A 115343-nucleotide genomic window follows, 5' to 3' on the forward strand; every position below is an offset into this window, starting at 1 on the left:
ACGACGACGTTGATAGGCCGGGTGTGTAAGCGCAGCGATGCGTTGAGCTAACCGGTACTAATGAACCGTGAGGCTTAACCTTACAACGCCGAAGATGTTTTGGCGTGAGAGACGATATTCAGCCTGATACAGATTAGACCGGTGTGCCCTTGGGGCATGGCGGTAAACAGAATTTGCCTGGCGGCACTAGCGCGGTGGTCCCACCTGACCCCATGCCGAACTCAGAAGTGAAACGCCGTAGCGCCGATGGTAGTGTGGGGTCTCCCCATGCGAGAGTAGGGAACTGCCAGGCATCAAATCGGTGAAGAGGCCATCCGTAAGGATGGCCTTTTTGCGTTGAGCCAGAAGCTGAAGCGGAACAGACAGGGAAGCCCCGTGCGCAGGCACGGGGATTTTTGTTATTGTTTCAGCAGAATTTAATGACTAAAGGGTATAGCTATGATCGGGCTGTACGCTCAGCTTTATAAAAATCGCATAGTTGTACGCAACCTCAATACTCAGCCGCAGCTTTCCTCTGAGCGATCGGCATGGGCCAGCCCAAAAATTCCCCTTCACAGCACGACAAAAAATCTAAAATCATTTCATAGGCGGAGCGCGACGTGAAACTTTCTCACCTTTCACTTGCGGACTCGACATTTTGCTTATTCCTGGGTATCTTCGGCTATCTGGATGTCTAAACGTTTAAACGTATGCAGTGAGGATATAAGTTATGCCGATTCGGGTGCAGGACGAGCTGCCAGCCGTCAATTTCTTGCGTGACGAGAACGTCTTTGTGATGACGACTTCGCGCGCGACAGTTCAGGAGATCCGCCCTCTGAAGGTGTTGATCCTGAACCTGATGCCAAAGAAGATTGAGACGGAAAATCAGTTCCTGCGTCTGCTGTCGAACTCACCGCTACAGGTTGATGTGCGCCTGCTGCGCATCGATTCCCGCGAGTCGCGCAACACGCCAGCTGAGCACCTGAATACCTTTTACTGTAATTTTGATGAAATCTGCCACGAAAATTATGATGGCCTGATTGTTACCGGCGCGCCACTGGGCCTGGTTGAGTTTAACGATGTTGCCTACTGGCCGCAGATCGAGCAGGTCCTGGAGTGGGCGAAAGATCACGTTACCTCAACATTGTTTGTCTGTTGGGCGGTACAGGCCGCACTCAATATTCTTTATGGCATTCCCAAGCAGACCCGCAGTGAAAAGCTCTCCGGCGTGTATGAACACCACATCCTTCATCCCCATGCGCTGCTGACGCGCGGTTTTGACGATGTATTCCTTGCTCCGCACTCCCGCTATGCGGATTTCCCGTCTGCACTGATCCGCGACTACACCGATCTGGAGATCCTGGCCGAAACAGAAGAGGGTGATGCCTACCTGTTTGCCAGCAAAGATAAACGCATTGCGTTCGTGACTGGCCACCCGGAGTACGACGCCAACACGCTGGCGAATGAATATTTCCGCGATGTGGAAGCGGGCCTCAGTCCTGAGCTGCCGCATAACTACTTCCCGAAAGACGATCCGCAGAATAAACCGCGCGCCTCCTGGCGCAGCCACGGCAATCTGCTGTTCATCAACTGGCTCAACTACTACGTCTACCAGATCACGCCATACGATCTGCGGCACATGAATCCGACGCTGGATTAAGCGTTTCAGCCCTATATACCAGGCGCCTTCGGGCGCCTTTTTTATTTCCGAAAATCACTTCTCAACATAATAAAACTATAACTTCATTGTTATCAGATAGTTATTGTGTTTTTAATTATAAAATGGAAATTGTTTTTGATTTTGGAAAAATTATTAGCCAGGATTGATCCTGCTGAACGAAAACTGCACAAACGATCTTCGTCAGCATTGGGAAATGTCTTTGCTGCAAAAAAGAGGAATCGCACCATGACACAACAGGCAACAACAACCGATGAACTGGCCTTTACACAGCCGTACGGCGAGCAAGAGAAGCTGATCCTTACTCCGGCAGCAGTGGAGTTTCTGAGCGAGCTGGTAACCCGCTTTACGCCAAAACGTAATCAGCTACTGGCAGCACGTCAGCGCCAGCAGCAACAAATTGATGCCGGTACGTTGCCTGGATTTATTTCGGAAACAGCTTCCATTCGTGAATCCGACTGGACGATTCGCGGAATACCGGAAGATCTGCTCGATCGCCGCGTGGAAATCACCGGGCCGGTGGAACGCAAAATGGTCATCAATGCGCTGAATGCCAACGTCAAAGTCTTCATGGCGGATTTTGAAGATTCGCTGGCGCCGAACTGGGAGAAAGTGATCGATGGGCAGATCAACCTGCGCGATGCGGTCAACGGCACCATCAGCTACATCAATGAAGCTGGTAAGATTTATCAGTTAAAGCCCAACCCGGCGGTTCTGGTCTGTCGCGTGCGCGGCTTACATCTGCCAGAAAAGCATGTGACCTGGCGTGGTGAAGCGATCCCCGGCAGTCTGTTCGACTTTGCGCTCTACTTCTTCCATAACCATAAAAACCTGCTCGCCAAAGGCAGCGGTCCCTATTTTTATCTGCCGAAAACCCAGTCCTGGCACGAAGCGGCTTGGTGGAGTGAGGTGTTCAGTTATACCGAAGATCGGTTCAATTTGCCGCGCGGCACCATCAAAGCGACGTTGCTGATTGAAACGCTGCCTGCGGTGTTTCAGATGGACGAAATCCTGCACGCGCTGCGCGACCATATTGTCGGGCTGAATTGCGGACGCTGGGATTACATCTTCAGCTATATCAAAACCCTGAAAAACTATCCGGATCGGGTTTTGCCGGATCGCCAGGTGGTCACCATGGATAAGCCGTTCCTCAGCGCTTATTCCCGCCTGTTAATCAAAACCTGTCATCGCCGCGGCGCATTCGCGATGGGCGGCATGGCAGCGTTTATTCCCAGTAAAGATGCCGAACGCAACAACTGGGTGCTGAATAAAGTGAAAGCCGACAAAGAACTCGAAGCGCGTAACGGCCACGACGGCACCTGGATTGCTCACCCTGGCCTTGGCGATACGGTGATGGACGTGTTCAACGCCACCCTCGGTGATAATAAAAACCAGTTGTTTGTCAGCCGTGAAGACGATGCCCCAATCACCGCCGAGCAGCTGCTGGCGCCGTGTGAAGGCGAACGCACCGAAGAGGGAATGCGCGCCAATATTCGCGTCGCGGTGCAATACATCGAAGCGTGGATCTCCGGCAATGGCTGCGTACCGATTTACGGGCTGATGGAAGATGCCGCCACCGCCGAAATCTCCCGCACCTCTATCTGGCAGTGGATCCACCACGAAAAGACGCTCAGCAACGGTAAACCGGTGACCAAAACGCTGTTCCGCCAGATGCTGGCCGAAGAGATGCGGGTTATTCAGGACGAGCTGGGCGAGCACCGATTCAGCAGCGGTCGTTTTGATGATGCCGCGCGCCTGATGGAGCAGATCACCACCTCTGATGAGCTGATCGACTTCCTGACGTTGCCCGGCTATCGCTTACTGGCTTAATTCACCCACCCGACACCTATGGAGCATCTGCATATGAAAACCCGTACCCAACAAATCGAAGAATTACAAAAAGAGTGGACGCAACCGCGCTGGGAAGGCATCCGCCGCCCATACAGCGCGGAAGAGGTGGTGAAATTACGCGGTTCGGTCAACCCGGAATGTACGCTGGCGCAACTGGGCGCGGCCAAAATGTGGCGGCTGCTGCATGGCGAATCGAAAAAGGGTTATATCAATAGCCTTGGCGCGCTGACCGGCGGCCAGGCTTTACAACAGGCGAAAGCGGGGATCGAGGCAGTTTATCTCTCCGGCTGGCAGGTTGCCGCAGATGCTAACCTGGCCTCCAGTATGTATCCGGATCAGTCGCTTTATCCGGCGAACTCGGTGCCGTCGGTGGTCGAACGGATTAACAATACCTTCCGCCGTGCCGATCAGATCCAGTGGGCTTCCGGTATTGAACCGGGCGATCCGCGTTTTGTGGACTATTTCCTGCCAATCGTGGCGGATGCCGAAGCCGGTTTTGGCGGTGTGCTTAATGCCTTTGAACTGATGAAATCGATGATTGAAGCCGGTGCTGCTGCCGTTCACTTTGAAGATCAGCTCGCGTCGGTGAAAAAATGCGGGCATATGGGCGGCAAAGTGCTGGTACCCACGCAGGAAGCGGTGCAGAAACTGGTGGCGGCGCGTCTGGCGGCAGATGTGCTGGGCGTTCCGACGCTGTTGGTGGCGCGTACCGATGCGGATGCAGCCGATCTGATCACCTCCGATTGCGATCCCTATGACAGCGCCTTTATTACCGGCGAGCGCACCAGCGAAGGTTTCTACCGCACAAATGCCGGGGTTGAGCAGGCTATCAGCCGCGGGCTGGCTTACGCTCCTTATGCCGATTTGGTGTGGTGCGAAACCTCGACGCCAGATCTCAAACTGGCACGCCGGTTTGCCGATGCGATCCATGCAAAATACCCCGGCAAACTGCTGGCCTACAACTGCTCGCCGTCGTTCAACTGGAAAAAGAATCTCGACGACAACACCATCGCCCGCTTCCAGCAGGAGCTGTCGGACATGGGGTACAAATTCCAGTTCATTACCCTCGCCGGTATTCACAGCATGTGGTTCAACATGTTCGACCTGGCGCACGCCTATGCGCAGGGCGAAGGGATGAAACACTACGTTGAGAAGGTGCAGCAGCCGGAGTTCGCCGCAGGCAAAGAGGGTTACACCTTCGTTTCTCACCAGCAGGAAGTCGGCACGGGCTACTTCGACCGGGTCACCACCATTATTCAGGGCGGTACCTCTTCGGTGACCGCGCTGACAGGCTCGACCGAAGAAGCGCAGTTCTGATTGTCGATACCCGGCAGGCAGAAAGCTGCCGGGTTTGCGGCTCCTCGTCTGCCGGATAACGCTCTCCGGCAACACTTTGCCCGACATGAGGACAAAAGATGTCGCGTGGCCTGGAACTACTGATTGCACAAACCATTCTGCAAGGCTTCGATGCGCAATATGGGCGCTTCCTGGAGGTCACATCCGGCGCCCAGCAGCGTTTTGAACAGGCGGACTGGCAGGCTGTGCAGCAGGCGATGAAGCAGCGCATTCATCTTTACGACCATCATGTTGGCCTGGTGGTGGAACAGTTACGCTGCATCACTGACAGCCAAAGCCCCGACGCGGCGTTTCTGCTGCGGGTTAAAGAGCATTACACCCGGCTGCTGCCGGATTACCCCCGCTTTGAGATTGCCGAAAGTTTTTTCAATTCGGTCTACTGCCGCCTGTTCGATCACCGATCATTAACGCCGGAACGCTTATTTATCTTTAGCTCGCAGCCGGAGCGTCGCTTTCGCACCATCCCGCGCCCGCTGGCGAAAGATTTTTGGCCGGAACGCGGCTGGGAGGCGTTACTCAGTAAAGTGCTGACGGATTTACCGCTGCGCCTGCCGTGGCAGGACAAAACGCGCGATATCGGTTATATCACGGCGCATTTGCAGGAGGCTTTCGGCCACGAAGTGCTGGCGAAATCGCATCTGCAAGTGGCAAATGAACTGTTTTATCGCAATAAGGCGGCCTGGCTGGTCGGCAAACTCGTCACCCCGCTGGCAACGCTGCCCTTTTTGCTGCCGATCCACCGCACGGATGAAGGCGAACTGTTTGTCGATACCTGTCTGACCACGTCTGCTGAAGCCAGCATCGTGTTTGGCTTTGCCCGCTCCTATTTTATGGTTTATGCGCCGCTGCCCGCCGCGACGGTGGAGTGGCTGCGGGAGATCCTGCCGGGCAAAACCACCGCCGAGTTGTATATGGCGATTGGCTGCCAGAAGCACGGCAAAACCGAAAGTTACCGCGAATACCTGAACTACATTCGCGCCAGCAATGAGCAGTTTATTGAAGCGCCGGGCATTCGCGGCATGGTGATGCTGGTATTTACGCTGCCGGGGTTTGACCGGGTGTTTAAAGTGATCAAAGACGTCTTTCCTCCGCAAAAAGAGATGAGCGCGGCGCATGTTCGCGCCTGTTACCAGTTAGTCAAAGAGCACGATCGCGTCGGGCGCATGGCCGATACGCAGGAATTTGAAAACTTTGTGCTGGAAAAAAGGCAAATTTCGCCAGCGCTGATGGCGTTACTGCTGGAACAGGCGCCGGGCAAAATTACCGATCTCGGCGACAGTATCGCCATCAGCCATCTCTACATTGAGCGGCGCATGGTGCCGCTGAACATCTGGTTTGAGCAGGTCAAAGGCCAGCAACTGCGTGATGCGGTGGAAGAGTACGGCAACGCAATCCGCCAGCTTGCCGCCGCCAATATTTTCCCCGGCGATATGTTGTTCAAGAACTTTGGCGTCACCCGTCATGGCCGCGTCGTGTTCTACGACTACGATGAAATTTGCTATATGACGGAGGTTAATTTCCGCGATATTCCGCCGCCGCGCTACCCGGAAGATGAGTTGAGCGCTGAACCCTGGTACAGCGTGGCGCCCGGGGATGTTTTTCCGCAGGAGTTTCGTCACTGGCTGTGCGCCGATCCAGAAATCGGCCCGCTGTTTGAGGAGATGCACGCCGATTTATTGCGCGCCGACTACTGGCGAGGGTTACAGGAACGTATCCGGCAGGGACACGTGGAAGATGTCTATGCCTACCGTAAGCGCCAACGCTTTAGCATACGCTTCGGCACTGGCGCCTTACGGCAGGCGGGCTGAACGCTTAGTGGACGTGCAGGTTGAATTGCAGCACGTTATAAGCGGCGTAGCTAAAGAACAGTAAAATCGCCAGCGTCAGCAAAAAGGCGAGCGTACTCGCGGTGGCGGTGCGGAACAGGTGCGTTTTGCGCGGCGTCAGTAAGAGCGCGACCAGCGGGAAAATAAACACCAGATGGCCAACAAAGTCGGTAATGCCAAACGGAATAAAGGCCAGCACCACAATAATGGCAAACAGCCCGATACAGGCGTAACCCGCCAGCCTGCCGCTGAAAATATGCCAAATCAGACATAATTCCACGAAACCACAGGCGCGGACAAAGAACTCCCAGTTCAGGCCCATTGACAGATAGCTATGCGTTGTCAGCAACTGGTAATACAAACCAGGATGCAGGAATTTCTCAATCGCTCCCCACAGGAATGAGTAGCAAAGAATCAGACGCAGAAATTCCAGTTCCTTGCCGTACGCCTGCTGTTTCAGGGTGCTCTGGGTAATTAAATAAACGGCGATACCAATGAAGATAAAATAGTCCAGCATATGGTTCGCACCATAAAGCTGCACGGCATAGAGATAGAGCAGAATAATTAAGAACCCGGAGAAAAAGCTCGTTTTTCTCGAAAAAGCGGTAAACGCAATAACAAGGTGAATGTATCTAAGCCACGGATTAGCAACGACCAGTTCCGGGGTCAGAATAACCTGCGGGAAGAACGCGCCCAGCACCAGGAAAAAGAGTGCCGCGCCCCAGCGAATAATCTGCGGGACGTAATTGTGCGCATGATTTAAAAATGGCTGGCAGCGGTGGCAATCGATAAACGAAGGCAGTTTTCTGTCGAGTACCGACGTCGCAAATATTACTGCCGTTGAAAATGCCAGTAATAACCAGAAGCTCATCGCACCGGTCAATGATGTTATCGATAGCGGCGTTTGCTCAACGCCATAATTAACGAACCACTTCACATGCGCCATTGCGGAAAAGGGCAAGCACATAATGATAGAGGCCAGAATGCGGGCTTTACTCTTCATCATCATAATCTCATGAAAAAACGTGCCGACACGGTGCCATCGCCCTGGTGTGACGACAATGAGATAGCCCTTTTATGACTGGAGATAATCTCCCCGCGAGTTGAGACGATTCTTGTCGCAGGGGAGATAAATAAGTTTCAGCGTTTATTCGGTGGATAAAGAGGTAATAGTGAAAGTAATTAACGCATTCCGCCGTAGGCCAGCGTCACCTCTTTTGCGCCGCGAATGACCATGGCGCCCAGTTCGGTCACGCGGTCGTCAGTCATTCGCGATATTGGCCCGGAGATAGAGATCGCCGCGAATGGCTCGCCGTGTTCATCATAAATACAGGCAGCAACGCAGCGCAGACCCAGCGCATGTTCTTCATCGTCAAACGAGTAGCCGCGCTTGCGCGTCTGGGCGAGATCTTCTTTCAGATGTACTGGCGACACCAGCGTCGCGTGGGTATAAGCGTGCAGACCCTGGCGGTGCAGCAGATTACCGACCTGCTCATCGTCCAGCCGTGCTAAAAAGGCCTTACCTGCGCCGGAGGCGTGCATCGGCAGCTTGCCGCCAATGGGCGCGGACATCCGCATTAACTGGGTACACTGCACCTGATCGATAATAATGGCCTGATGATCGCTTTTATCCAGCACCGCAAGATTGACCGTCTCACCGGACTCTTCCATCAGCTTACGCAGGATCGGATGCACAATCGCCATCAGGTTACGGCTTTGCAGAAAGCTACTGCCGACAATAAAAGCATGCGCGCCGACCGCCCAGTGGCCCAGTTCGCCAACCTGACGGACAAAGCCCAGTTGCTGCATGGTAGTAAGCAGCCGATGGGTGGTGGAATTGGGCAAACCGGCCTGTTGCGCCAGCTCCGTCAGCGCGACGCTGCCGTGGGATTCAGCGATCCATTCCAGCAGTTTCAAACCGCGGGTCAATGACTGGACTTGTCCGCCGGCCGGAGCGGCTGGCGCGGTGGCTTTTCTGCCACGTTTGGCGGGAACGGAAGCGACCATCGGCTGGCTCCTTTTTCTGTATCGTGGAAATCATTTTCGTTTTGACTCAGTATAACGTAACTCTATGGCAGACTGATCGGATGAGTGAAGCTGAACATCTCTCATGTTAATCCGCTGCCGCTTTTCCGATCTGCCACTTTGTGCCAGTATGTTTTGCTGGCCTTTTGGCCTCATTAAGCCTTGTCGGGAGCACGTGTGAGCAGCAAAGTTGAACAACTGCAACAGCAGTTAAATGAACGCATTCTGGTTCTGGACGGTGGTATGGGTACCATGATCCAGAGCTATCGTCTGAGTGAGCAGGATTTTCGCGGCGAGCGCTTTGCCGACTGGCCCTGCGATCTGAAAGGAAACAACGACTTGCTGGTGCTCAGCAAGCCGGATGTGATAACCGCCATCCATGACGCCTATTTTGCGGCAGGCGCGGATATCATCGAAACCAATACCTTTAACTCGACGACCATCGCCATGGCGGATTACCAGATGGAGTCCCTGTCGGCGGAAATCAACTTTGCCGCAGCGAAACTGGCCCGCGCCTGTGCCGATAAATGGACCGCGCAAACGCCGGAAAAACCGCGTTACGTGGCCGGGGTGCTTGGCCCGACTAACCGCACCGCCTCCATTTCCCCGGATGTCAACGATCCGGCGTTTCGTAATGTCTCCTTCGATCAGCTGGTGGCGGCCTACCGTGAATCAACCAAAGCGCTGGTGGAAGGTGGTGCTGACCTGATCCTGATCGAAACGGTGTTCGATACGCTCAACGCCAAAGCGGCAATCTTTGCTGTTAAAGAAGAATTTGATGCGCTGGGTATTGAGCTGCCGATCATGATTTCCGGCACCATTACCGATGCGTCCGGGCGTACGCTTTCCGGCCAGACGACCGAGGCATTTTACAACTCGCTGCGCCATGCCGATGCGCTCACTTTCGGCCTTAACTGCGCGCTGGGGCCAGACGAACTGCGCCAGTACGTGCAGGAACTGTCGCGCATTGCCGAATGCTACATCACCGCGCACCCGAACGCCGGTCTGCCGAACGCCTTTGGCGAGTACGACCTTGATGCCGCCACCATGGCGACGCAGATCCGCGAGTGGGCGGAGGCCGGGTTCCTGAATATCGTCGGCGGTTGTTGCGGCACCACGCCGGAACATATCGCTGCCATGAGCAACGCTGTTGCCGGGCTGCCGCCGCGTAAACTGCCGGAAATCCCGGTGGCCTGCCGTCTTTCCGGGCTTGAGCCGCTGAATATCGGCGACGACAGCCTGTTTGTGAACGTCGGCGAACGAACTAACGTTACCGGCTCGGCCAAATTCAAGCGCCTGATCAAAGAAGAGAAATACAGCGAAGCGCTGGACGTGGCGCGCCAGCAGGTGGAAAGCGGTGCGCAGATCATCGATATCAACATGGATGAGGGGATGCTCGACGCCGAAGCGGCGATGGTGCGTTTCCTCAATCTGATCGCCGGCGAACCGGACATCGCCCGTGTGCCGATCATGATCGACTCCTCGAAGTGGGAGGTAATTGAAAAAGGGCTGAAATGCATCCAGGGCAAAGGCATTGTTAACTCCATCTCCATGAAAGAAGGGGTTGAGCCGTTTATCCATCATGCGAAACGCGTGCGCCGTTACGGTGCGGCGGTGGTGGTGATGGCCTTTGATGAAACCGGCCAGGCGGATACCCGCGCGCGCAAAATCGAGATTTGCCGCCGCGCCTATAAAATTCTCACCGAAGAGGTAGGATTCCCGCCGGAAGACATTATCTTCGACCCGAATATCTTCGCGGTGGCGACCGGGATTGAAGAGCACAACAACTATGCGCAGGACTTTATCGGCGCCTGTGAAGATATCAAACGCGAGCTGCCGCATGCGCTGATCTCCGGCGGCGTGTCGAACGTCTCCTTCTCCTTCCGCGGTAACGATCCGGTGCGTGAGGCGATTCACGCCGTCTTCCTTTATTACGCGATTCGCAACGGCATGGACATGGGGATCGTGAACGCCGGTCAGTTGGCGATTTATGACGATCTGCCCGCCGAGCTGCGCGATGGCGTTGAGGATGTGATTCTTAACCGTCGTGACGATGCCACGGAGCGCATGCTGGATCTGGCCGAGAAATATCGCGGCAGTAAAGGTGCGGATGATGGCGCACAGGCGCAACAGGCTGAGTGGCGTAGCTGGGATGTGAAAAAGCGCCTCGAATATTCGCTGGTAAAAGGTATTACCGAATTTATTGAGCAGGACACCGAAGAAGCCCGTCAGCAAGCCGCTCGCCCGATCGAGGTGATCGAAGGGCCGCTGATGGACGGTATGAACGTGGTCGGCGATCTGTTCGGCGAAGGTAAGATGTTCCTGCCGCAGGTCGTGAAATCCGCCCGCGTAATGAAGCAGGCGGTTGCTTACCTGGAGCCGTATATCGAAGCCAGCAAAGAGCAGGGTAAAAGCAACGGCAAGATGGTGATCGCCACCGTGAAAGGCGATGTGCACGATATCGGCAAAAACATCGTGGGCGTGGTGTTGCAGTGCAATAACTACGAAATCATCGATCTCGGTGTGATGGTGCCGGCCGATAAAATCCTGAAAACTGCGCGTGAAGTGAATGCTGATCTGATTGGCCTTTCCGGGCTGATTACGCCGTCGCTCGATGAGATGGTCAACGTGGCTAAAGAGATGGAGCGCCAGGGGTTCACCATTCCGCTGCTGATTGGCGGCGCGACCACGTCGAAAGCGCACACGGCGGTGAAAATCGAGCAGAACTACAGCGGGCCAACGGTTTATGTGCAGAACGCCTCGCGCACCGTCGGCGTAGTGTCGTCGCTGCTGTCGGACACGCAGCACGATGCGTTTGTCGCCCGCACCCGCAAAGAGTATGAAACGGTGCGCATTCAGCACGCGCGCAAAAAACCGCGCACGCCGCCGGTGACCTTGCAGATCGCACGGGAAAACGATCTGGCTTTCGACTGGGCCAGTTACACACCGCCGGTGGCGCATCGCCTCGGCGTACAGGAAGTCGCGGCCAGCATCGAGACGCTGCGCAACTATATCGACTGGACGCCGTTCTTTATGACCTGGTCGCTGGCGGGCAAGTATCCGCGCATTCTGGAAGATGAAGTGGTGGGTGAAGAGGCGAAGCGTCTGTTTAAGGATGCGAACGAGATGCTCGATATGCTGAGCGCGGAAAAACGGCTTAATCCGCGCGGTGTGGTCGGGCTGTTTCCGGCAAACCGCGTCGGCGATGACATCGAAATCTACCGTGACGAAACCCGCACGCAGGTGCTGACGGTCGGTTGCCATCTGCGTCAGCAGACCGAAAAAACCGGTTTCGCCAACTACTGCCTGGCCGATTTTGTCGCGCCGAAACAGAGCGGAAAAGCGGACTACATCGGCGCTTTTGCCGTGACCGGCGGGCTGGAAGAAGATGCGCTGGCAGAGGCTTACGATGCCGCACACGATGATTACAACAAAATCATGGTGAAAGCGGTATCCGATCGCCTTGCAGAGGCGTTTGCCGAATACCTGCACGAGCGGGTGCGTAAAGTGTACTGGGGTTATGCGCCAAACGAAAACCTCAGCAACGAAGAGCTGATCCGCGAGAACTACCAGGGAATTCGCCCCGCGCCGGGCTACCCTGCGTGCCCGGAGCACACCGAAAAAGGCACCATCTGGCAGTTGCTGGATGTGGAAAAACATACCGGTATGAAGCTGACAGAATCTTACGCCATGTGGCCGGGCGCCTCGGTTTCAGGCTGGTATTTCAGCCATCCGGACAGCAAGTATTTCGCCGTCGCGCAAATTCAGCGCGATCAGGTGGAAGATTATGCGCGGCGTAAAGGCATGTCCGTGTCAGAGGTTGAGCGCTGGCTGTCCTCGAATTTAGGCTACGACGCCGACTAACCGCAATACATTGCAGAGCAACGGGGCATTATTTAATGCCCCGTTTTTTTTCATCACTTTTCATAAAATCTTCACTAAGCAAACATAATACAAATTGAAACTAAGAACATTCTTAAAAGTGGATATTTTCTTAGACCGCTGTTCCTCTTCATGCGTATGATGGGCGTTGGCTCACAGGCAAGATTGCTTCCTTTTTTTGCAGTTCATTCGTTTGTCATAAATTTAACTTAGGTATTATAAAATGGATATTTATGATATAAGAAAAAGAAATCTATTGCCGAAGGATTATGAAAATATCCTCGCGCCGGACATCGCGAAAAATATTATCAGAAAGGAATATTTTATCGAAAGTAGTCCTAATAATGTCCTTGGGAGTATCGATGGCTATAGCATTAAAAAACACCACGGTTTTAAATATGGTTTACCGCACGATCCATTAGGCCATCAGAAAGAGAAATATATTGATAGTCTGGTAGACAGAGGCGTGGTGGTGGTGATGCGGCCAAATGTCAGCGCCCGCAACCGCTTCTACTATCCGTTTTTTATTGCGGAAAACGGCGCGCTGTTTTGCGTACAGGAGATGTCGTTTAACGCCGTCTATATCAGAACCATACTGAACGGTTTTAAAGACAGCGTGGCGATTCACGGCACGCCTGTGCCAACCCGCAGCAGCTTTGTGCCGGTAACGGCGGAGTACGGCCCCGGCTACTGGAAAACCAGCGAGACGGACTTCCACGGCGTTAAAAATGCGGCGGTGATGCTACTCAACCGCGCGACCAGTATGGGCGACCAGGGGCGTGTATTTGGCTCGGATGGCAAAGATTATATGAATACCTCGCGGGATAAAATCCAGCTGTGGACGCCCATTCCGGACAGCGTGACGTCAGATACCCGGGAAATCCTGTATAATCGTTCGGTAATCAGGCGCTATGGCGACAAGCGATCGATAAGTCAAAAATATCTCGAAGGTGATGATGCCTGGACGCAATCGGGTAAATCATGGCAATGGATTCCTGGGGTAAGGGATGAAGATTATGAGTTTAAAAAATAAGATATACCTGTTCTGGGGGATTATGGATGTACTGGCATTAGCCGGATATTTATTTTTTTCACTACAGGGTGGTAGTATTCCTTTTTATTCCGACATCCAGGGGTTTTATACCAACTACACGCAATTAGGCGTAGGTGGTTTAACCGGTGGACTGATCCAGTTGCTGTTCTTTATTAATATTGCACTGATCGTTTCATTAGCATTTTCTGGCTGGTGGATGATAGTTAAAAAGAATATCAATAATATCTTTTTAATCGTACAGGAAATTGGTCGGGTATTTTCGTTGAAGTGCTCCATTGCGCTAATCCCGCTGATTATGCATTTCTCCGATGTGCGTTCTCCGTGGATCGCCATCCTGCTGTTTGTCCTGTCGGAGGTGGTCAAAATTGGCTCTATTATGTGGATTAAACGAAATGATGAGTCGCAGGCCATGGATGCCGCCAGCCGTTAAGCGCTAAACCTTCATCGTTGTCACAAAACCGTCATTTTTCCTTACAACTCGCAGGATGCTTAAGCGGCGTTCTGCGCTATTCCTGGTTTTAACACCTTATACTTAAACCATAATGTTGTGGTTATCTATCCGCTGATAGCCAGCAACGCATAACAATAAGGAGGATCCCACTCAGTGCTGACTTTGCTTCATCTGTTATCTGCCGTTGCCTTGCTGGTATGGGGCACCCATATTGTCCGTACCGGCGTGATGCGCGTCTTTGGCGCTCGTTTACGGACGGTGCTCAGCCGCAGCGTAGAGAAAAAACCGCTCGCCTTCTGCGCGGGTATCGGCGTGACCGCGCTGGTGCAGAGCAGCAACGCGACGACCATGCTGGTGACATCCTTTGTGGCGCAGGATTTAGTGGCGCTGACCCCGGCGCTGGTGATTGTACTCGGTGCCGATGTCGGCACCGCGCTGATGGCGCGTGTGCTGACCTTCGATCTCTCCTGGCTGTCGCCGCTGTTGATCTTTATCGGCGTGATTTTCTTCCTCGGTCGCAAACAAACCCGTGAAGGACAACTGGGTCGCGTCAGTATTGGCCTCGGGCTGATCCTGCTGGCGCTGGAACTCATCGTGCAGGCGGTGACGCCAATCACTCAGGCAAGCGGGGTCCAGGTGATTTTTGCCTCGCTGACGGGGGATATTCTGCTGGATGCACTGATTGGCGCGGTCTTTGCGATTATCAGTTACTCAAGCCTGGCCGCCGTACTGCTGACGGCAACGCTGGCCGCCGCCAGTATTATTTCGTTTCCGGTGTCGCTGTGCCTGGTGATTGGTGCCAACCTGGGTTCCGGTCTGCTGGCGATGCTGAACAACAGTGCGGCTAATGCGGCAGCCCGCCGGGTGGCGCTCGGCAGCCTGCTGTTTAAGCTGGTAGGCAGCCTGATTATTCTGCCGTTTGTCCATGTGCTCGCCAGTTCGATGCAAAAACTGCCGCTGCCGGAAGCGGAGCTGGTGATTTACTTCCACGTTTTCTACAACCTGATCCGCTGTCTGGCGATGGTGCCGTTTGCCGGGCCGATGGCGCAATTTTGTAAACGCATCATTAGCGATGAACAGGAGCTGGATGCGCGTCTGAAACCTAAACATCTCGACAGCTCTGCGCTGGATACGCCGACGCTGGCGCTGGCGAATGCCGCGCGCGAAACGCTGCGCATAGGCGATGCCATGGAGCTGATGCTGGAAGGGTTGCATAAAGTGATGCACGGTGAGCCACGGCAGGAGAAAGAGCTGCGCAAGCTGGCGGATGACGTCAACGTGCTTTATACCGCTATCAAGCTCTATCTGGCGCGCATGCCGAAAGAGGAACTGGCGGAAGAGGAATCAAAACGCTGGGCGGAAATTATCGAGATGTCGCTTAACCTGGAGCAGGCTTCCGATATTGTCGAGCGGATGGGCAGTGAAATCGCCGACAAATCGTTAGCCGCACGACGCGCTTTTTCAGGGGAAGGGCTGAAAGAGCTGGATGCGCTGCATGAACGGCTGGTGGGGAATCTGAAACTGGCGATGTCGGTGTTTTTCTCCAGCGATGTCACCAGCGCCCGCCGACTGCGCCGCAGCAAGCACCGCTTCCGTATTATGAACCGGCGTTATGCACATGCGCACGTTGATCGATTGCATCAGCAAAACGTTCAGAGCATTGAAACCAGTTCGTTGCACCTTGGTTTGCTGGGAGACATGAAACGACTCAACTCCCTGTTCTGCTCGGTGGCCTATGGTGTTCTGGAACAACCCGATGAAGATGACGATCGCGACGATTATTAATTCCGCCGTGCCAGTGGGCACGGCTTTTAAAACCCCGGCTTTTATCGGGTTAGTGCACAAATTAATTTACGCACGATAAAAATCCATTTTTTCTCCCCTTAAAGACAGTTATATTCCGCTTTTACAGGAGAGTTTATGCTGCCAACCCAATCAACACGTTTAAACAAATATATCAGCGAAAGCGGGATTTGCTCGCGTCGTGAGGCCGATCGTTATATCGAGCAGGGCAATGTTTTTATCAACGGCAAGCGCGCCGGGATTGGCGATCAGGTTGTCGCCGGAGACGTTGTCAAAGTGAACGGTCAACTTATCGAGCCGCGAAATACGGAAGATCTGGTATTTATCGCGTTGAATAAACCGGTTGGCATTGTCAGTACCACCGAAGACGGCGAAAAAGACAATATTGTTGATTTTGTTAATCATAGTAGCCGTATCTTCCCCATCGGCCGTCTGGACAAAGATTCACAGGGGCTGATTTTTCTCACTAATCACGGCGACTTAGTGAATAAAATCCTGCGTGCAGGTAACGACCACGAAAAAGAGTATCTGGTGACCGTCAACAAACCGGTAACCGATGAGTTTATTCGGAGTATGGGCGCGGGCGTGCCGATCCTCGGTACGGTAACCAAAAAATGCAAGGTTAAGAAAGAAGCGCCTTTCACCTTCCGCATCACGCTGGTGCAGGGATTAAACCGCCAGATCCGCCGTATGTGCGAGCATTTCGGCTATGAAGTTACGAAGCTGGAACGCACGCGTATTATGAACGTCAGCCTCACCGGACTGCCGCCGGGCGAGTGGCGCGATTTAACCGACGACGAACTGATCGCGCTGTTCAAACTGATTGAGAACTCATCCTCAGAAGCAAAGCCGAAAGCCAAAGCAAAACCGCAGGCTGCGAAAAAACCGGCCGTCAATGTTGCGAAGCCCGAAGAGAAAAATCGGGGCAAACCGGCAGGTAAACGCTTTACCCAGCCGGGCAGGAAAAAGAAAGGGCGCTGATTAGCGTCTGCCGCGCGTTGAGGTATTTGCCGACCAGGAAAAGGTCGTGTTTTCATCTGGTTTATAAGCCTGCTGTTTTTTAACCTTGCGGGCTTTCTTCACTTCCACTTCACGCTGCTCCATCAGCTTATCGATGTACTCTTTTTTCACATGATTCGCTTCAGAATTGCTGAGCGGGCGTCCGTGCGCGATACGGGCGCGATCGAGCAGGGTTTTTAGCTCCCTCTGTTCGCTCTCCGTCATCTCTTTTTGCGTCAGTCTGGTCAGGGCCATGGGATTCTCTCCTCGGGAAGTGCAACGAGTGTACGCGATGCGACCAGGTAAAGCATGCGTAATGGTGCATAAACGCTGGAAAGCGCTTCGCATATTTGTCTGAATGCGGGTGACAATCGCTGACGTCGGCGTAACATCATGCAGATTTGGTATAAAATTTTATACAATGACGTGTTATGCTTGAGTTACGACCTGCCCTAAAGCCCATCGTTTGGCTGGGTTCGTCATATGAGGACTTATGTGCTTTTCCTGAAGATGTTCGCAAAGATGCTGGCTATCAACTGCACAAAATTCCGGCTGGCCTGGAAGCGTCGGACTGGAAAGCGATGGCTGAGGTTGGCGCTGGCGTGGCGGAAATCCGACTTCGTAATTACGCAGGCGCGTTCCGCGTTTTTTACCTGGCCAGGTTTGAAGATGCGCTTTATGTTTTGCACTGTTTTCATAAAACGTCTCAGCGCACTTCACTCTCAGATAAGGCGATAGCCCGTACCCGCTATCGTGCATTGGTTGAGCATTACAGGAGTCAAAAATGAAAACGACAACAGAAAATCTGATTGGTCATGTGACCCCGGCCGGTGCCAATATTTTTGCGGAACTGGGTTTTGCACCTGAAGCCGCAAATGCGCTTGCGCAGGATGCGGAAAGAGAGGTCATACAATTGCTGAGTATTAAACGGCAACTGATGCAGGAAATTGCAGGCTGGATAGCTGAAAACCACCTCAAACAGGCGGAAGTGGCGGCCAGACTCAATATTTCTCGCCCTCGCGTCTCTGATGTGGTCAATCAAAAAACCAGTAAATTTACCATTGATGCCCTGGTCACCATGCTGAGTAAACTCGGTAAGCCGGTGACGATTACGGTTGGGTAAAAAAATTAATCTGCCGGATGATATGTTTTTATCCGGCAGTGATTGCTGTGTTAACCCTCTTTCACCGCATCCGCGTTACGTCCGTCGACGGGTTTTCCGGACCAGTAACCCGCCAGCAGCGAGCCAGAGAGGTTATGCCAGACGGAGAACAACGCGCCAGGCAGTGCGGCGAGCGGGGAGAAGTAGATTTTACCCAGCGCGGCGGCCAGACCTGAGTTTTGCATGCCCACTTCAATCGCCAGCGTGCGGCAGGTGGATTCATCAAAGCCGAACAGGCGTCCGCCCCAGTAACCGCCCAGCAAACCGATGCTGTTGTGCAGGATCACCGCGACAATCACCACCAGGCCAACCGAGGCGATATACGCCGCAGAACCGGCCACTACCGCACTGATGATCGCCAGAATACACACCATCGAGAAGGCGGGCAGATACGGTTCGACCGCTTTCACCACGCGCGGGAACAGGTGATGCACAATCAACCCCAGCGCTATCGGGATCACCACAATTTGCAAAATACTGAGCAGCATCCCCATCACATCCACCTGGATATGCGCATCAACGTACAGGCGTGTCAGCAGCGGTGTGGCGATCACACCGACCAGAGTTGAGACGGAAGAGATAGTGACCGACAGCGCGACGTCGCCTTTTGCCAGGTAGATCATCACATTCGACGCCGTACCGCTGGCGACGCTGCCGACCAGCACCATTCCGGCGGACAAATCCGGCGGCATCTTAAAGAGCAGCGCCAGCAGCCATGCCGCCAGCGGCATCACCAGATAGTGCAGGAAAATTCCTGCGGCGACCGGCGCCGGGCGAGAGAGCACGCGTTTAAAATCATCGAGTTTCAGGTGCACGCCCATGCCGAACATAATCAGCATCAGCAGCGTGGTCACCCACGGACCGATGGCGACGAACGTGGGCGGGAAGTAATAAGCGAGGACGGAAAGCAGCAGCGCCCATAACGGGAACAGCCGCGTCAGTGTTGCGAGCATGTGAGGAATTCCTTGCGATTGTTGTGTTGTGTTTTTTTATAAAAAGGCCGGGTTCGTGCCCGGCCATAGTTATTGTTTATCGTGCTAAGGAATTTTATTCAAACAAATTATGATGCAGCTTCTGTACAACTTGCTCGGCTTCGGCGCCAGGCACCAGGAAGCAGAGGTTATGGCTGGATGCGCCGTAGCAGATCATGCGGATGTTGAACGGGTCGAGCACGCCAAACACCTCTTTCCCCACGCCGCAGGCTTTCGACAGCTCATTGCCAATCAGCGCCACCAGCGCCAGGTTCTCTTCTACTTCCACGCGGCACAGCGATGACAGCTCGGTCAGCAGTGACTGGGTCAGCAGCGTATCGCCAGTTGACGTTGAGCCGGTGGTATCCAGCGTCAGCGCCACGCTCACTTCGGAGGTGGTGATCAGATCGACAGAGATATTGTGCCGTGCCAGGATGCCAAACACTTCGGCCAGGAAGCCACGGGAGTGCAGCATGTTCAGGCTGTGCAGCGTCAGCAGCGTTTGTCTGCGGCGCAGCGCCAGCGCGCGGAACAGCGGTGGATTCGTGGTGTTGTTGCATACCAGCGTACCGCCTGCTTTCGGGTCTTTGCTGGAGCCGACAAACACCGGAATGTCGCTGCGCACGGCGGGCAACAGGGTGGCCGGATGCAGTACTTTCGCGCCAAAAGTGGCCATCTCAGCCGCTTCTTCAAAGGCGATTTCATCAATGCGTTTTGCTGCCGGAACGATGCGCGGATCGGTGGTGTAGATGCCCGGAACATCTGTCCAGATATCCACACGCGAGGCGTGCAGCGCTTCACCCAACAGGGCGGCCGTATAGTCGCTGCCACCACGGCCCAGCGTGGTGGTACGGCCTTTGGCTTCGCTACCGATAAAGCCCTGGGTAATGATTAACCCTTCGCTGAGGCGCGGCGCGAGCTGCTGGGCGGAAAGCTCCGCCAGCGCGGTGACATCCGGCTCGGCACGGCCAAAGCGATCGCTGGTACGCATGACTTTACGCACGTCAAACCACCGCGCCTGGACGTTACGTTCACGCAGCACTTCAACAAACAGCAGGGTCGACATTAATTCGCCGTGGCTCACCAGCTCGTCGGTCAGGGCAGTAGAGGTCGCCAGCGAAGCAGCTTCCGCGAGGGTGGTGATATTTTCCAGCAGGCGTTCGATCTCTTCACGAATCACGGAAGGATTCGCCATACGTTCCAGGATATCGAACTGAATTTTGCGGATAGCATCGAGTTTTACGAAGCGCTCGCTGGCTTCCAGCCCTTCAGACAGAGCAACCAGCAGATTGGTCACGCCCGCAGAGGCGGAGAGAACAACCAGACGGACGCTGGCATCGGCAAGCACCACGTCCGCACTGCGGTTCATGGCATCGTAATCGGCAACACTGGTGCCGCCAAATTTGGCGACAACTAAACTCGTCATAACAACCTCGTGTCAGGGGATCCAATATTCAGCCTTGGCACAAGGAAAGAGCGAAAAACAGGGGTGGCGCAGATAGCAAAACAACTACGTTTTCCCCAGAAGCGCTCCACCTTGCGAAACGCCCGACTGCGAACGTTTCTGGTGACAACCCAGAGGATTCAGCCTCTGTAGCCGATAACGAACGCTGCCAGGCGCTTTGTTATCTCGGCGTTGCTCCCCCTCAGGTGTTTTCTTTAGTCTGGCACTTCGAACACCGTGTACCTGGGCAACGCGCCTCTTCTGGCTATTACCTTCGCCTTTCGCGCCGTGGCGGTGTTGGCTGCCTTCACTTACCCCGGTCACTTACCGATGTAAGCTCCCGGGGATGCGCTCAGTTGCCGCCTGGCCACAACACGAAATGCGTTGGTAATACATTACCGTTGTCTCTCACGCGAAAGCGGCGTTGGCTCGGGTAACTTAAAGCTGGCTGGTGGCGGTATGCATGTCGGGCCTACCTACTCTGTAGGCCGGATAAACGCAGCGCCATCCAGCAATCTTCTTCTGCGCCCGTGCGCAAGAAGTGTGATTATAAATAAAGTGTTAGCGGGGGCACTGTCAACGCCGGGATTATGCGGATTTTTCATGCGGCTTTCGCCATCAGTAAAATGACTTATGTTATGCGGGTAATCGACCATTTTCGCCGTGCTTGAGCCGCAGAACAGAGGGGCGGGCACAAAAACCATCACAATTTTCCCCGGCAGGCGCTACAATCGACCGCAGTCACAATTCTCAAATCAGAAGAGTATTGCTATGAAAAACATCAACCCAACGCAGACCTCTGCCTGGCAGGCATTACAAAAACACTACGCTGACATGAAGGACGTCACTATCGCGGATCTGTTCGCGAAAGACGGCGGCCGTTTTAGTAAGTTTTCCGCAACCTTCGATGATCTGATGCTGGTGGATTTCTCCAAAAACCGCATCACGCAAGAGACTCTGGACAAGCTGCTGGCGCTCGCCAAAGAGACCGATCTGGCAGCGGCTATTAAATCCATGTTCTCCGGCGAGAAGATTAACCGCACCGAAGATCGCGCCGTCCTGCACGTTGCGCTGCGTAACCGTAGCAATACCCCGATTCTGGTTGATGGCAAAGATGTGATGCCGGAAGTGAACGCTGTGCTGGAGAAGATGAAAACCTTCTCTGAAGCGATCATTTCAGGCGCATGGAAAGGCTATACCGGCAAACCGATCACTGACGTGGTGAACATCGGTATTGGTGGCTCCGATCTCGGTCCGTTTATGGTCACCGAAGCGCTGCGCCCTTACAAAAATCACCTGAACATGCATTTCGTCTCTAACGTCGATGGTACACATATCGCCGAAGTGCTGAAAAAAGTGAACCCGGAAACCACGCTGTTCCTCGTGGCCTCTAAAACCTTCACCACCCAGGAAACCATGACCAACGCCCACAGCGCGCGCGACTGGTTCCTGAAAACCGCCGGTGACGAAAAACACGTTGCGAAACACTTCGCCGCACTCTCCACCAACGGCAAAGCGGTTGGTGAGTTTGGTATCGACACCGCGAACATGTTTGAATTCTGGGATTGGGTGGGCGGCCGCTACTCACTGTGGTCTGCCATCGGTCTGTCGATCATCCTCTCCGTGGGCTTCGACAACTTTGTTGAGCTGCTCTCCGGCGCTCACGCGATGGACAAACACTTCTCCACTACGGAGCCGTCGAAAAACCTGCCGGTGCTGCTGGCGCTGATCGGCATCTGGTACAACAACTTCTTCGGTGCTGAAACCGAAGCTATCCTGCCGTATGACCAGTATATGCACCGCTTTGCCGCCTACTTCCAGCAGGGCAACATGGAATCTAACGGTAAATACGTTGACCGTAACGGCAACGCCGTGGATTACCAGACCGGCCCGATTATCTGGGGTGAACCGGGGACTAACGGTCAGCACGCGTTCTATCAGCTGATTCACCAGGGAACCAAAATGGTGCCGTGTGATTTCATCGCGCCGGCCATCACCCACAACGCGCTTTCCGATCACCACCAGAAGCTGCTGTCTAACTTCTTCGCCCAGACCGAAGCGCTGGCGTTTGGTAAATCCCGTGAAGTGGTTGAGCAGGAATACCGTGACCAGGGTAAAGATCCGGCCACGCTGGAACACGTTGTGCCGTTCAAAGTGTTTGAAGGCAACCGTCCGACCAACTCCATCCTGCTGCGTGAAATCACGCCGTTTAGCCTCGGTGCACTGATCGCGCTCTACGAGCACAAGATCTTCACTCAGGGCGCTATCCTCAATATCTTCACCTTCGACCAGTGGGGCGTGGAGTTGGGTAAACAGCTGGCGAACCGCATTCTGCCTGAGCTGGGCGATGATAAAGCCATCTCCAGCCATGACAGTTCAACCAACGGTCTGATTAACCGCTACAAATCCTGGCGCGGCTAATCGAACCACCGATAAAGCGTCGCTTCGGCGGCGCTTTTTTTTGCCTGCCGAATATATTAATCCCCTGTGCATATATATTGGTTCCGGGTTTCCACAATATATATAAGCGATTCTGATATTGATATTTTCCCTTTGCTAAATTATGGAGAGGTGATGATTCTCTGCGGCAGATATCGGGGATCAGGTTTATCTGAAAAAGCTGTCATTACTTCCAGACATTGCTATACATTTTAGGACTAGCCTTATTGTATCAACCTTTCGCAATTATTTAATTGTTTGAATTACATCACATTTTTATGTAATTACTTTCTCAGATGTACCTTATTTGCCAATTCTCCTAAAAGATTCCCTGCTATTTCCCGTTGCGTAATTCATCTGCTTTAGTTGTGTATACTCGATATCGCCTGAGTTTTTTCAGGTAAATCTCCATTCATTCAATGAAGGGAAATTGATATGAAAAAAGTCCTTTATGGCATTTTTGCCATATCCGCGCTTGCGGCGACTTCTGCTTTTGCTGCACCGGTGCAAATCGGTGAAGCGGCAGGGTCGGCAGCGACCTCTGTCTCGGCAGGTAGCTCTGCTGCGACGAGCGTCAGCACCGTAGGGTCTGCGGTGGGTGTCGCGCTGGCGGCAACCGGTGGCGGTGATGGCTCCAATACGGGAACCACGACCACCACGACCACAAGTACTCAGTAATCACGAGTACATTAACTATAACCACACTTCGGTGTGGTTATTTCCGCCCCTCTCGGAGAAGAGTCGTGAAGCGACCTGGTATTCTTTTAATTTGCCTGCTGCTTCAGGCATGTTCTGGCCAAATCAAAGGCCTGGGAAATTCACTGTGGGAGAGCGTTTTTGGCGTGCCAGGCGTGCAACTGACAGATGAAGACATCCTCAACATGCCCTATGCCAGCCAGTACATGCAGCTTAACAACGGCCCGCAACTGTTTGTGGTGCTCGCTTTCGACGAAAACGGTCAGCAGAAATGGGTAACGCAGGATCAGGCGACCATCGTGACGCAGCATTACCGCATCGTAAAAACACAACTCGGCGGCGATAACCTGATTGAAGTGAATAACCTGGCGTCCGATCCGCTGGCAAAACCGAATCAAATTATTGATGGTGCAAGCTGGACGCGCACCATGGGCTGGACGGAGCACAAACAGGTGCGCTATGCCACCGCGCGCTCCGTCTTCCACTGGAACGGCACCGACACCATCAAGTTGGCGAATGATGTCACCGCGGTGCGTATTCTCGACGAGGATGTCACCACAGACGAGAAGAGCTGGCGCAACCGCTTCTGGGTGGATGACGCCGGGGTAATCAGGCAGTCGGAGCAGTATCTGGGCGCAGACTGGTTCCCGGTGAAGACCACACTGATTAAGGCGGCTAAACAATGACGATGCGCATTTTTCTTCTGTTATTAGCCAGCCTCGCTTCTCCGCTCGCGCTGGCCACCGGGACGGTGAATGTCTACATCGCTGGCGAAGGCAAACCGAAAACGTTATCCAACGCTGCGCATTTGAGCGATCTGGTCGCACAACCCCGGCTGGCAGAGAGCTGGTGGCCCGGTGCGGTAGTCAGTGAACGTCGCGCCACGCAGGCGGAGCAGGCCCGGCATCAGGTGTTGTTAACGCGCCTGAGCACGCTTGCTGCTGACGAAAGCGGTAACACCGCCGCCGCCATCAATTCACTACGCCAGCAGTTACAGGCGGTGAAAGTGACCGGCAGGCAGATAGTCAATCTCGACCCGGATTACGTTCGTACGCACCGGCTGGCGAACCGCCCACTGGAGGGCGAATACTCGCTGTGGGTGGGGCCGCAACCGACCACGATTACCGTGGTGGGGCTGATTAGTAGCCCAGGGAAAAAACCGTTTACACCTGGCAGGGATGTGGTGAGTTATCTGGATGATATGAGCCTGCTCAGCGGCGCGGAACGCAGCTATGCGTGGGTGATTTATCCCACCGGCCAGACACAAAAAGTGCCGGTTGCTTACTGGAACCGCCGCCACGTAGAGCCGATGCCCGGCAGCGTGATTTTCGTTGGCTTCGCACCGGGGTTGTGGAGCAACGAATATGACGAACTGAATGCCGACATCCTTCAGTCCCTGACGCATCGGATACCGGAATAATAATGAAAAAATCGTTTGTAATAAGCCTGTTGGCGCTGGGAATTAGCGCAGCCTGTCACGCAGAATCTTATCCTGAACCGGTGGGACCATCCCAGTCGGACTTTGGCGGCGTGGGATTGCTGCAAACACCGACCGCACGCATGTCGCGCGAAGGCGAACTGAGTTTTAACTACCGCGATAACAATCAGTACCGTTTCTATTCTGGCTCGATACAGCTTTTCCCGTGGCTGGAAACGACGCTACGTTATACCGACGTTCGCACACGCAAATATAGCTCGGTGGAAGCCTTCTCCGGCAATCAGACCTACAAAGATAAAGCCTTCGATGTGAAACTGCGCCTGTGGCAGGAAGGTTACTGGCTACCGCAAGTCTCCCTCGGCGCGCGGGATATCGGCGGGACAGGGCTGTTTGACGGCGAATACCTGGTCGCCAGCAAAGCCTGGGGACCGTTCGATTTCTCCCTCGGTATTGGCTGGGGCTATCTCGGCACCAGCGGTAATATCAAAAACCCGCTCTGCTCTTATGACGAGAAATACTGTACGCGCGACACCAGCTATAAACAGGCTGGCTCCACCGATACCAGCCAGATGTTCCGCGGCCCGACGGCTCTCTTTGGTGGGGTTGAATATCAGACTCCCTGGAACCCGTTGCGTTTAAAACTCGAGTATGAAGGCAACAACTATCAGCAGGATTATGCCGGGAAACTGCCGCAGCGCAGCAAAGTGAACGTTGGCGCGATTTATCGCATTACCGACTGGGCCGACATCAACCTGAGCTATGAGCGCGGCAACACCTGGATGTTTGGTTTTACCCTGCGTAATAATTTCAACGATTTACGTCCCGCTTACAGCGATGCGCCGCGGCCGAAGTATCAACCGCAGCCGCAGGACGCGATCCTGCAACATGCGGTGGTGGCTAACCAGCTTACCCTGTTGAAATATAACGCCGGTTTCGCCGACCCGCAGATCCAGGTGAAAGGCGATACGCTCTACGTGACCGGTCAGCAGGTGAAATACCGTAACACCCAGGAAGGGATTGAGCGGGCAAACCGTATCATCATGAATGACTTGCCGGATGGCATTCGCACCATTCGCGTGACGGAAAATAGCCTTAATATGCCGATCGTCACCACCGAAACGGATGTCGCCAGTCTGAAGCGCCATCTGGAAGGAGAACCGCTGGGGCAGGATACAGAGCTGGTGCAGAAACGGGTCACGCCGATTGTGCCGGATAGCACAGAGCAGGGCTGGTATATCGATAAATCGTCGTTCGATTTCCATATTGATCCGGTGTTGAACCAGTCGTTCGGCGGCCCGGAAAGCTTCTACATGTACCAGGTTGGCGTGATGGCAACCGCCGACTGGTGGTGGACCGATCATTTACTGACCACCGGCAGCCTGTTCGCCAACGTGGCTAACAACTACGATAAATTCAGCTATACCTCCAGCGATTCGTCATTGCCGCGCGTGCGTACCCGCGTGCGTGAATATGTGCAAAATGACTATTACGTCAACAACATGCAAGCGAACTACATGCACTACCTGGGGAATAATTTCTATGGTCAAGTGTATGCCGGTTATCTTGAAACCATGTTTGGCGGCGCGGGGGCTGAAGTGCTGTGGCGTCCGGTCGATAGCCACTGGGCGTTCGGTATCGATGGCAACTACGTGAAACAGCGCGACTGGCGCAGCCCGCAGGACATGATGAAGTTCACCGATTACAGCGTGAAAACCGGCCACTTCACCGCCTACTGGACGCCGTGGTTCGCCGACGATGTGCTGATTAAAGCGAGCGCCGGGCAGTATCTGGCAGGGGATAAAGGCGTCACGCTGGATGTCTCGAAACACTTTGATAGCGGCGTTGTCATTGGCGCGTATGCCACCAAGACCAACGTTTCGGCGGCGCAGTACGGGGAAGGGGAATTCACCAAAGGGGTGTATGTCTCTGTACCGTTGGATCTGTTCACGACCGGCCCGACCCGCAGCCGCGCAGCCGTTGGCTGGACGCCGTTGACGCGTGATGGCGGCCAGAAACTGGGCCGTAAGTTTGAGCTTTATGATATGACCAACGATAAGACGATCAACTTCCAGTAATCCTTCGCCCCCTCTCCACCTGAGAGGGGGTTTCTCACAGCCGCCGCAGCAACCGCGCCGGATTTCCCGCATAAACCCCTTTCTCGTGCAACGATTTCGTCAGCACATTCTCGCCGCAGGTCACGTTGCGGATGGCGGACTGGCGCACGACTCCTTTAGAGCGGTTTACAAAGAATATGCAGCGTACTTTGCTGAGAAGGGGTACTAAACAGGGTCTCTTTCAGGTGCGTGAATCCCTGGCGGAGATAAAAGCGCTGGGCGTTGGGGTTCGCATCGAGTACCTCCAACCAGAGCGCGGTTTCGCCACGGCTTTTTGCTACACGCGCGATCTCCGTCAGCAGCGTTTCGCCGTAGCCGCGGCCGGTTTTACCCGGCAGAAAATAGAGCTTATGCAGCAGCGTTCCCACTGGGCCATGCTCATCGACTGCGCGATGCCAGGAGACTTTGGCAAAGCCAACCGGCGAGGGATCGCTGGCGATGAACCAGCAACTTTTTTCATCCTGTAAGCTCTGTTGCAGCACCGGCACGGCATACTCTTGCCGGAGGAAATCCTGTAATTCGCTCTGCTCGCGCCACAGATGAGCAAAGTGGTGCATGTAGCTGGCAAACCCCATTTCACTGATTAACGCCGCATCGTCCACGGATGCTTTACGCATTGTAAGCATGCTCTTTTTTTCCTCTTGCATGAAAACGGCTAGCCAGACATGTCACCACGCGCTGTCACAAAAGATAAGTAAATAATGTAGATCCAGATCACATTTTTACGTTATACAGGAGATTCCCCACAGAAAATGAGGTGCTGTTATGACGTCGCTAACTCGTCCACGCGCTGAGTTTGTTTCTACTATTTTGCAGACTGTGCTGAACCTGGGTCTGCTGAGCCTGGGGCTGATCCTGATTGTTTTTCTTGGCAAAGAGACGCTGCATCTGGCGGATGTGCTGTTTTCGCCGGTGCAGACCAGCAAGTATGAGCTGGTGGAAGGGCTGGTGGTCTACTTCCTTTACTTTGAATTTATCGCACTGATTGTGAAGTACTTTCAGTCCGGTTTTCATTTCCCGCTGCGCTACTTTATCTATATCGGCATCACCGCGATCGTGCGGTTGATCATCGTCGATCATCAGTCGCCAATGGATGTGCTGATCTACTCTGCGGCGATCCTGCTGCTGGTGATCACCCTGTGGTTATGTAATTCCCAACGGCTGAAGCGTGAATAAAAAAAGGCGGCCTTTTGGGCCGCCAACGACTTCACAAGTTAAGTTGAGGGTGCAGTGGCAACGACCGTCATCTTTCGGGTGATCGCTGTGCTGGCTTCCTTTACTCACCCCAGTCACTTACTTCAATAAGCTCCTGGGGATTCGTGCAGTCGCCGCCTTGCTCTAACCCGAAATACTTAGGGCGCGAAAACAACGATGAAATCTAACCTTTTACTCCGCCTGCGGTCAGGCCGTTTACCAGCCAGCGCTGCGCCAGCAAGAACACCAGCGTAATCGGAATGGCGGAGAGCACCGCCGCAGCGGCAAAATCGCCCCACAGATAGTTTTGCGGGTTGAGGTATTGCTGCATGCCGACCGCCAGCGTGTAGCTGTTAACATCGCGCAGCAGCAGCGAGGCCACCGGAACTTCGGTGATGGCCGCGATAAACGACAGAATAAACACCACCGCCAGGATCGGCACCGACAGCGGCAGCAGTACCAGGCGAAACGCCTGCCACGGCGTGGCACCATCCAGCGCAGCGGCTTCTTCCAGCGAACTGTCGATGGTTTCGAAATAGCCCTTGATCGTCCACACATGCAGCGCAATCCCGCCAAGATAAGCAAAGATCACCCCACCGTGCGTATTCAGGCCGATAAACGGCACGTACTGTCCCAGACGATCAAACAACGCATACAGCGCCACCAGCGACAACACCGCCGGGAACATCTGGAAAATCAGCATCCCTTTCAGCAGCGTCGCTTTGCCGGGAAAACGCATACGGGCGAACGCGTATGCGCAGGTGGTGGAGAGCGCGACAATGCCCACGGCAGTAATGGCGGCGATTTTCACCGAGTTCCACAGCCACAGCAGCACCGGGAACGGCGGCGGCGTGACGCGCCCGTCGGCGTGTTCAACGCTAAAGCCCAGCGCCAGCCGCCAGTGCTCCCAGGAGATGTTATCCGGGATCAGACTGCCGGTAGCGAAGTTACCTTCACGCAGTGAAATGGCGACCACCATCAGCAGCGGGAACATGATGGCGGCAATAAACACCAGCAGTAACGCATGGGTGATAAACAGCCGTAGCTTCTGCGATTTTGCCTGCACCATAGCCATAATATCGTCCTCCTTAATCGAATTTCATGCGCGTGGCTTTCAGGTTGACGATAGCCAGCGCGCCTACCAGCAGGAAAATCAGCGTGGCGATAGCGGCTGCAAGCCCAAAGTCCTGACCGCCGCCGCCTTCAAAGGCGATACGGTAGGTGTAGCTCACCAACAGGTCGGTATAACCCGCCGGAGTGGTAGTGCCGATGCGGTCCGGCCCGCCGTTGGTCAACAACTGGATCAGCACGAAGTTGTTAAAGTTAAAGGCAAAGCTGGCGATCATCAGCGGCGTCAGCGGCTTGATCAGCAGCGGGAAAGTGATGCGGAAAAAGTTCTGCAACGGCCCGGCGCCATCCATTGCCGAGGCTTCATACAGATCGTCCGGGATCGCTTTCAGCAGGCCCATGCAAAGGATCATCATGTAGGGGTAACCAAGCCAGGTGTTAACGATCACGATCATCGCGCGGGCGGTGGTTGGATCGCTGAACCAGGCCGGTTTAATGCCGAACAGCGCGCTCAGCATCATGTTGATCTCACCGAAGCTCTGGTTAAACAGCCCTTTAAAGATCAGGATCGAGATAAACGAGGGCACCGCGTAAGGCAGAATCAGCAGCACGCGGTAAATCGCTTTGCCTTTCAGCGACTCCCACTGCACAACGCAGGCCAGCACCATGCCGACGGCGACGGTCAGCACCACCGTGAGAATGGAGAAGATCACCGTCCAGATAAAGATCTCGATAAACGGTTTCTGGATACCTTCATCGGTAAAGACGCGGGTGAAGTTATCCCAGCCGATGGTCACCGTATAACCAGGGCTGAGTTTTTCGCTGCCCCAGCTACCGTCAGCATTAATCGCCTGGTAGAAACCGATATGGTTATTTGGCCGGTATTTGGCGCCGCTCTGGTTGTTGGTCAGCGTACCGTCCTGCGCGAGCTGGTAGAGCGGGCGCGTGCCGGAGAACTGGCGCAGCGAGCTCATGATCACTTTGCTCTCATCCGGCAGGATGGCGGTAAGCTGATTCAGTGCCTGACGATTTTGCGTAATGACACGCAAATTAGCCCGTTCACCGGCTGGCAGCGCTGGCACCTCTTTCAGGGCCAGTTGCTGTTCACCGCCAGGTTTAAAGGCGTCGGAGAGATAATTTTTGCCGCTGTCGCCATCGGTAAGCGCCAGCCGCCATTCATCCCCTTCCGGATAAAGACCAAAGTTGTAGGCTTTTCCCGCCTGGAAGGAGCGATCGAGCAGCACCTGCTGCGCGCGTTCCTGCGTTAACTGGTTGGTACTGCTGTAGTTGGTAAAGGCGATGGCGATCGTACAAATCAGCGGGAACAGGACAAACAGCCCCATCCCGGCCATGCCCGGATAGACATAGCGCCAGGCGTAGGTTTTACGGTTGGCGAAAATATAAAGGCCCGCCGAACTGAGCACGAGCGTGGTAATGGCGAAAAGGTATTCCCCCTGGGCATACATCATAACGACAAGGTATGCCACCAGCAGCCCGATCAGGGTAATGACGGTCCAGGCAAGCTGTGGGCTTTGCCACCAATGGCGCTTCTTTACAACATCCATGGGGATTTCCTCTCTACGCGGCACTGTTCACGCTGCCTCTTTGTTGGCTACGGTTGCGCACCCCAGTCACTTACTTTTGTAAGCGCTGGGGATACACAACCTTGCCGCCGCGATGCCGCGCGAATCATGCCGTGTATACAACTGTCCAGGTTGCCTTATCCCTTTCCGGGGATAAGGCATTCACATTTTTACTTGGTAATACGGCCCTGCGCGTCTTTCAGTGCAGCATCTACAGTCTGACGATCGCTCACGGCATTGATAACGGCGGTGCGGGTGGCATACCAGAAGGCGGCCATCTGCGGGATGTTCGGCATGATTTCGCCGGTTTTTGCGTTAGCCATGGTGGCAGCAATGCGCGGATCTTTCGCTAACTCTTCCTGGTACGATTTCAGCGCTACGGCACCCAGCGGTTTGTCCTTGTTAACATCCGCCAGGCCGGCATCGGTCAGCAGGTAGTTTTCCAGGAACTCTTTCGCCAGTTCTTTGTTCGGGCTGGCGGCGTTAATGCCTGCGCTCAACACGCCAACGAACGGTTTGGATGGCTTACCGTGGAAGGTTGGCAGCGGTGCGACGCCGTAATTGATCTTGCTCTTATCAATGTTGGCCCATGCCCACGGACCGTTGATGGTCAGCGCGGTTTCGCCTTTGTTGAACGCCGCTTCAGCGATGGAGTAATCCGTGTCGGCATTCATGTGTTTATCTTTAATCAGCTTGACGAGGAAGCCGAGGCCCGCTTTCGCGCCTGCATTGTCAACGCCGACATCTTTCACATCGTATTTGCCGTTTTCATACTTGAACGCGTAACCACCATCGGCAGCAATCAGCGGCCAGGTGAAGTACGGTTCTTGCAGGTTAAACATCAGCGCGCTCTTACCTTTCGCTTTCAGCTGTTTATCCAGCGCCGGGATCTCTTCCCAGGTTTTCGGCGGGTTCGGTACGAGGTCCTTGTTATAAATCAGCGACAGTGATTCGACAGCAATCGGGTAAGCGATTAGTTTGCCGTTGTAGCGCACCGCGTCCCAGGTGAAGGGGAACAGCTTGTCCTGGAAGGCTTTGTCCGGGGTCACTTCTGCCAGCAGGCCTGATTGCGCGTAGCCGCCAAAGCGATCGTGCGCCCAGAAGATAATGTCCGGGCCATCGCCAGTCGCGGCAACTTGCGGGAATTTCTCTTCCAGTTTGTCCGGATGTTCAACCGTCACTTTGATGCCGGTATCTTTCTCGAATTTCTTACCCACTTCGGCAAGGCCGTTATAGCCTTTATCGCCATTGATCCAGATAACCAGCTTACCTTCTTCGATTTTGGCGAGGGCAGAGGCGGAGAACATCATCGTCGCCAGTGCGGACAATGCGAGGATGCGTGCGCCTGTTTTGATTTTCATATATCCCGTCCTATTTGGTGATGTGCTCGTGGATACGCTCAAGGTGGTCTGACGGGATTAGTCTCCTTTTTTGACAAGTACTTCTCATCCTCCTTATCCCTACGCCCCTGGGGCGATTTGTGTGATCTGTGTTACATAGATTTTCATTATGTGTGTCAGCGCACATAAAAAAGAGCCGATTTTTGCAGGTTCCATCACGAAAATGCCTGTCACCTGGCGATGCGGGGTGCAGAGCAACCCTTCTCATCCTCCCGTCTCCTCCCCCATAAAAAACCGCAGGGGTGGAGGATTCGCCCGCTGTACCGATGCCCCATAGTCAGCCCACATTGAATGTTTCTGTTGGTGACAGGTTGTAACGAAGGGAGAAGGGCATGGCGAGCGTACAGCTTCGTAACGTAACGAAAGCCTGGGGCGATGTAGTGGTCTCAAAAGAGATCAGTCTCGACATTCACGAAGGTGAATTTGTGGTGTTTGTCGGCCCGTCAGGCTGTGGTAAATCGACGCTGCTGCGCATGATTGCCGGGCTGGAAACCATTACCAGCGGGGAGTTGTTTATCGGCGATACCCGCATGAATGACGTTCCCCCCGCCGAACGCGGCGTCGGGATGGTATTTCAGTCCTACGCGCTTTATCCGCACCTGTCGGTAGCGGAAAACATGTCTTTCGGCCTGAAGTTAGCGGGTGCGAAAAAAGAGATCATTAAATCGCGCGTCACTCAGGTGGCGGAGGTGTTGCAACTGGCGCACTTGCTGGAACGCAAACCGAAAGCGCTTTCTGGCGGCCAGCGCCAGCGCGTGGCGATTGGTCGTACGCTGGTGGCTGAACCCAGCGTTTTCTTACTTGATGAACCCCTTTCCAACCTTGATGCCGCGCTGCGTGTGCAGATGCGTATTGAGATCTCCCGTCTGCATAAACGCCTTGGTCGCACGATGATTTACGTCACCCACGATCAGGTCGAAGCGATGACGCTGGCCGACAAGATTGTGGTGCTGGATGCCGGTCGCGTGGCGCAGGTCGGGAAACCGCTGGAACTCTATCACTACCCGGCTGACCGCTTTGTTGCGGGCTTTATTGGCTCGCCGAAGATGAATTTCCTGCCGGTAAAAGTGACGGCCACCGCCATTGAACAGGTGCAGGTTGAGCTGCCTAACCGCCAGCAGGTTTGGCTGCCGGTGGACAGCGCCAATGTGCAGGTCGGCGCGAATATGTCTTTGGGCATTCGCCCGGAGCATCTGCTTCCAAGTGACATCGCCGATGTCACGCTGGAAGGGGAAGTGCAGGTCGTAGAACAGCTTGGTCACGAAACACAAATTCATATCCAGATCCCCGCAATACGCCAGAACCTGGTCTACCGCCAGACTGACGTCGTGCTGGTAGAAGAGGGTGCCACATTCGCTATCGGCTTGCCGCCGGAGCGCTGCCATCTGTTCCGTGAAGATGGCACCGCCTGCCGCCGGTTACACAAAGAGCCGGGCGTTTAAGCGTACCCCAAAAAAACTTACACCAACCCTTCCAGGGCCAAGTGTAAACAGAAAAGCAATGATCTCAGGAGATAGAATGATGATTACTCTGCGCAAACTACCCCTGGCTCTCGCCATTACCGCAGGCATTTTGTCTGCGCAGGCGGGCGCCGTCGACTTCAAAGGTTACGCGCGTTCCGGCATCGGCTGGACCGGCAGCGGCGGCGAGCAGCAATGCTTCCAGGCGACCGGTGCAGGTGCTAAATACCGTCTCGGTAACGAATGTGAAACCTACGCAGAATTAAAACTCGGCCAGGAAGTGTGGAAAGAGGGCGATAAGAGCTTCTATTTCGACACGAACGTGGCTTACTCCGTGTCACAGCAAAATGACTGGGAAGCCACCAGCCCGGCTTTCCGTGAAGCGAACGTGCAGGGTAAAAACCTGATCGACGCGCTGCCAGGCGCCACCATCTGGGCCGGTAAACGCTTCTACCAGCGTCATGATGTGCACATGATCGACTTCTACTACTGGGATATCTCCGGCCCGGGCGCAGGTCTGGAAAACATCGATCTTGGCTTCGGTAAACTCTCTCTGGCGGCAACCCGTTCTTCTGAATCGGGCGGTTCTGTCACCTTCAGCAGCCCGGGTGTGTATGACGTGGTTAAAGATACCGCTAACGATGTCTTCGACGTACGTTTAGCCGGTCTGCAGACTAACCCGGACGGCATGCTGGAACTGGGCTTCGATTACGGTCGTGCAAACAAAACCGACAATTATCGCTATGTGAACAGCGACGATTCGAAAGATGGCTGGATGTTCACTGCTGAACATACTCAGAGCATGCTGAAAGGCTACAACAAGTTTGTTCTGCAGTACGCGACCGATGCCATGACCACGCAGGGTAAAGGTATTCCGCAAGGGACTTACCAATCCGGCGACTATGACGATTTCGTCGGTGGTAACAACGACGGTAAGTTGTGGCGCGTGCTGGATCACGGTGCAATCACGCTGAGTGAGAAATGGGACCTGATGTATGTCGGTATGTATCAGAAACAGGATCTCGATTCTAAACTCGGCACCGACTGGTGGACCGTGGGCGTTCGTCCTATGTACAAATGGACGCCAATCATGAGCACCCTGCTGGAAGTGGGCTACGACAACGTGAAATCCCAGCAGACCGGCGACAGAAACAGCCAGTACAAAATCACCCTTGCACAGCAATGGCAGGCAGGCGACAGCATCTGGTCTCGTCCGGCAATCCGTATTTTCGCTACCTATGCGAAATGGGATGAGAAATGGGGCTACATCAAAAACGGTGATTCTGTAACGCGCTTCGCTGCGGCGAACGACTCTGGTTTCACCACCACCAGCCGTGGCGACAACGATGAGTGGAGCTTCGGCGCACAGATGGAAATCTGGTGGTAATCCACGCTTAACCTGACGTAATGACCAAAAGAGGGGCGCAAGCCCCTCAACCCTTGGGTCAGCGCGCTATTGCCTGGCGTTCGCTGTTCCCGTGCAGAAAAGGTGATAACAATGAAAATGAAAAAAAGTCTCGTCGCCCTGTGCCTGACCGCCGGTTTACTGGCGGGCGCTCCCGGGGTTAGCTTCGCTGATGTTAATTTTGTCCCGCAAAACACCACTGCCGCGCCGTCAATTCCGGCATCGGCATTACAGCAACTGACCTGGACGCCGGTCGATCAATCGAAAACACAGTCCACGCAGCTGGCAACCGGCGGCCAACGCCTCGATGTGCCGGGTATTAGCGGCCCGGTCGCGGCATGGAGCGTACCGGCGAACATCGGCGAACTGACGCTGACGTTAACCAGCGAAGTGGATAAGCAAACCAGCGTATTTGCGCCGAATGTGTTGATTCTTGATCAGAACATGACGCCTTCAGCCTATTTCCCCAGCGAGTACTTTACCTATCAGGAACCGGGTGTGATGAGCGCCGATCGCCTGGAAGGGGTGATGCGCCTGACGCCTGCGCTGGGACAACAGAAAATCTATGTACTGGTCTTTACTACAAACAACGACTTACAGCGCACCACGAAATTAATCGATCCGGCAAAAGCCTATGCCAAAGGCACCGGCAATGCGATACCGGATATTCCTGATCCTATCGCGAAGCACGGCACTGACGGGAAACTAACGCTGAAAGTGAAAAACAGCAGCGGTTCCAGCGTGCTGGTCGGCCCGTTGTTTGGCTCTTCCGGCCCAAGCCCGGTCACTGTGGGTAACACTGCGGCACCGGTCTACAGCGCACAACCTGCGCCGGTAGCGGCTTCGGCTGCTGCGCCTGCGCCAGCCGCGAAAAGCGAGCCAATGCTGAATGATACGGAGAGTTATTTCAATCAGGCCATCAAACAGGCCGCTGCCAAAGGCGATATTGATAAGGCGCTGAAATTGTTGAATGAAGCTGAACGCCTCGGGTCGAAAACCGCCCGTGCCACTTTTATCAGCAGTGTAAAAGGCAAGGGGTAACCCATCCCCGCACTGCCGATATTTTGCAGTAACTGGTGCGTCGCCTGGCGCACCCTTTTTCCGGCGCAGATGCGCGCTGTTGCGCATCTGTTGCGCTGATGAAAACCGTTTGAAGTTTCCCCGCACCAGCCTGCTTGTTCTGCGATACACTATTGCTACGTTATGTACCGGAGAGTAAGGCATGTCACACCCTGCGCTTACGCAATTGCGTGCGCTGCGCTATGTAGACGCAATACCCGAACTGGAACCGCAACTGCTGGACTGGCTGTTGCTGGAAGATTCCATGACCAAACGTTTTGAGCAGCAAGGTAAAAAAGTCAGCGTCACCTTGATTCAGGAAGGCTTTGTCACGGCGGACGAGATTGCGCCCGAACGCGCGCATTTACCGGAAGAGGCGCGTTACTGGTTGCGGGAGATTATCCTTTGCGCAGATGGTGAACCCTGGCTGGCCGGGCGCACCGTCGTGCCGGAATCGACCCTGAGCGGCCCGGAAATGGCGCTGCAACGGCTGGGCAATACGCCGCTTGGGCGATATCTCTTTACCTCTTCAACGCTTACGCGTGACTTTATTGATATTGGTCGTTATGAGCAGCTGTGGGGACGGCGTTCCCGACTGCGTTTGGGGGGGAAACCCTTGATGCTTACAGAACTGTTTTTGCCTGCGTCGCCGCTGTACTAAGAGGAAAATAGAATGGAGTGGAGTCTCACGCAGACTAAGTTGTTAGCCTTTCACAGGCTTATGCGTACGGACAAACCGATTGGCGCGTTGCTGCTGTTGTGGCCAACGCTGTGGGCGTTATGGGTGGCAACGCCAGGTGTGCCGCCGCTGTGGATCTTACTGGTGTTTGTTGCGGGCGTCTGGCTGATGCGCGCGGCGGGCTGCGTGGTGAATGATTACGCGGATCGCAAATTCGACGGGCATGTAAAACGCACGGCGAACCGACCGATGCCCAGCGGCGCGGTCACGGAAAATGAAGCGCGGGTGTTGTTTGTTGTTCTGGTGCTGCTGGCCTTTGCGCTGGTGCTGACGCTGAATATGATGACCATCCTGCTTTCGGTGGCGGCGCTGGCGCTGGCGTGGGTTTATCCATTCATGAAGCGCTACACGCATCTGCCGCAGGTGGTGCTCGGCGCGGCATTCGGCTGGTCAATTCCGATGGCGTTTGCCGCCGTCAGCGAATCTGTACCGCTAAGCTGCTGGACCATGTTTTTCGCCAATATCCTGTGGGCGGTGGCCTACGATACCCAGTACGCCATGGTTGATCGCGATGATGATGTGAAGATTGGCATCAAGTCGACGGCGATTTTGTTTGGTCGCTATGACAAGCTGATTATCGGTATTTTGCAGGTTGCCGTGCTGGCGCTGATGGCGTCTATTGGCTGGCTTAACGGGCTGGGCTGGGCGTATTACGCTGCGGTACTGGTGGCGGGCGTGCTGTTTGTTTATCAACAGATATTGATTACGGGGCGCGAACGCGACGCCTGTTTTAAAGCATTTATGAACAACAACTACGTGGGGCTGGTGCTGTTTTTAGGGCTGGCTTTTAGTTACCTGCACTGAATCTAAAAACTGCCGGATGGCGGCTGCATGTTATCCGGCCTGCGAGATTATCTCATCCCACAGGCCGGATAAGCGCAAGCGATATCCGGCGGATACTTTCCCGGTTTACACTTCCGCTTGCGTCGCGCTTTCAATCGTCAGACGCACATCCGACGTTATCAAGTCTGCCAGCATCTGGTAAACGCCCAGCGTTCGCGTCGGGTCTGCATCGCCACTGTCGCTGATATACCCTTCATCACGCAGCGTTAACACCAGCGTGGAGAATACCGCTTTGTCGAAGAATTCCGGCGCGTTGATGCCGTGCAGCACTGACAGGCGTTGCGCCAGCGTGCGGCTCTCTTTTTCCAGCGTGCTGCGGTTCATTGACGGCGTGTTGCCAAGCAGCCAGAAGGTGATGGCATAGCGCTGTAATGTCTCGCGCGCACCGGCGGCCAGCAGTTGCAGTGTCCGCGAATGGGCCGGGTTGATGCTCAGGCGATCGTCTTTGACGGTAATTAAGCTCTGGCGCAGCAGTTCTTGCGTCAGGTTTTCCAGCACTTCCGCCAGCTCGGCTTTTTCCCAGCGCAGGAACAGCTCGGCTTTCAGCAGCGGATAAAGCAGCTCAACGTGGCGCAGAATATCGCTACGGGAGATGGCGCGATGTTGGGTCACGATCGCCGCCATCAGCGACGGCAGCATCAGCATATGGGCGATGTTGTTGCGGTAATAGGTCATCAACACTGCCTGCTCGCGCGGCAGAATAATGATATCGCCGATGGTGTCTTTCTCGACTTCGAACTTGTTCATCTGCAACGCGTGGTCGATAAGCGCGTCCGCGCTGGCGGCAGGCGTTGTTGAATCCGGCGAGTAAGGCACATTGCGCATCAGTTCGAGGTAGCAACTGATTTGTTCGGTTAACTGCTCGCGCGTCAACGAACGCTGGCGCGATGCCAGCAGTGCTGTACAGCACAGGTTCATGGCGTTGGCCGCACCGGCATTGTTAATGCGAACCATCAAATCGGCGGCAATGTTATTCACCGTCGGCGTCAGCCATGCCGGGCGAATCGCTTCGATTGGATCGATAGATTCGCGCCACTCCGGAACGTGATGGTTCAGGTAGTTCATCAGCGGAATGGGTTCACCGAAGTTCACATAACCTTGCCCCAGGTTACGCAGCTTGCTCAGCCCGCGCACCATCTGCAGCAGGCTCTCTTTCTCTTTGGTTGCGCCGCGCAGCTCTTTCGCATAGGTACCGACCTCCATCACATGTTCATAACCGATATAAATCGGCACCAGCGTGATGGGGCGTGTACCGCCGCGCAGCATCGCCTGAATGGTCATCGACAGCGTACCGGTTTTCGGGTCCAGCAAACGCCCGGTACGTGAACGACCGCCCTCGACGAAATACTCGACCGAATAACCGCGGCTGAACAGTTCGCCCAGATATTCGCGGAACACGGTGGAGTAGAGTTTGTTGCCTTTAAAGGTACGGCGAATAAAGAAGGCGCCCAGGCGGCGGAAAATCGGCCCGGCGGGCCAGAAGTTCAGGTTGATGCCTGCGGCAATGTGCGGCGGCACCAGCCCCTGGTGATAGAGCACATACGAGAGCAGCAGATAGTCCATGTGGCTGCGGTGGCAGGGCACATAGACAATCTCGTGGCCGTCGTGCGCAAGCTGGCGCACGCGTTCGGCGTTGTGCACGTTGATCCCCTGATAGAGACGGTTCCAGGTAAAACCGAGGATACGGTCGGTCAGACGGATCATCTCGTACGAGAAGTTGGCGGCAATCTCTTCCATCAGCGCGATAGCGTTTTGCTGCGCTTTGTCGTGAGAGATTTTTTTGCTGCGCGCTTCGTCTTCGACCGCACGGGCAATCGCTTTAGAAGAGAGCAGTTTATTGAACAGATCCTGACGCGCCGGCAGACGCGGCCCAACGGCGGCCAGACGCTGTCGCGCGAAGTGCATACGCGCCACGCGCGCCAGTTTCTGCGCGATAATTTTATCGGTGCCGTGCTCGGTCGCCATGCGGCGCAGGGAGACGGGCGGCGAGAAGCGCACAAAGCTATCGCGGCCGAGCCAGGAGATAGCGAAGAATTTCTGGATGCCGTTCAGCATGCGCAGCGGCGGATTAATCTCGCCTTTCTCACGCCCTGGCGAGCGGCCAAACATTACCGATACCGGAACCATTTGCACATCCAGATCCGGATGGCTGCGGTGTAAATCCAGGTAGTCGTGGAACAGTTTGATGGACTCTTCTTTCGGCGTGTAATAGGTAAACACGCGCGGACCGCCATGAATGAACACGAAACGCGGCAGCAATACGCCGTCGATTTCCAGGGGTTCCAGGGGATCGGGCAGTTCGTGCGCCAGACACTGAGCGCGTAATGTCATCAAATCTGCCTTAGAGTTATAAGGCAGCACGTACATAATAGGACGTGAAGTATCGAGACCCAGTTCCTGTGCAGGTTCTGCAGGTATCGATTTACTCTTTACCAGTACACTTAATGGTAAATTCAGTAATTTGTAGTAAATTCGTGGCCAACCGGACATAAAAGATGAAAAGCCTCTGGTTAATAATAGTGCCATTGCGCCGCAAGAATATCAGAAAGCGCACGTAATTTCTGTTGTACCTCAGTACGCTGATGTAGACATTGACGTTTATTACATAAAAAGGTTCTTTTCATGGCCAATAATACCACCGGAATTACCCGAATCATTAAAGCAGCAGGTTACTCATGGAAGGGCGTTCGCGCTGCATGGATCAATGAAGCCGCTTTCCGCCAGGAGCTGGTAGCCGTTGTTTTCGCTATCATTATTGCTTGCTGGCTGGACATTGACACGGTCACTCGGGTGCTGCTGATTAGCTCGGTGTCGCTAGTAATGATTGTTGAAATCCTAAATAGTGCAATTGAAGCTGTCGTAGACCGAATTGGTTCTGAATTTCACGAACTTTCCGGTCGGGCGAAGGATATGGGATCGGCGGCAGTGCTGATGTCGATCCTGCTGGCGCTGTTTACCTGGATCTCGCTTCTCTGGTCGCATTTTCGATAACGCTTCCAGAAATCGATAACACCCTGGTTTTTTGCTTAAATTTGGTTCCAAAATCGCCTTTGACTGTATATACTCACAGCATAACTGTATATACACCCAGGGGGCGGGATGAAAGCATTAACGGCCAGGCAGCAAGAGGTGTTCGATCTCATCCGCGATCGGATCACTCAAACCGGTATGCCACCAACGCGTGCGGAAATCGCACAGCAATTGGGGTTCCGTTCCCCAAATGCGGCTGAAGAACACCTGAAAGCGCTTGCACGTAAAGGGGTTATCGAAATCGTCTCCGGCGCATCGCGTGGTCTGCGTCTGCTGCTGGAAGAAGAAGAGGATATCGGTTTACCGCTGATTGGTCGCGTTGCTGCGGGTGAACCGCTGCTGGCGCAACAGCATATCGAGGGTCACTACCAGGTCGATCCCGATCTCTTCAAACCTCATGCGGATTTCCTGCTGCGCGTTAGCGGTATGTCGATGAAAGACATCGGTATTATGGACGGCGACCTGCTCGCAGTGCATAAAACGCAGGACGTGCGTAACGGCCAGGTGGTCGTCGCACGTATTGATGATGAAGTTACCGTGAAACGTCTGAAAAAACAGGGTAACACCGTCGAATTGCTGCCGGAAAACAGCGAGTTTTCCCCGATCGTCGTCGATCTGCGCGATCAAAACTTCACCATTGAAGGGCTGGCGGTTGGCGTCATCCGTAATGGTACCTGGCTCTAACGCCTGTTCTTTTCGCAGCGACACAAAACACCGTGGCGCTGCGTAATACGATTTTCCCCGTTGATTCGACATTGCCATGCCGTTGCTGAACGCATCTGACAGAGCACTGTGGCGGCTTGCGCTGCCCATGATCTTCTCCAATATCACTGTTCCGTTACTGGGGCTGGTGGATACCGCCGTGGTCGGGCACCTGGATAGTCCTGTTTACCTCGGCGGCGTGGCGATCGGCGCAACGGCAACCAGCTTTTTGTTTATGCTGCTGCTGTTTTTGCGGATGAGCACCACCGGTCTTACGGCACAGGCGTTTGGTGCGAAAAACGCACCTGCGCTGGCGCGCGCGCTGGTACAGCCGCTGCTATTGGCGCTGTCGGCAGGTGTGTTAATTATGCTGCTGCGTACGCCGCTCATCGATCTGGCGCTGCACATTACCGGCGGGAGCGAAGCCGTGCTGGAGCAGGCGCGGCGCTTTCTCGATATTCGCTGGCTGAGTGCGCCAGCGTCGTTGGGAAATCTGGTGTTGCTCGGCTGGTTACTGGGTGTGCAGTATGCCCGTGCGCCGGTGATCCTGCTGGTAGTGGGGAATCTCCTCAACATTGTGCTCGACCTGTGGCTGGTGATGGGCCTGCACATGAATGTGCAGGGCGCTGCGCTCGCCACCGTTGTGGCTGAGTATGCGACTTTCGCCATCGGCCTGCTGATGGTGCACCGCGTGTTGGTAATGCGCGGTATCACCCTGCCAGCGCTGAAAAATGCCTGGCGCGGCGGTATGCGGCGCTTATTAGCGCTTAACCGCGATATCATGCTGCGCTCACTGCTTTTGCAGCTCTGCTTTGGCTCAATCACCGTGCTGGGCGCCCGTCTTGGCGGTGAGACGGTTGCCGCTAACGCGGTGCTGATGATGTTTCTCACCTTTACCGCGTACGCGCTGGATGGTTTTGCCTATGCGGTCGAAGCGCACTCCGGGCAGGCCTATGGCGCGCGCGATGGCAGCCAGTTGATGGACGTCTGGCGAGCGGCATGCCGCCAGGCCGGGCTGGTGGCGCTGTTCTTTGCGGCGATTTATGCGCTGGCAGGTGATGACATTATTGCCTTGCTGACTTCGCTTCCTGCCCTGCAGACGCTCGCCGGGCATTACCTGTTCTGGCAGGTGATTCTGCCGCTGGTGGGCGTGTGGTGCTACTTGCTGGATGGCATGTTTGTCGGTGCCACGCGCGCAGCGGAGATGCGTAACAGTATGGCGATTGCCGCCGCCGGGTTCGCTGTTACGCTGCTGACGGTTCCGGTGCTGGGCAATCACGGTTTATGGCTGTCGCTGACCGTCTTTCTCGCCCTGCGCGGGCTTACGCTTGCCTGGCTGTGGCGTCGCCACTGGCGTAACGGCAGCTGGTTTTCCGATGTGAATCCTTCCTGATATTGCCAGTTTTTTTGCCTGTTTCCTCGCCTCGCTTATGCTGTTTTTAACCATCGTGACGGTTAAAGATTCCGAATAAAAATCGATTGCCGGAATCCTTAACTACAATAATCAGTACGTTCAGCAGAACGATTATCTATTTAACCGAACGATAAGGAGTCAACGATGAATAAAGACGAAGTCGGCGGTAACTGGAAACAGTTCAAAGGCACTGTTAAAGAAAAATGGGGCAAACTGACCGATGATGATATGACCATCATCGAAGGTAAACGTGACCAGCTGGTGGGTAAAATCCAGGAACGTTACGGTTATGCCAAAGATCAGGCGGAGAAAGAAGTTACAGATTGGGAAACGCGTAATGACTACCGCTGGTAGCCTGCACATCCCCTCAATGTGCTAACCCTCTACAGGCTACCCTGCCCGAAGGTACAAGGACGTACCACCCCTCCAGCTGTTTTAGCTACCGTCTTGCTCGAACAAAGATTAACGTGGCTTTTTCTTCACCTGAACGGTGTGGTCATGGTGGCAATGGTCGTGATGACGGCAGGACTCCACTTCGACACAGTCTGCACATAAACCGTGAGCTTCAATCACATTATGCCGCAGGGCAAAACCCATCTTTGCCGCCAGCGCATGCATAATATCTTCCACGCCTTCCGCCTGCTCTTCCTTTACTGAACCGCAGCGATCGCAGATAAACATCGCGGACGTGTGCGTCGGCTGGTCAAAAAGGTGGCATAACACGTAGCTGTTTGTTGATTCGACTTTATGTACGAACCCTTGTTCTAGCAGGAAATCAAGAGCGCGGTACACCGTCGGCGGCTTGGCCTGCGGTTCGCTTTCACGCAGCAGATCGAGCAGATCGTACGCGCTGATGGCGCTTTGTTGCAGGCTGAGTAATCTCAACACTTCAAGACGCTGGGGAGTCAGGCGCACGTTGCGCTGCACGCACAGCTTTTCAGCCTGCGCTAACATCTCTTGCGAAGTGGTCTTATCCATCGGCGCTCTCCGGTTGGGGAAATACAAGCCATACACTTTACCATGTCCTGTCGAAAACGCCGAGATCGCGGCCAGTAATCTCCATTTCTCTGGATCGCTTCCCGAAATGGACTCCGTCATCTATAAATAGTGATGGTCGTCACTTAAAACAATAATGTCCGGGTGCTTACGGGTATCCCGGCAATTTAGCTCCATTTTCTTACGTTATTCACAGCAATAGTGCATTCCTGTTTGTGCGAATACTTACAGGCTTAAAACTCATCTGGCTACGAGACGCATACTGTGGAAAAAAAACGTAAACTTTCGCTGGTCGCGATCGCTGTCTCCTTTTTTGTGGCAAATCAGGCAGGAGCAGCAAATACCTGGGCAGAAGCTCGTAATGATGCAATGGGGGGAACGGGCGTTGCATCCGCGAACTATGGCAGCGGGCCATTAATCAACCCGGCACTGTTAGCAAAAGCAAAACCCGATGATGATATTACCGTCATCCTGCCGAGCGTACAGGCGCAAATTAGCGACAAAGATAATCTGCGCGACGAGATCGACAACATCAATGACAAAATCGATGGCTACAAAAATGTTATTGATAACCTCACCGCTGCGGAAATTATTGCTAATCCGCTCGGTACGGTAAGGCAATTTCAGGGTGCCGCAGGCGATTTGGCGAACGAGCTGGAGTTTCTGAGAGGGAAAACAGCGCAGGCCAAAGCTGCCGCCGGCATCGCGGTAAGCATTCCCAACGATGTCCTTTCCGTGGCGTTTGTGACGAAAGCTTACGCCCATGCGCGCGTCACGTCGGCAATCGATCAGCAGGATATTGACTACCTGCGTAGTATTGAGAACAGCACCGCTGTCGCCGCCAGTGAAGCGCTAAAGGCGGTGGTATCACCGGATGGCAGCGACGAAATCACCAAAAACCTCAACTCAACCGCTTCAGGCCGCGCGGCTATCGTCTCGGATTATGGCATTGCGATGGCTCGCCAGTTTGATGTCGGCGGCGTACCGCTATCCGTTGGCGTGACGCCAAAATTACAGAAAACCTGGGTCTACAACTACACGGCGTCGATTTATGACTACAAAAGTAGCGACTGGAACAGCAGCCGCTACCGTACCGACGATACCGGCTTCAACGTGGATGTCGGCCTGGCCGCGGATTTCGGCGAGAACGTGACGGTCGGTTTGACCGGTACAAACCTGATCTCCCGTGATATTGATACCAAAGACATTCGTATCCGCAACGGCAGAACGGGCGATGTGGTGAGCTACAAAGATACTTACCAGATTAGCCCGGTCGTGACGGCGGGTGCGGCATGGCATAACGACCTGCTGACGCTGAGCGCCGACGGTGATTTAACCGAGACTAAAGGTTTTAAGAGCGAGAAAAATTCCCAGTATGTCGGCGTGGGCGCGGAAGTTCGCCCGTTGAGCTGGCTGGCGGTGCGTGCCGGTTATCGTGCGGATGTCAAAGGGGATGATAAAAACGTCTTTACCGGCGGTGTCGGATTTGCGCCGTTTAACCGCGTGCATATCGATCTGATGGGCCTGGTGGGTGAAGATCAAACCTGGGGGGCCGGGGCGCAGCTTAGCATGACTTTCTGATGAGTAACCGGAGGCATTGCGCCTCCGGTTTTATTGGCGCTTACTTGCCGGTGAGCTTGTCGTAGCTGGTCATCAGATTACGGTAATCAGGAATATGGTTGGAAAACAGCGTTGCCAGACCTTCAATATCATTACGCCAGTCGCGGTGTAATTCGCAGGCTGCGCCAAACCATGTCATTAACTGCACGCCAGCCTGGGACATACGATCCCATGCGGAATGACGTGTAATTTCATTGAATGTTCCTGAAGCGTCGGTAATAACAAACACGTCATACCCTTCTTCAATGGCGGATAACGCCGGGAAAGCAACGCACACTTCCGTCACCACCCCGGCAATAATCAACTGTTTCTTGCCGGTTGCTTTGACGGCCTTAACGAAATCTTCGTTATCCCAGGCATTTATGTTACCCGGGCGGGCAATATAAGGCGCATCCGGGAACTGCGCTTTAAGTTCCGGTACCAGCGGGCCATTCGGTCCGGTTTCAAAACTTGTGGTCAAAATCGTGGGTAATTTGAAATATTTGGCGAGATCGCTTAATGCCAGAACATTATTTTTGAACTTGTCCGGCTCAATATCTCTTACCAGAGATAACAAACCCGTTTGATGATCAACTAACAGAACGGCTGCATCATTTTTATCAAGACGAACATACGGTTTAGACATAATAACTCCCTGTTTCGGTTGACAATAGCTTTCTGCTATTGGGTTAAAACTCCTTGTACGCTAAAAAAATATAGGAAGGGAACCGCGTCTCAACAAGGTGAAAAGTGCCTTTTCCAGCGCCTTACAGCGAATGTGATACAATAGAAAATCTTATTGTCTTATTGCTTTCGCTCACCGGCGGAATAGCGGTGAGAGCACCTCTTTTTCTGGAAATCAAAGCACGGTAATTCTGAAATGACTAACGCCAGCCAAACCAGCGTAATGCCTGTAACTTCTGACAATCACTGGTATGGGCGATTCAGCGTCGCTCCGATGCTCGACTGGACGGACAGACATTGCCGCTACTTCCTGCGTTTACTGTCGCGCCAGACGCTGCTCTACACCGAAATGGTGACCACGGGTGCCATTATTCATGGCAAAGGCGATTATCTGGCGTACAGCGAGGAAGAGCACCCGGTGGCGCTGCAACTCGGCGGCAGCGATCCGGCGCAGCTTGCGCACTGTGCGAAGCTTGCGCAAGCGCGCGGTTACGATGAGATCAACCTTAACGTCGGTTGCCCGTCAGATCGCGTGCAGAACGGGCGTTTTGGCGCTTGCCTGATGGGCGAAGCACAACTGGTGGCAGACTGCGTTAAAGCGATGCGGGACGTGGTTTCTATTCCGGTGACGGTGAAAACCCGTATTGGTATCGACGAGCAGGATAGCTACGCATTCCTCTGCGATTTTATGGGTACCGTTGCCGGTAAAGGCGAGTGCGAAAGTTTTACCATTCATGCCCGCAAAGCCTGGCTTTCTGGCCTGAGTCCAAAAGAGAACCGCGAGATCCCGCCGCTGGATTACCCGCGTGTCTACCAGCTTAAACGCGATTTCCCGCACCTGAAGATGGCGATCAACGGCGGCATAAAATCGCTGGAAGAGGCCAAAGCCCATTTGCAGCATATGGATGGGGTTATGGTAGGGCGCGAAGCCTATCAGAATCCGGGGATTCTGGCCGCTGTCGATCGGGAGATTTATGGGGCCGATGTTGCGGATGCCGATCCTGTCGCCGTGGTTCGCGCAATGTATCCCTATATTGAGCGCGAACTGAGCAATGGCGCTTATCTTGGCCATATCACGCGTCATATGCTCGGGTTATTCCAGGGCGTGCCGGGCGCGCGTCAGTGGCGCCGCTATCTGAGCGAAAATGCGCACAAAGCAGGCGCTGATATCGCGGTAGTGGAGCACGCGCTAAACCTGGTGGCATCGAAGCGTTAAAATTTCACTAAAAGATGGTCAAATTCACTAAGCTCTGCACAGCGTTGCAGGGTTTTTTATTTTAAAATCAGATGGTTATTTTTGGCATGCTTCTTGTGATGTAAAAGACATTACCGATTCCCTGGAGAAGATCATGCTGGAACTACTGTTTATTATTGGCTTTTTTGTCATGTTGCTGGTAACCGGCGTTTCGCTGCTCGGCATTATCGCTGCGCTGCTGGTTGCCACCGCAGTCATGTTTTTGGGCGGGCTTTTTGCTTTGATGATCAAACTGTTGCCCTGGCTGCTGCTGGCCGTGGCGGTAGTCTGGGTGATTCGTGCCATCAAAGAGCCGAAGGTTCCACGTTATCAACGCAATAACCGCTGGCGTTACTAAAGTATTGAGTGGTTCGTCACAACCCTGAGACATTTCCAGCAGCATTGCTTAGAACCGAATAGGATTTAGATATTAAATCTGTCACTATCGCGACGTTAACGAATTCATCGCGCTGTACCCTACAATGCAGCCGAACTAAAAAAAGAAAGGGCTTCCTGCGGGAAGCCCTAATTCTTTCTGAGACTTACCTCACGGGATCAGCAGGCTTGAGCCTTGCGTGGCCCGGCTCTCCAGCGCTTCATGCGCCCGTTGCGCATCTTTCAGCGCGAATTTCTGGTTGTCAGCCACATCCACTTTAATCACCCCGCTGGCGATCAGCGAGAACAGCTCATTGCTGGCTTCCTGTAACTCTTCGCGGGTGGTGATATAGCCGTTCAGGGAAGGGCGGGTAGCATAAAGGGAGCCCTTCTGGTTGAGAATGCCCAGGTTCACGCCGGTGACCGGCCCGGAGGAGTTGCCGAAGCTGACCATCAGCCCACGACGGTGCAGGCAGTCGAGGGAAATTTCCCAGGTATCTTTACCCACCGAGTCATACACCACGCTGACCTTTTTACCGTCGGTCAGCGCTTTAACGCGTTCAACCACATTCTCTTCGCTGTAGTTGATCACCTGCCAGGCTCCGGCCTGCAATGCGCGTTGCGCTTTCTGCGCCGAACCTACGGTGCCGATAAGCTTCGCGCCCAGCGCTTTCGCCCACTGGCAGGCAATCAGCCCGACGCCGCCAGCCGCTGCGTGGAATAAAAAGATCTCATTGGGTTTGATGTCGTAGGTTTTGCGCAGGAGATAGAACACCGTCAGCCCCTTCAGAAACGAGGCGGCGGCTTGTTCAAAGGAGATGGCGTTTGGCAGGACGGCCACTTTGTCTGCCAGAACGTTATGCACCGAACTGTACGCGCCAAGCCCGGATTGCGCATACACCACGCGATCGCCGACCTTAATATGCGTGACGTTACTGCCGACTTTACTCACCACGCCTGCGGCTTCGGTGCCCAGCCCGCTTGGCAGCGCGGGAGGCGGGTATAAGCCGCTGCGAATGTAGGTGTCGATGTAGTTGATGCCAATGGCTTTATTTTCCACCTGCACCTCGTTTTCCGCCGGAGCTGCGGGGGTAAATTCCACCGCGCTGAGCACGTCGGGGCCGCCATGCTTGTGAAATTCTATTCGTGTCGCCATGCTTCCTCCTGATGTGATAATCTTTCGAACCATTCATAACCCGGATAGCTCCATTCACTATGGCAGGAAATAAACCCTTCAACAAACAGACTGAAACCCCTGACAGACAGGTCGAGGGGATGAAAGTGCCTCCACATTCCATCGAAGCGGAGCAGTCGGTGTTGGGCGGTTTAATGCTGGATAATGAGCGCTGGGACGACGTCGCCGAGCGCGTCGTGGCCGAAGACTTTTATACCCGTCCGCACCGCCATATTTTTACCGAGATGCATCGCTTGCAGGAGATGGGGAAACCTATCGACCTCATCACCCTGGCGGAATCGCTGGAACTGCAAGGGCAGCTGGATATTGTCGGCGGCTTTGCCTATCTGGCCGAGTTATCAAAAAACACGCCAAGTGCGGCGAATATCAGCGCTTATGCCGATATCGTGCGTGAACGTGCCGTCGTTCGCGAGATGATCGCGGTAGCCAATGAAATCGCCAACGCCGGTTTCGATCCGCAGGGGCGCAGCAGCGAAGATCTGCTCGACCTGGCGGAATCGCGGGTATTTAAGATCGCCGAAAGCCGCGCCAATAAAGACGAAGGCCCGAAAAATATCGCCGATGTGCTTGAGGCAACCGTCTCGCGCATCGAACAGCTTTTCCAGCAGCCGCACGATGGCGTCACGGGCGTAAACACCGGCTATGAAGATCTCAATAAAAAGACGGCAGGTTTGCAGCCGTCGGATCTGATTATTGTTGCCGCCCGTCCGTCGATGGGTAAAACAACATTTGCGATGAACCTCGTCGAAAATGCGGCGATGTTGCAGGATAAACCGGTTCTTATCTTCAGTCTGGAGATGCCATCAGAACAGATTATGATGCGTTCTCTGGCGTCGCTGTCGCGCGTGGATCAGACGCGCATCCGTACCGGCCAGCTTGACGATGAAGACTGGGCGCGCATCTCCGGCACCATGGGGATCCTGCTGGAAAAACGCAATATTTACATCGATGACTCCTCCGGCCTGACGCCGACAGAAGTGCGTTCACGCGCGCGGCGTATTGCCCGCGAGCACGGCGGGATAGGCCTTATTATGATCGACTACCTTCAGCTGATGCGCGTGCCGTCGCTTTCCGACAACCGTACGCTGGAGATCGCCGAAATCTCCCGCTCGCTGAAAGCGCTGGCGAAAGAGTTGCATGTGCCGGTGGTGGCGCTGTCGCAGCTTAACCGCTCTCTGGAACAGCGCGCCGATAAACGCCCGGTCAACTCCGACCTGCGTGAATCCGGTTCTATCGAGCAGGATGCCGACTTAATCATGTTTATCTATCGTGACGAGGTTTATCACGAAAACAGCGATTTAAAAGGCATTGCAGAAATCATTATTGGTAAGCAGCGTAACGGGCCGATCGGTACGGTACGTCTGACCTTTAACGGGCAGTGGTCACGTTTTGATAATTATGCAGGGCCACAATACGACGATGAATAAATTTTCGTCATCCTTCGCGCCGCAGGTGCGCTGACGGCACCCGTTTCCCCCGGTCACTTGGTTTACTAAGCCCGGGGGATTCCGGGCTTGTTACCTTCCTGCAACACGAATGATTCAGAAAATTGTTTTTGAGGAAAAACATGCAAGCGGCAACCGTAGTAGTTAACCGCCGCGCTCTGCGACACAATCTGCAACGTCTGCGCGAGCTGGCTCCCGCCAGCCGACTGGTTGCAGTCGTGAAAGCGAACGCCTATGGACACGGTCTGGTAGAGACCGCGCGAACGCTCCCCGATGCCGACGCTTTTGGCGTTGCCCGTCTCGAAGAAGCCCTGCAACTGCGCGCAGGGGGAATCACACAACCGATTCTGTTGCTGGAAGGTTTTTTCGCCGCCAGCGATCTGCCCGTGCTGGCAGAGCACCAACTGGAAACGGTGATCCATAGCCCCTGGCAACTGGATGCGCTGGAAACGGCCACGCTGCCCGCGCCGGTAACGGTGTGGATGAAACTGGATACCGGCATGCATCGTCTTGGCGTGCATCCGCATGAAGCTGAGGCGTTTTACGCGCGTCTCTCCGGCTGCAAAAACGTGCATCAGCCGGTGAATTTTGCCAGCCACTTTGCCCGTGCCGATGAGCCGGAGTGCGGCGTAACGGAACGCCAGCTGGATATTTTCACCACCTTTACCGAAGGCAAACCGGGCCTGCGTTCGATTGCCGCTTCCGGCGGCACCTTGCTGTGGCCGCAGTCGCACTTTGATGCCGTGCGCCCCGGCATCATTCTCTATGGTGTTTCGCCGCTGGAGAACAGACCGTGGGGCGCGGATTTCGGCTTTCAGCCGGTGATGACATTGACTTCCACGCTGATTGCCGTGCGCGACCACAAATCAGGAGATGCGGTCGGTTACGGCGGTACCTGGGAAAGCGCGCGCGACACCCGCTTAGGCGTGGTGGCGATGGGATATGGCGACGGTTATCCGCGCGCTGCGCCTTCCGGCACGCCCGTATTGGTCAACGGACGCGAAGTGCCGATCGTTGGCCGCGTGGCAATGGACATGATTTGTGTCGATCTTGGCCCGGATGTGCGTGAGCGCGTCGGTGATAGCGTGGTGCTGTGGGGCGAAGGTTTGCCCGTCGAGCGTATCGCCGCCATCACAAAAGTGAGTGCTTACGAACTTATTACGCGCCTGACCGCCAGGGCGTCGCTGAAGTACCTCGACTAAACGTTTTGCGCTTTCCTGCACGGGAAAGCGCTGCTCCTCTCGATCTTCCCCGGCTTCCGGTTTATTGTGTTGGTCTTGCCGACTGTAAACCTGGAGAATACACGCGTGTTTCAAAAAGTTGACGCCTACGCTGGCGACCCGATTCTCTCGCTCATGGAGCGTTTTAAAGAAGATCCCAGAAGCGACAAAATTAACCTCAGCATCGGGTTGTATTACAACGAAGATGGCATCATTCCGCGCCTGCAAGCGGTGGCTGAAGCCGAAACGCGCCTGAATGCGCAACCGCACGGCGCATCGCTCTATCTGCCGATGGAAGGGCTGAACAGCTATCGTCACTCCATTGCGCCGCTGCTGTTTGGCGCCGATCACCCGGTGCTGGCGCAAAACCGCGTGGCAACTATCCAGACGCTGGGCGGTTCCGGCGCGCTGAAAATCGGCGCGGATTTCCTGAAACGCTACTTCCCCCACTCCGGCGTCTGGGTCAGCGATCCGACCTGGGAAAACCACATCGCCATTTTTGAAGGCGCTGGATTCGAAGTAAGCACTTACCCCTGGTACGACGATGAAACCAACGGCGTGCGCTTCCCGGTACTGCTGGAAAAACTGAATACCCTGCCGGAACAAAGCATCGTATTACTGCATCCGTGCTGCCATAACCCGACCGGTGCGGATCTGACTAACGCCCAGTGGGACGAGGTAGTCGGCGTGCTGAAAGCGCGCAATTTGATCCCGTTCCTCGACATCGCTTACCAGGGCTTCGGCGCGGGTATGGAAGAAGACGCTTACGCTATCCGCGCGATTGCCAGCGCCGGGATGCCTGCGCTGGTCAGCAACTCATTCTCCAAAATTTTCTCCCTGTATGGCGAGCGTGTCGGCGGCCTTTCCGTGGTGTGTGAAGACAGCGAAGCCGCAGGCCGCGTGCTGGGACAACTGAAAGCCACCGTCCGTCGCAACTACTCCAGCCCGCCAAGTTTTGGTGCGCAGCTGGTAGCGACCGTACTCGGTGACGCGGCGTTACGGGCGCTCTGGCTGAAGGAAGTGGAAACGATGCGCACGCGCATTCAGGCAATGCGCCAGCAACTGGTGCAGGTGCTGCGCGAAGCCGTGCCGGGCGGGAATTTCGACTACCTGCTTAAGCAGCGCGGTATGTTCAGCTACACCGGACTGAGCGAGGCGCAGGTCGATCGTCTGCGCGAGGAGTTTGGCGTTTACCTGATTGCCAGCGGTCGTATGTGTGTTGCCGGTCTGAACAGCCGCAACGTGCAACGCGTGGCGAAAGCATTCGCCGCAGTAATGTAAGCACCCGCTCACTTTTTAGTTTTCCCCGACCTTCTGCCCATGGGCGGAAGGTCATTATCCCCCCGTTTTCTCTCATTATCCGCGTAATTAGCAGAAAATCCTTTGTTTCATCTGCCGCTGGGGTTAAGGTCGGATAACATTTCGACCATTCGCACCATTTATGAATATAACGAACTGATAATTTAGGGATAAAGATGCGAACGATCACTCGTCTTTTCGGTGCCGCCTGTTTATGGCTGGCGTCAGGTAGCCTTGCGGTTTACGCCTCCGCACCTTCTCCGGTTGCGGATGGCACCAACATCATCAAACTGGCCGAGCAGGCACCGGTTCACTGGGTTTCCGTGGCGCAAATTGAAAGCTCGCTGGTGGAGCGCCCGCCAATGGCGGTCGGGTTTGATATCGACGATACGGTACTCTTCTCCAGCCCCGGTTTCTGGCGCGGTAAGAAAACCTGGTCTCCGGAGAGTGATGATTACCTGCACAACCCGGCGTTCTGGGAAAAAATGAATAACGGCTGGGATGCATTCAGCATTCCCAAAGAGGTGGCGCGTCAGTTAATCGCCATGCATGTGAAACGCGGCGACAGCATCTTTTTCATTACCGGCCGCAGCCAGACAAAAACGGAAACCGTGACGAAAACGTTGCAGGAGGATTTTCTGATCCCGGCCGCGAATATGAATCCGGTGATTTTTGCCAGTGACCAGCCTGGGCAGAACACCAAAACTCAGTGGCTGAAGGAGAAGCAGATCCGCATTTTCTACGGCGACTCGGACAGCGATATCGCCGCCGCGCGTGCGAGCGAAGCCCGGCCAGTCCGCATTCTGCGTGCCGCGAATTCCACCTATAAACCATTGCCGCAGGCAGGCGCTATGGGTGAAGAGGTGATTGTCGATTCTGAGTTTTAAGCGCTGGATTTGCCCTTTTGCCGATTTGCAGCACACTTAAAAACGGCCTCTTTGCAGAAGGAACAGTCGATGTGGTATCAACAGGCGCTTACGCTTGGCGCGAAATCGCGTGGGTTTCACCTGGTCACTGATGAAGTGCTGGCGCAAATTCGCGAACTTCCCCGCGTGCAGGTGGGTTTATTGCATCTGTTGCTAATGCACACGTCAGCTTCCCTCACCCTGAATGAAAATTGTGACTCCACGGTGCGCGACGATATGGAGCGCCACTTTTTAAATGCAGTACCGGACAATGCACCGTATAAGCACGATTACGAGGGGCCGGATGATATGCCCTCGCATATCAAATCCTCAACACTGGGTGTTTCACTGCTGCTGCCGGTCAGGAATGGGCGCGTGCAGTTAGGAACGTGGCAGGGGATCTGGCTGGGAGAGCATCGTATCCACGGCGGGTCGCGCACGATTATCGCGACGCTACAAGGGGAATAAAGATGACAATTTCGGAGTTACTGCAATATTGCATGTCCAGGCCTGGCGCGGAGCAGAGTGTGCACAGTGACTGGAAAGCCACGCAAATCAAGGTCTCAGATGTGCTGTTTGCGATGGTGAAAGAGGTGGACGGCCGCCCGGCGGCGTCTCTGAAAACCAGCCCGGAACTGGCGGAGCTGCTGCGTCAACAGCATGAAGATGTGCGCCCAAGCCGCCATCTGAATAAAGCGCACTGGAGCACGGTATATCTCGACGGTTCGCTGCCGGATTCGCAGATTTACTATCTGGTGGATGCTTCGTATCAGCAGGCGATGGAGCTGGTACCGGAAAATATCCGGCACCAGCTTTATGAAGGATCAACCCGCTCGTAGCCGCTATTTCAGCATAGGTTTCAGGAATCGCGCCGTGTGCGAGGCTTCGCATTCGGCGACGGTTTCCGGCGTACCGGCAACGAGGATTTCACCGCCGCCGCTGCCGCCTTCCGGGCCAAGATCGACAATCCAGTCCGCCGTTTTAATTACGTCCAGATTGTGCTCAATCACCACGATGGTATTACCCTGATCGCGCAGCTGATGCAGCACGTCCAGCAACTGCTGGATATCGGCAAAGTGCAGGCCGGTCGTCGGTTCATCGAGGATATAGAGCGTTTGCCCGGTACCGCGTTTCGACAGCTCACGCGCCAGCTTCACGCGCTGCGCCTCGCCGCCGGAGAGCGTGGTGGCCGACTGTCCCAGACGAATATAGGTCAGACCGACATCCATCAGCGTTTGTAACTTACGCGCCAGCGCCGGAACGGCATCAAAGAATTCACGGGCTTCTTCGATGGTCATATCCAGTACTTCATGGATGGTTTTGCCCTTATATTTGATCTCCAGCGTTTCGCGGTTATAGCGTTTGCCTTTGCACTGATCGCACGGCACATAAATATCCGGCAGGAAGTGCATCTCCACTTTGATAACGCCATCGCCCTGACAGGCTTCGCAGCGGCCGCCGCGCACGTTAAAGCTGAAACGCCCCGGCGTGTAACCGCGCGAGCGTGATTCCGGCACTCCGGCGAACAGTTCGCGCACTGGCGTAAAGACGCCCGTATAGGTTGCCGGGTTGGAGCGCGGCGTGCGGCCAATCGGGCTCTGATCGATATCGATCACCTTATCGAAATGTTCCAGCCCCTGAATATCGCGGTATGGCGCGGGTTCCGCGATGGTGGCGCCGTTGAGCTGGCGCTGGGCGATCGGGAACAGCGTATCGTTGATCAGCGTCGATTTCCCGGAACCGGAAACGCCGGTGATACAGGTAAACAGGCCCACCGGCAGCGTCAGGGTGACGTTTTTCAGGTTGTTGCCGCGCGCGCCGGTCAGCTTGAGCATTTTTTCCGGATCGGCGTTCACGCGCTGTTTCGGCAGCTCGATTTTACGCTTGCCGCTCATGTACTGGCCGGTAAGGGATTCCGGCACCGCCATAATATCCTTGAGCGTCCCTTCCGCGACGACCTGGCCGCCGTGCACGCCCGCGCCAGGACCGATATCAATCACGTGGTCGGCCGCGCGGATGGCATCTTCGTCGTGTTCGACGACAATCACCGTGTTCCCGAGGTTACGCAGGTGGATCAGCGTACCGAGCAGGCGCTCGTTGTCGCGCTGGTGCAAACCGATAGACGGCTCATCCAGCACGTACATAACGCCCACCAGACCGGCGCCAATCTGGCTCGCCAGACGAATACGCTGCGCTTCGCCGCCGGAGAGGGTTTCCGCCGAGCGGGAAAGCGTCAGGTAGTTCAGGCCGACGTTCACGAGAAACTTCAGGCGGTCGCCAATCTCTTTCAGCACTTTTTCGGCAATTTTCGCCCGCTGGCCGGAAAGCTTCAGGTTATTGAAGAAATCCATCGCATGGCCAATGCTCATGTCGGAGATGGTCGGCAGCGGCGTATTCTCAACGAATACATGACGCGCTTCGCGACGCAGACGCGTTCCTTCACAGGAGGTGCAGGGGCGGTTGCTGATAAATTTCGCCAGCTCTTCGCGCACCGCACTGGATTCCGTCTCTTTGTAGCGGCGCTCCATATTATGCAGCACGCCTTCGAACGGATGGCGACGCACGGAGGTGTCGCCGCGATCGTTCATATATTTGAATTCAATCGACTCTTTACCGGAACCGAACAGCACCACTTTCCGTACGTTGTCGCTCAGGCTTTCCCACGGCGCTTCCACATCGAATTTGTAGTGATCCGCCAGCGATTTCAGCATCTGGAAGTAGTAGAAGTTACGGCGATCCCAGCCGCGGATCGCGCCGCCAGCCAGTGACAATTCCGGGTTCTGGATCACGCGGTCCGGGTCAAAATATTGTTGTACGCCGAGGCCGTCGCAGGTCGGGCATGCGCCCGCCGGGTTATTGAACGAGAACAGGCGCGGTTCCAGTTCGCGCATGCTGTAGCCGCAAATCGGGCAGGCAAAGTTGGCGGAGAACAGGAGCTCTTCCACGCTGGTATCGTCCATGTCGGCGACCACAGCGGTGCCGCCGGAGAGTTCCAGCGCGGTTTCAAACGATTCCGCCAGGCGCTGCGCCAGATCGCTGCGTACTTTAAAGCGGTCAATCACCACTTCAATGGTGTGTTTCTTTTGCAGTTCCAGCGTCGGCGGATCGGAAAGGTCGCACACTTCGCCGTCGATACGCGCGCGGATATAGCCCTGGCTTGCCAGGTTTTCCAGCGTTTTGGTGTGCTCGCCTTTACGCTCTTTAATCACCGGCGCCAGCAGCATCAGGCGCTTGCCTTCCGGCTGCGACAGCACGTTATCCACCATCTGGCTGACGGTTTGCGCCGCCAGCGGCACATCGTGATCCGGACAGCGCGGCTCGCCGACGCGGGCGTAAAGCAGACGCAAATAGTCGTGGATCTCGGTAATTGTCCCGACGGTGGAACGCGGGTTGTGCGAGGTTGATTTCTGCTCAATTGAGATCGCCGGCGACAGACCTTCAATATGGTCAACGTCCGGTTTTTCCATCAGCGATAAAAACTGACGGGCATAGGCGGAAAGCGATTCAACGTAGCGGCGCTGTCCTTCGGCGTAAAGCGTGTCGAAAGCCAGTGAGGACTTACCAGAACCCGACAGCCCGGTCACGACAATCAGTTTGTCGCGCGGGATGACGAGGTTGATGTTTTTGAGATTATGGGTGCGGGCGCCCCGTACTTCTATCTTATCCAATCCATTCACCTTTTACCCGGAGGAACACGTTTTGCCCGGTGTGTTTGAAGGACAACCGGCGATCACAAACGGCTAATTATGACACAATTCAACCTGTTTGAATATACAGTATTGGAATGCAACTCATGGAGATGTGCAACAATGTGCCGTGAGTGCGATATCTCCGGAACATGCTTCGCAGCTATCAAACTTGTACATGGAAATGGTACACTCGCGCGTTTACACTACTAAGAAACGTATTAACGTATCAGGAGACTCGAACATGGCCAGCAGAGGCGTAAACAAGGTGATTCTCGTCGGTAATCTGGGCCAGGACCCGGAAGTACGCTATATGCCGAGTGGTGGCGCAGTTGCCAACATTACGCTGGCTACTTCCGAATCCTGGCGTGACAAGCAGACCGGTGAAATGAAAGAGCAGACAGAATGGCACCGCGTTGTGCTGTTCGGCAAGCTGGCGGAAGTGGCCGGTGAGTATCTGCGTAAAGGCTCTCAGGTTTATATCGAAGGCCAGCTGCGTACCCGCAAATGGACCGATCAGTCCGGTCAGGAAAAATACACCACGGAAGTGGTGGTGAACGTGGGCGGCACCATGCAGATGCTGGGCGGCCGTCAGGGCGGCGGCGCACCGGCAGGCGGTGGCCAGCAGCAGGGCGGTTGGGGCCAGCCTCAGCAGCCGCAGGGCGGCAACCAGTTCAGCGGCGGCGCACAGTCCCGTCCGCAGCAGTCTTCCGCTCCGGCGCCGTCTAACGAACCGCCAATGGATTTCGACGACGACATCCCGTTCTGAGTTCGCTTTTCAGAGCAAGTTAATCAGAATGAAAAAACCCTGCTTCGGCAGGGTTTTTTACTTAATCTTTCAACGAAATCCCTTTCATTGTTTCCCAGATCCGCTGCTTATCCTGCTCGTGTAAATTCTTCTGCTGCACAGCGTGCATAAATGCCTTACGGTCCTGTTCCGTCAGAGGTTGCCCGGACTTTAATCGTGCCGCCACACTTTGCAGAATACGATGGCTAAGTTGGCCGATTTGCGTGCGCACATCCTGGAGCGGGCGAGGCTGCCAGTCAGTTTCCGGCGCGGCCAGCCAGTCGGCGCGATAGCGGTACTGAATCGCCTTGGCGGCGTCCATCTGCGCCTGAATAAATGGCCTTACGCTCTCGCCTTTTAATCCCAGCGAATCAGCATCAGCAAGGGTACTCTTCAGCACCTTCTCCTCTTGCTGTAGATCTTCAATCGCCTGGTGATGCTGCGCTTTATAGCCAGCAACATCTTTCATCCAGGACAAACGTTCATTGATCAAATTGCTAATCGAAGGGGCTGAAGCTGCTGTTGCAGAGAACGTTGCGGCAGCGAGAAGCAACACGGCTGTATAGAGCTTGTACGGCATCATAAATCTCCGACGTCGATAAACAGGAAGCCTCTGGTGGCGTTGAAGAAACGTTTCGCAGAAAGCGTAGCTGGCGCATTTTACAGCCATGTGATGATAAAAAAACCGTAAACCCGATCCGGGCTTACGGCTCTCTTTTACAGCGGGGTTAAAAAATTACTTCGACACGTCCGCACCGAAGTATTTCTGGGAAATACGTTCGTAGGTGCCATCGGCCTTGATCTCTTCCAGCGCTTTATCAATCGCCGCTTTCAGCTGCGGGTTGTTTTTGCGCAGCAGCACGCCGGATTTCTCGGCATTCTCTTCCGTGGCGATGATTTTCACCGGCGCAGACGGTTTATGTTTTTTGAAGTCGAGGAACGACAGGTTGTCGTTGATGGTGGCATCGGCACGGCCCTGCACCACCAGATCGATAGACTGGTTAAAGCCGTCGGTCGGCACAATTTCCGCACCGTATTTACGCGCGATCTGGGCGTAGTTACTGGTCAGTGAATGGGCTGATTTTTTGCCTTTCAGATCGGCAAAACTTTTAATGCTGCTATTTTTGTCATTGACGATCAGTACCGCTTTAGACGCAATGTACGGCTCGGAGAAGTCGAATTTCTTCTCGCGTTCCGGCGTAATGCCCACCTGGTTGATCACCACGTCATAACGGTTCGCGTCGATACCGGCGATCAGGCCGTCCCATTTACCTTCAACGAACTGCGGGTTCACTTTCAGGCGTTTGGCGATTTCACGGCCAATTTCGACGTCAAAACCTTCCAGCGTGCCGGAAGTATTGTGGAAAGTGAACGGCGGATAGGTGCCTTCAGTACCGATTTTCAGTACGCCAGCGGACTGAATTTTTGCCAAATCATCCTGCGCCAGCGCTGCGTGGGCAAAACCAAGCTGCATAATCCCGGCTACGACTAATGTTGCGAGTGCTTTCATCTGCATTACCCTATGTTGTTTTAATTAACTCGCCCCGAGTTCCGGGAGCGCTGTGCTTAAAGAGGCGATAAACTCCGCGGTACGGGGTTTCTTCGCGTGTAAAAACAAATCGTTAGCGGAGCCGGACTCAATAATTTCTCCGGCTTCCAGAAACACCACCTGGCTGGCGATATTCGCCGCCAGGCGCAAATCATGGGTCGCCATGATCATGGTTGTTCCTTCCAGCGCCAGCTGGCGCAGCACGGATACCACTTCGCCGGAGAGCTCCGGATCGAGTGCGGAAGTCGGTTCATCGCACAACAGAACCGCCGGTGACGGTGCCAGCGCACGGGCAATCGCCACGCGCTGCTGCTGGCCGCCAGATAGTGTATTCGGCAGGGCATCGCGTTTGTGCAGCATGCCGACTTTATTCAGCAGCTCTTCACCACGGCGGCGGGCGCGTTCGCGATCCCATTTATGTACCGTAATCAGCCCTTCAGTGATGTTGTCGAGGGCGGTCATATGCGGAAACAGCGCGAAGTTCTGAAACACCATGCCGGTCTGGCGGCTGATGCGGCGAATATCCTGGCCTTTGATCCGCGCGCCTGGCGCGAATGTGATGCGCTCTTTACCGATGGTCAACTCCCCGGACTGGGGAATTTCCAGCAAATTAATGCAGCGCAATAAGGTGCTTTTCCCGCTGCCTGAAGGGCCAATCAGCGTGGTTACCGTGCCTTCTTCAATCGTTAAATTGATATTCTTCAGCACCTGATTGCCGTCGAAACTTTTTTCAATGCTGGAGAGCGTTATCATTGACCTGGCCTTTTACTGTCGTACCCGCTAATTTCCGCTCCAGCTTCTCTTGCAAATGCGATAACACCGAACTGAAGAACAGATAAATAATCGCCGCTTCGCAGTACAGAATGAGCGGTTCATAGGTCACCGCCGCAATTTGCTGCGCGGCAAGAAACATCTCCGGTACGGTGATGACCGACGCCAGCGAAGTGTCTTTTACCAGTGAAATAAAGGTGTTAGAAAGCGGCGGCACGGCGATGCGCGCGGCCTGCGGCAGAATAATACGCCGCAGCGACTGCGCCCAGGTCATGCTGATGGAGTGGGCGGCTTCCCATTGCCCTTTCGGCACGGCCAGCAGCGTTGCCCTGATCACTTCGGAGGTATACGCGCCAATATTGACGGTAAAGCCAATCACCGCCGCAGGGAAAGCATCAATGGTGATCCCGGCGCTCGGCAAGGCGTAGAAAATCAAAAATAGCTGCACCAGCAGCGGCGTACCGCGAATCAGCCAGACGTAAAACCGCACCACCGGCTTTAAAAAAGCCGGGCCGTACAGGCGCAAAAGCGCAACCACAAACCCGAGCGACAGCCCAAGAATAAAAGAGATCAGCGTCAAGGGAATGGTGAATTTCAGCCCTGCGGAAAGCATCGGCCAGAAAGAATCAATCGCTAAGGGTAACCATGTTGGCACTGCACACCTTCCGGACAGAACATTTTGCCAGAAATTGCTGGCGGAATATTTTATTAGCCCGGCTTAATTATTTGGGGGCTGGATTAGTGCGAATTATATTCTTTGCATCGTGTGCGAAAACAAATATATACGAATAACGTTATACGAAAAAAAGCTAAGCCATTCTTTTTTGATACAAGCCCGCCGTCATTACCTGCCGCTTTAGTGCACTCTTTGCGTGAAATGTCGCCATTTATGCACCATTTTTGATCGTTAATTTGGTGCGTGATTTTTGATCGATTTCATCAACTTTCCACGAATTCAGTGTGTTACGCGCTGGCACCTTTCTTGCAGTTCCATTTAATGAAACTTCAGTCCCATTTTATGAGACCGCACAATGTCCATTTTAGAAACGACAGCCAACATCCTGAAACTGATGGTGGATCTGCAAAGCGGCATCCGCGTGAGCGATGTGATTACCCACCTCGGCATGCCCAAAAGTACCGCCTCACGCGTGATGAGCCAGCTTGAATTCTGGGGGTATCTGGAAAAGGACGAAAGCCAGGGCACCTTTCTGCCTGGCCCGTTGATTATGTCGGCTTCACATCTCGTCAGCCGCCAAATTACCCTGAGCGATCACGTTGATGCGGCGCTGCGTAACCTGTGCGAACGCACGGGTTACACCGGCTATATTTCGATGCTCGATAACCAGGAGATCCTTGTGCTGCGGGTGATCCACGGCCGTCAGGCGCTGCCGGTTGTTACCTGGCCTGGTTCCCGCTCGCCGGCATGGGGAACCTCGACCGGCCGCGCGCTGCTGGCACGTTTTTCCGATACACAGCTCCATGATTTTTTTGCCAGCCCGCTGGTGGTATCGCAGCTTAGCGGTACACAGCAAGATGTCAGCATGCTGGTTGCTGCCGTGGCCCGTACCCGCGATGCCGGTTACGCAACGGCCGTGAATGAATCGGTTGCCGACACGGCTTCCGTCAGCTGCGCAGTCGGCGACCCGGCCACTCACGAAGCCGTGGCGTTCTGCCTCTCCTTCCCTCAACACCTTGCTACCCCTGAAGAGTTGCAACGGATCGCGACATTACTGAAAGAAGCTGCCCTCACCATCGCCGGAAAAACCGGTGACACGCTGGTGACCAGCTCGCTTTGATTTTTCCTTTTTTGCCAATACCAGGAGAATAACCGTGAGTCAGACTGTCTCATCCGAAACGCTGCCGGAACAGAGCGAGAGCCATCCGCGCGCTTTCGCCCCGGCCACATTGCTGTTGCTGCTGGTGCTCAGCATCTTCGGCGCCGTTATTGGCGTGCAACTGCTAACCACGCTGGGGGTCACGCCGAACACGGCAATCATCGGCGCGATGGCGGCGATGATCATCGCCCGCATTCCACTCCAGTGTTTCGCCCGTTTCCGCTCCATCCATATTCAAAACCTGGCGCAAAGCGCGACGTCAGCGGCCACCTTTGGCGCGGCGAACTCGCTGCTGTTGCCTATTTCAATTCCGTGGCTGTTTGGTCATCAGGAAATGGTCATGCCGATGTTTATCGGCGTGGCGCTGGCGATGTTGCTGGATGGCTGGCTGCTCTATCGCCTGTTCAATACGCGCATCTTCCCGGCCGAAGGTGCCTGGCCGCCGGGAATTGCGGCGGCAGAGTCGATTAAAGCGGGCGATCAGGGCGGCAAACAGGCAGCGTTGCTCGGCACCGGGATGGTGATCGGCGCTGTCGGCTCGTGGTTCAAATTTCCGATGGCGGCGCTGGGTACGGCGTTTATCGGCAATATCTGGGCGCTGGGCATGCTCGGCGTTGGCTTCCTGCTGCGCGGTTATTCTGCGCCGCTGTTCGGCATAGATATCAACAAACTCTACATCCCGCACGGCGTGATGGCGGGTGCGGGCGTGGTGGCGTTGTTCCAGATTATCCGCCTGATCCGCCAGAGCAACGGCCAGAAAGCAGCGCCGCATACCGCCGACGACGCGCTGCCGCAGGCGCAAAATGAGCAGATTGGCAAAACCATCCGCTTAGGCGCGCTCGGCTTTATGGCGATTTCAGTAGTGATTGCGCTTGGCAGCGGTCTGTATGCCCACCTCTCTTTGCCGTGGCTGGTGGCGTTTATGGTCTACGCCGCTTTCGCCGCCTTTCTGCATGAAATGATTGTGGGCCTTGCTGCCATGCACTCCGGCTGGTTCCCGGCCTTTGCCGTGGCGCTGATCACCTTACTGATCGGTATTCTGATTGGCTTCCCGCCACAAGCGCTGGCAATGCTGTGCGGTTTCTCCGCCGCTACCGGCCCGGCGTTTGCCGATATGGGCTATGACCTGAAAGCCGGATGGATTCTGCGCGGTAAAGGCGAACACACCCGTTTTGAACTGGAGGGCCGCCGTCAGCAACTGCTCGCCGCCATGCTGGCCTTTGTCGTCGCCATGCCGGTGGTGTTGTTTATCTTCCGCGACTACTTCTCGCAGGGGCTGGTGCCGCCGGTGGCAAAAGTGTACGTCGCCGCCATTAACGCCGGGGTGTCGTTTGATATCGCCAAATCGCTGCTCATTTGGGCCATTCCGGGCGCCATTATCCAGTTGATCGGCGGCCCCGGCCGTCAGATGGGCGTGCTGCTGGCGACAGGATTGCTGATCAATAACCCGCTGGCGGGTTGGGCGGTGATGATCGGTATCGCCATTCGCGCGGCGATGCTGCGCATTGGCGGCGAACCGATGCGTAACAAAATCGAGGTGCTGGCGGCGGGTTTGATCGCCGGAGACGCCCTGTTCAGCTTCTTTAATTCCGTCCTGCCGGGCGGCAAAAAGTAATCACGCCATTCCAGAGAAAATATTATGAGCTTACAACAAACGTTACAGGTCTTTGAGTTACTCGACAGCGCGTATGCCAGCGGCGACAAGGTGAAAACCCTGCTGGCGGGTTACAGCAATCTCGAGGTGAGCGTGAAAGCGGTCAGCGGCCCGAAAGGCAGCACCGACTTCGTTAAAATTGTTATTCCTGGCACCGAAGGTAAACGTCGCGGCGGCAGCGCGCCGACGCTGGGGATTGTCGGACGTCTGGGCGGCATTGGCGCGCGTCCGGGGCGAATTGGGCTGGTCTCCGACGCCGACGGCGCCGTGGCGGCGATTGCCAGCGCGCTGAAACTGGCGGAGATGCAACGCCAGGGCGACAGCCTGCCCGGCGATGTGATTGTCACCACCCATATCTGCCCGGATGCGCCAACGCGACCGCACGAGCCGGTTGATTTTATGGATTCGCCGGTCGAAACCGAAGACATGAACGAGCAGGAAGTCTCTGACGAAATGGATGCGGTGCTGTCGATTGATACCACCAAAGGTAATCGCATCATCAACCATAAAGGCTTTGCCATTTCGCCGACGGTCAAAGCGGGTTACATCCTGCGCGTGGCGGAAGATCTGCTGCGCGTCATGGAAATGACCACCGGGCAACTGCCGGTCACTTTCCCGATCACCACCCAGGACATCACACCGTACGGTAATGGGGTTTACCACCTGAACAGCATCCTGCAACCGTCGATTGCCACCGCCGCGCCCGTGGTTGGCGTGGCGATTACGGCGGTAAGCGTTGTGCCGGGCTGCGGCACCGGGGCGAGCCACGAAACGGATATCGCGCTGGCCTGTAAATTTGCCGTAGAAGTGGCAAAAGAGTTCACGCGCGGCACCTGCCAGTTCTTCGATAAAGCGGAATACCAGCGCCTGCTCGATCTGTACGGTTCGCTGGCGCATCTGCAAAAACGTCAGCCGGGAGTGTGAAATGGCGCTCCGCAAAATCGGTACGCTGACCATCGGCCAGGCACCGCGCAGCGACATCACGCCAATCCTCGATGCGGCGTTACCCGCGCAGGTAAGTTGCCTGCACGCCGGGGTGCTGGATGGGCTGGATGATGCCGCCATCGCGGCGCGTTTTGCGCCACAACCTGGCGATGCATTGCTGACTTCGCGCCTGCTGGACGGGCGAGCCGTGGTGATGGGCAAACCGGCGGTCGGCGAAGCGCTGCAACAGAAGATCGACGGGCTGGAAGCGCAGGGCTGCGAGATCATCGCTATTCTTTGTACCGGCGAGTTTCACGGTTTGAGCAGCAAAAAAGCGTGGTTGATCGAGCCGGATCGGATCCTGCCACCGACGCTGAATGCGCTGGTGGGAACGCGTCGCGCCGGGATCCTGGTGCCGCTGGAAGCGCAGATCGCCAGCGAGCTGGAGAAGTGGCGCGGCGCCGCGCAAACGCCGGTGTTTGCCGTTGCCTCGCCCTATACCGCCAGTGAAGACGAGGTGGCCGATGCCGCCCGCTCGCTGCACGCGCAGGGCGCGGAAGTGATTCTGACCGACTGCATGGGCTACACCGCCTGGCATCAGGCGATTTGCGCCCGCCACGTCCCACTGCCCGTTGTATTATCGAATAAGCTGTTAGCCGATCTGCTACGCAATTTGCTGTAAAAGGAGAGGGTTATGGATTTGCTGTTACTGAGCAATTCGGTGCTGCCTGGCACCGAATATCTGGAATATGCGCTGCCGCTGCTGAAAGCGCAGCTTGGCGGGCGTCGCAAGGTGGTATTTATTCCCTTCGCGGGCGTAACGCAAAGCTTTGATGCCTATACGGATAAAGTCCGTCTGGCGCTGGCGGAGCTGGATCTGTCGATCACCGGCATTCATACCGTGGACGACGCGCCTGCGGCGATTGCCGCCGCAGAGATTGTGATGGTTGGCGGCGGCAACACGTTTAACCTGCTGAAAAATTGCCGCGAGCGCGGGTTAATCGAACCGATCCGCCAGGTCGTTAACAACGGTGCGCTGTATGTTGGCTGGAGCGCCGGGGCGAATCTGGCCTGTCCGACGATCCGCACCACCAATGATATGCCGATTATCGATCCGGGCGGTCTGGATGCGCTCAATCTGGTGCCGTTGCAGATCAACCCGCACTTTACCAACGCGCTCCCCGCCGGGCATCAGGGCGAAACGCGTGAACAGCGCATTCGCGAGCTGCTGGTGGTGGCGCCGGAACTGGAGGTGATCGGTTTACCGGAAGGAAGCTGGATCGCGGTACAGGACGGCCACGCGCAACTCGGCGGCGACAAACCGGCTCTGCTGTTTAAAGCCGGGCAACCGGCCATTACGCTGGCTGCTGGTCACCGTTTTTTCTGACATCGACAATGGCCCGCTGGCGGGCCATCTCTTTATTTTCTGGCATATAATTAAACTTGCCTAAAATAACCTGCGTAATTATTTAATTGTTGGCGTTGAGGATAATATTACCATCTCAAAATATATGATACGCGGTTAATATGTTGGCTGAATCGCATAACCTAATAACCATAAATAAATTGCGTAAATAAACACTGGTCTTAATTTTCAATGTGTTATCATAAACTCATGAAAATGGGATGATTCTTAACTACCAATCAGTGCGAGTTTCAACTATATCCAGTTAATATCGCCCGTAATAAATTATTATCGGTCAGCAGGGAATAATACCCGCACCGCAAAACTCTATTTAATAATTACCTGCGCTGAAGGCGTGGAAACACCTCTTCGCCCGGAATATTCGCCTCTGCAATAAAGGAACACGTATGGTTAACCGGATAACCGTTCTGTCATCCTCCGGAAGTGATTCGCTCTTATTCTGGACGTTTAAAGGGGAAGAACAGCTCTCCACGCCCTTTCGCTTTCAGGTCGAGCTGCTGAGCAAAGATTTCACCCTCGATCGGCAAAAACTGCTGGGCCAGGAGATGACGGTGGTGATCCCAACGCAGTTGGGAACGACGCGCTATCTGAGCGGTAAAGTCACGGCGATCTCCGCGCGCTCGGAAGAGCTGGATGGCACGCGCTATGCGGTGTATCAGGCGACCCTTGAGCCGGATTTCTGGCCGATGATGCGCGATCGCAATTTCCGTATTTTCCAGCAGCAGCGCGTACCGGACATCGTCAGCACCCTGTTTTCCGAATACCAGGTCAAAATTGAAAACAAACTGACGCGCAGTTATCGCCAGTGGGATTACTGCGTGCAGTACGCCGAGAGCAGCTTCCATTTTATCAGCCGTTTGCTGGAGCTTGAGGGCATCAGCTACCTGTTCCGCCACGGCAAAGAGGGACACACGCTGGTACTGATGGATGATTACGCGCAAGCGGAGGCGTTTCCCGGTTATGAAGTGATTCCGTGGCATGCGCAAAGCGGCGGCGGTGCGGTGAACGAAGAGGGCGTCAGCCAGTTACTGGCGCGGCATATCGTTACGCCTGGCCTCTACAGCACCGACGATTACGACTTCCGCAAGCCCCATGCCTGGATGCTGCAAACCCTGCAAAACCCCGTTTCGCCAACTCCCGGAAAAATCGATGTCTATGACTGGCCAGGCCGTTTTGTGGAGCATGGCGACGGCGAATCGTATGCGCGTATCCGCCAGCAATCCTGGCAGGCGGAACAGCAGCAAATGCAGGGCAGCGCAACGGCGACCGGTATTGCGCCGGGGCACACCTTTACGCTGATCCGCTCCCCTAACGATGCCGACAACGCGCAGTGGCTGGTGGTGGGCGCTCGCTATGATTTTGCCGAAAACCAGTATGCTTCCGGCGATATTGGCGAGACGCAGCAGCGCATCGACTTTACCGTTATTCCGGCATCAACGCCGTTCCGCCCGGCCGCCGTCACCGACTGGCCGCGCACCTACGGGCCGCAAACGGCAAGAGTCGTGGGGCCTGCGGGCGAGTCGATCTGGACGGACAAATATGGCCGCGTCAAAGTGAAATTCCACTGGGATCGGCAAAGCCCGGGCGACGAGAACAGCTCCTGCTGGGTGCGCGTCTCCAGTGCCTGGGCCGGGCAGGGCTACGGTGGGGTGCAGATCCCGCGCGTCGGTGATGAAGTGGTGGTCGATTTTATTAACGGCGAGCCGGACAGGCCAATCATCATCGGCCGCGTCTACAACGAAGCCAGCATGCCGCCGTGGGCGCTACCAGCGGCGGCCACGCAGATGGGTTTTATGAGCCGTTCCAAAGATGGCTCGCCGGATAACGCCAACGCCCTGCGTTTTGAGGATAAACCGGGCGCTGAGCAGCTCTGGCTGCATGCCGAACGCAATATGGATACGGAAGTTGAAAACGATGAAACCCATGATGTCGGCAGCAACCGCACTAAAACCGTCGGCAAAGACGAAACCAGCCACATCAAGCAGAACCGGACGCGCACCGTCGATGGCAATGAAACCATCACCGTGGGCCAGGATCGCAGCAAAACCATCAACGGTAATGAAACCACCACGGTGCAGCAAAACCGTACCGAGAGCGTGAAGGGTAACGAAAGCCTGAGCGTGGAGCAAAACCGCGACGAAACCATTACCGGCAACCACACCACCACGGTGAAAAGTAACAATACCGGCACTGTTGAAGGTCATCAGACGCTGACGGTGGTCCAGGATCGCACCCGCAGCGTACAGGGCAATGAGAAGGTTAGTGTCCAGCAAAACCGCACTGTGCAGGTGATCGGCAACCAGACGCTGGAAGTGACCGGTAACCGCAATGTCACCGTCAGCAGCAATGAGACGCGCACGGTGACGCAAAAACAGGACGTCAGCATCGGCGCCGGACGCACGCTGAGCATTACCGGCGGCGATACCCGTTTTACCCAGGGCAGTGTGGCCGACAGCGCGACGGACACCTTCCGCATCAACGTGGGCGAGAGCGGCATCCTGATTGGCAACGGTAGCGTGGAGATCACCGCAGGCGGATCGACCATCACCATTAACGCCGCCGGGGTGATGGTCAATGGCAAGAAAATTGAGCTGAACGCCTGATGGGGATGCCATGAACGCCAGCAAAAACCCCAGTGAAAAGGTGATGAGCGAGCTGGAAGTAAGCTGGCTGGATGCCAGCGAAGATGCCGCCGCACGGCTGTTTATCTGGCGTGTTCCGGCAAACGGCGAATCGCTGCTGGATGCTTTTTTCGCGCTGCAACAGCATCCGCAGGGGCGCTCATTGCCCGATCTGTTCCTCAGCTTCAACACGCCTTTTGAAACCGGATACAGCTACAGCGAGGCGCTGGGCCGTGAATTCGTTGAGCAGTATGAAGCGACGCCCGATGCCGCTTTCTGGGATGCCGAACCCTGGCTGCCCTGCTACAGCGCCGGGCAGTTACGCAGCCTGTTGCAGAACTTCGCCGCACAGTTTGCCGACGATCTGCGCTATCTGGTGCTGGTGCTGAAACCTTCCGCTGTCAGCGATGAGAGCGCCATGCTGCGCTGGCTCCATCGCTGGCTGGAACAGGGCGCTGACGCGCCGCGCCTGTTATTGATCGACACCGTTGAACAGCCGATCTGGCAGCCGCTGTATACCGCAAATCCGCGCCATGTCCGGCTGATTGAGGATCGGATTGATGGTATGAAGGTGATGCACCAGACCGCGCAGCAGCAGACCGACGCCGATGCCGACCGTTTACTGTTCCGTCGCTATCTGGCCGATGCCATGTTGCTGCTGGAAAAAGGCAGCGCCGCGCAGGTGGCGGCGCGCGGCAGCCTGGCGCTGGCGATTGCGCAGCGTCGCGGCTGGGCGGATCAGCAGGCGATGATGCATAACCTGATCGCCGGCGGCTGGCTCAAAGGACGCGATCACGCGCAGGCGGTGGAGCACTACCGCCAGGCGCAAAGCATCTCCGGCGAGGTGCCCGATCAGGCGGTAAAAGGGCAGTTGCGCACGCAAAGCACCTTTGGCGAGGCGGGCGCCTGGTTCGCCAGCAAAGAGTATCTTCAGGCGGCGAAAACCTACCGTCAGGCGGCGATTGAGGCGCAGGCCATCCCGCATCCGCTCTTTGCGATGGAGGGCTGGCGGATGTGCGGTTTTTGCCTCTGGCTGTGCGGGCATCGCCCGGCGGCAATGGAGGAGTACGCCCGCGCCATTCAGGCGGCGGAGCCTGTTCCCATCACGGAACGCGGGCAAACCACCTTGCCGCTGGTGTTCCAGGATTTGTTGCGTATGCATGACAAGCGGCGCACCGAAGCCCTTGAAGCCTGCGCCACGCGCTGGCAGGCGGAAAAACAGAAGCTTATTGCGCAGGCGGAAGCGCAACTGCCGTCCGCGCCAGCGGTGGAGCAGGTTCGACAGGCCGACAGCCGTTTGCAATTACAACTTGAAGCGACCTTTACGCTGATCCGTGAAGAGCGTGAAAACCTGATCCGCCGCGGCGATGAGAGCTTTCGCCGCGTTATCCGGCTGGCGCGGGAGAAGCTGCATCCGCACTGGAACGGCCTGCCGGAAATCGCCCATCCTTTTGATGCGCCGCCCGGCGAGTGGCAACGCCTTCCCGCGTGGGGAGAGCGCGACGCATCGTTAACTGATACTGCAGGAAGCAACCCGCTATGAAAAATCGCATCATCATTATTGTTGTCGTCACCGTGCTGGCGCTGCTCTTTTTAAGCCTCTCTGAGAGCGATCTGGCGACCGAAGTTCGTACTTTCCTGCGCGCGCTGTTGCGTGCCATGTTCTGAGGTTAAGCGATGCACTCCGGCGCGCACTTCGATCCACAGCTCGGGCTGGATATTCACACCTATCCGTGGCCGCTGCCAACGCCGCACATCGGCATCGTTTTTGATGTCTTCGACTATCTGCCGCTGATTGGCACCACGGTTCACGTTAACAGCATCAAACGCGCCAGCGCCGGAACGGGCGGGATGGCGGTGCATATTCCGGTGGGCGGCGCGTGGATCCCGCCGCTGCGCGCGCCGGGCGGCCCGCAGATTGAAGACGAGCTGTTTATGGGCAGCAAAACCGTTTCGGTGGATGGCGAGCCGTTTTCCCGCATCGGTATGCCGGTGCTGAGCTGCAACATTATTGGCCTGATCCCGCCGTTTCGCCTCAAACGCGCCACCAAACCAAAACCCCTTTCGTTGACGTTGCCGCTGACGTTTAACCTCGCGCTGCCCAACAATGTGATTGTCGGCGGGCCGCCCACCATCAACCTGATGGCGCTGTTGATGCGCGCCGGGTTAAGCGGCCTGGGGAAAGGGTTTAAAAAACTGAAAAAAACGCCGCAGTGGCGGCTGTTTATGCGCCGTTTCCGCAAACTGCGGCAAAAGCTGTTTCGCAATATGGACCCTGGCTTCCTGAAATGCCGGGTACTGCGCGCCGAGCCGGTGGATATCCGCGACGGCAGCGTCAGCCTGGAGCAAATGGATTTCCTGCTGCCGGGCAGGCTGCCGCTGGAGTGGACGCGCAGCTATACCTCGTCCGACACGGAAATAGCAGGGATGTGCGGTTACGGCTGGTCCACCCCGGCGGATACCCGCCTTGAGGTGCTCGCCGATGAAGGCGTTGCCCTGCTGACGCAGGCGGAAGGGATGACGCTGTTTGCTGCGCTACCGCAGGCGGATGGCCGCGAACAGGCCATTACCGGCCTGCCGGACGGAAGCCGCCTGTGGCGCGAAACGCGCGAGGGCGAAGTGTGGTGGCGAATCGAGCAGGAGAGCGGCCCGGAGCTGCATTTCAGCGGTAAACAGGGCATGTTACCGGTACGCAGGCTGGCAGATCGTCACGGTAATGGCTGGGCGTTTGACTGGAACGGCGATGAATTGCAGCACATTCGCGAGTTCAGCCACGCGGGAGCGACCGGGCGCGAAATCCTCGTCACCTGGCAAAACGATCGGCTGCTGGCGCTGCGTTTGCGCAATACGCTGGATGGCGAGATAACTCCGCTGACGCGCTATGAATATGATGCGGATAACCAGCTTAGCGCCGAGATCGATGCGCTATCGCACCCGCGCCATTTCTTCTGGCAGCAACGCTATCTGCTAAGCCATGTGGATCGCAACGGCCAGGGGTTCCATTACCAGTACGATGATGCCTGGCGGGTGATTCATGCCTGGGGTGATGGCGGCGTTTGGGATTATCGCTTTGCCTGGCACGAACTGCTTAACGAAGTGGAAATAAGCGATTCGGCGGGCAATATCTCGCGCATTACCTTTGATGAAAACGGTTTGCCGATCGCGGAAATCGATCCCACTGGTGGCAATACGCTGTTTCGCTATGACGATGTTGGCCGTACGGCGGAGCTGGTGGAGCCGGATGGCAGCAGCTGGCGCTGGGAGTATGACGAGCGCGGGCAGATGGTTGCTGAACACCTGCCTGATGGCAGCGTCGTGCAGGCGAGCTATAACGACTGGGGTGATCTGATTGCGGTAACGGATGAGCAGGGAGCCAACTGGCGCACGCAGTTCGATAGCGGCGGTAACCTGGTGGCTGAAATTGACCCAACGGGCGTGACGTCGCGTTATCACTATGATGCGTTCGGCCAGCTGACTGCCGCCGAGATTCCTGGCTCTCCGCCAACCCAGTATCACTATGATCGATTCGGTTTTTTAACCGCCGGGCACGCTGCTGGCGGCGGTGTGACCCGTTTTCGCTACTCGGTGCGTGGTACGTTGCAGGAGCGCATTGATGCCGATGGCGGTATCACCCGTTTCCACTGGGATATGAAAGACCGGCTGGTCGCCACGGTTGACCCGGCGGAAGGTGAAGTGCGCGTCAGCTATGATCGGGAAGATGAGCCGCTGCAATTCACCGACGAGCAGGGGCGCGTAACGCGGTTTCGCTATACCGGCACGGGAATGCTTGCCGCCTGCGAAACGCCGGATGGCGCGACGCTCGGCTATCAGTACGATGCCGAAGATCGCCTGCTGGCGGTGATCAACCAGAACGGCCAGCGCTGGCAGTTCACCCGCGATGCGCTGGGCCGGGTCACGGCGGAGAGCGATTACTGGGGGCAGATAACGCGCTATGGCTGGGATAATGCCAGCCGGTTGATCCGCCGCGAAGATCCACTCGGGCGTGAAGTTCGCTACGGCTACGACCGCGCCGGGAGGCTTTGCGAACGGCGCAGCGGCGACACGTTACAGGCGACGTTTAATTACGATCCCTGCGGGCGCATGGTGCTGTGCGAAAACCCGTGGCGGCGGCTGGTCTGGCGCTATGACCGCGCCGGGCGGTTACTGTGCGAGGAGCAGGACGGCTTCCAGTTGCGTTACGGCTATGACCCGCGCGGGCTGCTGATCTCGCGCGAGAGCGACGGCGGCCACCGGGTACGTTATGGCATGGATGAGCATGACAGGCTGAGCGAGGTGCAACTGAACGACGATGCGCCAATACGTTTCACTTACGATGCCTGCGGGCGCAGAGCCAGCGAGCAGCTCTCCGACGATGTTGAGCGCCGTTATCGCTACGATCGCCTTGGACGCTTAACGTCGCAGCAGGTGCTGAAAAACGATTTACCGCTGTTCGCCAGCGGCTTTGCTTACGATCGCACAGGCAACCTGACGCTGCGTGAAGACAGCCAGTGGGGCAGCGATCGTTATACCTACGATCCGGTGGGGCGTCTGGCGGCGCATACCGCACCGGACGGCGTGCTGCGCCAGTTTGTCCATGACGCGGCGGGCAACGCGTTACAGACGCAGATCCGCGATGTGAACGACAGTGCTGGCGGCTGGTTCCGCGAAGGCCTCCACCAGGGGACGCGCTATGTGTTTGACCGCGCCGGCGAACTGCGACAGCGCCGTAATGTGCAGAATGAGGGCGAAAAAGAGGACTTCATCTGGGATGAGAATCGCCAGTTGATCGCCGTACGTAAGGGTAACGAGCAGGTGCGTTATGGTTATGACGGCCTGGGAAGACGCGTCTTCAAACAAACCGCCAGTGAAACACGCTGGTTTTACTGGCAGGAGGATGCGCTGGCGGGCGAGACAGTCACTTCCACCCCGCAGCCGCTGGCGGCGCTGAGCATCTTTGATACCGGCGGGCGACTGAAGCGGCAAAAAGCGCAGGCGCAACTGTTCAGCACCCTGCGTGAGTACATCTACTACCCTGGCGGTTTCCGGCCGCTGGCGCTGGTCACGCAGGAAAACGGGCAGAAGCAGAGCTGGCACTATCACTGCGATCCGAACGGTGCGCCGGTGCGCCTGACCTCGCCCGGCGGGGAGATTGTCTGGTCGGAAAGAAGCGGCGCCTGGGGCGAAAAAGGCGAGATTTGCGCCAGCCGTATCGATAACCCGCTGCGTTTCCAGGGGCACTATTTTGATGGCGAAACCGGGCTGCATTACAACCGCTATCGCTATTATGATCCGGCGATTGCCGCCTATATCAGCCAGGATCCGCTTGGGCTTGCCGGAGGGCTGAATGTTTATGACTATGTGATTGCCCCGCAGACGTGGATCGATCCTCTCGGCTTAAAATGCTGGAATACTGCGCGGCGCGATTACTGGAAAGCTGAAGCCAAAGCCGCGCCGAAAGGCATGTATTCTTCGGTGAATATGTTGCGTATGCGGCTGGGGCTGGCGCCGCGCATTCGGGTGGAGGAGTACCACTTTAAGACCCGGCGTATCAGAACACGGAATGTATCGCTGGAACTGAACCACCGCATCTGGCCGCAACGGTCGGGCAAAAACGTCGATCTTCCCTATAACCTGGAGAAGGTGACGCCATGGGAGCATGCCGCGAAGGATCCTTACAGGCATACTGGCTCCCGATTGATTAAAATTGTTCAGGATGTTGGCAACTATACGGGACGCTAAATATGACACTTAACGAATTCATGCACACTGAAAGCTACGCGAACTATCTGGATGCGCTGGATCTGGCGCTGCCGGAAAAAATTGACCGCGTGACGCCGGTTCATGATTTTATTATTGAGGTGGATAATGAATCTTTACAGCATGCCGCCGTTAGCTTTGATGAACTGGATGCGTTAATAAAAAATGATCGTGAAAAAACAATTGCCTGGATCGTTAAGAAGAATGAAAAATATTTAGAAACCGGCGGCGAAGATAACATTGTCAATAACGCGCCGCAGATTAATTTCCCGATTGGCCATTTGATTGAGTATCGCCTGCTCGAACGTAATCCCGACGGCCTGGTTGATTACATCAAAGCGATAGGCATTCCTGGTGCGAAGAAATACGCAAAAGAGCTCAGTGCGCTCTATGCGGAAATACAGGAAAGTAAATAATATTTCGCCGCTCAATATTTTTTATGTCTGGCCTGATATTTTTTAATATCGGGCCGCTGCTATTATAGAGTTTCTTGCTGTGAATTAATCAATTGAATATCCGCATAGAGAATTCTCAATCGAAAGGGAAAGATCCCGCATTGCGAATATCCGTTTCCTATAATGAAAACTCCGAAATAAAATGTAATATGTCGGCGTTGTTTAGAGGTACGTTAACCAGTAGCAAAAAACTGATTATTAATAGATGAGGAATTAGAATGAAAGGGATTTTTAAGCGCAATCGAATTTGTGCTGGCCTTGCATTAGCTGGCATGGTTGGTTTTAGTGGTCACCTTTTTGCTGCAACGGATTATGCGGATACAATGCCTTCTATCGAAGGTAAAAAAGTGCTGGTCGGTTACTGGCACAACTGGGATCAGGGTTTCTCTGGCGATTACGCTCAGGGCTACCCGTTAAAAATGGCGCTGAAAGATACGCCGAAAGAGTATAACGTCGTGATGGCGGCCTTTATGAAATCCGCTGGCGGCGCAACGATGCCGACCTTCGTTCCTTATTACGGCACCGATCAGAGCTTCCGCGAGGAAATTGCCGCGCTGAACGAACGTGGTCAGGCGGTTCTGCTGTCGCTGGGCGGCGCAGATGCTCATATTGAACTGCATGAAGCCAATGGCGACACCGAAAATCTGGCCAATGAAATTATTCGTCTGGTCGATGTTTATGGCTTCGATGGTCTGGATCTGGACCTTGAGCAGAGCGCTATTAAACTGGCTGATAACGAAACCGTTATTCCTGCTGCGCTGAAAAAAGTTCGCGAACACTACGAACAGCAGGGCAAGCACTTTATTATCAGTATGGCGCCGGAAATTCCGTATCTGACCAAAGCTAACCCGCAGTATCAAAATTATATTGAACGTCTCGATGGCTATTATGACTTCATCGCGCCGCAATATTACAACCAGGGCGCATTCGGCATTGGTTTCCAGCCGGACAATACTGCTACCGATGGCTGGTGGGTAAACTATGCGCAAAATGACGACGCTAAAAAATATGAATTCCTTTACCACTTCAGTAAAGAAATTATCACCAATAAACACGGTCTGTCTGCGGTTAAAATTCCGTCCAGCAAACTGGTTATTGGCCTGCCAAGTAATACTTCTGCTGCGGCAACCGGTTTTGTAAAAACGCCGGAAGATGTTTATCGCGTATTCGCGGATATGGAAAAAGAAGGCCTGCCGTTAAGAGGCTTGATGACCTGGTCTATCAACTGGGACGAAGGCGATAACGTTAATCACCAATCCTTTAACGGCCAGTTCCGTAAAGCGTATACCAACCTGATCCATGATGGCGGCGAAATGCCGGCACCGGAAGAAGATACGACGGCACCGAGCGTACCGTCTGAAGTACAGGGCACCAGCACGGCGACTTCTGTTCAACTGAACTGGAAAGCCTCTACCGATGACACCGGTGTTCATCACTACAGCGTATTCCGTAACCAGCAGAAAGTGGCTGACGTCACCACCACCACTTTTGCGGACAACAATCTGCAAGCGGAAACGGAATACCAGTACACCATCGTGGCTGTCGATGCGGCAAACAACGCCTCTGCCGCCAGCGCAGTTTTCAAAGTGAAAACGCAGGCTGCACCGGCTGTTGATACCGAAGCACCGTCCATCCCGACTGGCATGGGCACTGTAGAAGTCACGGACTCTACCATCGCTCTGCAATGGAAAGCGGCAACCGATAACGTCCAGGTGACCGGTTACCAGCTGTTCCGTGATGGTAAACTGATCGCGTCTCCGGCCACCCCAGCTTACCTGGATAAAGGCCTGCAGGCGGAAACTATCTATCAGTATCAGGTGATCTCTCTTGACGCTGCGGGTAACAAATCCGGGATGTCTGAGAAGCTGGATGTGACCACCAACGAGAAAGTGGAGTCCGCTTACCCGGCTTATCAGGAAAACTTCCCGTATGCTGCGGGTGATATTGTGACCGGTACTGACGGCAACGCTTACCAGTGCAAACCGTGGCCGTACACCAGCTGGTGTTCCGGCGCGGCCTTCGCCTACGCTCCGGGTACCGGTAGCGCCTGGTCTACTGCCTGGGACAAAATTTCCAAATAAGGATATTACGCCCCCGCTTGTCGGGGGCTTTTTGCTTCAGCCGTTTGGCAACAGTACCGGTTGCAGGCGTTTCCACACAGCCGGGCTTGCCGCCCACGCATTATTTCCCTGCGTCAGGCCATCACTGGCGAGAAAATCGTTGTGCATTCCCCCCGCTTCCTTAATCAGCGCCAGACCGGCTAGCGCATCCCAGCTATGCAGATGGGCTTCAAAATAACCATGCACCTGGCCTGCGGCGACGTGCGCCAGCATCAACGCGCCTGCGCCAAAACGGCGGTGCTCAATGCCATGTTCAAACAGGGTTTCAATGGTCTGCGTATAGTCGCGCGGCGGGGTACGGCTTGAGCGCCCCAGCCCCAGAACCACCGCCTCCGGCGACGGATCGCGGATCGTCAATTTCTGCTCGTTTAAGTACGCGCCTTTGCCCGTTTGCGCGAAGAAGAACTCGTTGCGATCGGGGGCATAAATGATGCCCAGCTCAATGTTGTGCGCGCGAACATAGGCGACGGAGATGCACCAGTAATCCATGCCGAGGATAAAGTTGGTGGTACCGTCGATCGGATCGATAACCCAGATACCGTCGCTTCCCGGCTCCATCCCGCGCTCTTCGCCGAGCAGGCCATCCTGCGGGCGCTGCGTTTTCAACCATGCACGCAGTTCGTTTTCCACATACACATCCGCCTGGGAGACAAAATCCTGGCGGCCTTTCTGCTCAATCGTTAGCCCGTTATCGCGAAGTTGCTTCGCTTGCTGGCCGAGACGACGAATCAACGCGCAGAGCGCGTGGGTAAACTCTTCTGTCATAGCGGGACTCTTAGCCAATGCGTGGCGATGTTTGTCGATGAATCAATTCCACCTTAACCCACTCAACGCGGGAAGGCTGTAAGGGATTTTTGGCCCGCTCCAGCAGGCGCGTTAACGCCCGGCGCGAGATCTCCGCCACATCCTGATGCAGCGTAGTGAGCTGGTAACTGAACTGGCCGCTTTGCGGCGTATTATCAAAGCCTATCAAATGGAAGTCGTGCGGCGCGAACTTACCGCGCTGGCGCATGCCGTCGAGAAAACCGCAGGCCAGCTGCGCATTGGCGCAGAAGATCCCTTCCGGTAATTCGTCTTTATCATTGAGCGCCGCCTGCCATCCGCCGTCGTAACCCTCTTCGCTGGCGCTTATCCAGCGCAGATGCTGCTGTGTATCAACGCCCAGTTGTTGCAGCGCCCGCTCAAAGGCGTCGCCGCGCATCACGCCTGCCCACGTGGAGCCACGGTTGATCAGCCAGCCGAAACGGCGACAACCCGCGTGCACCAACTGTTCGGCGGCCAGTTGCGCGCCGCGCTGGTTATCCGAGCAGACAAAATCGACAAACGGAATATCGGGATGGCGATTGATGCCGACCACCGGAATCTGCTGGCTGACACACTCGTTGACGATGGCTTCCGGCGGTTTGCCGGAGGTCACAATCACGCCGGAGACGCGAAACTGCGTGAAACGGCGCAGCGTGGTGACCAGATCCTGCTCGCCGGTAATTTCGGTAACCAGCGCCTGGTAGCCGCGCCGTTGGATCTCATGCAGTAGCCCCTCCAGCAGGCTGCTGCGAAACGGATCGCCAATGCGCGCCACAATCACGCCAATCAGATGGCTGCGCTGGCGGTTCAGCCCCTGCGCGAGAAAATTGACCTGATAACCCAGCTCCTGCGCGGCACGCAGTACTTTCTCTTTGGTCGCCGGGGAGATGCTGCCATTGCTGCTTAATGCGCGCGACACCACAGCGCGGGAGACGCCCGCCCGTTTCGCCACGTCTTCTGCCGTAACGGCCTGTTTGCGGATTGCCTGACTCAAATGCTCCCCTCCGCGCGGCGCGTAACCTCAACGCGCATGCCATCTTCGCTGACAAACAGCCCCTGATGCGTAAGGCAGGCCTGCGCCAGCGCCGGGCGCGCGGCATCATTGCAGTGATACAACCCCAGCGCCGGTAAACGCAGTTGGGTAAACAGCGCCTGGCAGCCAGGGAAATCGCCGTGCGAGGCATCACTGGCCAGCGGCGTCATCGATGCGCACTCCTGAAACGCCAGATCCGTATGGTGCATCAACGCGATGCTCTCCGGCGTCGGGCGTCCGTCGCCACTGTAGAACAGCGCCACGCCGTCGGCTTCAATGCGCAGCGCAAGATTGGGAATTTCATGATGCGTGAACGCCGTACTCACTTGCCAGCCGTGCCAGCGCCACTGCGGTTCGCTGTCGCGCCAGTCGATGTCGAAACAGAGCGTGGTGTCCGGCCAGTTGGCGAGGCTTGCCAGTTGCATCAGTACCGGACGCTGTTCGCGCTGCGACCAGATAACCAGCGGTTTGCTGCGCTGAAAACTTTTCCAGTAATTCAGCAGCGCCGTCAGCCCGGTACAGTGATCCGGGTGAACATGGGTGAAGTAAATCGCGTCGATGGCATTCACATCAAGGCCACGCTGCCACAGCGCGCGCGGGATCGTGGGGCCGCAATCAATCAACCACTGGCGGTTTTCACGGTCGATCACGCGCAGCGCGGAGGTATTTTGTTGCAGCGAGAAGGCGCTGCCGCAACCCAGAACATCTATTTCCATTTCGCTCCACCAAAATTATCGCGGACTTAATCAAACTGTCACAAATAGACGACAAAGTAGGCTCACATAATGTCGCTGCAAAGTTGCATTTTTTTTACAAATAAATGAACACGTGTTCATCGTTGAAAAAGATGTCGAATAAAAGGATCGCCCATGAGTTATTTGCAAATTAATAAGCTGAAAATTGGCTACGGCAATAACATCGTTCTCCACGATATTCATTTAGCGGTGGAGAAGGGCGAGATGATCGCGCTGCTTGGGCCTTCTGGCTGCGGAAAAACCACATTACTCAATGCGTTATGCGGCTTTGTGCCCGTGCGTTCAGGGGCTATCGCTATCAACGGCCGGGATATTACGCACAGCACGCCGGAGCAGCGAAATATCACCATGGTTTTTCAGAGTTATGCGTTGTGGCCGCACTTTACCGTCGCACAAAATATTGGCTACGGCTTAAAAGTGCGTCGCGTGAAAAAAGAGGCGATTCAACAACGGGTGCAGGAATTATTAAAAATCGTCAACCTTGAAGGTTATGCGGATATAAAAGTGACCGCACTTTCCGGCGGCCAGCGTCAGCGCGTGGCGCTGGCACGCGCGCTGGCGATTGAACCGGACGTACTGGTGCTGGATGAGCCGTTGTCGAACCTCGATGCCAAAGTGCGCCTCAATGTACGCCATGAAATTAAAGCGCTGCGAAAGAAGCTTGGCTTTACCTCGCTTATCGTCACCCACGATCAGCAGGAAGCGCTGGTGATGGCCGATCGCATTGCGGTGCTGAATAACGGGCGTATTGAGCAAATCGGTACGCCGGAAGATATCTACCACCGCCCGGCAACGCCGTTTGTGGCGGATTTTATGGGCGCGGATAACTGCCTGGCGAGCACGGATGACGGCGGCAAAACCCTCTATTTTCGCAGCGCGGATGTCACCATTCATCCTGCATTGACGCACCCGACGCCGCAGGGGTTAGTGCTGGAGGGCGTGATTGAGGAGAGCGCGTTTCTCGGCCACCAGTACCGCCACAGCGTGCGCTGCGATGGACAGCTTTTGCTCGCCGATTCACCGCAGTTCTGGCCAGCACAAACGCCCGTGGTGCTGCATGTTCCGCAACCGGCGCTGTATCTTTTTGAACAACCTTTGTAATGCCAACCGACACACTTTTTCCTGGGGATACATCATGTCCGTAAAAACGAAACTTGCTGTCACAGCTGCACTCTGTTTGGGAACTCTGCACGCCGCGAACGCCGAAACGGTTCTCAATGTTGCAACGGCGGGCGACCAAAATATGGTGGACTATGTCAAAACCTGGCTGGGGCCGAAATTTGAAGCCGCGCATCCGGGCGTAAAAGTGCAGGTGATCGGCACCGGGCCGGGCGATGCCGGGTCGAATAAGATCATCGAAAAACTGACGGCGCAGCAGCAAAGCGGCGCGAAAACCTGGGATATCGACGTTGCCGTAGTGCATCAGAACGCCGGGGGACAACTGGTTGAAAAAGGGCTGCTGGATAAATACCGCCCGGCTGTCAGCACTGGCAGCATGGTGACGGCGGAAAACGCGAAAAACGCGCTGGGCGTTAATGTTGATGGCTACGTGATGCCAATGTTCTTAAGCCAGACGGCAATTGCCTATAACAGCGATCTAGTCAAAACGCCGCCGAAATCCTACGACGAACTGGTGCAGTGGTCAGAGAAAAACCCGAAAGCCTTTGGCTATAACGGCATTAAAAATGGTATGTCCGGCGTGAGCTTCGTGGTGGGCTGGATGTATGCCTATGGCACCAGCGCGGATCGTCTTACCGCGCAGCCTTACGATAAAGGCGTGGAAAAAGAGTGGACCCAGGCTTACGCCAAACTGAAAGAATTCAACAAGAACGTCACCTTTACGCCAGGTAACGCCGGGACGCTGGATATGCTGAGCCGCGGTGAAATCACTATGGGGCCGGTGTGGGTCGATATGTTCTACAGCTGGAAAGATCAGGGCAAGCTGCCGCCGTCGATCAAACTGGCGTTGATTGCGCCGGGTATGCCAGGACAGCCGATGTACTACGTGGTGCCAGCGCATGCCGCGCAGGCCAAACTGGCGCAGGAATTTATTGCGCTGGCGACCAGCCCGGAAGTGCAGGCGCAGGGAATTGTGAAGCAGTTCAACTGGTATCCGGGGATTGATGCGAAATACGTCAAAGAGAAGCTGGATGACGCCACCTGGCAGAAACTGTTCGCTGAAATTTCACCGCAAGATTTGGCGAAATACGGCAAAAACTTCCCGATTACCCACTACTTTGACGACATCAAAGAGGGTTACGAGAGCCAGGTTTCGAACTGATGAATGTGGGTGCCCGGATGTTGTCGGTCCGGGCATCTTTTTTACGGTGATAACTCAGGTTTACCATGCGACACGCGATGAAATATTTACTGCTGGTGGCTCCGGCGACGCTGATGATAGCGGTGTTTTTCCTCTGGCCGCTGGGCTTTTCGCTGATCTCGGCCTTTACCAGCCAGGCAGGGCAACTGACGCTGGCGCATTTTGATAAAGTGTTGGCGCTCTATTCGAATGACATTATGTTTACCGTGATTATTGTGCTGACGTCGCTGGCGATCCTCGCGCTGCTGTCGATCAGCATCGCGGCGATCATTGTGCTGTCGCCGTTTCGCGGGATCGTCAAAACGCTGGCCTTTTTGTACCGCCTGCCGCTGTTTATTCCCTTTATTGTGACCGCGCAAATGATGCGCACTTTTCTGGCGAAAAACGGCCTGATGAATAATGTGCTGGTCGCCGCCGGGGTGATGACGCCGATGGAGACCACGTCGCTGCTCGGCTGGAGCGGGATCATTATTACGTTTGTCTGGAAACAGATGGCCTTCACTACGTTGCTGATTTGCGGCGCGATGTCGGCGGTCGATCCGGCCCATATTCTGGCAGCGAAAAACCTTGGCGCTTCCCGCCTGCGCATTCTGTTCGACATTATTTTGCCGCAGGTGCTGCCGACGATTGGCGTGGCGATGGTGTTGTCGACCGTGACGATGATGTCGGTCCTTTCTGTGCCGCTGATGATCGGCACCGGTACGCCAACGATGATGACGGTGGATATGGCGTTTCGCGTCAACTCTTACGGCGATTACCCGGTCGCCAACGCGATGGGCGTCATTTCGTATCTGATTTGCGCGCTGCTTTCCTGGTTCTATTTACGCCACAGCCTGCAGGCGAAAGGAGCGCAGTCATGAATAGCTTCCGACAAAAACTGCGCGGCAGTTTTCTGCTGCAAACACTGCTGCTGACATTTCTGGCGCTGGCGCTGTTCGGCCCGCTGCTGAATCTGCTGATCTGGACGGTGGCGGAGAGCTGGTTCTTCCCGCATACGCTGCCGAGCCAGTGGGGGCTGAAATACTGGAGCCAGGTGTTTAGCCCGTATAGCGACGTTTCGGGTTCGCTGTCGATAAGCGTGGTGATTGCCGTGCTGGCGGTGCTGGTTTGCCTGATCATCTCTGTACCGGCAGGTTATGCGCTTGCCCAGCGCGGTATGCCGTGCCGCGCGTTCTTTATGCTGCTGTTTCTGATCCCGCAGGCGTTTCCGAATCTGACGGTGTATATGAACGTGGCGCGGCTGTTTTATCAGTGGGGGCTAAATGGCACGGTTGCCGGTGTGGTGCTGGTGCACAGCGTACATGGGCTGATGTATTCCATCTGGATAAGCGTCGCGGCGTTTTCGTCGCTCGATCCGCTGCTGGCGCGCGCATCGCGCAATCTGGGCGCCGGGCCGGTATATACGTTTTTCCATATTATTCTGCCACAGGCCGCGCCGGGGCTGATCGCCGCCAGCATCTTTGTGTTTCTGGAATCGCTGGATGAGTTCACCGCCACCTTCTTCGTCGGCGCGCCGGATATCACCACGCTGCCTATTTTGCTTTATACCGCCAGCATGTCGGGCAACTACCAGGTGTCGTCGATCACCGCGCTGATCCTGCTGGTGCCGTCAGTGCTGTTTATGCTGGTGATCCACAAGTTTATGCGCCCCGAGATGCTGTCGAAGCTGGGGAAATAAGCGGGCAGATTGCACTAAAAATGACGGGTTCCGTAAGGCAACCCGTCACTTCAGATACCGTCAAAAATAAAATCCATCGCACTGCGAATAACATCGCGCCGGGCGTTCATAGTGCAGACTTTCTCACCTAATATCGCCAGACTGACACCGGCGAGATCGTGCGTCAGCAACAGATACGCTTGCCCCTCGATCTCCAGCACCGGGTTTAAACGTTCCACCCGACGGCGATCTTTGTAGTCCGCCAGTGGGCACAGTGGGATCACGACGCGTGAGTTCATACTACCGGTAATATCGCTCTGCACATCCAGCAGAAACGGATACTCCCTGCTATTACTCTTGTTTCGATAAACGGTGTATTGCATGGGTTAAAACTTCCTGTGTTCATCCGAGAAATGGCCGCGTTCGGCGATAAACTCATTGAGATCATCAATCGCGGCGGCATTTTCGCGCTTCCAGCGCTCGGCAGCCAGAGAGCGTAATTCCCCTTCCAGCGCGGTTGCCAGCGTTTGTGAAAGATTAATTCCCTCTTTACGAGCCTGCTCCAGTAAGTCGCGCTCTACGGTCACGCTGACGTTCTGTTTGTTCCTCTGTTTCGCAGCAACGGGCATGATTTGTCCTCCTGTGTAGATATATGTGTAGTATACGCGTGTAAATACACAGCAACCAGCCAGAATATCCGGCAATCTACAGGTTGCAGGGCGTTATTGACGTATTTGCGGATGAGGGGGTTTTTCCAGTTCGACGATACAGAACAGCAGCGTACCGATGTCAGGGATAAGTGGAGACAAAAAAAAGCGCCCGCAGGCGCTTCATTTTTATCAGGTAATGACCATCGGCCAGTCTGGCGGAGCTTTACGCGAGACGTCCGCCATGACCTGCACCACGTTGTGCCAGATGTTGGTGAGATCCAACACTGTAATGCCCAGCAGACCGGTCGCGAACCAGCACGCCGCCGCTAAACCCATGCCGCTGCTGATTACTGCCAGACCGATATAATCAGCCCGACGGAAGCGAATATTCAGCGTACTGGCCATAAACATCAACACTGCGCTCAATAACTGCCAGCGCAACAGAACCACGCTGGTGGTAAAGGTAGCCATGAAACCATCCTCAGAAAGAATCGAATACCGGGCGGACCAGGCGTTACGCGCGAGTGGCAAAGATGACGCAGAAGTCCGCAGGAGTAGCACAACAATGTGAAACGGCTTGGCCGTTTCAAGAATGTGTGAACTGTATCACATTTGGTGATTTATTCGCCAGTGGGAAAAGCATTTTTTGCAGGGGGTTCCTACTAATTTTGGTGGGTTTAATCGTTTTTTTTCGCCAGGATATATTGCTTAGCACTTGCGGGAATTAACCCCGGTATTATTCATGTATTAAAGTGATATTTAGCACCCTAATTGCCACAATATTTACAGTGCGCAGAACATATATTATGCTTGTGTTGTTAGCTTTATTTACCTGTTGATGGTTATTCAGGCTTCTGATCTTTATCGATATATTCTTTCTTGTCACGGTTTATGCGCGGCGCGCGTTTACGTTATGTGACAACTGTGGGCGAGTGTTTTTTCTTCCTGATTAAATCATCGCAGGCCGGTTTGGTGTAAATAACCTGCGAAAAGAAAAAATGAAAACAGAGAATTTAGCCGTTTCTTTAGGAGACGGTGCTGCGGCGTTGACACTTCTGGCGAAGTTGATGCCGTGGCTCGCTGCACAACGCTCCATGGAAGATATATTATCGGTCATCAACGCGTCTCTGGGCGCGCATCTTTCCTGGGTGGTGATCGAGCAGGACGACGCATGGCAGATAGCCTGCAGCGGAGAGGTGGAATGTACGCTCCGCGACGCTCAGACCCTACTGGAACAGTTGCAATTGCGCCGTAATCAGCGTGCCTGGCGCGTTATATGCTGGCGACGGCACGTCGGAAAATTATTATTTCCGACACAGTCATTCGCCACCAATAAATTGCAAAGCGGCGTATTATGTAAGCTGAATTATAAAGAGGCGAGCATCAAAGGTTATTTCTTCTTAGCGTTTGCATATCCTTTGCCTTCACTGTCAATAATCAAGAATGTGGTTATTATTCTGGTGGAGAAGCTTAAAGATTATATGGAGGAAATTCTTGTCAGAGAACGTACCGCTAAAGAAATGCAGCGTGTCGTGACGCAATATAAAGCACTGTTCGATCGTGCTCCGGTTTTAATGAATTCTTTCGATAAAACGAATCGCTGTATTTTATGGAATGGCGAATGTGAACGTTTATTTGGCTGGAGCATTAATGAGCTTAATCAGCAGCCCGATCCATTAGCACTCTTTTTCCCCGATCCGGAGATGCGCCAGCAAGTTCGCTCTTCGGTTAATACTTCGCCCGCCGTCGATATGCATGAGTGGCATCCGATACGGCGCGATGGTCAGATGCTGACCGTGCTTTGGTCAAATATTTTGCTGCCTGACCGCTCGATCCTGAGTATTGGCCTGGATATCACCGAGCGTAAAAAAGTGGAGCGGCAACTGGAGAAAAAAGCAACGATTGACGATCTGACCGGCTGCTATAATCGTTTCGCTATGCTACGGAAGCTAAAGGAGGCGCTGGTACAGTGCAAACCTGAAGATTCCCGTAGCCATTTCAGTCTGTTAATGCTGGATCTGGACCACTTCAAAAATATCAACGATCGCTGGGGACATCTGACGGGCGACGCAGCGCTGGTGCATTTTTGTGACCAGATTCGTGAGCATAGCGATCCGTCTTATCTCTTTGGTCGCCTGGGTGGTGAGGAATTTCTGATTTTGATGCCGCACGCCGATCGTAAAAATGCGCTGCGTTTTAGCCAAAAAATTCGTGCGGCATTAGCCCGTTCACCGTTGTTAAGCGGCAGTGAAAATATCCCCTTATCCTTTAGCGCTGGTTTAGTATTCGTGTGCGGTGAGCAGACAGATACTTCAGTTTTACTTACGCTTGCCGACAACGCGCTGTACGATGCAAAACGTAACGGACGCAGTAAAACAGTGGTCGCCAGCGCTTTTTATAAATAAATACGCAAAGATGAAGGAATGTCATTCATTAGATGAAAAAATACCCGACAGGCCGCGACATTTTTTATCCTGCGGTGAGTTTGGCTTAATCAGTGATACTGTGTTGTATTAAGTGAAAACACCCCATAACCAATGGATAAATATTTTCCTTAATATAAACATTGGGCGTACTTTGAGTTTACCTTACGGTCGAATATTCTCGTCATAACCAAATATTAGGTTTTTAATGAGAAAAGTCAGTTGCTAATGTCGTGTGATTCATGCAACGTAATCACCTGTTTATCAAAGCATCCTGCCGTACATTAAAAAGGCACAATAAATGCGTGGATATAGGCGGACATGAATCATAGCGTGCGTCGCAAGATGCTCAGAGTCGTCGGGATCATCATAGGAGTCATCCTGCCGGTGATGCTGTCGCTATGGTTTGCACATATCCGAGCAGTAAATGAAACTGCCTTCCAGCTCCGCTCTTTTGCCCAACTGGCGTTAAATAAAACTGAAGTGGTTATCCAGCAAGTGGATAGCGTTCGTGCCGCGGCGGAAAAATTTCACGGTCAGATATGCTCGCTGGAGCATCGCAAAGCGATGCTGGATATTGTGCGCAGCAGTTTGTATGTTGCCGATCTCATTTATGCGCATGGCGACCAATTTTTATGTTCCAGCGTTATTGCCCCCGCGCAATCGTATGCTATTGCGCCCGCAGAGTATAAACGCTCGCCAGATATCGCTATTTATTATTACCGCAATACCCCGTTTTATGCCGGTTATAAAATGGTCTATATGCAGCGCGGTAACTACGTTGCGGTGATCAACCCTCTTTCCTATAGCGATGTCGCCTCGGAAGATAACGCGCTGGCGTACGGCGTCTACGACACCGTGAGCGAATTATTTTTCTCCCTTAGTAAAAGTGCGCACCTGGAGACGCTGAAGAAGCTGATTCACAGCCAGGCATCAACCTTCCAGCAAGACGGACGTTTTTACACCATCGCGCATTCGGATAAACGTCCCATTGCTATTATTGTTTCGACCTCTAATGCGCACTATTTTCAGGCGCTGTATCGTCAGGTGATGCTGCTGCTACCGCTGGGGCTAATTTGCAGCGTGATCCTTTGTTTCGTGTGGTCACGAACACGACAAGAATTTAACTCGCCCCGCCGTATGCTCCACCGCGCGTTAACCAAACGCCAGCTTCGACTCCACTATCAACCGATTATCGATATTAAAAATGGCATCTGTGTCGGCGCTGAGGCGCTGTTACGCTGGCCGGGTTTTAATGGCCAGGTGATGAGCCCGGCGGAATTTATTCCGCTGGCGGAAAAAGAGGGGATGATCGAACGCATCACAGATTATGTCGTCGATGAAGTGTTTAGCGATCTCGGCGACTTCCTGGCGGTGGTGCCGCATCTTTATATTTCGATTAACTTATCGGCTGCGGATTTTCACTCTTCGCGCCTTATTTCATTGATTTCCAATAAGACCAGGGAACACGCGGTACGCGCGGAGCAGATTAAGATCGAAGTGACGGAGCGCGGGTTTATCGATGTGCCAAAAACCACGCCGGTGATTCAGGCGTTTCGCCAGGCGGGCTATGAAGTGGCGATTGATGATTTCGGTACCGGCTATTCCAACCTGCACAACCTCTATTCATTGAATGTCGATATCCTGAAAATCGACAAATCCTTTATCGATACGCTGACCACCAACAGCACCAGTCATCTGATTGCTGAACATATTATCGAGATGGCGCAGAGCCTGCGCCTGAAGATTATTGCTGAAGGGGTGGAGACGGCAGAGCAGGTGAGCTGGCTACTGAAGCGCGGCGTGCAGTTCTGCCAGGGCTGGCACTTTGCCAGAGCGTTGCCGCCTGAGGACTTTAAACTCTGGGTGCGGCATCCGCCGTCATTAAAATGATGGCGGGCCGCGTACCCCATCAGAAGAACAGTTTTGCCTCCAGCATTGCCGATGTTTCCCGGTCGCTTTTATTCCCGGCCTGCACACCTACGCTGCCGCGCAGTGAGAAATTCTGCGTAAACTGACCTTCAACTCCCGTTTTAATTTCGGTCGCATTGCGGCTGTCCGTCAGATCAACCCGCGTGCCATCAAGAGATGCGCCGAACTTCCGGGTGTTATGCAGCCAGTTCACTTCGGCGAAGGGCTGAAAGGTGCGATGCAGGTTTTTATCCAGCGTAAGGTGGCCATACAGCCGCACGCCAGCGCGTGTCTGCACGTTGTCGCTCCCCTTGTTTTCGACAACGGTGCCGTTGGCCTCCGTAAGCGAATTCGCCTTGACGCCCATCCAGGTCAGCTGCGCCTTTGGCTGAAGATAGAGGCCGTTATTTCGGCTGCCCACCAGTTGCCAGCTATAGCCGGATTCAACCGCCGCCGTGAAGCCGCGGGATTTCCAGGTCTCGGTTTCCAGCGTATCGCCGGAAAGGGTGTTATCGAACCAGTTGTACTGCGCCCAGCTATCGACATATGCACCTTCACGCGTGTCGTTATTCTGCAACCATGTTGCGTAAATACCTGCGCTGTAACCGCTGATAATGCTGCTTGCGTGGTTACCGTTATAGCGGTTTTGCGCGTGACTCTTCTCCCTCGCGTAGCCTGCCATAATACCCAGTTGGTAACGTTCTTTATCCCTGTTCCACTGGGCAATGTTGCCTCCTAATTGCGCAACATAGCGATTGCTGCGGATATCCAGCTGGTTGCCTGGCGTGAACTGGCCGCTATAACCGCCGGTGTTACGCAACCACAGGCTGGATGCCGTTTCCTCACCGTTCGCCTGGCGGTCTTGCAGGTGCGTAGTAAACAGGCTGTTGGCCGCCGCCAGGTTGGCGCCATACAGGCCAGCTTCCGGGCGTATCGCGCTGCTTCCCGGTACCGGAAGTGCGCTGGTCAGATACCAGTAGGTTGCCGTCTGGTCTTTAGCGCTTTGCAGAGTGTAATCGTATGCGCCCGCGACGATACGATCGCCCTGACGGAACTCGCCGTCAGCTTTCCCGACCACGGCAATCAACCCGCTACCTTCTATCGCGCTGGCGCGCCTGCCGCCCAGGTGATCTACCTGGACGCGCGTACTTCCGCTGAGATCACCCGCGATAACCATCTGGCCTGTGGCGGCGGGATCGCTGCTCTGCGTGGCATTAAAGACGAGTGTACTGCCGCTGGTTCCTTCGTAATTCCCTTTAATAATCAGCGTGTTGATCTCTTTTTCTCTACCGGTAGATAGTGTGCCGGCATTCTTCAGGCTGCCCTCAATAACCGCATCGCCGTTTACAATAATATTGGCGTTATTGACGACGGCTTTAGTGGGGTCATTCATCAATAGCGTGGCGTTATCAAGCACGATTGCGCCCTGATTTATCTGAACCTGCTCAAAACCCCCGGAAGTTTGTTTACCTTTCAGCGTCCATATGGCGTTCCCCTCTTTTTCCAGATAATTAATACCGGTGATTGCGTCGCTATTGCTGGCATTAATATCGTTCGTATTTAAAAACCGTGATAATGAAAGAGAGGAGTCGCCGTTACCGCTCAATACCAGCCTGTTATTTCTGACGGTATTATTTTTACTGTCATAAGCGTCATCAATGTTGACCGCGCCGTCAATGCGCCAGCCTTTCTCAAGCGTCAGCGTAAATGAGCGTTGGCCATCCACGCCGATAGCAAAATAACCGGCATCCGTTGCTGAAATAAGCCCGGAGTTCGTAATGTCAACATCACTATTCTCCGTGGCAAAAAAGAGGGTCTTTCTGGCGCCGGAAATTTCACCCGTATTAATGACATTTATTTTATTTGCGCTGATGGGGTAAAAGTGCAGAACACCATAATTATCTGAATGCATCGTACCGCTGTTGATGATATTCAGGTCACCGCCTTGTGCAGAGTGCAGCAGAATGAGGTCATTGTCCGTGGTGAGCATCTTCCCCCTGTTGATTAAGCTGAAGGAGGAAGACTCGCCTAACGAGGCGGAAAACAAAGAATTCATGACTATAGTGCCGTTGTTTTCCATGTGCAGGGTGGCGTTTTTCTGCGGCGTGAACAGGAACAGTCCACCCTCGCTGTAAAACTCACCGTTATTCACCAAAGAGAGTGAGCCACTATAATCTGCACTGAAAAGAACATCAGTTAAATGAATTATTGAGTTGTTTTTTATTGAAATGTCCGCATCTTCTTTTTCTACCAGAATAGCATCCGGGCCGATGTTGGTTATTTCATCGAGTGTAAAGTCAATGCGTTTATTGTCATTGGCCGAATCAAGTGCGTTAACGTTTTTAATTCGATTTTTTTCCGGCGGCGTGTAGGCTGCTACCGCTATTGTATTGGTGGCCCATAGCGCAGTAATAACGGCAATAAATACTTTATTGAAAGCATGCTGGAGAAACATATTCATTCCATTGAAAAAATGTATTAAAGCCACAGACGTGCAGGCCTGTGAATATTTAATGAGGTTTGTCGGCAGAGAGAACTGACGTGCTTTATAATGGATTTTCTATTTTATAAGCGTGAAAAACAATCGATGGTAAGTTAATTAGGAATTTTAATTCAGGTGCTACTGAGAAAACGGAATTATTTCAGGAAGAACGGCAATTCGGAAAAATAGCGACAGAAAGGTTAATAAGAGAGGAAGTCTGTTTATCGCTGGCGAAGGGGGATACGGCGGTAAAGCCTGGGCGGGCGGTGAAGATTTATCACACCTGCTCGCCCTGAGCGCTGCTTTGATGGTTGTCAGGCTTGGTGCCGGTAATCGCTGGGGGTGCGATCGAATTCACGGCGGAACACCCGCGAAAACGTCTGTTGTGAGACGTAACCTAAATCCATCGCGATATCAAAAATAGGGCGTTGCGTGGTACGCAGCGCTTCGGCTGCCAGCAGTAATCGGCGCTGGCGAATATAGTCGCCCAGCGTTTGATGCATCACGGTACGGAACATTCTCTGTAGATACCACTTTGAATAACCTGACTTTCTGGCGACTACATCAATGTTCATTGGTTGGTCGATATGTTCATCAATCCATTCGATAAGCGTCTGAATAATTTGCTGATGGGACATAAAGCTTCCTCATTTCCCGATTCGTCGTTTTGTCTGGGAGCGAGTATAATTCCTCAAGTTAACTTGAGGTAAAGAGGTTTTATGGAAAAGAGAATGCCACGCATTAAAGCACTGCTCAGCCCCGGAGAAGTGGCGAAACGTAGCGGGGTGGCCGTCTCTGCGCTGCACTTTTATGAGAGCAAAGGGCTTATTAAAAGCCTGCGCAATAGCGGCAATCAGCGGCGGTATACCCGCGATGTGCTGCGCTATGTGGCGATCATCAAGATTGCCCAGCGCATTGGTATTCCGCTGGCGACCATCGGCGAAGCGTTCGGGGTTTTGCCGGAGGGGCACACCCTGAGCAAAAAAGAGTGGAAGCAGCTGTCGTCGCAATGGCGGGAAGAGCTGGATCGGCGTATTCATACGCTGGTTGCACTGCGTGATGAGCTGGATGGCTGTATCGGCTGCGGCTGTTTGTCGCGCAGTGAATGCCCGTTGCGTAACCCCGGCGATCAGTTGGGGCAGCAGGGCACCGGCGCACGCTTGCTGGAAGATGACTGAAACGCGCAAAAAACTAAAGCGCCCGCTGGGGCGCTTTAGTCGTTTTCCGGTCTTTGTCTTTCGCTCTATCCCGTTCTGTTACAGGAGGGTTTCCCCCGACATCAGCACCCCTCAAGTATGTTGGAGGTTCCGGATTGTGCTGACACTTTTAGTGTAGTTTCCTTATGCAAAACTGCTACTTTTTTGCTCACTTTTTTTCAGAATATTTCATCCGCCGTTCCGCTGATTCTCTATAGTTAATGCGTCAATCTGCGCAGGAGTAAACCATGCTTACGGTGCATCACCTGAATCAATCGCGCTCGCAGCGCATTCTCTGGGCTTTGGAAGAGCTGGGCGTGCCGTACCAGATCGTCCGTTATCAGCGTGAAAAAACCATGCTGGCACCCGAATCGCTAAAAAAAATTCACCCGTTGGGCAAATCGCCGGTGGTGGAAGATAACGGGCTTATCATCGCTGAGTCCGGTGCGATTCTTGAATATTTGCAGGAGACCTACGATCCCGAACATCGGTTTGCGCCGCAAACGGGAAAAAGCAAACAGGATTACCGCTTCTGGCTGCATTACGCTGAAGGTTCGCTGATGCCGCTACTATTGATGAAACTGATAATGACCCGCCTTGGCAAACCGCCTGTGCCGTTTGGTGTGCGCAGCGTCGGTAAGCTGCTGGCGAGTGGCGTGGAGAAAGCCTTTCTCAACCGGCAACTGGAAACCCACGCGCGCTTTATTGAAGCGGAACTGGCGCAGCATAGCTGGTTTACCGGCAATCAACTCAGCATGGCGGATATTCAGATGAGTTTCCCCGTATTCGCGCTGCTGGCTCGCGGCGGCGTGAATGATTTACCCAATTTACGGGCGTGGAAAAAGCGAGTGGAAAAGCGTCCGGCCTGGCAGCGGGCGATTGTCCAGGGCGGGCCATTTGATTTCCCCGACGGCTAAGAATGTTCGTAATATGTTGCAAAGTTGCGCACCGACGATAACGTTTGCGCATCGTCCGCTTGAATCTTCGCCGCTATAAGCAAAATTTAGCAAAAAGCGGCAAAGTTCAGTTGAAAAGCGCCATATAAACGCTGGATAATCGTTTGCCTTTTTTTGACCACCCGTTGTATGCGCGGAGTTAAACGTTTGCTTTTTTGTGGCCCCTTGCCACAACGCAGCACAGGGAGATGACGTTTAACCGGCAGTGGACTGTCCACCACGCAATACAATGCACAATAAAATTCTCAGGGGATGTTTTCTATGTCTACGCCTTCTGCGCGTACCAATGGTTCGCTTGACGCACTGTTTAAAATTTCTGCCCGCGGCAGTACCGTTCGTCAGGAAATCGTTGCCGGTTTAACCACGTTCCTCGCGATGGTCTATTCGGTGATCGTGGTGCCTGGCATGCTGGGTAAAGCAGGTTTCCCGCCTGCCGCAGTTTTCGTCGCCACCTGTCTGGTCGCCGGTGTTGGCTCCATTGTGATGGGGCTGTGGGCGAATCTGCCGCTGGCCATCGGCTGCGCTATCTCTCTGACCGCATTCACCGCTTTCAGCCTGGTACTGGGTCAGCACATCAGCGTACCTGTCGCGCTTGGCGCAGTGTTCCTGATGGGTGTGCTGTTCACCATTATCTCCGCAACCGGCATCCGTAGCTGGATCCTGCGCAACCTGCCGCATGGCGTTGCGCACGGCACCGGCATCGGTATCGGCCTGTTCCTGCTGCTGATTGCCGCAAACGGTGTTGGCCTGGTGATCAAAAACCCGCTGGACGGTCTGCCGGTGACGCTGGGCCACTTCGCCAGCTTCCCGGTGATCATGTCGCTGATCGGCCTCGCGGTGATTATCGGTCTGGAAAAACTGAAAGTGCCGGGCGGCATTCTGCTGACCATCATCGGCGTTTCCATCGTTGGCCTGATTTTCGATCCGAGCGTGCACTTCTCCGGTATTTTCGCCATGCCATCGCTGAGCGATGACAAAGGCAACTCGCTGATCGGCAGCCTGGATATCGTGGGCGCGCTGAATCCGGTGGTGCTGCCGAGCGTACTGGCGCTGGTGATGACAGCGGTGTTTGACGCCACCGGTACTATCCGTGCGGTAGCGGGCCAGGCCAATCTGCTGGATAAAGACGGCCAGATCATCGATGGCGGCAAAGCGCTGACCACCGACTCCCTGAGCAGCGTCTTCTCCGGCCTGGTCGGCGCGGCGCCAGCTGCGGTGTATATCGAATCGGCGGCAGGTACGGCGGCAGGCGGTAAAACCGGTCTGACCGCGATTACCGTCGGCGTACTGTTTCTGCTGATCCTGTTCCTCTCTCCGCTCTCTTACCTGGTTCCGGCGTATGCCACCGCGCCAGCGCTGATGTACGTGGGTCTGCTGATGCTGAGCAACGTGGCGAAAATTGATTTTGCTGACTTCGTGGATGCGATGTCCGGCCTGATCACCGCCGTGTTCATCGTGCTGACCTGTAACATCGTTACCGGCATCATGATCGGTTTCGCCTCGCTGGTGATTGGCCGCGTGGTTTCCGGTGAGTGGCGCAAGCTGAACATCGGGACTATCGTGATCGCGGTTGCGCTGGTTGCCTTCTATGCAGGCGGCTGGGCAATCTGAGCCATAAATGATTACCTAATGGGCGACTCCGGTCGCCCATTTTTTTGCCCACAGCCCGGTTTCTTTGCGTTAAGCTGAATGCTCTGGCCTCAAGGTCTGAGACCGCTATAACAAAACATCGCAAACAGGGAACGCATGGAAATATTTTTTACCATTCTTATTATGACGCTTGTGGTGTCGCTCTCGGGCGTCGTCACGCGTGTACTACCTTTTCAAATCCCGCTGCCGTTGATGCAAATCGCCATCGGCGCACTGCTGGCCTTTCCTACCTTTGGCCTGCATGTCGAGTTCGATCCGGAACTGTTTCTGGTACTGTTTATCCCGCCGCTGCTGTTTGCTGACGGCTGGAAAACGCCAACGCGCGAGTTTCTCGAGCATGGCCGCGAAATCTTCGGCCTTGCGCTGGCGCTGGTGGTGGTCACCGTTGTGGGGATCGGCTTCTTAATTTACTGGTTGGTGCCAGGCATTCCATTGGTGCCCGCTTTCGCGCTGGCGGCGGTGCTGTCGCCAACCGATGCGGTGGCGCTCTCCGGCATTGTCGGCGAAGGGCGCATTCCGAAGAAAATCATGGGCATTTTGCAGGGCGAAGCGTTGATGAATGACGCTTCTGGTCTGGTGTCATTGAAATTCGCCGTCGCCGTGGCGATGGGCACGATGGTTTTTACCGTCGGCGGTGCCACGGTCGAGTTTATGAAAGTGGCGATTGGCGGCCTGCTGGCCGGCTTTGTGGTGAGCTGGCTGTACGGTCGTTCGCTGCGCTTTCTCAGCCGCTGGGGCGGCGATGAACCGGCCACGCAAATCGTGCTGCTGTTCCTGCTGCCGTTTGCTTCTTATCTGATTGCGGAACATATCGGCGTCTCCGGCATCCTGGCCGCCGTTGCGGCGGGGATGACGATCACCCGTTCCGGCGTTATGCGCACTGCGCCGCTGGCGATGCGTCTGCGCGCTAACAGCACCTGGGCGATGCTGGAATTTGTCTTTAACGGCATGGTGTTCCTGCTGTTAGGCCTGCAACTGCCGGGGATCCTCGAATCATCACTGGTGGCGGCGGAAGCCGATCCGAATGTCGAAACCTGGATGCTGTTCACCGATATCGTGCTGATTTATGCCGCGCTGATGCTGGTGCGTTTCGGCTGGCTGTGGACGATGAAAAGATTCAGCCTGCGTTTCTTACATAAAAAGCCGATGGAGTTCGCCTCCTGGAGCGATCGCGAACTGCTGATCGCCACCTTCGCCGGGGTTCGCGGGGCCATCACGCTGGCCGGTGTGCTCTCCATTCCGTTGCTGCTGCCCAGTGGCGATGTCTTCCCGGCGCGTTACGAGCTGGTGTTCCTCTCCGCCGGGGTGATCCTCTTCTCGCTGTTCGTTGGCGTCATCGCGCTGCCGTCGCTGTTGCAGCATGTTGAAGTGCGCGATCACGCTCAGCAGCATAAAGAGGAGCGGATGGCGCGGGCGGCGACGGCCGATGTGGCGATTGTCGCGATCCAGAAAATGGAAGAGCGCCTGGCGGCGGATGCCGAAGAGAATATCGATAACCAGTTGCTGACGGAGGTCAGCTCGCGGGTGATTGGTAACCTGCGACGCCGCGCGGATGGGCGCAACAATATCGAAAGTTCACTGCTGGAAGAGAATCTGGAGCGCCGTTTCCGTCTGGCGGCGCTGCGCTCTGAACGCGCCGAGCTTTACCACCTGCGTGCCACCCGGCAGATCAGTAACGAGACGCTGCAAAAACTGCTGCACGACCTCGATTTGCTGGAAGCGTTGCTGCTGGAAAATAAATAATCACCTTCCGGGGCGGGCTTTCCCGCCCCTTTTCCCCGCGTTATAAAAATCTAAAATTCTGATGACATCCGGGCCTGCTCTGTGCAGGATGAGATTTTTCATTTCAGGGAATTACCATGAGTGCAAAAACGGCGTCGCTAGAAGGCCGGATCCGACAGCACTGGGATCAACTCTCCAGCCACGAGCAGCGGCTGGCAGATGTGCTGCTTGCCGCTCCTGGACAGCTGGCGATGAATACCGCCACCGAGCTGGCGCAAAGCGCAGGCGTTTCCAAAGCCACCACCACCCGTTTTTTCCGCCATCTTGGTTATGATAGTTATGAAGCGGCACGCCGCCAGGCCCGCGAAATGCAAAGCAGCGGATCGCCGCTCTATCTGCAAGCCGCGCCGGGCGCTTCGCCAATGGACAGCGTGATGCAGCAGCATCTGGAAAAAGAGATCGCTAACCTGGTGAACAGCTACCGCACGCTGGATAGCGCGCAGTTGCAGGAGGCGATTGCCGCTATTGCCCAGGCGCGTCGCGTGGTGGTGATGGGCTGGCGGCACAGCCAGACCATTGCGCAACTGATCTATCGCGACCTGGTGCATGTGCACCCCGATGTGCGGTTGTTGCCGCGGCCTGGCGATTCGCTGGCTGAACATCTGGCGGCGCTCGGCCCGCAGGATGTGGCGATCTGCGTTGGCCTGCGGCGGCGGATGCCCGCGCTGGATGCCGCCATGAGCGCGCTGGCGGAACGGCAAGTGCCGATGCTTTACCTGGCGGATGTGCTCTCCGGCAAACCGGCGCGTCATGCGCAATGGGTGGTGCGTTGCCACACCGATGGCAGCATGTTGTTTGACAGTACCGTTGCCCTCTCCGGCGTGTGCAACCTGCTGTGTTCGCTGGTGGCCCGCCAGATGGGCAAAAGCGGCAACGATCATCTTGCGCAGGTTGAAGCGCTGCATCAATCCCTCGACGAACTCGAATAATGCCCCATTCTGGCGCAGGTTGCGCCAGATTTTTCCCCAAAAGAGTGCTTACCGCCTTCCTTTGGCTGACATCGCGCCGCCTTGTAAGAAACAATAGAAATGTAAATCAAAATTTAAGAAACAAATGTTTCTTTATGATTTCATGAGGAAAAGGCGTTTCTCATGGTGATCGGTTAAACCGTGGTGAAAAAACTGGCACAAAAAGTGCTCATCAGAAAAAGACATTTCACCAACACCAGGGAAACACCACAATGAAAAAAACAGCACTGCTGATCGCCGCTCTTCTTTCCGTGGGCGCACTGGCGCAGGCACAGGCCGATACGCTGTCCGACATCAAGAGCAGCGGCAAAATGACGATCGGCATCGACCCGACCTTCCCACCGTATGAATACACTGACGATAAAGGCGAGATCACCGGGTATAGCGTGGCGATCATGCAGTCGTTCGCCAAAGATCTCGGCGTGAAACTGGAGTTTCAGAAAACCGCATTCAGCGGCATTCTGCCGGGGCTGATTTCCGGGGCGTTCAACGCTGAAGGTTCCACACTTAACGTGACGGCCGAACGTGCCAAAAAAGTACTTTTTACCGTCCCTTACAGCAAAACGGTGAACGGCGTTCTGGTGCGTGAGGATGAAGCGAAAGCCCTGAGCGGCAAGCCGCTAAGCCCGGAAAGCCTCTCTGGCCTGCGCGGCGCGGTGAAAACCGCCAGCGTGCCGGAGCAACTGCTTAAAGGCTTTAATAGCGAGCTGAAAAAAGCAGGGAAAAAACCGATCACCATCATCAGCGTCGATTCCCTCGATCAGACTGTCAGCACGCTGATGACCAAACGCGCCGATTTCGTCTATGACGACATTTCAGTGCTGGCGCCGGTGGCGAAAAAGTATGCCGGTAAAGTCGCGCAGGTGGGCGAAGTCGGGCCATCGCAATGGATGGCATGGGCGACGCGCAAAGAGGACAGCAGCCTGAACAAAGCCATCAGCGACCATATTCTGGCGATGCAGAAAAGCGGTCAGTTGACCCAACTGCAACAGCAGTATCTCGGCACCACCTTTACCGTTCCGGCCAGCGATTTCATTCCTCAGGAGTAATTATGTGTCAATCCCACCTGACGGTTCCGGCGGGCCACGGCAAAACCTTCCGTGTGCGTAAAGGGCAGTTTATTACCGTTATCGACAGTGAAGGGCAGCAGGCTGCCGATTTTGTGGCGGTCAACGCTGACAATCTGAACGAGAAGTTATCGCCGGTGCATACCCGCCAGCAGCTGCGCTCGCTCTTTTTTGAACCGGGCGATGCGCTGTGGTCGAGTGAAAACCGCCCGCTGTTGCGCATTGTTGCCGACACGATTGGCATTCACGATGCCAACGTACCGGCCTGCGATCGGACGCGGTTTAGTGTTGATTTCGGTGTCGAAGGGCACCGCAACTGCGTGGATAACCTGCTCGAAGGGATGAAAGCGCACGGCGTGACGTACTTTACGTTGCCGGAGCCGTTCAACCTGTTTCAGAACGGCCCGGTTACCGCCGACGGGCGTATGGAAGTGACCGATCCGCACAGTAAAGCCGGGGATTACATCACTTTCGAAGCCCTGTGCGATCTGATTTGTGCCGTCTCATCCTGCCCGCAGGACATCATTCCTGGCAACGGGTTGCAGGTGACGCCGATTGATATTCGCATCAGCGACCACTTCACCCCAGAGGAGAGGCTCCATGTTGTTAATGCGTGAGGCGTTTGCGGAAAACGCGATGCGTCCGCTGGCGGCGCCGGTGGATATCGCCGCCGGAAGCGTCGGATCGATTCGCGTGCTGCGCGGCCAGTTATTGCGCATCACGGCAATGGGCGATGGTGCAGTGGCGTCGCTGTTTGGCTTTAGCGTGGAGGATCCGGCGGTCTGGCTCTCGGTGCATCACACGCGGGTATTCAGCAATAGTTATCTGCTCGGTTCCGGTATGCGCATGGTCAATAACCGCCGTCGCCCGATGATGGTACTAGGTAAAGACCGCGTGAAGCGCCACGACCTGCTGCTACCGGCATCGACCCGCGCGTTTCTGGCGGAAAAGGGCTATGACGGCGAAGGGTGCATTGAAGCCGTCAGCGCAGAACTGGCGCGGCGGGGGATGAACGTGCCAAAACTGCCCGATCCCATCAACCTGTTTATGCATGTCCGCTTAATGCGTGACGGCCGCATTGTGCCGGAAACCAACCTCACGCAGACGGGCGACAGCATTACCTGCCGGGTGGTGATGGATACGCAGTTTATTGTCTCCGCCTGCAATACCGGCATTGAGGGGAATGATAAACCCGCGCCGCTGCGGTTGTCGGTGGCGGAAAACCTGACCGGCTTTGGCCCGGAGTAATCAATGGGGCTGGATCAACAGGTACTGGCCGCGCTGCCGGAGTTAGGGCGCGGGTTGCTGATGACGCTGCTGTTAACCGTGCTGGCGTCACTGGTGAGCGTGGTGATGGGGCAACTCGGCTGCTTCCTGCAACTGCGCCGGGCCTGGATCTGGCGAACCTCTGGCCGCTTGTATGTCAGCCTGATGCGCGGGACACCCGCGATTGTGCAACTGTTTGTGGTGTTTTTTACCCTGCCGAAACTGGGGCTTGGCGGGCAACCGCTGCTGGCGGCGGTGCTGGCGATCGGTTTCAACAGCGGCGCGTATGTTGCTGAAATCCTGCGCGTTAACCAGCGTCTGGTCACGCGCGGGCAACTGGAAGCGGCGCGGACGCTGGGGCTGAACCGTCTGCTCACCTGGTGGTATGTCATTAACCCGCAGGTGCTGCGCGCCAGTCTGCCGATGCTGGTGAATGAGTTCACCATTCTGCTGAAAACCACGCCGCTGGCCTCGGTGGTGGCACTGACGGAACTGACGTTTGCCGGGCAGATTGTCATCGCGCGTACCTATGAAGCCACGCAAGTGCTGTTGCTGGTGGCGGCGGGATATCTGTTGATTGCGCTGCCGCTGACCACCCTTGCGCGGCGGCTGGAAGCGAAACGGAGACCAGCATGATGGACTGGCAGGCCATTATTGATGCGCTTCCTTCACTGGGAGAAGGGATGGCGGCAACGTTGCAACTCTGCGCGATGGCGGCGATCTGTTCGTTACTGTGGGGAGCGCTGATGGCAGCGGCGTTAATGCGGGCGTCGCGCTTCTGGCAGCGGCTATTGCGGGTGTACAGCAACATCACGCTGGCGCTTCCGCTGCTGGTGGTGATTTATCTGCTCTACTTTGTGCTGCCGGAGTATGACATCACGCTCTCATCGCCGGTGGTCGGCGTGCTGGCGTTAACGCTCTATTACGCGCCCTATATTGCGCAGGTGATCCGCGCGGCCATTGAGGCGTTGCCTAAAGGGCAGTGGGAAGCCTGCCGGGTTCTCGGGCTTAGCCGCCGCGAGCAACTGCGCGATGTGGTGCTGCCGCAAACCCTGCCGCAGATGCTGTCGCCGCTGGTTGGGTTGATGATCGGCCTGATTAAAGATTCGGCCCTGCTGTCGATTGTCTCGGTACAGGAGTTTATGTACGCCGCCAAACAGGCGATATCGGAAACCTATGCACCGCTGGAGATCTACCTGACGGTCGCACTCTGTTACTGGCTGCTGAACAGTCTGCTTGACTGGCTGGCGCGCCATTTTGAATCCCGCATGACGCGCTATCGTCGCGGCATGCAACATGAATAAACCAGGAGAGAATCATGTCTGCTGAATTGCAGCACCGTGAAGTGGTTACGGTTCCGGCACGTTACGGCAAAGCCGTGCGCTTAAATAAAGGGGAAGCGGTACAGGTAATCAACCTGCACGGTACGCAGGTGGTGGATTGCTGGGCCTATAACGCCAGCGATGTCAGCGAATATATGTGCATGGAAGCGACAAGAGTATGGAATCAGCGCCTCAATCCGCGCGTGGGCGACAGCTTTATCACTGACCAGCGTCATCCGATCCTGACGCTGGTAGCGGACACTTCACCGGGCGTACACGATACGTTTATGGCCGCCTGCGATGCTCGCCGCTATGAACTGTTGGGCTGCACCGAGCCGCATCGCAACTGCCATGACAATCTGCACGAAGGGATGGCGGAACTGGGCGTGACGCTGCCGCATGGCAATCTCGCTTCCTTCAATATTTTCATGAATATCCAGGTACAGCCGGATGGCATTACCTTGAAGACGTTGCCGGTCGTGACGAAACCCGGGGATTACATCATTCTGCGCGCGGAGATGGATTGCTATGTGGCATTTTCCGCCTGCCCGCAGGATATCGTCAGCATTCAGGGGCAGGGGGATAACACCCCGCGCGATGTGGAAGTGCGTATTCTGACAGCAGGATTTCCGCAGGTGAATCTGCAAGGTCCGTGGGTGCCGGGCAACGCTGCCTGAGTTACGCTTTCCCCGCGGGTAATGATGGGGCGTCCGACTCAGGCCAGAACCCTTCACAACAGTTTAACCACGCCTGCGCACTGTGGGAAAGATAGACGCCTTCACGCCAAATCATCCCCAGTTGCCAGCGTAACTCGCTCTGCAAAGGAAGCCAGCGCAGGGTTTGTTTATCCAGCCGCTGGCAAATCGGTTCCGGCAGAATGGCGATGCCGACGCCAGCCTGCACCATCGCCGCCAGAAAATCCCACTGCCCGCTCCGCACGGCGATGCGCGGCTTCACGCCGTGCTGATTGAACAGCTGCATCAACTGGCGGCTGAGGGCGAAATCTTCGTTGTAGATAAGCAAAGGGTGCTCGCCTAACTCTTCCAGCGTGACCGCTTCGTGCTTCAGCCAGTCGCCGGAGCGCGGCACCAGCACACACATTGGGTAGCTGAACAGCGGCATCGTCGCTAAGCCGCTGTCATCTTCAACCGGCAGCGCGGTCATCGCCAGATCCAGCTCGCTATTGCTTACCGCATGCTGCACCGTCAGGCCGCCAAATTCGGCAATTTTCAGCTCGACGCCGGGATAACGCTGGCGAAACAAGCCGATCGGTCCGGCCATCAGCATGCCCACCATTGGCGGAATGCCGAGGCGCAACAGGCCTTTGTTCAGATGGTTGATATCGCCAAGCTCTGTTTCCAATTGCTGGAATTCGGCGAGGATCGCCATGCCGCGTTCAAACACCACGCGGCCGGTATCGGTCAGCAGTAATTTGCGGCCATCGCGAATCAACAACGTGCAGTTGAGTTCATCCTCAAGATTTTTCAGCATCTTGCTGATGGTCGGTTGGGTGACGAACAGGCGCTCCGCCGCGCGGGTGAAACTTTGCTGGCGTACCACCTCGACAAAATAGCGCAGCGTTCTGATGTCCATAATGATTCCCTGGAACTCTGGATGCGATGAGTTTAATTCATTTCAGCAATGGAAGGGCGCTCTCTGTACAGGCGTTTCACTGAATTTATTGGAAAAAGTCTATCGCTTTGAAGTCAGCTGGTTGAAAAATGAGTGATACCAACGTGTTCCTTCCTTTTATTTTCGTTTTGCCGATCCGCGATCTCCTTGACATGGTATAACCCCATCACTACAATTGGTAACAAGTTACCAATGTAACTAATGGTCATCCGCTGATTTATTGGCTCTATGACGTTATGGATCGCTTTTTGAGTGAGGGCTGTGTAATGACAACTGAACAGGAACGAGTGCCTGCGTCTCTCAACATCGAACGGGTACAGACAGGATTCCGTATAGAAAAACGTATCCTGAAGGTGCTAAAAGGCCTGGCTGAATACCACGAAATTAGCTTAGGAGATCTGGTCGAGGGGATCGTGCTCCATGCGTTTGATGGTAAGTGTGCGTTTGGTGAAAAAAGTCTTGCTTGTATCGGTGAATTAAAGAAAATTTATGCATTAGATTTAGATTCTAATGCATCGCATAATTTAATAGAAAAAGAAAAATAATTTTAAAGCTTCATATTCCATGTGTACGTGATATTTAAACTGACAATACAATAAATATTGTCAGTTTGTCTTTTCTTGATTGAGAGGCATGGAAAAGTGGATAGCAAAAAAAATAAAACATATCGTTTTATAAATAACCTATTATATGAAATAAAAACTGTCGCTATATTGTTTTATCTTTCGATTATTAATTATTTTAAAAAAGTACAATTGCGCCGAAAATCACTTCTTGCGCTAAAAAAGATGAGTGATGAACAGCTGAAGGACATAGGCCTTACACGGGATGATATCGATTAATTTCCTGGCTTGTCGTGCTTAGCCAACAAAAAGGCCCCGTCAGGAGCCTGATATTTTGTAAAAAAATATACGCGTTGCGCTGATTCAGAAGCGATATTGCAGACCGGCTGTAACGGTATAGCTATTGTTAGAAATGCCAGCAGCATCTCCGCCAATAGATGCTGATTCGCCACTGTTGGTATCAATAATTTGAGTACCGCCTTTGCCTTCTTCAAAACGGCTATAGGCAAATTCAGCAAAAACTTTGGCCTGCGGTGTGACGTAATATCCGGCATCAATTGACGCACCGTAATAGCGTGAACTTGACGTTTTCTCACGGAAAGTCAGATCGCGCATATAGTGCTCGTCGTTATCATGAGCACGGACCCAATCACTGAATTTAAACAGCGCGTTAAATTCAAAGTCATTAATACGATACTGGCCAGCAAGGCCAATGTATGGCATAGAGAAACGCTGGCTATAACCAATACCACGTTCGCCCGCCGGGAAATTCCCGACATTTGTCCCGTTATCGTAATTGTAAGAACCACCGGTAGCAGTCCAACTGAAACGCGTTTCCTGATAACCCGCCGTTACACCCGCTTTGTAGTTCTCGTCCTGGAATATCCAGCCTTTAACATTGAGATCGTATTCATTGGCATAATTGACATGCGTAGCCGGATGGGATGAGTGGTCTGTCCATGCGGATTGCCTGTCGTTCAACCAGTCATAATCATCCATATGACCGGAGCCAGATGCCATCGATGTCCAGCCGCGGGCGTTCAGTGTCAGAAAAGAGTATGCATCCCAGGAAATATCGCCTTTCAGAATGGCGACATTTTTGAGTTTCCAGTCCAGTTGGCTGATTTTACGCCCGGTGACTTCGTCGTAAACCATCTCATGGGATTTCCCGCTCAGCATCCCACCCGAGGCTGAAACCGTTAAACTCTCCGGGGAAAAATTCGGCGTAAGTTGCGCCGGTCCTGCATAAACTGCTCCTGAAAACGCGGCCATCATCATTACTGCAACACGACTTTTTTTCATTTTTATATCCCTAAGACAAATTTAATCAATAAGTTGCCAGGGAAGTTTAAAAGTCATACAAATAGCAATCAACTGCCAGTTTTGGTAATTTTTTGCAAACTTATGTCAGTAGCAAGACCCCGCCTGGCTTCATTCTGTAAACAGACGACGCGCCGCACGCCGGCAGTTTTGTGCAGAGGGAGACGTTGCTGGCGCTATTTCTTCTTGTTTAGCATCGACTTCAAATCGGCAAATGGATTATAAGTTGCTGCTCCGACATCTTTTTGCGCATCTTCACCCGCTACCACGGTGGTGCCGTACTGATCCGCTTCCGTGTATTTCGAATGTTCGTGGTCATGGCAATACAGACACAACAACTCCCAGTTGCTGCCATCTTCCGGGTTATTGGTATGGTCGTGATCGATATGGTGAACCGTTAATTCACGTAGGTTTGAATAAACAAATTCCCGCGAACAGCGTCCACACACCCACGGGTAGATTTTTAGTGCTTTCTCACGGTAGCCGCTTTCCAGCCGCGCGTAGTTTTTTGGGATCAAAGCCATTGCCGATGCCGCCTGTTACAAAGAGAGAGTTTTCTAATATATCCCATAATGGCGCAGAAAGAGACGGGGCGTTGTAGTTTGCTTTTCGCTCAAAGTCGACAGAAGGAAATTACAATGTCGGTTAAGTGCGAAAAGTGACGGGGCGTCATTTCTCAACTGGCCGCTATTCTTGATACACACAACAGCGAGCCGCAAATGCCGACGCTCCGGTTACGCAGTGGTCGGTGGCTCCTGTAAAGCACAGGAGCCACCGGTACGGTTATGCGCCTTTAAATCCAGATTTGTTATTTGCAGCCCGCCATTCTTTTATGGTTTTAACAACCCCTTCTGGTGAGTTATCTGCCCCGTTTTTGGGATGAAAGATAAGGTTCCATCCTTCCGGGTGCTCTGTTATACGCGCGAACTCATAAATGGCGCTGTCGTTTTCAGCTTCAGTGGCGAAATCTGCTTCACAAATCTTACGGACAAAGCTGAGAAATTCGCTTTCGGTGTATTCCTGTAAGTTGTTTTTCGACATTTTATTCTCCCTTATGAATATTGATGTGGCGTTTAGGGGTGACTGCGCTCAGGTTGTCGACATCATATACTTCACCGCCTGTGTAAATTGCAACCTTATGGTGAAGCTCAATACCGACGCGCTTCCCTGCCGATTCAGTAAAATCTGCCACAGGTGCCCGTCCCCGCTGCATACGGTTCAAATCGTAAGTACTGAACTGCTTGCTCAATTCAGGATCCACTGCAACCGCACGCCAGAATGCATTTCGGAAGGAATCAAAGCTGCTGTAGTTTTTGCCGTTCAGTTTTTCCGCGATCTGTTCTGGCAACGGCGCGCCGTCTCCGGTAGATGCACCATCAAGCCAGTTTTCCCCCGCTTTCTGCCCATTGCCACTTACGGTACCTGGCATATTCCGACGACTCCGGAGCATCACATACAGTGGCCGCAGACCAGATTCTGCAGGGAAAATAAGGATTACATCGGCAAAATCCAGGTCATCCGCAACCGGTGTTGTGGTGATGGTTAAACCCTGCGGAGCGGTATCCTGATCGCCTGTATGAATAATCGTTTCCGGCAATGGAACCGGACCGGTTAACGTTAATGGAGCATCCAGTCCAGGGGCGTCAGCGGGGCTGATTAGGATCGTCTGGGCTGGCACACCCGGCATCGCTGGCAGCGTATAGCCCCAATAACCTGTTGCACTGTCCGGTTCGGCTTGCACTACCTTAACATCGCCAGGCTCCGGGAACCGAATGAACTGAGTTTCAAGCGTACCGTCTTCCCGTTCGACCAGGTGCCCCCGAACAGGCATCGCGACAGGTGTACTTGTCTCAGCAGCCTGAGCCAGAGTTGCCATATCAGGAAGAGAAAAGAACTCCGCAGGCGTTAACGCACTTATATCGCGCCCCGGAACAACATCGCTTCCGGCACCCACATCGCGGGAATACAACAGCCCCATAATCGTTACCGCGACCGGGCCTGTCATACTCGCCACTGCAAGGCTGCGAAGCTCAGCAAGTATTGCAGTCATCCGTGACATAACCGTACCCGCTGTATCTTTTGCCAGCGTGATGCCACCGGCAGAGGCAACCGACCAGCTCAGGGGAGATAACGACATCTCTGCGGAAAGGGGGATACCGCGAACCGACTGGATATCTGTTGAAAAGAGTTTGTTTGCCGCGGTCTGTCGGGCTTGCAACGCAGCGGCTCTCTCAGCCGCAATGCGGGCCTCTTCAGCCGCTTTCGCAGCGGCTTCGGCCTGTCGCTGTTGTTCCGCCGCTGCCGCTGCCGCGGCTTCAGCAAGCTGGCGTTGACGTTCAGCCTCTGCTGCACGTTCCGCGGCTTCTCTGGATGCAGTCAGTGCCGCCTGGGCGGCCTGGCGGCGAGTTTCTGCCGCATTATAACTGGCTGTCGCCTGAAGACTGGCCTGCTCGGCAGTCGTCGCTTCTTTTGGGAGATTATTAGCAATATTACGTTTGTTTACCGCATCCGTCTCAGCCGCAATTACCTGAGCCTGGCTGATACCGGATGAATAAAAAACATTGCCGTAGACATCTGAATTTTTAGTTGATTTCACCACCTCACGTTTAACGGTTCCGTAATACCCATTCTTCAGGGTCATGGTGGATATTTTGGTCCTGAGATCCTGATACGTTTTCTCAGCCTGAGCGGCGACCGGTATCGCGTTAATCGCTTCCTGTCGTTTTGCCTGCGCAGCATTTAACGCGCTGGCCGCAAGATCTTTTAACCTGGCCGCTTCTGTTGTTGCCGTATTCAGTTCTGCTTCTGCCTGAGAGACTGACTGATACTGCCCGGCCGTAGCGGCAGCAAAAATCGCGGCCTGACGATTTTGTTCCGCGATTGCCGCAGCGGTGGCTGTCTGTGCGGCAAAATTCTTTGCTGCTGCTTCAGCATTTTTTTGATCCTGAAGCGCTTTTGCCGCAGTGGCTGCTTTTGCTGCCTCTGACGGGCCGACGGGCACAAAAACAGTCCGGGTAAAGTCATGTTCCCGATTTGAACGGTAGGTTTCTGTTACCCAGTAACCCAGTTGACCGTTATTTATGACCAGGGATTCTCCCTTCGGCCCTTTATCTGCACCATCGCGACCACCATTCGGCCCGCGTTTTTCATCCCTGCCGGTAATTTCGACACGATACTCTCCGTTAACCCAGCCTGAAGCCATATCTTTCTCCGTTTTTCTCTGAATAGACCGGTGTGCAATTTATCGAACCCTTTTGAGGGTTCTGTTCATGAATCTAAGTGCGCTTCCACACTATTTTTGCTGTGTATACATGCAGATAAATGAATCCCGAAGTTCCTGTTGGGCTTCCGGGATAAATGGCAAGCGGCGGTTTTTTTATATCGGTTTTGATGGAGGCAGGACAGGAAAGTGCGTTGTCTGGTTTACGGCACCACTCATTGGCATCTTCATTTTGGGAATCAGTAGAACACACCCACCGTCGAAATATTCAGCAGAAATCCGGGCCTGCCTGCAGCAGTAAATATCTAACCCTGAATATCGGCTTTATGCTGAAAACGCTATGGCCTGTTTAGATCCGCGTGCGGCTCATCAGGATAAAAGGTCTACGCCAAAAGCCTGATTTCTTTTCTTATTAATGCTGTTATTTTTAAAACTGTTATTTGCTTGATGAACCGGTTGGTTATAAAGCGTAAATCGGCGTGTTTCGCTTATTTTCTCTCAATAAACCGATTTGCTGTGCAAATAAAAAAACACTAACGCCATTATTACAACCCTAATGACAGAAACGCATTCTGTTGCGGGCGTGTCATTGCCATGAGGAGATAAAGATATGTCATCTGTTTATTATCGTGGGGATAAACGAGATTTTGCCACGATCCAACAAACGGGATTCCAGCCGCAAATAGTGTCGTGCAGAGGGCGGACGCCAGGTCAGGCGATCGCCTATATTCAGAAGATTATTAAGGACAACAATTATAAGAGCCTTGCGGATATTGGCGCTTATATCATCAGTAATGCAAAAGGCGATTCCGTCTCCGCCTCGTGTATTCTCGATGGCGCCTCCTATGGTACTTATAAATATCAAATCACCGTTCCGGCTAATGCTTTGTATTTTGAATTTAAAACCGATGGCAGTGTGGGCGCGCAGCTGGAAAATCAGGGGAGTATGTCCGGGCGCAAACCGTACTATATTTTAACGGATGTTAACCCGGATTTAAGTCAATACGTTATTGTCGGAACAAGGACGGTCACGCAGGAAGCCACATTTTTTACAGATGTACCCAGCGACTGGATCTCGTTAATAGCAGAATAGATTTTCATCCGATTTATAATTGATACGTACAACGATTTTTTCAGGATTAAAAACCTGAATGTTATCTTCTGTTGTTGCATTGCCGCTGGCTGCCTCGACAGCGGCATGCTTTGTTTTACGGGATGAGACCGAATTCCGGCGCTTTTATGCCAGCGTGTTTTCCATGGCGATCACATTTTTCCGACTCATACTTGTCCTTTTTATATCACAGCGTTACCATTCACTTAGTAAATACCTTCCAACTCACCCGAGGCTTTGATGCTGGAGAATGTCATCATCTGATAATCAGTTTGCCGGGCTTTTCAGACCGGGCTGGTTATCAATGCGCTGAAATCGAATGCGGACACCGCTGTGTGTTTGCACGTTTTGCTCATGATGATGAAACAGGTTTTCCAGTATGAATTTATCCCGTCAGAAACAACATCTCTTATACATTCTCACCCACGGTGGGCGTATTTTGCTCGTCCGCGTCATCTCCGGGAAAGGAGTTAACTAATGGATATCCCACGTATTTTTACTATCAGCGAAAGTGAACACCGCATCCATAACCCGTTTACGCCAGAAAAATATGCCACCCTTGGGCGCGTGTTACGCATGAAACCGGGGGCGCGGATCCTCGATCTCGGCAGCGGTTCGGGTGAGATGCTTTGCACCTGGTCTCGCGATTACGGCATTACCGGTGTCGGCATCGACATGAGCCCGCTCTTCACCGCGCAGGCAAAATTGCGTGCCGAAGCGCTGGGCGTTGCGGCACATGTGCATTTTATTCATAACGATGCGTCCGGTTATATCGCCGACGAAAAATGTGACGTGGCTGCCTGTGTCGGCGCAACCTGGATAGCGGGCGGCGTCGGCGGAACCATCGCGCTGCTGGCAAAGAGCCTCAAACCCGGCGGAATCATACTTATTGGTGAACCGTACTGGCGTCAGTTACCCGCAACGGACGAGGAAGCCAAGGCCTGCGGCGCCAGCGCGTTGGCCGATTTTCTCACGCTCCCGCAGCTTGTCGCCAGCTTCGGCGAACGCGGCTATGACGTAGTGGAAATGGTGCTGGCAGACCAGGAAGGCTGGGATCGGTATGAAGCGGCAAAATGGCTGACCCTGCGCCGCTGGCTGGCGGAAAACCCCAACGATGAATTTGCCGCCGAAGTGCGGGAAATACTGACGCTGGCACCTGTTCGCCACGTTACCTGGACAAGGGAATATCTGGGCTGGGGCGTTTTTGCGTTAATGGCACGCTAAACGAGACAACCGGTATCGCGCAAAAGTGATACCGGTATATTTTTCATTGCTTCCTCGCAAGCCATTTATAAATTCAGCTATTGATGAATTAGCGCGTTGTTTCAGTTTGGCAAAGGTACTTTGTGGAGAGGCGAAAATGTGATCCCCGGCCATTACAGACCGGGGCAGGGGATTAGTGTGCGCGACCCTGTTCGATACCAATACCGGTCTGCGAGCGAATAAACTGCGCGCGGAACTGCTCGCGCTCCAGCTTGCCCGCTTCGGTGTTGTCGGTAGCGGAGAAGAGCCAGATACCGATAAACGCGACGGCAATCGAGAACAGCGCCGGATACTCATACGGGAAGACCGCTGTGGCGTGACCGAGGATCTGTACCCAAATGGTCGGGCCGAGGATCATCAAAATCACCGCCGTCAGCAGGCCAAGCCAGCCGCCGATCATCGCGCCACGCGTGGTCAGTTTCGACCAGTACATCGAGAGCAGAATAATCGGGAAGTTGCAGCTTGCGGCAATGGAGAAGGCCAGACCGACCATAAAGGCGATGTTCTGCTTCTCAAACAGAATGCCCAACAAAATGGCGACCACGCCGAGCACCAGCACGGTGATTTTGGATACCTTCAGCTCCTGACGCTCGGTCGCGCCTTTACGGAATACGTTGGCGTAGAGATCGTGCGAGACCGCCGACGCGCCCGCCAGCGTCAGCCCGGCGACCACCGCCAGAATGGTGGCGAACGCCACGGCGGAGATAAAGCCGAGGAACAGGTTGCCGCCAACCGCATCGGCAAGGTGAACCGCTGCCATATTGTTACCGCCAATCAGCGTGCCCGCCGCATCTTTAAACGCCGGATTCGCGCCGACCAGCATGATCGCGCCAAAGCCGATGATAAAGGTCAGAATGTAGAAGTAACCCATAAAACCTGTGGCGTAGAACACGCTTTTACGGGCTTCACGCGCATCGCTGACGGTGAAGAAACGCATCAGGATATGCGGCAAACCGGCGGTGCCGAACATCAGACCCAGGCCTAACGACAGAGCGGAGATCGGATCTTTCACCAGCCCGCCGGGGCTCATGATTGCCGCGCCTTTCGGATGTACCGCCATCGCTTCGGTGAACAGGTTATTGAAGCTGAAACCGACGTGTTTCATCACCATAAAGGCCATAAAACTTGCGCCAAACAGCAGCAATACCGCTTTGATAATTTGTACCCAGGTGGTGGCGAGCATGCCGCCGAACAGCACATACAGCACCATCAGCACGCCAACCAGTACCACGGCGACGTGATAGTTCAGGCCGAACAGCAGCTCGATAAGCTTACCGGCACCCACCATCTGCGCAATCAGATACAGCGCAACCACCACCAGCGAACCGCAGGCGGAAAGGGTGCGAATCGGCCCCTGTTTCAGGCGATATGAGGCCACGTCGGCGAAGGTATAGCGCCCAAGGTTGCGCAGCCGTTCGGCGATCAAAAACAGGATAATCGGCCAGCCGACAAGGAAGCCCAGCGAGTAAATCAGCCCGTCGTAGCCGGAGGTGTACACCAGCGCGGAGATCCCGAGGAAGGAGGCCGCCGACATAAAGTCACCGGCAATCGCCAGCCCGTTCTGAAAACCGGTAATATTGCCGCCCGCAGTGTAGTAATCGCTGCGCGAACGCACGCGTTTCGACGCCCAGTAAGTGATGTACAGGGTGAGCGCCACAAAAATCACAAACATGATAATCGCCTGCCAGTTGGTTGGCTGGCGTTGTACCTCGCCGGTAATGGCATCGGCGGCGTGCGCCGTGAAAGGAAGTGTGGCGGCCAGCGCCGTCAGGACTCGTTTCATGATGCTTTTACCTCGCTCAGCACGGCTTTGGTCAGACGATCAAACTCACCGTTTGCCCGCCAGACGTAGACGCCGGTCAGCACAAACGAAATCACAATCACGCCAATCCCAATCGGGATGCCGCGCGTCACGTTGGTGCCTTCGTGCAGCGGCGTGCCGAGCCAGTGCGGCGCAAAAGCGATAAGCAGAATAAAGCCGACGTAGATAATCAGCATGATGATGGAAAGGGAAAAGGCAAACCGTTGCCGTCTTGCAACTAACTCCCTGAAATGCGCACTGTTTTCTATCTGTTGATAAATGTTATTCATCACAGAATTCTCCAGAGGTCTCCCCTTTGTCTTTCGCATCGCCGGTTCGTTGGCCGCACGTGCCCACCCCGGTTACACCATTATCTGTGCTCCCGGGGATGTGCGCGTTTGCCGCCTTCCTGCAACATGAAATCCATTGAGGACTGTAGGGTGAGGTGATTGTTTCCTCTCCTTATAAGGAGAGCGTTATGGTTTTGTTTGTCAGCCGGATAGTGGCCGGGGCCTTATCCGGCAGGGCGTTACGATTATTAAGACGGCATGGTAATGGCCTGCTTCTCTTCGAGCAGTTTTTCCACGACGCCAGGATCGGCGAGCGTCGAGGTATCGCCGAAGTTACTGGTATCGCCCGCCGCGATTTTGCGCAGGATGCGGCGCATGATTTTGCCGGAGCGTGTTTTCGGCAGCGAATCTGTCCAGTGCAGTACATCCGGCGTTGCCAGCGGGCCAATCTCTTTACGCACCCAGTTACGCACTTCGGTGTAGAGTTCCGGCGACGGCTCTTCACCGTGGTTCAGCGTGACATAGGCATAAATCGCCTGGCCTTTGATGCTGTGCGGAATACCCACCACGGCGGCCTCGGCGATTTTCGGATGCGAAACCAGCGCCGATTCAATCTCGGCGGTGCCCAGGCGGTGACCGGAAACGTTCAGCACATCGTCCACGCGGCCGGTGATCCAGTAATAGCCCTCTTCGTCACGACGCGCGCCGTCGCCGCTGAAATAGCAGTTTTTGAAGGTGGAGAAGTAGGTCTGTTCAAAGCGCTCGTGATCGCCAAACAGCGTACGCGCCTGGCCTGGCCAGGAGTCGGTGATCACCAGGTTACCTTCGGTCGCGCCCTCAAGCGCATTCCCTTCGTTATCCACCAGCGCCGGTTGCACGCCAAAGAACGGATGGGTTGCCGAACCGGCTTTCAGGCGCGTTGCGCCAGGCAGCGGGGTGATCATAAAACCGCCGGTTTCCGTCTGCCACCAGGTGTCCATCACCGGGCATTTACCGTTGCCGATCTTCGACCAGTACCACTCCCACGCTTCCGGGTTAATGGGCTCGCCCACTGAACCGAGAATGCGCAGCGAAGAGCGGTCAGTACCCGCAATGGCTTTGTCGCCTTCGGCCATCAGTGCGCGGATCGCCGTCGGTGCGGTATAGAGAATATTGACCTGGTGTTTATCCACCACCTGGCTCATGCGCGCCGGGGTTGGCCAGTTCGGCACGCCTTCAAACATCAGCGTAATAGCGCCGCAGGCCAGCGGCCCGTAGAGCAAATAGCTGTGGCCGGTTACCCAGCCGACATCGGCCGTACACCAGTAGACATCGCCCGGATGATAATCAAAGACATATTTAAAGGTCGTCGCGGCATAAACCAGATAACCGCCGGTGGTGTGCAGCACGCCTTTCGGTTTGCCGGTCGAGCCGGAGGTATAGAGGATAAAGAGCGGATCTTCCGCGCCGACTTCCACCGGCTGGTGCTGGTCGCTGGCTTTTTCGGTCAGCTCGTTCCACCACAGATCGCGGCCTGCGTTCCAGTCGATTTTGCCGCCGGTACGCTTCAGAACCACGACGTGTTCAACGCTGTTAACGTTCGGGTTTTTCAGCGCGTCATCGACATTTTTCTTCAGCGGAATATTACGACCGGCGCGCACGCCTTCGTCGGCGGTGATCACCAGCCGGGAGCTGGAATCGATAATGCGTCCGGCGACGGCTTCCGGCGAGAAGCCGCCGAAAATCACCGAATGCACCGCGCCGATGCGGGCGCAGGCGAGCATGGCGACAGCCGCTTCCGGCACCATCGGCATGTAAATCGCGACAACATCACCTTTCTTAATCCCGAGCTCGACCAGCACATTGGCAAACTGGCATACGCTGCGGTGCAGCTCGCGGTAGGTGATTTTTTTACTCTGGCTGGCGTCATCGCCTTCCCAGATAATGGCCGTCTGGCCGCCGCGTTCGGCGAGATGGCGGTCAAGGCAGTTGGCGGCCAGGTTTAATGTGCCGTCTTCATACCATTTAATCGAAATGTTGCCGGGTGCGAAGGAGGTGTTTTTCACCGTTTTATACGGCGTAATCCAGTCGAGGATCTTTCCCTGCTCGCCCCAGAATGTGTCAGGGTCGGTGATGGATTGATGATATTTGGCTTCATACTGCTCCGGATTGATCAGGCAACGTTCCGCAATATTGGCGGGAATATCGTGTTTATGTATTTGGCTCATGGCAATTGCTCTCCTTGTAAGATGTTAATAATATGTCACAAGAACGTTAATTGTAGGGCCTTTACAAGCTTTGTTTACTATTTGAGCGATAG

General features: G+C 54.6%; 102 protein-coding genes, 1 rRNA gene, 1 pseudogene, 1 riboswitch and 1 other annotated feature. Of the genes and pseudogenes, 69 read left to right on the top strand and 35 right to left on the bottom strand.

Translation table 11 applies throughout. From position 1 onward, the window contains the following. Positions 1–82 (top strand) — a sequence feature (23S ribosomal RNA rRNA prediction is too short). Between the two features lie 94 nt (positions 83–176). From rrf to aceK, 5 genes are all read left to right on the top strand, one after another. Beyond that, positions 177–292, top strand: a 5S ribosomal RNA gene (rrf, locus tag C0557_RS00005). Between the two features lie 417 nt (positions 293–709). Beyond that, complete coding sequence (gene metA / locus C0557_RS00010) at positions 710–1639, top strand: homoserine O-succinyltransferase (RefSeq protein ID WP_208657070.1); 930 nt, start codon at positions 710–712, stop codon at positions 1637–1639. Between the two features lie 246 nt (positions 1640–1885). After that, positions 1886–3487, top strand: coding sequence for a malate synthase A (gene aceB / locus C0557_RS00015; protein ID WP_208657071.1), 1602 nt, complete (start codon positions 1886–1888; stop codon positions 3485–3487). Between the two features lie 33 nt (positions 3488–3520). Further along, positions 3521–4825, top strand: a complete 1305-nt coding sequence (gene aceA / locus C0557_RS00020; RefSeq protein ID WP_074779887.1) for an isocitrate lyase — start codon at positions 3521–3523, stop codon at positions 4823–4825. A gap of 98 nt (positions 4826–4923) precedes the next feature. After that, positions 4924–6672 carry a bifunctional isocitrate dehydrogenase kinase/phosphatase gene (gene aceK, locus C0557_RS00025; protein ID WP_208657072.1) on the top strand — a complete coding sequence of 583 codons (1749 nt, stop codon included), beginning with the start codon at positions 4924–4926 and terminating at the stop codon, positions 6670–6672. A gap of 4 nt (positions 6673–6676) precedes the next feature. On the opposite strand, the gene C0557_RS00030 is transcribed toward aceK, so the two are convergent. Together C0557_RS00030 and iclR are read right to left on the bottom strand one after the other, a co-directional pair. Next, complete coding sequence (locus C0557_RS00030) at positions 6677–7699, bottom strand: hypothetical protein (RefSeq protein WP_208657073.1); 1023 nt, start codon at positions 7697–7699, stop codon at positions 6677–6679. Between the two features lie 173 nt (positions 7700–7872). Then, a complete protein-coding gene (iclR, locus tag C0557_RS00035) occupies positions 7873–8697 on the bottom strand; it encodes a glyoxylate bypass operon transcriptional repressor IclR (RefSeq protein ID WP_071921801.1) in 825 nt (274 codons plus the stop codon). 195 nt (positions 8698–8892) lie between these two features. Here iclR and metH point away from each other — a divergent pair, with 195 nt between their 5' ends. From metH to rluF, 5 genes are all read left to right on the top strand, one after another. Further along, positions 8893–12579 (top strand): methionine synthase, encoded by a 3687-nt coding sequence (gene metH / locus C0557_RS00040; RefSeq protein WP_208657074.1) that lies wholly within the window; start codon positions 8893–8895, stop codon positions 12577–12579. A 274-nt stretch (positions 12580–12853) separates the two neighbouring features. Then, complete coding sequence (locus tag C0557_RS00045) at positions 12854–13630, top strand: hypothetical protein (protein WP_208657075.1); 777 nt, start codon at positions 12854–12856, stop codon at positions 13628–13630. Further along, entirely contained in the window at positions 13614–14081 is a 468-nt protein-coding gene (locus C0557_RS00050) for a hypothetical protein (protein WP_208657076.1), read from the top strand. Before C0557_RS00045 ends, C0557_RS00050 begins: the two co-directional genes overlap by 17 nt. 174 nt (positions 14082–14255) lie before the next feature. Then, a complete protein-coding gene (locus tag C0557_RS00055; protein WP_208657077.1) occupies positions 14256–15887 on the top strand; it encodes a Na/Pi cotransporter family protein in 1632 nt (543 codons plus the stop codon). A gap of 135 nt (positions 15888–16022) precedes the next feature. Beyond that, positions 16023–16886: a 23S rRNA pseudouridine(2604) synthase RluF gene (gene rluF / locus C0557_RS00060; protein ID WP_208657078.1), complete on the top strand. Its 864-nt coding sequence runs from the start codon at positions 16023–16025 to the stop codon at positions 16884–16886. Here the strand turns inward: rluF and C0557_RS00065 are convergent, their stop codons facing one another. Further along, the gene (locus tag C0557_RS00065; RefSeq protein WP_208657079.1) at positions 16887–17159 is read right to left on the bottom strand and encodes a DUF3811 domain-containing protein; all 273 of its coding nucleotides are present in this window, start codon (positions 17157–17159) and stop codon (positions 16887–16889) included. A gap of 176 nt (positions 17160–17335) precedes the next feature. Here C0557_RS00065 and C0557_RS00070 point away from each other — a divergent pair, with 176 nt between their 5' ends. Both C0557_RS00070 and C0557_RS00075 read left to right on the top strand, forming a co-directional pair. Next, positions 17336–17692: a type II toxin-antitoxin system RelE/ParE family toxin gene (locus tag C0557_RS00070; protein WP_208657080.1), complete on the top strand. Its 357-nt coding sequence runs from the start codon at positions 17336–17338 to the stop codon at positions 17690–17692. Next, positions 17689–18027 (top strand): helix-turn-helix domain-containing protein, encoded by a 339-nt coding sequence (locus C0557_RS00075; RefSeq protein WP_074779869.1) that lies wholly within the window; start codon positions 17689–17691, stop codon positions 18025–18027. The genes C0557_RS00070 and C0557_RS00075 overlap by 4 nt, the downstream gene beginning before the upstream one ends. A 50-nt stretch (positions 18028–18077) precedes the next feature. On the opposite strand, the gene panS is transcribed toward C0557_RS00075, so the two are convergent. After that, the gene (panS, locus tag C0557_RS00080; RefSeq protein WP_208657081.1) at positions 18078–19019 is read right to left on the bottom strand and encodes a bile acid:sodium symporter family protein; all 942 of its coding nucleotides are present in this window, start codon (positions 19017–19019) and stop codon (positions 18078–18080) included. Between the two features lie 94 nt (positions 19020–19113). Continuing rightward, on the bottom strand, positions 19114–20463 hold the full coding sequence (gene lysC, locus C0557_RS00085; protein ID WP_208657082.1) for a lysine-sensitive aspartokinase 3: 1350 nt from the start codon (positions 20461–20463) through the stop codon (positions 19114–19116). A 91-nt stretch (positions 20464–20554) separates the two neighbouring features. Next, a riboswitch (Lysine riboswitch) is annotated at positions 20555–20750 on the bottom strand. A 502-nt stretch (positions 20751–21252) separates the two neighbouring features. On the opposite strand from lysC, the gene pgi reads away from it, so the two are divergent. The 5 genes from pgi to C0557_RS00110 all read left to right on the top strand — a co-directional run bounded on the left by pgi (position 21253) and on the right by C0557_RS00110 (position 27129). Beyond that, positions 21253–22902 (top strand): glucose-6-phosphate isomerase, encoded by a 1650-nt coding sequence (pgi, locus tag C0557_RS00090; protein WP_208657083.1) that lies wholly within the window; start codon positions 21253–21255, stop codon positions 22900–22902. Between the two features lie 453 nt (positions 22903–23355). Further along, complete coding sequence (gene yjbE / locus C0557_RS00095; protein ID WP_007372406.1) at positions 23356–23598, top strand: exopolysaccharide production protein YjbE; 243 nt, start codon at positions 23356–23358, stop codon at positions 23596–23598. Positions 23599–23663: 65 nt separating this feature from the next. Further along, entirely contained in the window at positions 23664–24302 is a 639-nt protein-coding gene (locus tag C0557_RS00100; protein WP_217273276.1) for a YjbF family lipoprotein, read from the top strand. Beyond that, positions 24299–25036: a capsule biosynthesis GfcC D2 domain-containing protein gene (locus C0557_RS00105; protein ID WP_208657084.1), complete on the top strand. Its 738-nt coding sequence runs from the start codon at positions 24299–24301 to the stop codon at positions 25034–25036. The genes C0557_RS00100 and C0557_RS00105 overlap by 4 nt, the downstream gene beginning before the upstream one ends. A gap of 2 nt (positions 25037–25038) precedes the next feature. After that, positions 25039–27129 (top strand): YjbH domain-containing protein, encoded by a 2091-nt coding sequence (locus tag C0557_RS00110; protein WP_074779856.1) that lies wholly within the window; start codon positions 25039–25041, stop codon positions 27127–27129. Positions 27130–27163: 34 nt separating this feature from the next. Here C0557_RS00110 and C0557_RS00115 read toward each other — a convergent pair. Next, positions 27164–27238, bottom strand: a pseudogene (locus C0557_RS00115) (N-acetyltransferase); the annotation flags it as partial. A 46-nt stretch (positions 27239–27284) separates the two neighbouring features. Beyond that, the gene (locus C0557_RS00120) at positions 27285–27794 is read right to left on the bottom strand and encodes a GNAT family N-acetyltransferase (RefSeq protein ID WP_208657085.1); all 510 of its coding nucleotides are present in this window, start codon (positions 27792–27794) and stop codon (positions 27285–27287) included. Positions 27795–27933: 139 nt separating this feature from the next. On the opposite strand from C0557_RS00120, the gene psiE reads away from it, so the two are divergent. After that, the gene (gene psiE / locus C0557_RS00125; protein ID WP_007372412.1) at positions 27934–28344 is read left to right on the top strand and encodes a phosphate-starvation-inducible protein PsiE; all 411 of its coding nucleotides are present in this window, start codon (positions 27934–27936) and stop codon (positions 28342–28344) included. 202 nt (positions 28345–28546) lie between these two features. Here the strand turns inward: psiE and malG are convergent, their stop codons facing one another. From malG to malE, 3 genes are all read right to left on the bottom strand, one after another. Next, positions 28547–29437: a maltose ABC transporter permease MalG gene (gene malG / locus C0557_RS00130; protein WP_007372414.1), complete on the bottom strand. Its 891-nt coding sequence runs from the start codon at positions 29435–29437 to the stop codon at positions 28547–28549. 13 nt (positions 29438–29450) lie between these two features. After that, positions 29451–30995 (bottom strand): maltose ABC transporter permease MalF, encoded by a 1545-nt coding sequence (malF, locus tag C0557_RS00135; RefSeq protein WP_074779850.1) that lies wholly within the window; start codon positions 30993–30995, stop codon positions 29451–29453. 188 nt (positions 30996–31183) lie between these two features. Then, complete coding sequence (malE, locus tag C0557_RS00140; protein ID WP_007372416.1) at positions 31184–32374, bottom strand: maltose/maltodextrin ABC transporter substrate-binding protein MalE; 1191 nt, start codon at positions 32372–32374, stop codon at positions 31184–31186. A gap of 371 nt (positions 32375–32745) precedes the next feature. Here malE and malK point away from each other — a divergent pair, with 371 nt between their 5' ends. The 5 genes from malK (at position 32746) to ubiA (ending at position 37880) form a co-directional block, all read left to right on the top strand. Beyond that, positions 32746–33855, top strand: coding sequence for a maltose/maltodextrin ABC transporter ATP-binding protein MalK (gene malK / locus C0557_RS00145; protein WP_208657086.1), 1110 nt, complete (start codon positions 32746–32748; stop codon positions 33853–33855). Positions 33856–33931: 76 nt separating this feature from the next. Beyond that, positions 33932–35260, top strand: a complete 1329-nt coding sequence (locus C0557_RS00150; RefSeq protein ID WP_208657087.1) for a maltoporin — start codon at positions 33932–33934, stop codon at positions 35258–35260. 111 nt (positions 35261–35371) lie between these two features. Continuing rightward, complete coding sequence (gene malM, locus C0557_RS00155) at positions 35372–36319, top strand: maltose operon protein MalM (RefSeq protein ID WP_208657088.1); 948 nt, start codon at positions 35372–35374, stop codon at positions 36317–36319. Between the two features lie 181 nt (positions 36320–36500). Next, positions 36501–36998, top strand: a complete 498-nt coding sequence (ubiC, locus tag C0557_RS00160; RefSeq protein WP_071921808.1) for a chorismate lyase — start codon at positions 36501–36503, stop codon at positions 36996–36998. Between the two features lie 12 nt (positions 36999–37010). After that, positions 37011–37880, top strand: coding sequence for a 4-hydroxybenzoate octaprenyltransferase (gene ubiA, locus C0557_RS00165; RefSeq protein WP_208657089.1), 870 nt, complete (start codon positions 37011–37013; stop codon positions 37878–37880). A 105-nt stretch (positions 37881–37985) separates the two neighbouring features. Here the strand turns inward: ubiA and plsB are convergent, their stop codons facing one another. Next, positions 37986–40409, bottom strand: a complete 2424-nt coding sequence (gene plsB, locus C0557_RS00170) for a glycerol-3-phosphate 1-O-acyltransferase PlsB (RefSeq protein ID WP_074779840.1) — start codon at positions 40407–40409, stop codon at positions 37986–37988. A gap of 132 nt (positions 40410–40541) precedes the next feature. On the opposite strand from plsB, the gene C0557_RS00175 reads away from it, so the two are divergent. From C0557_RS00175 to C0557_RS00190, 4 genes are all read left to right on the top strand, one after another. Next, positions 40542–40910 (top strand): diacylglycerol kinase, encoded by a 369-nt coding sequence (locus C0557_RS00175; RefSeq protein WP_074779838.1) that lies wholly within the window; start codon positions 40542–40544, stop codon positions 40908–40910. A gap of 108 nt (positions 40911–41018) precedes the next feature. After that, positions 41019–41633, top strand: a complete 615-nt coding sequence (gene lexA, locus C0557_RS00180; protein WP_007372425.1) for a transcriptional repressor LexA — start codon at positions 41019–41021, stop codon at positions 41631–41633. 76 nt (positions 41634–41709) lie between these two features. Further along, a complete protein-coding gene (dinF, locus tag C0557_RS00185; protein ID WP_208657090.1) occupies positions 41710–43044 on the top strand; it encodes an MATE family efflux transporter DinF in 1335 nt (444 codons plus the stop codon). Positions 43045–43209: 165 nt separating this feature from the next. Then, the gene (locus C0557_RS00190; protein ID WP_007372427.1) at positions 43210–43419 is read left to right on the top strand and encodes a CsbD family protein; all 210 of its coding nucleotides are present in this window, start codon (positions 43210–43212) and stop codon (positions 43417–43419) included. A gap of 108 nt (positions 43420–43527) precedes the next feature. On the opposite strand, the gene zur is transcribed toward C0557_RS00190, so the two are convergent. Beyond that, on the bottom strand, positions 43528–44043 hold the full coding sequence (gene zur, locus C0557_RS00195; protein ID WP_007372428.1) for a zinc uptake transcriptional repressor Zur: 516 nt from the start codon (positions 44041–44043) through the stop codon (positions 43528–43530). Positions 44044–44325: 282 nt separating this feature from the next. Here zur and traF point away from each other — a divergent pair, with 282 nt between their 5' ends. Beyond that, positions 44326–45642, top strand: coding sequence for a conjugal transfer protein TraF (traF, locus tag C0557_RS00200; protein WP_208657091.1), 1317 nt, complete (start codon positions 44326–44328; stop codon positions 45640–45642). A gap of 40 nt (positions 45643–45682) precedes the next feature. On the opposite strand, the gene ycaC is transcribed toward traF, so the two are convergent. Beyond that, entirely contained in the window at positions 45683–46306 is a 624-nt protein-coding gene (ycaC, locus tag C0557_RS00205; protein ID WP_074779832.1) for an isochorismate family cysteine hydrolase YcaC, read from the bottom strand. A 234-nt stretch (positions 46307–46540) separates the two neighbouring features. Here ycaC and dusA point away from each other — a divergent pair, with 234 nt between their 5' ends. Both dusA and pspG read left to right on the top strand, forming a co-directional pair. Then, positions 46541–47560: a tRNA dihydrouridine(20/20a) synthase DusA gene (gene dusA / locus C0557_RS00210; RefSeq protein WP_208657092.1), complete on the top strand. Its 1020-nt coding sequence runs from the start codon at positions 46541–46543 to the stop codon at positions 47558–47560. A 133-nt stretch (positions 47561–47693) separates the two neighbouring features. Beyond that, complete coding sequence (pspG, locus tag C0557_RS00215) at positions 47694–47936, top strand: envelope stress response protein PspG (RefSeq protein WP_074779828.1); 243 nt, start codon at positions 47694–47696, stop codon at positions 47934–47936. A gap of 189 nt (positions 47937–48125) precedes the next feature. Here the strand turns inward: pspG and C0557_RS00220 are convergent, their stop codons facing one another. Next, positions 48126–49109, bottom strand: a complete 984-nt coding sequence (locus tag C0557_RS00220) for a quinone oxidoreductase (protein WP_072440882.1) — start codon at positions 49107–49109, stop codon at positions 48126–48128. Positions 49110–49168: 59 nt separating this feature from the next. On the opposite strand from C0557_RS00220, the gene dnaB reads away from it, so the two are divergent. The 6 genes from dnaB to C0557_RS00250 all read left to right on the top strand — a co-directional run bounded on the left by dnaB (position 49169) and on the right by C0557_RS00250 (position 54856). Continuing rightward, on the top strand, positions 49169–50575 hold the full coding sequence (gene dnaB / locus C0557_RS00225; protein ID WP_074779824.1) for a replicative DNA helicase: 1407 nt from the start codon (positions 49169–49171) through the stop codon (positions 50573–50575). A 140-nt stretch (positions 50576–50715) separates the two neighbouring features. After that, entirely contained in the window at positions 50716–51795 is a 1080-nt protein-coding gene (gene alr, locus C0557_RS00230; RefSeq protein ID WP_208657093.1) for an alanine racemase, read from the top strand. A 105-nt stretch (positions 51796–51900) separates the two neighbouring features. Further along, positions 51901–53094 carry an amino acid aminotransferase gene (gene tyrB, locus C0557_RS00235; protein WP_208657094.1) on the top strand — a complete coding sequence of 398 codons (1194 nt, stop codon included), beginning with the start codon at positions 51901–51903 and terminating at the stop codon, positions 53092–53094. A 194-nt stretch (positions 53095–53288) separates the two neighbouring features. Further along, positions 53289–53999 (top strand): acid phosphatase AphA, encoded by a 711-nt coding sequence (aphA, locus tag C0557_RS00240; protein ID WP_208657095.1) that lies wholly within the window; start codon positions 53289–53291, stop codon positions 53997–53999. Positions 54000–54068: 69 nt separating this feature from the next. Next, the gene (locus C0557_RS00245) at positions 54069–54485 is read left to right on the top strand and encodes a secondary thiamine-phosphate synthase enzyme YjbQ (protein WP_208657096.1); all 417 of its coding nucleotides are present in this window, start codon (positions 54069–54071) and stop codon (positions 54483–54485) included. A 2-nt stretch (positions 54486–54487) separates the two neighbouring features. Further along, positions 54488–54856 carry an MmcQ/YjbR family DNA-binding protein gene (locus C0557_RS00250; protein WP_007372440.1) on the top strand — a complete coding sequence of 123 codons (369 nt, stop codon included), beginning with the start codon at positions 54488–54490 and terminating at the stop codon, positions 54854–54856. Positions 54857–54859: 3 nt separating this feature from the next. On the opposite strand, the gene uvrA is transcribed toward C0557_RS00250, so the two are convergent. Further along, complete coding sequence (gene uvrA / locus C0557_RS00255; RefSeq protein WP_208657097.1) at positions 54860–57685, bottom strand: excinuclease ABC subunit UvrA; 2826 nt, start codon at positions 57683–57685, stop codon at positions 54860–54862. Between the two features lie 262 nt (positions 57686–57947). On the opposite strand from uvrA, the gene ssb1 reads away from it, so the two are divergent. Then, the gene (gene ssb1 / locus C0557_RS00260) at positions 57948–58472 is read left to right on the top strand and encodes a single-stranded DNA-binding protein SSB1 (RefSeq protein ID WP_043955685.1); all 525 of its coding nucleotides are present in this window, start codon (positions 57948–57950) and stop codon (positions 58470–58472) included. A gap of 61 nt (positions 58473–58533) precedes the next feature. On the opposite strand, the gene C0557_RS00265 is transcribed toward ssb1, so the two are convergent. The 4 genes from C0557_RS00265 to C0557_RS00280 form a co-directional block, all read right to left on the bottom strand. Next, positions 58534–59073: a chorismate mutase gene (locus C0557_RS00265; protein ID WP_371813222.1), complete on the bottom strand. Its 540-nt coding sequence runs from the start codon at positions 59071–59073 to the stop codon at positions 58534–58536. Positions 59074–59226: 153 nt separating this feature from the next. Continuing rightward, positions 59227–60000 (bottom strand): amino acid ABC transporter substrate-binding protein, encoded by a 774-nt coding sequence (locus C0557_RS00270; protein ID WP_208657098.1) that lies wholly within the window; start codon positions 59998–60000, stop codon positions 59227–59229. Positions 60001–60024: 24 nt separating this feature from the next. After that, entirely contained in the window at positions 60025–60792 is a 768-nt protein-coding gene (locus C0557_RS00275) for an amino acid ABC transporter ATP-binding protein (RefSeq protein WP_208657099.1), read from the bottom strand. Next, complete coding sequence (locus tag C0557_RS00280) at positions 60770–61465, bottom strand: amino acid ABC transporter permease (RefSeq protein ID WP_083416336.1); 696 nt, start codon at positions 61463–61465, stop codon at positions 60770–60772. Before C0557_RS00280 ends, C0557_RS00275 begins: the two co-directional genes overlap by 23 nt. A 376-nt stretch (positions 61466–61841) precedes the next feature. Between C0557_RS00280 and C0557_RS00285 the strand changes: the two genes are divergently transcribed. From C0557_RS00285 to C0557_RS00330, 11 genes are all read left to right on the top strand, one after another. Continuing rightward, the gene (locus C0557_RS00285) at positions 61842–62606 is read left to right on the top strand and encodes an IclR family transcriptional regulator (protein ID WP_074779804.1); all 765 of its coding nucleotides are present in this window, start codon (positions 61842–61844) and stop codon (positions 62604–62606) included. Between the two features lie 61 nt (positions 62607–62667). Then, positions 62668–64260: an OPT/YSL family transporter gene (locus tag C0557_RS00290; protein WP_208662730.1), complete on the top strand. Its 1593-nt coding sequence runs from the start codon at positions 62668–62670 to the stop codon at positions 64258–64260. Positions 64261–64284: 24 nt separating this feature from the next. Then, positions 64285–65223 carry a DUF1177 domain-containing protein gene (locus C0557_RS00295; RefSeq protein WP_208657100.1) on the top strand — a complete coding sequence of 313 codons (939 nt, stop codon included), beginning with the start codon at positions 64285–64287 and terminating at the stop codon, positions 65221–65223. A 1-nt stretch (position 65224) separates the two neighbouring features. Further along, positions 65225–65905: an AroM family protein gene (locus C0557_RS00300; RefSeq protein ID WP_208657101.1), complete on the top strand. Its 681-nt coding sequence runs from the start codon at positions 65225–65227 to the stop codon at positions 65903–65905. Between the two features lie 12 nt (positions 65906–65917). Then, positions 65918–66610: a dipeptidase PepE gene (pepE, locus tag C0557_RS00305; RefSeq protein ID WP_208657102.1), complete on the top strand. Its 693-nt coding sequence runs from the start codon at positions 65918–65920 to the stop codon at positions 66608–66610. A gap of 425 nt (positions 66611–67035) precedes the next feature. Further along, the gene (locus C0557_RS00310) at positions 67036–69252 is read left to right on the top strand and encodes a type VI secretion system Vgr family protein (RefSeq protein ID WP_208657103.1); all 2217 of its coding nucleotides are present in this window, start codon (positions 67036–67038) and stop codon (positions 69250–69252) included. A 10-nt stretch (positions 69253–69262) separates the two neighbouring features. Further along, the gene (locus C0557_RS00315; protein ID WP_208657104.1) at positions 69263–70813 is read left to right on the top strand and encodes a hypothetical protein; all 1551 of its coding nucleotides are present in this window, start codon (positions 69263–69265) and stop codon (positions 70811–70813) included. Beyond that, a complete protein-coding gene (locus tag C0557_RS27540) occupies positions 70810–70938 on the top strand; it encodes a hypothetical protein (protein ID WP_007372454.1) in 129 nt (42 codons plus the stop codon). The genes C0557_RS00315 and C0557_RS27540 overlap by 4 nt, the downstream gene beginning before the upstream one ends. 9 nt (positions 70939–70947) lie before the next feature. Further along, entirely contained in the window at positions 70948–75009 is a 4062-nt protein-coding gene (locus tag C0557_RS00320) for an RHS repeat-associated core domain-containing protein (protein ID WP_208657105.1), read from the top strand. Between the two features lie 2 nt (positions 75010–75011). Next, the gene (locus C0557_RS00325) at positions 75012–75443 is read left to right on the top strand and encodes a hypothetical protein (protein WP_208657106.1); all 432 of its coding nucleotides are present in this window, start codon (positions 75012–75014) and stop codon (positions 75441–75443) included. A gap of 257 nt (positions 75444–75700) precedes the next feature. Continuing rightward, positions 75701–77563, top strand: a complete 1863-nt coding sequence (locus C0557_RS00330; RefSeq protein WP_208657107.1) for a glycosyl hydrolase family 18 protein — start codon at positions 75701–75703, stop codon at positions 77561–77563. Between the two features lie 36 nt (positions 77564–77599). On the opposite strand, the gene C0557_RS00335 is transcribed toward C0557_RS00330, so the two are convergent. Genes C0557_RS00335 through C0557_RS00345 form a run of 3 tightly spaced genes read right to left on the bottom strand, consistent with a single transcriptional unit; the run spans position 77600 to position 80155 of the window. Beyond that, positions 77600–78367, bottom strand: coding sequence for an inositol monophosphatase (locus tag C0557_RS00335; RefSeq protein WP_208657108.1), 768 nt, complete (start codon positions 78365–78367; stop codon positions 77600–77602). A gap of 10 nt (positions 78368–78377) precedes the next feature. Beyond that, positions 78378–79400 carry a LacI family DNA-binding transcriptional regulator gene (locus tag C0557_RS00340; protein WP_074779787.1) on the bottom strand — a complete coding sequence of 341 codons (1023 nt, stop codon included), beginning with the start codon at positions 79398–79400 and terminating at the stop codon, positions 78378–78380. Then, positions 79397–80155, bottom strand: a complete 759-nt coding sequence (locus C0557_RS00345) for an MBL fold metallo-hydrolase (protein ID WP_208657109.1) — start codon at positions 80153–80155, stop codon at positions 79397–79399. Before C0557_RS00345 ends, C0557_RS00340 begins: the two co-directional genes overlap by 4 nt. A 153-nt stretch (positions 80156–80308) precedes the next feature. On the opposite strand from C0557_RS00345, the gene C0557_RS00350 reads away from it, so the two are divergent. The 4 genes from C0557_RS00350 (at position 80309) to C0557_RS00365 (ending at position 84192) form a co-directional block, all read left to right on the top strand. Further along, positions 80309–81295, top strand: coding sequence for an ABC transporter ATP-binding protein (locus C0557_RS00350; RefSeq protein WP_208657110.1), 987 nt, complete (start codon positions 80309–80311; stop codon positions 81293–81295). A 34-nt stretch (positions 81296–81329) separates the two neighbouring features. Next, positions 81330–82475: an extracellular solute-binding protein gene (locus C0557_RS00355; RefSeq protein ID WP_253073764.1), complete on the top strand. Its 1146-nt coding sequence runs from the start codon at positions 81330–81332 to the stop codon at positions 82473–82475. 65 nt (positions 82476–82540) lie between these two features. Further along, a complete protein-coding gene (locus C0557_RS00360; protein ID WP_208657111.1) occupies positions 82541–83374 on the top strand; it encodes an ABC transporter permease in 834 nt (277 codons plus the stop codon). Continuing rightward, positions 83371–84192: an ABC transporter permease gene (locus C0557_RS00365; RefSeq protein ID WP_208657112.1), complete on the top strand. Its 822-nt coding sequence runs from the start codon at positions 83371–83373 to the stop codon at positions 84190–84192. The genes C0557_RS00360 and C0557_RS00365 overlap by 4 nt, the downstream gene beginning before the upstream one ends. 50 nt (positions 84193–84242) lie before the next feature. Here the strand turns inward: C0557_RS00365 and C0557_RS00370 are convergent, their stop codons facing one another. The 3 genes from C0557_RS00370 to C0557_RS00380 form a co-directional block, all read right to left on the bottom strand. Continuing rightward, complete coding sequence (locus C0557_RS00370; protein ID WP_208657113.1) at positions 84243–84554, bottom strand: CcdB family protein; 312 nt, start codon at positions 84552–84554, stop codon at positions 84243–84245. A 3-nt stretch (positions 84555–84557) separates the two neighbouring features. After that, on the bottom strand, positions 84558–84800 hold the full coding sequence (locus C0557_RS00375) for a type II toxin-antitoxin system CcdA family antitoxin (RefSeq protein WP_074779773.1): 243 nt from the start codon (positions 84798–84800) through the stop codon (positions 84558–84560). 210 nt (positions 84801–85010) lie between these two features. Next, positions 85011–85292, bottom strand: coding sequence for a YjcB family protein (locus C0557_RS00380; RefSeq protein ID WP_074780566.1), 282 nt, complete (start codon positions 85290–85292; stop codon positions 85011–85013). A 527-nt stretch (positions 85293–85819) separates the two neighbouring features. On the opposite strand from C0557_RS00380, the gene C0557_RS00385 reads away from it, so the two are divergent. Further along, on the top strand, positions 85820–87226 hold the full coding sequence (locus C0557_RS00385; RefSeq protein ID WP_208657114.1) for a sensor domain-containing diguanylate cyclase: 1407 nt from the start codon (positions 85820–85822) through the stop codon (positions 87224–87226). A gap of 339 nt (positions 87227–87565) precedes the next feature. Further along, positions 87566–89137, top strand: a complete 1572-nt coding sequence (locus tag C0557_RS00390) for an EAL domain-containing protein (protein WP_208657115.1) — start codon at positions 87566–87568, stop codon at positions 89135–89137. 19 nt (positions 89138–89156) lie between these two features. Here the strand turns inward: C0557_RS00390 and C0557_RS00395 are convergent, their stop codons facing one another. After that, entirely contained in the window at positions 89157–91610 is a 2454-nt protein-coding gene (locus C0557_RS00395) for an autotransporter outer membrane beta-barrel domain-containing protein (RefSeq protein ID WP_208657116.1), read from the bottom strand. Positions 91611–91951: 341 nt separating this feature from the next. Beyond that, positions 91952–92275 carry a superoxide response transcriptional regulator SoxS gene (gene soxS / locus C0557_RS00400; protein WP_017459478.1) on the bottom strand — a complete coding sequence of 108 codons (324 nt, stop codon included), beginning with the start codon at positions 92273–92275 and terminating at the stop codon, positions 91952–91954. 81 nt (positions 92276–92356) lie between these two features. On the opposite strand from soxS, the gene soxR reads away from it, so the two are divergent. From soxR to C0557_RS00455, 11 genes are all read left to right on the top strand, one after another. Continuing rightward, positions 92357–92815 (top strand): redox-sensitive transcriptional activator SoxR, encoded by a 459-nt coding sequence (gene soxR / locus C0557_RS00405; RefSeq protein WP_035886898.1) that lies wholly within the window; start codon positions 92357–92359, stop codon positions 92813–92815. A 266-nt stretch (positions 92816–93081) separates the two neighbouring features. Then, on the top strand, positions 93082–93750 hold the full coding sequence (locus C0557_RS00410; protein ID WP_208657117.1) for a glutathione S-transferase family protein: 669 nt from the start codon (positions 93082–93084) through the stop codon (positions 93748–93750). A gap of 300 nt (positions 93751–94050) precedes the next feature. Next, a complete protein-coding gene (gene ghxP, locus C0557_RS00415; protein WP_043955634.1) occupies positions 94051–95400 on the top strand; it encodes a guanine/hypoxanthine transporter GhxP in 1350 nt (449 codons plus the stop codon). 135 nt (positions 95401–95535) lie between these two features. Then, positions 95536–97182, top strand: coding sequence for a Na+/H+ antiporter (locus C0557_RS00420; protein ID WP_208657118.1), 1647 nt, complete (start codon positions 95536–95538; stop codon positions 97180–97182). 116 nt (positions 97183–97298) lie between these two features. Continuing rightward, on the top strand, positions 97299–98150 hold the full coding sequence (locus C0557_RS00425) for a MurR/RpiR family transcriptional regulator (RefSeq protein ID WP_208657119.1): 852 nt from the start codon (positions 97299–97301) through the stop codon (positions 98148–98150). Between the two features lie 251 nt (positions 98151–98401). Continuing rightward, positions 98402–99238 carry a transporter substrate-binding domain-containing protein gene (locus C0557_RS00430; RefSeq protein WP_208657120.1) on the top strand — a complete coding sequence of 279 codons (837 nt, stop codon included), beginning with the start codon at positions 98402–98404 and terminating at the stop codon, positions 99236–99238. A 2-nt stretch (positions 99239–99240) separates the two neighbouring features. After that, positions 99241–99873 carry a DUF1989 domain-containing protein gene (locus C0557_RS00435; protein ID WP_074780588.1) on the top strand — a complete coding sequence of 211 codons (633 nt, stop codon included), beginning with the start codon at positions 99241–99243 and terminating at the stop codon, positions 99871–99873. Beyond that, a complete protein-coding gene (locus C0557_RS00440; protein ID WP_208657121.1) occupies positions 99857–100504 on the top strand; it encodes an urea carboxylase-associated family protein in 648 nt (215 codons plus the stop codon). The genes C0557_RS00435 and C0557_RS00440 overlap by 17 nt, the downstream gene beginning before the upstream one ends. Positions 100505–100507: 3 nt before the next feature. Beyond that, positions 100508–101158, top strand: coding sequence for an amino acid ABC transporter permease (locus C0557_RS00445; protein ID WP_208657122.1), 651 nt, complete (start codon positions 100508–100510; stop codon positions 101156–101158). Continuing rightward, complete coding sequence (locus C0557_RS00450; protein ID WP_208662734.1) at positions 101158–101826, top strand: amino acid ABC transporter permease; 669 nt, start codon at positions 101158–101160, stop codon at positions 101824–101826. Before C0557_RS00445 ends, C0557_RS00450 begins: the two co-directional genes overlap by 1 nt. Before the next feature lie 14 nt (positions 101827–101840). After that, complete coding sequence (locus C0557_RS00455; RefSeq protein WP_064568775.1) at positions 101841–102521, top strand: DUF1989 domain-containing protein; 681 nt, start codon at positions 101841–101843, stop codon at positions 102519–102521. A gap of 1 nt (position 102522) precedes the next feature. On the opposite strand, the gene C0557_RS00460 is transcribed toward C0557_RS00455, so the two are convergent. Beyond that, complete coding sequence (locus C0557_RS00460) at positions 102523–103437, bottom strand: LysR family transcriptional regulator (RefSeq protein WP_208657123.1); 915 nt, start codon at positions 103435–103437, stop codon at positions 102523–102525. Between the two features lie 305 nt (positions 103438–103742). Here C0557_RS00460 and C0557_RS00465 point away from each other — a divergent pair, with 305 nt between their 5' ends. Then, positions 103743–104021 carry a hypothetical protein gene (locus C0557_RS00465; RefSeq protein WP_208657124.1) on the top strand — a complete coding sequence of 93 codons (279 nt, stop codon included), beginning with the start codon at positions 103743–103745 and terminating at the stop codon, positions 104019–104021. A gap of 96 nt (positions 104022–104117) precedes the next feature. Continuing rightward, positions 104118–104318: a DUF1127 domain-containing protein gene (locus tag C0557_RS27545; RefSeq protein ID WP_256371245.1), complete on the top strand. Its 201-nt coding sequence runs from the start codon at positions 104118–104120 to the stop codon at positions 104316–104318. An 84-nt stretch (positions 104319–104402) separates the two neighbouring features. On the opposite strand, the gene C0557_RS00475 is transcribed toward C0557_RS27545, so the two are convergent. From C0557_RS00475 to C0557_RS00490, 4 genes are all read right to left on the bottom strand, one after another. Further along, positions 104403–105341, bottom strand: coding sequence for an omptin family outer membrane protease (locus C0557_RS00475; RefSeq protein ID WP_208657125.1), 939 nt, complete (start codon positions 105339–105341; stop codon positions 104403–104405). 194 nt (positions 105342–105535) lie between these two features. Next, on the bottom strand, positions 105536–105883 hold the full coding sequence (gene yajD / locus C0557_RS00480) for an HNH nuclease YajD (RefSeq protein ID WP_043955614.1): 348 nt from the start codon (positions 105881–105883) through the stop codon (positions 105536–105538). A gap of 259 nt (positions 105884–106142) precedes the next feature. Then, positions 106143–106400 carry a bacteriocin immunity protein gene (locus C0557_RS00485; RefSeq protein ID WP_208657126.1) on the bottom strand — a complete coding sequence of 86 codons (258 nt, stop codon included), beginning with the start codon at positions 106398–106400 and terminating at the stop codon, positions 106143–106145. 1 nt (position 106401) lies between these two features. Beyond that, positions 106402–108561, bottom strand: a complete 2160-nt coding sequence (locus tag C0557_RS00490) for an S-type pyocin domain-containing protein (RefSeq protein ID WP_208657127.1) — start codon at positions 108559–108561, stop codon at positions 106402–106404. A 628-nt stretch (positions 108562–109189) separates the two neighbouring features. Between C0557_RS00490 and C0557_RS00495 the strand changes: the two genes are divergently transcribed. Then, positions 109190–109672 (top strand): hypothetical protein, encoded by a 483-nt coding sequence (locus tag C0557_RS00495; protein WP_208657128.1) that lies wholly within the window; start codon positions 109190–109192, stop codon positions 109670–109672. 495 nt (positions 109673–110167) lie between these two features. Continuing rightward, the gene (locus C0557_RS00500; protein WP_208657129.1) at positions 110168–110914 is read left to right on the top strand and encodes a cyclopropane-fatty-acyl-phospholipid synthase family protein; all 747 of its coding nucleotides are present in this window, start codon (positions 110168–110170) and stop codon (positions 110912–110914) included. A 172-nt stretch (positions 110915–111086) separates the two neighbouring features. On the opposite strand, the gene actP is transcribed toward C0557_RS00500, so the two are convergent. From actP to acs, 3 genes are all read right to left on the bottom strand, one after another. Then, complete coding sequence (gene actP / locus C0557_RS00505; RefSeq protein ID WP_208657130.1) at positions 111087–112736, bottom strand: cation/acetate symporter ActP; 1650 nt, start codon at positions 112734–112736, stop codon at positions 111087–111089. Further along, the gene (locus C0557_RS00510) at positions 112733–113044 is read right to left on the bottom strand and encodes a DUF485 domain-containing protein (protein ID WP_208662737.1); all 312 of its coding nucleotides are present in this window, start codon (positions 113042–113044) and stop codon (positions 112733–112735) included. The genes actP and C0557_RS00510 overlap by 4 nt, the downstream gene beginning before the upstream one ends. A 248-nt stretch (positions 113045–113292) precedes the next feature. Next, complete coding sequence (gene acs / locus C0557_RS00515; protein WP_208657131.1) at positions 113293–115251, bottom strand: acetate--CoA ligase; 1959 nt, start codon at positions 115249–115251, stop codon at positions 113293–113295. Positions 115252–115343: the final 92 nt, after the last annotated feature.

Source organism: Kosakonia sp. MUSA4 (assembly GCF_013085925.1).
Lineage (GTDB): Bacteria > Pseudomonadota > Gammaproteobacteria > Enterobacterales > Enterobacteriaceae > Kosakonia > Kosakonia sacchari_B.

What these genes read in the sequence shown, in the direction of transcription:
- metA (WP_208657070.1), top strand. Translation starts at nt 710, where the DNA reads ATGCCGATTCGGGTGCAGGACGAGCTGCCAGCCGTCAATTTCTTGCGT.
- aceB (WP_208657071.1), top strand. Translation starts at nt 1,886, where the DNA reads ATGACACAACAGGCAACAACAACCGATGAACTGGCCTTTACACAGCCG.
- aceA (WP_074779887.1), top strand. Translation starts at nt 3,521, where the DNA reads ATGAAAACCCGTACCCAACAAATCGAAGAATTACAAAAAGAGTGGACG.
- aceK (WP_208657072.1), top strand. Translation starts at nt 4,924, where the DNA reads ATGTCGCGTGGCCTGGAACTACTGATTGCACAAACCATTCTGCAAGGC.
- C0557_RS00030 (WP_208657073.1), bottom strand. Translation starts at nt 7,699, where the DNA reads ATGATGATGAAGAGTAAAGCCCGCATTCTGGCCTCTATCATTATGTGC.
- iclR (WP_071921801.1), bottom strand. Translation starts at nt 8,697, where the DNA reads ATGGTCGCTTCCGTTCCCGCCAAACGTGGCAGAAAAGCCACCGCGCCA.
- C0557_RS00050 (WP_208657076.1), top strand. Translation starts at nt 13,614, where the DNA reads ATGAGTTTAAAAAATAAGATATACCTGTTCTGGGGGATTATGGATGTA.
- rluF (WP_208657078.1), top strand. Translation starts at nt 16,023, where the DNA reads ATGCTGCCAACCCAATCAACACGTTTAAACAAATATATCAGCGAAAGC.
- C0557_RS00065 (WP_208657079.1), bottom strand. Translation starts at nt 17,159, where the DNA reads ATGGCCCTGACCAGACTGACGCAAAAAGAGATGACGGAGAGCGAACAG.
- C0557_RS00070 (WP_208657080.1), top strand. Translation starts at nt 17,336, where the DNA reads ATGCTTGAGTTACGACCTGCCCTAAAGCCCATCGTTTGGCTGGGTTCG.
- C0557_RS00075 (WP_074779869.1), top strand. Translation starts at nt 17,689, where the DNA reads ATGAAAACGACAACAGAAAATCTGATTGGTCATGTGACCCCGGCCGGT.
- panS (WP_208657081.1), bottom strand. Translation starts at nt 19,019, where the DNA reads ATGCTCGCAACACTGACGCGGCTGTTCCCGTTATGGGCGCTGCTGCTT.
- lysC (WP_208657082.1), bottom strand. Translation starts at nt 20,463, where the DNA reads ATGACGAGTTTAGTTGTCGCCAAATTTGGCGGCACCAGTGTTGCCGAT.
- pgi (WP_208657083.1), top strand. Translation starts at nt 21,253, where the DNA reads ATGAAAAACATCAACCCAACGCAGACCTCTGCCTGGCAGGCATTACAA.
- yjbE (WP_007372406.1), top strand. Translation starts at nt 23,356, where the DNA reads ATGAAAAAAGTCCTTTATGGCATTTTTGCCATATCCGCGCTTGCGGCG.
- C0557_RS00105 (WP_208657084.1), top strand. Translation starts at nt 24,299, where the DNA reads ATGACGATGCGCATTTTTCTTCTGTTATTAGCCAGCCTCGCTTCTCCG.
- C0557_RS00110 (WP_074779856.1), top strand. Translation starts at nt 25,039, where the DNA reads ATGAAAAAATCGTTTGTAATAAGCCTGTTGGCGCTGGGAATTAGCGCA.
- C0557_RS00120 (WP_208657085.1), bottom strand. Translation starts at nt 27,794, where the DNA reads ATGCTTACAATGCGTAAAGCATCCGTGGACGATGCGGCGTTAATCAGT.
- psiE (WP_007372412.1), top strand. Translation starts at nt 27,934, where the DNA reads ATGACGTCGCTAACTCGTCCACGCGCTGAGTTTGTTTCTACTATTTTG.
- malG (WP_007372414.1), bottom strand. Translation starts at nt 29,437, where the DNA reads ATGGCTATGGTGCAGGCAAAATCGCAGAAGCTACGGCTGTTTATCACC.
- malF (WP_074779850.1), bottom strand. Translation starts at nt 30,995, where the DNA reads ATGGATGTTGTAAAGAAGCGCCATTGGTGGCAAAGCCCACAGCTTGCC.
- malE (WP_007372416.1), bottom strand. Translation starts at nt 32,374, where the DNA reads ATGAAAATCAAAACAGGCGCACGCATCCTCGCATTGTCCGCACTGGCG.
- malK (WP_208657086.1), top strand. Translation starts at nt 32,746, where the DNA reads ATGGCGAGCGTACAGCTTCGTAACGTAACGAAAGCCTGGGGCGATGTA.
- C0557_RS00150 (WP_208657087.1), top strand. Translation starts at nt 33,932, where the DNA reads ATGATGATTACTCTGCGCAAACTACCCCTGGCTCTCGCCATTACCGCA.
- malM (WP_208657088.1), top strand. Translation starts at nt 35,372, where the DNA reads ATGAAAATGAAAAAAAGTCTCGTCGCCCTGTGCCTGACCGCCGGTTTA.
- ubiC (WP_071921808.1), top strand. Translation starts at nt 36,501, where the DNA reads ATGTCACACCCTGCGCTTACGCAATTGCGTGCGCTGCGCTATGTAGAC.
- ubiA (WP_208657089.1), top strand. Translation starts at nt 37,011, where the DNA reads ATGGAGTGGAGTCTCACGCAGACTAAGTTGTTAGCCTTTCACAGGCTT.
- plsB (WP_074779840.1), bottom strand. Translation starts at nt 40,409, where the DNA reads ATGTCCGGTTGGCCACGAATTTACTACAAATTACTGAATTTACCATTA.
- C0557_RS00175 (WP_074779838.1), top strand. Translation starts at nt 40,542, where the DNA reads ATGGCCAATAATACCACCGGAATTACCCGAATCATTAAAGCAGCAGGT.
- lexA (WP_007372425.1), top strand. Translation starts at nt 41,019, where the DNA reads ATGAAAGCATTAACGGCCAGGCAGCAAGAGGTGTTCGATCTCATCCGC.
- dinF (WP_208657090.1), top strand. Translation starts at nt 41,710, where the DNA reads ATGCCGTTGCTGAACGCATCTGACAGAGCACTGTGGCGGCTTGCGCTG.
- C0557_RS00190 (WP_007372427.1), top strand. Translation starts at nt 43,210, where the DNA reads ATGAATAAAGACGAAGTCGGCGGTAACTGGAAACAGTTCAAAGGCACT.
- zur (WP_007372428.1), bottom strand. Translation starts at nt 44,043, where the DNA reads ATGGATAAGACCACTTCGCAAGAGATGTTAGCGCAGGCTGAAAAGCTG.
- ycaC (WP_074779832.1), bottom strand. Translation starts at nt 46,306, where the DNA reads ATGTCTAAACCGTATGTTCGTCTTGATAAAAATGATGCAGCCGTTCTG.
- dusA (WP_208657092.1), top strand. Translation starts at nt 46,541, where the DNA reads ATGACTAACGCCAGCCAAACCAGCGTAATGCCTGTAACTTCTGACAAT.
- pspG (WP_074779828.1), top strand. Translation starts at nt 47,694, where the DNA reads ATGCTGGAACTACTGTTTATTATTGGCTTTTTTGTCATGTTGCTGGTA.
- C0557_RS00220 (WP_072440882.1), bottom strand. Translation starts at nt 49,109, where the DNA reads ATGGCGACACGAATAGAATTTCACAAGCATGGCGGCCCCGACGTGCTC.
- dnaB (WP_074779824.1), top strand. Translation starts at nt 49,169, where the DNA reads ATGGCAGGAAATAAACCCTTCAACAAACAGACTGAAACCCCTGACAGA.
- alr (WP_208657093.1), top strand. Translation starts at nt 50,716, where the DNA reads ATGCAAGCGGCAACCGTAGTAGTTAACCGCCGCGCTCTGCGACACAAT.
- aphA (WP_208657095.1), top strand. Translation starts at nt 53,289, where the DNA reads ATGCGAACGATCACTCGTCTTTTCGGTGCCGCCTGTTTATGGCTGGCG.
- C0557_RS00245 (WP_208657096.1), top strand. Translation starts at nt 54,069, where the DNA reads ATGTGGTATCAACAGGCGCTTACGCTTGGCGCGAAATCGCGTGGGTTT.
- C0557_RS00250 (WP_007372440.1), top strand. Translation starts at nt 54,488, where the DNA reads ATGACAATTTCGGAGTTACTGCAATATTGCATGTCCAGGCCTGGCGCG.
- ssb1 (WP_043955685.1), top strand. Translation starts at nt 57,948, where the DNA reads ATGGCCAGCAGAGGCGTAAACAAGGTGATTCTCGTCGGTAATCTGGGC.
- C0557_RS00265 (WP_371813222.1), bottom strand. Translation starts at nt 59,073, where the DNA reads ATGATGCCGTACAAGCTCTATACAGCCGTGTTGCTTCTCGCTGCCGCA.
- C0557_RS00270 (WP_208657098.1), bottom strand. Translation starts at nt 60,000, where the DNA reads ATGAAAGCACTCGCAACATTAGTCGTAGCCGGGATTATGCAGCTTGGT.
- C0557_RS00275 (WP_208657099.1), bottom strand. Translation starts at nt 60,792, where the DNA reads ATGATAACGCTCTCCAGCATTGAAAAAAGTTTCGACGGCAATCAGGTG.
- C0557_RS00285 (WP_074779804.1), top strand. Translation starts at nt 61,842, where the DNA reads ATGTCCATTTTAGAAACGACAGCCAACATCCTGAAACTGATGGTGGAT.
- C0557_RS00295 (WP_208657100.1), top strand. Translation starts at nt 64,285, where the DNA reads ATGAGCTTACAACAAACGTTACAGGTCTTTGAGTTACTCGACAGCGCG.
- C0557_RS00300 (WP_208657101.1), top strand. Translation starts at nt 65,225, where the DNA reads ATGGCGCTCCGCAAAATCGGTACGCTGACCATCGGCCAGGCACCGCGC.
- pepE (WP_208657102.1), top strand. Translation starts at nt 65,918, where the DNA reads ATGGATTTGCTGTTACTGAGCAATTCGGTGCTGCCTGGCACCGAATAT.
- C0557_RS00310 (WP_208657103.1), top strand. Translation starts at nt 67,036, where the DNA reads ATGGTTAACCGGATAACCGTTCTGTCATCCTCCGGAAGTGATTCGCTC.
- C0557_RS00315 (WP_208657104.1), top strand. Translation starts at nt 69,263, where the DNA reads ATGAACGCCAGCAAAAACCCCAGTGAAAAGGTGATGAGCGAGCTGGAA.
- C0557_RS27540 (WP_007372454.1), top strand. Translation starts at nt 70,810, where the DNA reads ATGAAAAATCGCATCATCATTATTGTTGTCGTCACCGTGCTGGCGCTG.
- C0557_RS00320 (WP_208657105.1), top strand. Translation starts at nt 70,948, where the DNA reads ATGCACTCCGGCGCGCACTTCGATCCACAGCTCGGGCTGGATATTCAC.
- C0557_RS00325 (WP_208657106.1), top strand. Translation starts at nt 75,012, where the DNA reads ATGACACTTAACGAATTCATGCACACTGAAAGCTACGCGAACTATCTG.
- C0557_RS00330 (WP_208657107.1), top strand. Translation starts at nt 75,701, where the DNA reads ATGAAAGGGATTTTTAAGCGCAATCGAATTTGTGCTGGCCTTGCATTA.
- C0557_RS00335 (WP_208657108.1), bottom strand. Translation starts at nt 78,367, where the DNA reads ATGACAGAAGAGTTTACCCACGCGCTCTGCGCGTTGATTCGTCGTCTC.
- C0557_RS00345 (WP_208657109.1), bottom strand. Translation starts at nt 80,155, where the DNA reads ATGGAAATAGATGTTCTGGGTTGCGGCAGCGCCTTCTCGCTGCAACAA.
- C0557_RS00350 (WP_208657110.1), top strand. Translation starts at nt 80,309, where the DNA reads ATGAGTTATTTGCAAATTAATAAGCTGAAAATTGGCTACGGCAATAAC.
- C0557_RS00355 (WP_253073764.1), top strand. Translation starts at nt 81,330, where the DNA reads ATGTCCGTAAAAACGAAACTTGCTGTCACAGCTGCACTCTGTTTGGGA.
- C0557_RS00360 (WP_208657111.1), top strand. Translation starts at nt 82,541, where the DNA reads ATGCGACACGCGATGAAATATTTACTGCTGGTGGCTCCGGCGACGCTG.
- C0557_RS00365 (WP_208657112.1), top strand. Translation starts at nt 83,371, where the DNA reads ATGAATAGCTTCCGACAAAAACTGCGCGGCAGTTTTCTGCTGCAAACA.
- C0557_RS00370 (WP_208657113.1), bottom strand. Translation starts at nt 84,554, where the DNA reads ATGCAATACACCGTTTATCGAAACAAGAGTAATAGCAGGGAGTATCCG.
- C0557_RS00375 (WP_074779773.1), bottom strand. Translation starts at nt 84,800, where the DNA reads ATGCCCGTTGCTGCGAAACAGAGGAACAAACAGAACGTCAGCGTGACC.
- C0557_RS00380 (WP_074780566.1), bottom strand. Translation starts at nt 85,292, where the DNA reads ATGGCTACCTTTACCACCAGCGTGGTTCTGTTGCGCTGGCAGTTATTG.
- C0557_RS00385 (WP_208657114.1), top strand. Translation starts at nt 85,820, where the DNA reads ATGAAAACAGAGAATTTAGCCGTTTCTTTAGGAGACGGTGCTGCGGCG.
- C0557_RS00390 (WP_208657115.1), top strand. Translation starts at nt 87,566, where the DNA reads ATGAATCATAGCGTGCGTCGCAAGATGCTCAGAGTCGTCGGGATCATC.
- C0557_RS00395 (WP_208657116.1), bottom strand. Translation starts at nt 91,610, where the DNA reads ATGTTTCTCCAGCATGCTTTCAATAAAGTATTTATTGCCGTTATTACT.
- soxS (WP_017459478.1), bottom strand. Translation starts at nt 92,275, where the DNA reads ATGTCCCATCAGCAAATTATTCAGACGCTTATCGAATGGATTGATGAA.
- soxR (WP_035886898.1), top strand. Translation starts at nt 92,357, where the DNA reads ATGGAAAAGAGAATGCCACGCATTAAAGCACTGCTCAGCCCCGGAGAA.
- C0557_RS00410 (WP_208657117.1), top strand. Translation starts at nt 93,082, where the DNA reads ATGCTTACGGTGCATCACCTGAATCAATCGCGCTCGCAGCGCATTCTC.
- ghxP (WP_043955634.1), top strand. Translation starts at nt 94,051, where the DNA reads ATGTCTACGCCTTCTGCGCGTACCAATGGTTCGCTTGACGCACTGTTT.
- C0557_RS00420 (WP_208657118.1), top strand. Translation starts at nt 95,536, where the DNA reads ATGGAAATATTTTTTACCATTCTTATTATGACGCTTGTGGTGTCGCTC.
- C0557_RS00425 (WP_208657119.1), top strand. Translation starts at nt 97,299, where the DNA reads ATGAGTGCAAAAACGGCGTCGCTAGAAGGCCGGATCCGACAGCACTGG.
- C0557_RS00430 (WP_208657120.1), top strand. Translation starts at nt 98,402, where the DNA reads ATGAAAAAAACAGCACTGCTGATCGCCGCTCTTCTTTCCGTGGGCGCA.
- C0557_RS00435 (WP_074780588.1), top strand. Translation starts at nt 99,241, where the DNA reads ATGTGTCAATCCCACCTGACGGTTCCGGCGGGCCACGGCAAAACCTTC.
- C0557_RS00440 (WP_208657121.1), top strand. Translation starts at nt 99,857, where the DNA reads ATGTTGTTAATGCGTGAGGCGTTTGCGGAAAACGCGATGCGTCCGCTG.
- C0557_RS00445 (WP_208657122.1), top strand. Translation starts at nt 100,508, where the DNA reads ATGGGGCTGGATCAACAGGTACTGGCCGCGCTGCCGGAGTTAGGGCGC.
- C0557_RS00450 (WP_208662734.1), top strand. Translation starts at nt 101,158, where the DNA reads ATGGACTGGCAGGCCATTATTGATGCGCTTCCTTCACTGGGAGAAGGG.
- C0557_RS00455 (WP_064568775.1), top strand. Translation starts at nt 101,841, where the DNA reads ATGTCTGCTGAATTGCAGCACCGTGAAGTGGTTACGGTTCCGGCACGT.
- C0557_RS00460 (WP_208657123.1), bottom strand. Translation starts at nt 103,437, where the DNA reads ATGGACATCAGAACGCTGCGCTATTTTGTCGAGGTGGTACGCCAGCAA.
- C0557_RS00465 (WP_208657124.1), top strand. Translation starts at nt 103,743, where the DNA reads ATGACAACTGAACAGGAACGAGTGCCTGCGTCTCTCAACATCGAACGG.
- C0557_RS00475 (WP_208657125.1), bottom strand. Translation starts at nt 105,341, where the DNA reads ATGAAAAAAAGTCGTGTTGCAGTAATGATGATGGCCGCGTTTTCAGGA.
- yajD (WP_043955614.1), bottom strand. Translation starts at nt 105,883, where the DNA reads ATGGCTTTGATCCCAAAAAACTACGCGCGGCTGGAAAGCGGCTACCGT.
- C0557_RS00485 (WP_208657126.1), bottom strand. Translation starts at nt 106,400, where the DNA reads ATGTCGAAAAACAACTTACAGGAATACACCGAAAGCGAATTTCTCAGC.
- C0557_RS00490 (WP_208657127.1), bottom strand. Translation starts at nt 108,561, where the DNA reads ATGGCTTCAGGCTGGGTTAACGGAGAGTATCGTGTCGAAATTACCGGC.
- C0557_RS00495 (WP_208657128.1), top strand. Translation starts at nt 109,190, where the DNA reads ATGTCATCTGTTTATTATCGTGGGGATAAACGAGATTTTGCCACGATC.
- C0557_RS00500 (WP_208657129.1), top strand. Translation starts at nt 110,168, where the DNA reads ATGGATATCCCACGTATTTTTACTATCAGCGAAAGTGAACACCGCATC.
- actP (WP_208657130.1), bottom strand. Translation starts at nt 112,736, where the DNA reads ATGAAACGAGTCCTGACGGCGCTGGCCGCCACACTTCCTTTCACGGCG.
- C0557_RS00510 (WP_208662737.1), bottom strand. Translation starts at nt 113,044, where the DNA reads ATGAATAACATTTATCAACAGATAGAAAACAGTGCGCATTTCAGGGAG.
- acs (WP_208657131.1), bottom strand. Translation starts at nt 115,251, where the DNA reads ATGAGCCAAATACATAAACACGATATTCCCGCCAATATTGCGGAACGT.